The sequence below is a fragment of the Hylemonella gracilis str. Niagara R genome (genome assembly GCF_000600295.1).
In the GTDB taxonomy this organism is placed as follows: domain Bacteria; phylum Pseudomonadota; class Gammaproteobacteria; order Burkholderiales; family Burkholderiaceae_C; genus Hylemonella; species Hylemonella gracilis_A.
The window spans coordinates 1,023,348-1,135,046 of the sequence record NZ_JEMG01000001.1 but is presented as its reverse complement, the minus strand read 5'-3'; the positions used below and the strand labels follow the sequence as shown (position 1 = coordinate 1,135,046).

The 111,699-nt window shown below is 66.0% G+C and carries 107 protein-coding genes and 2 tRNA genes (2 of these 109 running past the window's edge); 56 read left to right on the top strand and 53 right to left on the bottom strand.

Annotated features, from left to right (window positions below; genetic code table 11):
* From AZ34_RS05195 to AZ34_RS05180, 4 genes are all read left to right on the top strand, one after another.
* A protein-coding gene (locus AZ34_RS05195) for an efflux RND transporter permease subunit (RefSeq protein ID WP_035605546.1) crosses the window boundary here: on the top strand, positions 1-3,147 show its 3' portion. It extends 171 nt beyond the left edge of the window; 3,147 of the gene's 3,318 nt are visible here — the last part of the coding sequence; the start codon falls outside the window, past its left edge; the stop codon is at positions 3,145-3,147.
* 92 nt (positions 3,148-3,239) lie between these two features.
* On the top strand, positions 3,240-3,908 hold the full coding sequence (locus AZ34_RS05190; RefSeq protein ID WP_035610970.1) for a protein-L-isoaspartate O-methyltransferase family protein: 669 nt from the start codon (positions 3,240-3,242) through the stop codon (positions 3,906-3,908).
* Positions 3,909-3,990: 82 nt separating this feature from the next.
* Positions 3,991-4,377 (top strand): rhodanese-like domain-containing protein, encoded by a 387-nt coding sequence (locus AZ34_RS05185; RefSeq protein ID WP_081767093.1) that lies wholly within the window; start codon positions 3,991-3,993, stop codon positions 4,375-4,377.
* 50 nt (positions 4,378-4,427) lie between these two features.
* Positions 4,428-5,822, top strand: coding sequence for a TolC family outer membrane protein (locus tag AZ34_RS05180; protein ID WP_035605543.1), 1,395 nt, complete (start codon positions 4,428-4,430; stop codon positions 5,820-5,822).
* Positions 5,823-5,880: 58 nt separating this feature from the next.
* Here the strand turns inward: AZ34_RS05180 and AZ34_RS05175 are convergent, their stop codons facing one another.
* Complete coding sequence (locus tag AZ34_RS05175) at positions 5,881-7,299, bottom strand: phosphomannomutase/phosphoglucomutase (RefSeq protein WP_035605540.1); 1,419 nt, start codon at positions 7,297-7,299, stop codon at positions 5,881-5,883.
* 16 nt (positions 7,300-7,315) lie between these two features.
* Here AZ34_RS05175 and AZ34_RS05170 point away from each other — a divergent pair, with 16 nt between their 5' ends.
* On the top strand, positions 7,316-7,495 hold the full coding sequence (locus tag AZ34_RS05170) for a hypothetical protein (protein ID WP_035610965.1): 180 nt from the start codon (positions 7,316-7,318) through the stop codon (positions 7,493-7,495).
* 47 nt (positions 7,496-7,542) lie between these two features.
* On the opposite strand, the gene ahpF is transcribed toward AZ34_RS05170, so the two are convergent.
* From ahpF to AZ34_RS05155, 3 genes are all read right to left on the bottom strand, one after another.
* A complete protein-coding gene (gene ahpF, locus AZ34_RS05165) occupies positions 7,543-9,120 on the bottom strand; it encodes an alkyl hydroperoxide reductase subunit F (protein WP_035605537.1) in 1,578 nt (525 codons plus the stop codon).
* A 207-nt stretch (positions 9,121-9,327) separates the two neighbouring features.
* Positions 9,328-9,891, bottom strand: a complete 564-nt coding sequence (gene ahpC, locus AZ34_RS05160) for an alkyl hydroperoxide reductase subunit C (RefSeq protein ID WP_035605534.1) — start codon at positions 9,889-9,891, stop codon at positions 9,328-9,330.
* A gap of 261 nt (positions 9,892-10,152) precedes the next feature.
* On the bottom strand, positions 10,153-11,496 hold the full coding sequence (locus tag AZ34_RS05155) for a hemolysin family protein (RefSeq protein ID WP_035605532.1): 1,344 nt from the start codon (positions 11,494-11,496) through the stop codon (positions 10,153-10,155).
* Positions 11,497-11,592: 96 nt separating this feature from the next.
* On the opposite strand from AZ34_RS05155, the gene AZ34_RS05150 reads away from it, so the two are divergent.
* Complete coding sequence (locus AZ34_RS05150) at positions 11,593-12,462, top strand: symmetrical bis(5'-nucleosyl)-tetraphosphatase (protein WP_035610963.1); 870 nt, start codon at positions 11,593-11,595, stop codon at positions 12,460-12,462.
* Between the two features lie 35 nt (positions 12,463-12,497).
* On the opposite strand, the gene AZ34_RS05145 is transcribed toward AZ34_RS05150, so the two are convergent.
* Genes AZ34_RS05145 through AZ34_RS05130 form a run of 4 tightly spaced genes read right to left on the bottom strand, consistent with a single transcriptional unit; the run spans position 12,498 to position 15,570 of the window.
* Entirely contained in the window at positions 12,498-13,286 is a 789-nt protein-coding gene (locus AZ34_RS05145) for a PhzF family phenazine biosynthesis protein (RefSeq protein ID WP_035605528.1), read from the bottom strand.
* Positions 13,283-13,861: a dihydrofolate reductase family protein gene (locus AZ34_RS05140; RefSeq protein WP_035605525.1), complete on the bottom strand. Its 579-nt coding sequence runs from the start codon at positions 13,859-13,861 to the stop codon at positions 13,283-13,285. Before AZ34_RS05140 ends, AZ34_RS05145 begins: the two co-directional genes overlap by 4 nt.
* A 39-nt stretch (positions 13,862-13,900) precedes the next feature.
* Positions 13,901-14,524: a LysE family translocator gene (locus AZ34_RS05135; protein WP_231495464.1), complete on the bottom strand. Its 624-nt coding sequence runs from the start codon at positions 14,522-14,524 to the stop codon at positions 13,901-13,903.
* Positions 14,525-14,562: 38 nt separating this feature from the next.
* Entirely contained in the window at positions 14,563-15,570 is a 1,008-nt protein-coding gene (locus tag AZ34_RS05130) for a DMT family transporter (protein WP_081767092.1), read from the bottom strand.
* A gap of 175 nt (positions 15,571-15,745) precedes the next feature.
* On the opposite strand from AZ34_RS05130, the gene AZ34_RS05125 reads away from it, so the two are divergent.
* Positions 15,746-17,146, top strand: coding sequence for a PLP-dependent aminotransferase family protein (locus tag AZ34_RS05125; RefSeq protein ID WP_035610959.1), 1,401 nt, complete (start codon positions 15,746-15,748; stop codon positions 17,144-17,146).
* An 86-nt stretch (positions 17,147-17,232) separates the two neighbouring features.
* On the opposite strand, the gene AZ34_RS05120 is transcribed toward AZ34_RS05125, so the two are convergent.
* Positions 17,233-18,765, bottom strand: coding sequence for a DEAD/DEAH box helicase (locus tag AZ34_RS05120; RefSeq protein WP_051509545.1), 1,533 nt, complete (start codon positions 18,763-18,765; stop codon positions 17,233-17,235).
* A 118-nt stretch (positions 18,766-18,883) separates the two neighbouring features.
* Here AZ34_RS05120 and AZ34_RS17550 point away from each other — a divergent pair, with 118 nt between their 5' ends.
* Entirely contained in the window at positions 18,884-20,209 is a 1,326-nt protein-coding gene (locus tag AZ34_RS17550; RefSeq protein ID WP_197026502.1) for a diguanylate cyclase, read from the top strand.
* A gap of 37 nt (positions 20,210-20,246) precedes the next feature.
* Here AZ34_RS17550 and dcd read toward each other — a convergent pair whose 3' ends face one another.
* Entirely contained in the window at positions 20,247-20,816 is a 570-nt protein-coding gene (dcd, locus tag AZ34_RS05110) for a dCTP deaminase (RefSeq protein ID WP_035605519.1), read from the bottom strand.
* Positions 20,817-20,905: 89 nt separating this feature from the next.
* Positions 20,906-21,811, bottom strand: a complete 906-nt coding sequence (locus tag AZ34_RS05105; RefSeq protein WP_197026596.1) for a LysR family transcriptional regulator — start codon at positions 21,809-21,811, stop codon at positions 20,906-20,908.
* 123 nt (positions 21,812-21,934) lie between these two features.
* On the opposite strand from AZ34_RS05105, the gene AZ34_RS05100 reads away from it, so the two are divergent.
* The 6 genes from AZ34_RS05100 (at position 21,935) to AZ34_RS05075 (ending at position 29,513) form a co-directional block, all read left to right on the top strand.
* Complete coding sequence (locus AZ34_RS05100; protein WP_035605513.1) at positions 21,935-24,100, top strand: indolepyruvate ferredoxin oxidoreductase subunit alpha; 2,166 nt, start codon at positions 21,935-21,937, stop codon at positions 24,098-24,100.
* A gap of 21 nt (positions 24,101-24,121) precedes the next feature.
* Positions 24,122-25,735, top strand: a complete 1,614-nt coding sequence (locus tag AZ34_RS05095) for an indolepyruvate oxidoreductase subunit beta family protein (protein ID WP_035605510.1) — start codon at positions 24,122-24,124, stop codon at positions 25,733-25,735.
* A gap of 38 nt (positions 25,736-25,773) precedes the next feature.
* Positions 25,774-26,778, top strand: a complete 1,005-nt coding sequence (locus AZ34_RS05090) for a Bug family tripartite tricarboxylate transporter substrate binding protein (protein WP_035610951.1) — start codon at positions 25,774-25,776, stop codon at positions 26,776-26,778.
* 131 nt (positions 26,779-26,909) lie between these two features.
* Complete coding sequence (locus tag AZ34_RS05085) at positions 26,910-27,350, top strand: acyl-CoA thioesterase (RefSeq protein ID WP_035605507.1); 441 nt, start codon at positions 26,910-26,912, stop codon at positions 27,348-27,350.
* A 252-nt stretch (positions 27,351-27,602) separates the two neighbouring features.
* Positions 27,603-28,436: a helix-turn-helix transcriptional regulator gene (locus AZ34_RS05080; protein WP_035605503.1), complete on the top strand. Its 834-nt coding sequence runs from the start codon at positions 27,603-27,605 to the stop codon at positions 28,434-28,436.
* Between the two features lie 99 nt (positions 28,437-28,535).
* Positions 28,536-29,513 (top strand): MBL fold metallo-hydrolase, encoded by a 978-nt coding sequence (locus tag AZ34_RS05075; RefSeq protein ID WP_035605501.1) that lies wholly within the window; start codon positions 28,536-28,538, stop codon positions 29,511-29,513.
* An 82-nt stretch (positions 29,514-29,595) separates the two neighbouring features.
* On the opposite strand, the gene AZ34_RS05070 is transcribed toward AZ34_RS05075, so the two are convergent.
* The 7 genes from AZ34_RS05070 to AZ34_RS05040 form a co-directional block, all read right to left on the bottom strand.
* Positions 29,596-29,949, bottom strand: coding sequence for a hypothetical protein (locus tag AZ34_RS05070; RefSeq protein ID WP_035605498.1), 354 nt, complete (start codon positions 29,947-29,949; stop codon positions 29,596-29,598).
* Positions 29,946-30,194, bottom strand: coding sequence for a hypothetical protein (locus AZ34_RS05065; RefSeq protein ID WP_035605496.1), 249 nt, complete (start codon positions 30,192-30,194; stop codon positions 29,946-29,948). The genes AZ34_RS05070 and AZ34_RS05065 overlap by 4 nt, the downstream gene beginning before the upstream one ends.
* Positions 30,195-30,324: 130 nt before the next feature.
* On the bottom strand, positions 30,325-31,017 hold the full coding sequence (locus tag AZ34_RS05060; RefSeq protein WP_035605493.1) for a Crp/Fnr family transcriptional regulator: 693 nt from the start codon (positions 31,015-31,017) through the stop codon (positions 30,325-30,327).
* 196 nt (positions 31,018-31,213) lie between these two features.
* A complete protein-coding gene (locus tag AZ34_RS05055) occupies positions 31,214-31,930 on the bottom strand; it encodes a Crp/Fnr family transcriptional regulator (RefSeq protein ID WP_035605490.1) in 717 nt (238 codons plus the stop codon).
* A 172-nt stretch (positions 31,931-32,102) separates the two neighbouring features.
* Positions 32,103-32,330, bottom strand: a complete 228-nt coding sequence (locus tag AZ34_RS05050; RefSeq protein WP_035605487.1) for a CsbD family protein — start codon at positions 32,328-32,330, stop codon at positions 32,103-32,105.
* 52 nt (positions 32,331-32,382) lie between these two features.
* A complete protein-coding gene (locus tag AZ34_RS05045; RefSeq protein WP_035605484.1) occupies positions 32,383-32,697 on the bottom strand; it encodes a BON domain-containing protein in 315 nt (104 codons plus the stop codon).
* Between the two features lie 49 nt (positions 32,698-32,746).
* The gene (locus AZ34_RS05040; protein ID WP_051509543.1) at positions 32,747-33,244 is read right to left on the bottom strand and encodes a ferritin-like domain-containing protein; all 498 of its coding nucleotides are present in this window, start codon (positions 33,242-33,244) and stop codon (positions 32,747-32,749) included.
* Positions 33,245-33,496: 252 nt separating this feature from the next.
* Between AZ34_RS05040 and AZ34_RS05035 the strand changes: the two genes are divergently transcribed.
* From AZ34_RS05035 to AZ34_RS05010, 6 genes are all read left to right on the top strand, one after another.
* Positions 33,497-33,853 carry a DUF4398 domain-containing protein gene (locus tag AZ34_RS05035; protein ID WP_155831724.1) on the top strand — a complete coding sequence of 119 codons (357 nt, stop codon included), beginning with the start codon at positions 33,497-33,499 and terminating at the stop codon, positions 33,851-33,853.
* A 68-nt stretch (positions 33,854-33,921) separates the two neighbouring features.
* Positions 33,922-34,770, top strand: a complete 849-nt coding sequence (locus AZ34_RS05030) for an OmpA family protein (RefSeq protein WP_035610947.1) — start codon at positions 33,922-33,924, stop codon at positions 34,768-34,770.
* Positions 34,771-34,957: 187 nt separating this feature from the next.
* Complete coding sequence (locus tag AZ34_RS05025) at positions 34,958-35,548, top strand: outer membrane beta-barrel protein (protein WP_035605481.1); 591 nt, start codon at positions 34,958-34,960, stop codon at positions 35,546-35,548.
* Between the two features lie 80 nt (positions 35,549-35,628).
* Positions 35,629-35,943: a DUF883 family protein gene (locus AZ34_RS05020; protein WP_155831723.1), complete on the top strand. Its 315-nt coding sequence runs from the start codon at positions 35,629-35,631 to the stop codon at positions 35,941-35,943.
* A 10-nt stretch (positions 35,944-35,953) separates the two neighbouring features.
* Positions 35,954-36,340, top strand: a complete 387-nt coding sequence (locus AZ34_RS05015) for a phage holin family protein (RefSeq protein WP_035605474.1) — start codon at positions 35,954-35,956, stop codon at positions 36,338-36,340.
* A gap of 2 nt (positions 36,341-36,342) precedes the next feature.
* Positions 36,343-36,657: a YqjK family protein gene (locus AZ34_RS05010; RefSeq protein ID WP_035605471.1), complete on the top strand. Its 315-nt coding sequence runs from the start codon at positions 36,343-36,345 to the stop codon at positions 36,655-36,657.
* A gap of 12 nt (positions 36,658-36,669) precedes the next feature.
* Here the strand turns inward: AZ34_RS05010 and AZ34_RS05005 are convergent, their stop codons facing one another.
* Both AZ34_RS05005 and AZ34_RS05000 read right to left on the bottom strand, forming a co-directional pair.
* Entirely contained in the window at positions 36,670-38,082 is a 1,413-nt protein-coding gene (locus AZ34_RS05005) for a glycerate kinase type-2 family protein (protein WP_035605468.1), read from the bottom strand.
* Between the two features lie 83 nt (positions 38,083-38,165).
* Positions 38,166-39,080: a LysR family transcriptional regulator gene (locus tag AZ34_RS05000; RefSeq protein ID WP_035605465.1), complete on the bottom strand. Its 915-nt coding sequence runs from the start codon at positions 39,078-39,080 to the stop codon at positions 38,166-38,168.
* A gap of 162 nt (positions 39,081-39,242) precedes the next feature.
* Here AZ34_RS05000 and gcl point away from each other — a divergent pair, with 162 nt between their 5' ends.
* The 5 genes from gcl (at position 39,243) to AZ34_RS04975 (ending at position 45,508) form a co-directional block, all read left to right on the top strand.
* A complete protein-coding gene (gcl, locus tag AZ34_RS04995; RefSeq protein ID WP_035605462.1) occupies positions 39,243-41,018 on the top strand; it encodes a glyoxylate carboligase in 1,776 nt (591 codons plus the stop codon).
* Between the two features lie 33 nt (positions 41,019-41,051).
* Entirely contained in the window at positions 41,052-41,831 is a 780-nt protein-coding gene (hyi, locus tag AZ34_RS04990) for a hydroxypyruvate isomerase (RefSeq protein ID WP_035605458.1), read from the top strand.
* A gap of 62 nt (positions 41,832-41,893) precedes the next feature.
* Positions 41,894-42,805: a 2-hydroxy-3-oxopropionate reductase gene (gene glxR / locus AZ34_RS04985; protein ID WP_035610945.1), complete on the top strand. Its 912-nt coding sequence runs from the start codon at positions 41,894-41,896 to the stop codon at positions 42,803-42,805.
* 308 nt (positions 42,806-43,113) lie between these two features.
* Positions 43,114-43,590, top strand: coding sequence for a hypothetical protein (locus AZ34_RS04980; RefSeq protein WP_197026501.1), 477 nt, complete (start codon positions 43,114-43,116; stop codon positions 43,588-43,590).
* Positions 43,591-43,834: 244 nt separating this feature from the next.
* Positions 43,835-45,508, top strand: a complete 1,674-nt coding sequence (locus AZ34_RS04975) for a response regulator (protein ID WP_035605455.1) — start codon at positions 43,835-43,837, stop codon at positions 45,506-45,508.
* 27 nt (positions 45,509-45,535) lie between these two features.
* Here AZ34_RS04975 and AZ34_RS04970 read toward each other — a convergent pair whose 3' ends face one another.
* Positions 45,536-46,432, bottom strand: a complete 897-nt coding sequence (locus AZ34_RS04970; protein WP_035610942.1) for a LysR family transcriptional regulator — start codon at positions 46,430-46,432, stop codon at positions 45,536-45,538.
* Between the two features lie 123 nt (positions 46,433-46,555).
* Here AZ34_RS04970 and AZ34_RS04965 point away from each other — a divergent pair, with 123 nt between their 5' ends.
* Positions 46,556-47,251 (top strand): glutathione S-transferase family protein, encoded by a 696-nt coding sequence (locus AZ34_RS04965; RefSeq protein WP_035605452.1) that lies wholly within the window; start codon positions 46,556-46,558, stop codon positions 47,249-47,251.
* A 31-nt stretch (positions 47,252-47,282) separates the two neighbouring features.
* Here AZ34_RS04965 and AZ34_RS04960 read toward each other — a convergent pair whose 3' ends face one another.
* Both AZ34_RS04960 and AZ34_RS04955 read right to left on the bottom strand, forming a co-directional pair.
* Positions 47,283-48,521 carry a type II toxin-antitoxin system HipA family toxin gene (locus tag AZ34_RS04960; protein ID WP_035605448.1) on the bottom strand — a complete coding sequence of 413 codons (1,239 nt, stop codon included), beginning with the start codon at positions 48,519-48,521 and terminating at the stop codon, positions 47,283-47,285.
* The gene (locus AZ34_RS04955; protein WP_035605446.1) at positions 48,518-48,868 is read right to left on the bottom strand and encodes a helix-turn-helix domain-containing protein; all 351 of its coding nucleotides are present in this window, start codon (positions 48,866-48,868) and stop codon (positions 48,518-48,520) included. The genes AZ34_RS04960 and AZ34_RS04955 overlap by 4 nt, the downstream gene beginning before the upstream one ends.
* Positions 48,869-49,188: 320 nt before the next feature.
* Between AZ34_RS04955 and AZ34_RS04950 the strand changes: the two genes are divergently transcribed.
* The 3 genes from AZ34_RS04950 to AZ34_RS04940 all read left to right on the top strand — a co-directional run bounded on the left by AZ34_RS04950 (position 49,189) and on the right by AZ34_RS04940 (position 51,931).
* On the top strand, positions 49,189-50,895 hold the full coding sequence (locus AZ34_RS04950) for a response regulator (RefSeq protein WP_035605443.1): 1,707 nt from the start codon (positions 49,189-49,191) through the stop codon (positions 50,893-50,895).
* A 52-nt stretch (positions 50,896-50,947) separates the two neighbouring features.
* Positions 50,948-51,037, top strand: a tRNA-Ser gene (locus tag AZ34_RS04945).
* A 114-nt stretch (positions 51,038-51,151) separates the two neighbouring features.
* A complete protein-coding gene (locus AZ34_RS04940) occupies positions 51,152-51,931 on the top strand; it encodes an alpha/beta hydrolase (RefSeq protein WP_035605441.1) in 780 nt (259 codons plus the stop codon).
* Positions 51,932-51,952: 21 nt separating this feature from the next.
* Here the strand turns inward: AZ34_RS04940 and AZ34_RS04935 are convergent, their stop codons facing one another.
* Positions 51,953-53,287, bottom strand: coding sequence for a PLP-dependent aminotransferase family protein (locus AZ34_RS04935; protein WP_035605440.1), 1,335 nt, complete (start codon positions 53,285-53,287; stop codon positions 51,953-51,955).
* Between the two features lie 92 nt (positions 53,288-53,379).
* Here AZ34_RS04935 and AZ34_RS04930 point away from each other — a divergent pair, with 92 nt between their 5' ends.
* On the top strand, positions 53,380-53,976 hold the full coding sequence (locus tag AZ34_RS04930) for a DJ-1/PfpI family protein (RefSeq protein ID WP_035605437.1): 597 nt from the start codon (positions 53,380-53,382) through the stop codon (positions 53,974-53,976).
* 62 nt (positions 53,977-54,038) lie between these two features.
* Here the strand turns inward: AZ34_RS04930 and AZ34_RS04925 are convergent, their stop codons facing one another.
* The gene (locus AZ34_RS04925) at positions 54,039-54,983 is read right to left on the bottom strand and encodes an AraC family transcriptional regulator (RefSeq protein WP_035605435.1); all 945 of its coding nucleotides are present in this window, start codon (positions 54,981-54,983) and stop codon (positions 54,039-54,041) included.
* 124 nt (positions 54,984-55,107) lie between these two features.
* Between AZ34_RS04925 and AZ34_RS04920 the strand changes: the two genes are divergently transcribed.
* The gene (locus AZ34_RS04920) at positions 55,108-55,893 is read left to right on the top strand and encodes an SDR family oxidoreductase (protein ID WP_051509541.1); all 786 of its coding nucleotides are present in this window, start codon (positions 55,108-55,110) and stop codon (positions 55,891-55,893) included.
* A gap of 249 nt (positions 55,894-56,142) precedes the next feature.
* Here AZ34_RS04920 and AZ34_RS04915 read toward each other — a convergent pair whose 3' ends face one another.
* Complete coding sequence (locus AZ34_RS04915; RefSeq protein ID WP_035605431.1) at positions 56,143-56,499, bottom strand: GreA/GreB family elongation factor; 357 nt, start codon at positions 56,497-56,499, stop codon at positions 56,143-56,145.
* Between the two features lie 685 nt (positions 56,500-57,184).
* Here AZ34_RS04915 and AZ34_RS04910 point away from each other — a divergent pair.
* Together AZ34_RS04910 and AZ34_RS04905 are read left to right on the top strand one after the other, a co-directional pair.
* A complete protein-coding gene (locus tag AZ34_RS04910; RefSeq protein ID WP_051509540.1) occupies positions 57,185-59,488 on the top strand; it encodes a TonB-dependent receptor in 2,304 nt (767 codons plus the stop codon).
* Positions 59,489-59,643: 155 nt separating this feature from the next.
* Positions 59,644-60,348, top strand: a complete 705-nt coding sequence (locus tag AZ34_RS04905; RefSeq protein ID WP_035605429.1) for a Fe2+-dependent dioxygenase — start codon at positions 59,644-59,646, stop codon at positions 60,346-60,348.
* A 64-nt stretch (positions 60,349-60,412) separates the two neighbouring features.
* Here the strand turns inward: AZ34_RS04905 and AZ34_RS04900 are convergent, their stop codons facing one another.
* Positions 60,413-61,039 carry a TetR/AcrR family transcriptional regulator gene (locus AZ34_RS04900; protein WP_051509539.1) on the bottom strand — a complete coding sequence of 209 codons (627 nt, stop codon included), beginning with the start codon at positions 61,037-61,039 and terminating at the stop codon, positions 60,413-60,415.
* Positions 61,040-61,120: 81 nt separating this feature from the next.
* Between AZ34_RS04900 and AZ34_RS17545 the strand changes: the two genes are divergently transcribed.
* Entirely contained in the window at positions 61,121-61,627 is a 507-nt protein-coding gene (locus AZ34_RS17545) for a hypothetical protein (protein WP_051509538.1), read from the top strand.
* On the opposite strand, the gene AZ34_RS04890 is transcribed toward AZ34_RS17545, so the two are convergent.
* The 17 genes from AZ34_RS04890 to AZ34_RS04810 all read right to left on the bottom strand — a co-directional run bounded on the left by AZ34_RS04890 (position 61,614) and on the right by AZ34_RS04810 (position 82,116).
* Positions 61,614-62,873, bottom strand: coding sequence for a DUF1513 domain-containing protein (locus AZ34_RS04890; protein ID WP_051509537.1), 1,260 nt, complete (start codon positions 62,871-62,873; stop codon positions 61,614-61,616). The genes AZ34_RS17545 and AZ34_RS04890 overlap by 14 nt on opposite strands.
* A 13-nt stretch (positions 62,874-62,886) precedes the next feature.
* Positions 62,887-64,011: an imelysin family protein gene (locus AZ34_RS04885; protein WP_035605427.1), complete on the bottom strand. Its 1,125-nt coding sequence runs from the start codon at positions 64,009-64,011 to the stop codon at positions 62,887-62,889.
* A complete protein-coding gene (locus AZ34_RS04880; protein WP_035605423.1) occupies positions 64,011-65,618 on the bottom strand; it encodes a di-heme oxidoredictase family protein in 1,608 nt (535 codons plus the stop codon). Before AZ34_RS04880 ends, AZ34_RS04885 begins: the two co-directional genes overlap by 1 nt.
* A 7-nt stretch (positions 65,619-65,625) precedes the next feature.
* A complete protein-coding gene (locus AZ34_RS04875; RefSeq protein WP_035605420.1) occupies positions 65,626-66,813 on the bottom strand; it encodes an imelysin family protein in 1,188 nt (395 codons plus the stop codon).
* A gap of 136 nt (positions 66,814-66,949) precedes the next feature.
* Positions 66,950-68,452, bottom strand: a complete 1,503-nt coding sequence (locus tag AZ34_RS04870; protein WP_035605417.1) for a sulfite reductase subunit alpha — start codon at positions 68,450-68,452, stop codon at positions 66,950-66,952.
* 48 nt (positions 68,453-68,500) lie between these two features.
* Positions 68,501-69,625, bottom strand: coding sequence for an FAD:protein FMN transferase (locus tag AZ34_RS04865; protein ID WP_051509536.1), 1,125 nt, complete (start codon positions 69,623-69,625; stop codon positions 68,501-68,503).
* A 92-nt stretch (positions 69,626-69,717) separates the two neighbouring features.
* The gene (locus tag AZ34_RS04860) at positions 69,718-70,635 is read right to left on the bottom strand and encodes a DUF4198 domain-containing protein (RefSeq protein WP_035605414.1); all 918 of its coding nucleotides are present in this window, start codon (positions 70,633-70,635) and stop codon (positions 69,718-69,720) included.
* 40 nt (positions 70,636-70,675) lie between these two features.
* On the bottom strand, positions 70,676-71,242 hold the full coding sequence (locus tag AZ34_RS04855) for a DUF2271 domain-containing protein (protein ID WP_081767089.1): 567 nt from the start codon (positions 71,240-71,242) through the stop codon (positions 70,676-70,678).
* 32 nt (positions 71,243-71,274) lie between these two features.
* On the bottom strand, positions 71,275-71,943 hold the full coding sequence (locus AZ34_RS04850; RefSeq protein ID WP_035610924.1) for a PepSY-associated TM helix domain-containing protein: 669 nt from the start codon (positions 71,941-71,943) through the stop codon (positions 71,275-71,277).
* 170 nt (positions 71,944-72,113) lie between these two features.
* Positions 72,114-73,571: an efflux transporter outer membrane subunit gene (locus AZ34_RS04845; protein ID WP_231495462.1), complete on the bottom strand. Its 1,458-nt coding sequence runs from the start codon at positions 73,569-73,571 to the stop codon at positions 72,114-72,116.
* Between the two features lie 57 nt (positions 73,572-73,628).
* Complete coding sequence (locus AZ34_RS04840) at positions 73,629-75,692, bottom strand: MacB family efflux pump subunit (RefSeq protein ID WP_231495461.1); 2,064 nt, start codon at positions 75,690-75,692, stop codon at positions 73,629-73,631.
* Positions 75,693-75,709: 17 nt separating this feature from the next.
* Entirely contained in the window at positions 75,710-77,101 is a 1,392-nt protein-coding gene (locus AZ34_RS04835; protein WP_231495460.1) for an efflux RND transporter periplasmic adaptor subunit, read from the bottom strand.
* A 282-nt stretch (positions 77,102-77,383) separates the two neighbouring features.
* The gene (locus AZ34_RS04830; RefSeq protein WP_035605405.1) at positions 77,384-78,178 is read right to left on the bottom strand and encodes an HPP family protein; all 795 of its coding nucleotides are present in this window, start codon (positions 78,176-78,178) and stop codon (positions 77,384-77,386) included.
* 127 nt (positions 78,179-78,305) lie between these two features.
* Positions 78,306-79,499: a radical SAM family heme chaperone HemW gene (gene hemW, locus AZ34_RS04825; RefSeq protein WP_051510066.1), complete on the bottom strand. Its 1,194-nt coding sequence runs from the start codon at positions 79,497-79,499 to the stop codon at positions 78,306-78,308.
* Positions 79,500-79,687: 188 nt separating this feature from the next.
* Positions 79,688-80,296 (bottom strand): RdgB/HAM1 family non-canonical purine NTP pyrophosphatase, encoded by a 609-nt coding sequence (rdgB, locus tag AZ34_RS04820; RefSeq protein WP_035605404.1) that lies wholly within the window; start codon positions 80,294-80,296, stop codon positions 79,688-79,690.
* Positions 80,297-80,318: 22 nt separating this feature from the next.
* On the bottom strand, positions 80,319-81,083 hold the full coding sequence (gene rph, locus AZ34_RS04815) for a ribonuclease PH (protein WP_051509535.1): 765 nt from the start codon (positions 81,081-81,083) through the stop codon (positions 80,319-80,321).
* Positions 81,084-81,102: 19 nt separating this feature from the next.
* On the bottom strand, positions 81,103-82,116 hold the full coding sequence (locus AZ34_RS04810) for a serine/threonine protein kinase (RefSeq protein ID WP_035605403.1): 1,014 nt from the start codon (positions 82,114-82,116) through the stop codon (positions 81,103-81,105).
* Between the two features lie 180 nt (positions 82,117-82,296).
* Here AZ34_RS04810 and AZ34_RS04805 point away from each other — a divergent pair, with 180 nt between their 5' ends.
* The 4 genes from AZ34_RS04805 to AZ34_RS04790 all read left to right on the top strand — a co-directional run bounded on the left by AZ34_RS04805 (position 82,297) and on the right by AZ34_RS04790 (position 86,655).
* On the top strand, positions 82,297-83,286 hold the full coding sequence (locus AZ34_RS04805; protein ID WP_081767088.1) for a YicC/YloC family endoribonuclease: 990 nt from the start codon (positions 82,297-82,299) through the stop codon (positions 83,284-83,286).
* A 49-nt stretch (positions 83,287-83,335) separates the two neighbouring features.
* Positions 83,336-83,956 (top strand): guanylate kinase, encoded by a 621-nt coding sequence (gmk, locus tag AZ34_RS04800; protein ID WP_035605401.1) that lies wholly within the window; start codon positions 83,336-83,338, stop codon positions 83,954-83,956.
* A gap of 68 nt (positions 83,957-84,024) precedes the next feature.
* Positions 84,025-84,228 carry a DNA-directed RNA polymerase subunit omega gene (gene rpoZ, locus AZ34_RS04795; RefSeq protein WP_006297469.1) on the top strand — a complete coding sequence of 68 codons (204 nt, stop codon included), beginning with the start codon at positions 84,025-84,027 and terminating at the stop codon, positions 84,226-84,228.
* A 108-nt stretch (positions 84,229-84,336) separates the two neighbouring features.
* Positions 84,337-86,655: a RelA/SpoT family protein gene (locus tag AZ34_RS04790; protein ID WP_081767087.1), complete on the top strand. Its 2,319-nt coding sequence runs from the start codon at positions 84,337-84,339 to the stop codon at positions 86,653-86,655.
* 44 nt (positions 86,656-86,699) lie between these two features.
* Here the strand turns inward: AZ34_RS04790 and greB are convergent, their stop codons facing one another.
* From greB to AZ34_RS04770, 4 genes are all read right to left on the bottom strand, one after another.
* The gene (gene greB, locus AZ34_RS04785) at positions 86,700-87,257 is read right to left on the bottom strand and encodes a transcription elongation factor GreB (RefSeq protein WP_035605400.1); all 558 of its coding nucleotides are present in this window, start codon (positions 87,255-87,257) and stop codon (positions 86,700-86,702) included.
* Between the two features lie 61 nt (positions 87,258-87,318).
* A tRNA-Arg gene (locus tag AZ34_RS04780) sits at positions 87,319-87,395 on the bottom strand.
* Positions 87,396-87,435: 40 nt separating this feature from the next.
* Positions 87,436-88,383 (bottom strand): DNA-binding response regulator, encoded by a 948-nt coding sequence (locus tag AZ34_RS04775; protein WP_051509534.1) that lies wholly within the window; start codon positions 88,381-88,383, stop codon positions 87,436-87,438.
* Entirely contained in the window at positions 88,367-91,750 is a 3,384-nt protein-coding gene (locus AZ34_RS04770; protein ID WP_051509533.1) for an ATP-binding protein, read from the bottom strand. Before AZ34_RS04770 ends, AZ34_RS04775 begins: the two co-directional genes overlap by 17 nt.
* A gap of 218 nt (positions 91,751-91,968) precedes the next feature.
* On the opposite strand from AZ34_RS04770, the gene urtA reads away from it, so the two are divergent.
* The 15 genes from urtA to ureG all read left to right on the top strand — a co-directional run bounded on the left by urtA (position 91,969) and on the right by ureG (position 105,617).
* A complete protein-coding gene (gene urtA, locus AZ34_RS04765; protein WP_035605397.1) occupies positions 91,969-93,237 on the top strand; it encodes an urea ABC transporter substrate-binding protein in 1,269 nt (422 codons plus the stop codon).
* A 134-nt stretch (positions 93,238-93,371) separates the two neighbouring features.
* Entirely contained in the window at positions 93,372-94,286 is a 915-nt protein-coding gene (urtB, locus tag AZ34_RS04760; protein WP_035605394.1) for an urea ABC transporter permease subunit UrtB, read from the top strand.
* Positions 94,287-94,314: 28 nt separating this feature from the next.
* Positions 94,315-95,520, top strand: a complete 1,206-nt coding sequence (gene urtC / locus AZ34_RS04755; protein WP_035605390.1) for an urea ABC transporter permease subunit UrtC — start codon at positions 94,315-94,317, stop codon at positions 95,518-95,520.
* 25 nt (positions 95,521-95,545) lie between these two features.
* The gene (gene urtD / locus AZ34_RS04750; protein WP_035605387.1) at positions 95,546-96,289 is read left to right on the top strand and encodes an urea ABC transporter ATP-binding protein UrtD; all 744 of its coding nucleotides are present in this window, start codon (positions 95,546-95,548) and stop codon (positions 96,287-96,289) included.
* 171 nt (positions 96,290-96,460) lie between these two features.
* On the top strand, positions 96,461-97,150 hold the full coding sequence (urtE, locus tag AZ34_RS04745) for an urea ABC transporter ATP-binding subunit UrtE (protein WP_035605384.1): 690 nt from the start codon (positions 96,461-96,463) through the stop codon (positions 97,148-97,150).
* A 72-nt stretch (positions 97,151-97,222) separates the two neighbouring features.
* On the top strand, positions 97,223-98,455 hold the full coding sequence (gene fmdA, locus AZ34_RS04740; protein ID WP_035605382.1) for a formamidase: 1,233 nt from the start codon (positions 97,223-97,225) through the stop codon (positions 98,453-98,455).
* Between the two features lie 16 nt (positions 98,456-98,471).
* Entirely contained in the window at positions 98,472-98,825 is a 354-nt protein-coding gene (locus tag AZ34_RS04735) for a zinc ribbon domain-containing protein (RefSeq protein WP_035605379.1), read from the top strand.
* Positions 98,826-99,031: 206 nt separating this feature from the next.
* The gene (locus AZ34_RS04730) at positions 99,032-100,069 is read left to right on the top strand and encodes an aliphatic amidase (protein ID WP_035605376.1); all 1,038 of its coding nucleotides are present in this window, start codon (positions 99,032-99,034) and stop codon (positions 100,067-100,069) included.
* Between the two features lie 385 nt (positions 100,070-100,454).
* A complete protein-coding gene (gene ureA, locus AZ34_RS04725; RefSeq protein ID WP_035605374.1) occupies positions 100,455-100,757 on the top strand; it encodes an urease subunit gamma in 303 nt (100 codons plus the stop codon).
* 73 nt (positions 100,758-100,830) lie between these two features.
* Entirely contained in the window at positions 100,831-101,406 is a 576-nt protein-coding gene (locus AZ34_RS04720) for a HupE/UreJ family protein (protein ID WP_035605371.1), read from the top strand.
* 4 nt (positions 101,407-101,410) lie between these two features.
* Positions 101,411-101,716, top strand: a complete 306-nt coding sequence (locus AZ34_RS04715; protein WP_035605369.1) for an urease subunit beta — start codon at positions 101,411-101,413, stop codon at positions 101,714-101,716.
* A 26-nt stretch (positions 101,717-101,742) separates the two neighbouring features.
* On the top strand, positions 101,743-103,485 hold the full coding sequence (ureC, locus tag AZ34_RS04710) for an urease subunit alpha (protein ID WP_035605365.1): 1,743 nt from the start codon (positions 101,743-101,745) through the stop codon (positions 103,483-103,485).
* Between the two features lie 94 nt (positions 103,486-103,579).
* Complete coding sequence (gene ureE, locus AZ34_RS04705; protein ID WP_035605362.1) at positions 103,580-104,179, top strand: urease accessory protein UreE; 600 nt, start codon at positions 103,580-103,582, stop codon at positions 104,177-104,179.
* Complete coding sequence (locus tag AZ34_RS04700; protein WP_419670226.1) at positions 104,136-104,906, top strand: urease accessory protein UreF; 771 nt, start codon at positions 104,136-104,138, stop codon at positions 104,904-104,906. The genes ureE and AZ34_RS04700 overlap by 44 nt, the downstream gene beginning before the upstream one ends.
* A gap of 48 nt (positions 104,907-104,954) precedes the next feature.
* Positions 104,955-105,617, top strand: a complete 663-nt coding sequence (gene ureG, locus AZ34_RS04695; RefSeq protein WP_035605356.1) for an urease accessory protein UreG — start codon at positions 104,955-104,957, stop codon at positions 105,615-105,617.
* A gap of 27 nt (positions 105,618-105,644) precedes the next feature.
* Here the strand turns inward: ureG and AZ34_RS04690 are convergent, their stop codons facing one another.
* The 4 genes from AZ34_RS04690 to AZ34_RS04675 all read right to left on the bottom strand — a co-directional run bounded on the left by AZ34_RS04690 (position 105,645) and on the right by AZ34_RS04675 (position 107,594).
* The gene (locus AZ34_RS04690) at positions 105,645-106,046 is read right to left on the bottom strand and encodes a hypothetical protein (protein WP_155831722.1); all 402 of its coding nucleotides are present in this window, start codon (positions 106,044-106,046) and stop codon (positions 105,645-105,647) included.
* 14 nt (positions 106,047-106,060) lie between these two features.
* The gene (locus tag AZ34_RS04685; protein WP_035605349.1) at positions 106,061-106,591 is read right to left on the bottom strand and encodes a GNAT family N-acetyltransferase; all 531 of its coding nucleotides are present in this window, start codon (positions 106,589-106,591) and stop codon (positions 106,061-106,063) included.
* A 61-nt stretch (positions 106,592-106,652) separates the two neighbouring features.
* A complete protein-coding gene (locus tag AZ34_RS04680) occupies positions 106,653-107,075 on the bottom strand; it encodes a VOC family protein (protein ID WP_035605346.1) in 423 nt (140 codons plus the stop codon).
* Positions 107,076-107,114: 39 nt separating this feature from the next.
* The gene (locus tag AZ34_RS04675; RefSeq protein ID WP_035605343.1) at positions 107,115-107,594 is read right to left on the bottom strand and encodes an FKBP-type peptidyl-prolyl cis-trans isomerase; all 480 of its coding nucleotides are present in this window, start codon (positions 107,592-107,594) and stop codon (positions 107,115-107,117) included.
* 62 nt (positions 107,595-107,656) lie between these two features.
* Here AZ34_RS04675 and grxD point away from each other — a divergent pair, with 62 nt between their 5' ends.
* Together grxD and AZ34_RS04665 are read left to right on the top strand one after the other, a co-directional pair.
* Positions 107,657-107,977, top strand: a complete 321-nt coding sequence (grxD, locus tag AZ34_RS04670; protein WP_035605340.1) for a Grx4 family monothiol glutaredoxin — start codon at positions 107,657-107,659, stop codon at positions 107,975-107,977.
* A gap of 178 nt (positions 107,978-108,155) precedes the next feature.
* Complete coding sequence (locus AZ34_RS04665) at positions 108,156-109,154, top strand: AAA family ATPase (RefSeq protein WP_035605337.1); 999 nt, start codon at positions 108,156-108,158, stop codon at positions 109,152-109,154.
* Between the two features lie 24 nt (positions 109,155-109,178).
* Here AZ34_RS04665 and AZ34_RS04660 read toward each other — a convergent pair whose 3' ends face one another.
* Entirely contained in the window at positions 109,179-110,924 is a 1,746-nt protein-coding gene (locus tag AZ34_RS04660) for a proline--tRNA ligase (RefSeq protein WP_035605335.1), read from the bottom strand.
* A gap of 114 nt (positions 110,925-111,038) precedes the next feature.
* Between AZ34_RS04660 and AZ34_RS04655 the strand changes: the two genes are divergently transcribed.
* On the top strand, positions 111,039-111,699 hold the 5' portion of the coding sequence (locus tag AZ34_RS04655; RefSeq protein WP_035605331.1) for an RNA pyrophosphohydrolase. Its footprint extends 38 nt past the window's final position; the window shows 661 of its 699 coding nt (coding positions 1-661); the start codon lies at positions 111,039-111,041; its stop codon lies beyond the right edge, outside the window.

Sequence of the window (111,699 nt, the reverse complement as noted above, 5' to 3'; positions counted from 1 at the left end):
ATCGTCGAGAGCGAGGTCAGCAAGAAGATCGAGGAAGGCGTCAATTCGATCGCCGGCATCAATTCGCTCACTTCACGCAGCTACGAGAACCAGTCCGTTGTCATCATCGAATTCCAGCTCACCGTTGACGGCCGCAAGGCCGCCGACGACGTGCGCGAGAAGGTGGCGGCGCTGCGCCCTTCGCTGCGCGAGGAGGTGAATGAGCCGCGCGTGCTGCGCTTTGACCCCTCCAGCCGCGCGATCTGGTCGCTGGCGGTGTTGGCGGATGTCCCTGCAGCGTCTCGCCAGGGGCTCAACCCCAACCCCAACCCCAACCCCAACCCCAACCCCAACCCCAACCCCAACCCCAACCCCAACCCAGGCCCAGGCCCAGGCCTCAGTCCAGTAGAACTGACGAACTGGGCCGACCAGGTACTGAAGAAGCGCCTGGAAAACGTGCGCGGCGTGGGCGCGGTCAACCTGGTGGGTGGAACCAAACGCGAGATCAACATCTACCTGCGCCCCGAGGCGCTGGAAGCCTACGGCCTCACGCCCACGCAGGTGGCCGAGGCCGTGCGTGGCGAGAACCAGGAACTGCCCCTGGGCGCGGTGCGTTCCAGCACGCGCGAGATCGCGGTGCAGATCGACGCGCGCATGCAGCGCCCCGAGGATTTCGCGCGCATCATCGTCGCGAGAAAAGGCGGCACGGACGGCGCCGACACCATCCGCCTGGGCCAGGTGGCCACCATCCGGGATGGTGCGCAGGAACTGGAGAGCCTGGCGCTCTACAACGGCCAGCGCACGCTGCTGCTGACCGTGCAGAAGTCGCAGGACGAGAACACCATCGCCGTGATCGACGGCCTGACGCTGACCGTGGCCGAGCTGAAGGCGCAGGGCCTGCTGCCCGCCGGCGTGCGGCTGGAACCGATCCAGGACGGCTCGCGCCCCATCCGCGTTGCGGTGAACAATGTGCGCCAGACCCTGCTGGAAGGCGCGGCGCTCACCGTGCTGATCGTCTTCCTGTTTCTGAACTCCTGGCGTTCCACCGTGATCACGGGGCTGACGCTGCCCATCGCGCTGATCGGCACCTTTCTGTTCATGCAGGCCTTCGGCTTCACGATCAACATGATCACGCTGATGGCGCTCTCGCTCTGCGTGGGCCTGCTGATCGACGATGCCATCGTGGTGCGCGAGAACATCGTGCGCCACGTGCAGATGGGCAAGGGGCATTACCAGGCCGCGCTCGAGGGCACGGAGGAAATCGGCCTCGCGGTGCTGGCCACGACCCTGTCCATCGTGGCGGTGTTCCTGCCCATCGGCTTCATGGGCGGCATCATCGGCAAGTTCTTCCACCAGTTCGGCATCACCATCGTCGCGGCGGTGCTGATCTCCATGTTCGTGAGCTTCACGCTGGACCCCATGCTGTCCTCGGTCTGGCCCGACCCGAGCATCCACAAGCACGGCGCGCGCCAGGACGGGCCGCGCAACTTCTACGACCGGACCGTGGGCCGCGTCACGGGCTGGTTCGACCGCGCCACCGATCGCCTGGCCGAGGTTTACCAGCGCCTGCTGCGCTGGTCCTTGGCGCACAAACTCGCCACCCTGGCCGTGGCCTTCGCCATCTTCGTGCTCAGCATCGTGATGGTGCCGCTGCTGGGCTCGGAGTTCGTGCCAACGGCGGATTTCTCCGAGACCACGGTCAACTTCCGCACACCCGAGGGCACGTCCATCGAAGCCACCGAGGCCAAGGCGCGGCAGGTGCAGGACATCCTGCAGCGCGAGTTTCCCGAAGTGCGCTACACGCTGGCCACGCTCAACACCGGCACCGCGCAGGGCAAGAACTACGCGAGCATCTACGTGCGCCTGGTGGACCGCGTGCAGCGCCAGCGCAACGTCAACGAAATCTCCGCCGTGCTGCGCGAACGGCTGCGGTCCGTACCCGGCATCACCGTCACCCATGCGGGACTGATGGACGCGGTGGGCGGCCAGAAGCAGCTGGAATTTTCGCTGCAAGGCCAGGACCTGCGCGAGCTGGAACGCCTGACCCAGACCGTGCTGGAGCAAATCACGCCCATCCCAGGCCTGGTGGATCTGGACAGCAGCGCCAAGCCTGGACGCCCGACCATTGCCGTGCAGGTCAACCGCGAGGCCGCGGCGGACCTGGGACTGAACGTGAACCAGATCGGAGCCGCCCTGCGCGCCCTGGTCGCGGGCGACACGGTGGGCAACTGGCGCGCGAGCGACGACCAGACCTATGACGTGAAGGTGCGCCTGGCGCCCGAGGCCCGACGCGACATGGGTAACCTGGAGCGCCTGCCCTTCGCCGTGGGCCAGGCCTCGGACGGCAGCGCGCGCGTAATCCGCCTGAACCAGGTGGCCACCCTGGTGGAAGGCACGGGCTCCAGCCAGATCAACCGGCGCGACCTGATGCGTGAAGTCACCATCACCGCCAACGTGCACGGCCGCTCCGTGGGCGAGGTCTCGGCCGACATTCGCCAGGCGCTGGCGGCCACGCATTTTCCGCCCGGCTACCGCTACCGCTTTGGCGGGGCCACCAAGAACATGGAGGAAAGCTTTGGCTACGCGCTGTCCGCCCTGGCCATGGCCATCATCTTCATCTACATGATCCTGGCCAGCCAGTTCAAAAGCTTCTTCCAGCCCCTGGCGCTGATGACCTCGCTGCCGCTGACGCTGATCGGCGTGGTGCTGGCGCTGATGCTGTTTGGCTCCTCGCTGTCCATGTTCTCCATCATCGGCGTGGTGATGCTCATGGGCCTGGTGACCAAGAACGCCATCCTGCTGCTCGATTTCGCGATCCGCGCGCGCGAGGACGGGCAGGACGCGGAGGGCCGCCCCGTGCCGGGCCTGCCGCGCGAGCAGGCACTGCTGACCGCCGCGCAGGTGCGGCTGCGCCCCATCCTGATGACCACGCTGGCCATGATCTTCGGCATGGTGCCGCTGGCCTTCGCGCTGTCCGAGGGGTCTGAGCAGCGTGCGCCCATGGGACAGGCGGTGATCGGCGGCATCATCACCTCCTCGCTGCTGACCCTGGTGGTGGTGCCGGTGGCCTACTGCTACCTGGACGACTTCGCGCACTGGTTGCGGCGTCTCTGGCAAGGTCCAGGCACGCACCGGAGCGCCCCTGCGGCCCCGCAGAAACCGGATTGATCGCGGCGATACCGGAACTCACTAAAATTTTTGACCACGTCCAAACGTCTAACCTTCCAACCCCCACGGAACCCCACGCCATGAACACCTTCATGAACACCGAAAAAGCCCGCTTCAACATGATCGAGCAGCAAATCCGCCCCTGGAACGTGCTGGACACGGACGTGCTGGCCCTGCTGTCCGAGATCAAGCGCGAGGACTTCGTGCCCGCCGGACTGCGTGCCCTGGCCTTCACCGACACCGAACTGCCCCTCAAGAGCGGCGAGGACGCGCCATTGATGCTCGCGCCCCGGGTGCAGGCGCGCATCGTGCAGGACGTGGCGGCCAAGCCGACTGACAAGGTGCTGCTGGTCGGCGCGGGCTCGGGTTATCTGGCCGCGCTGCTGGCCAAGCGCGCCAAGCAAGTGATTGCGCTGGAAATCGACGCCGAGCTGGCCGCGCTGGCCCGCGCCAACCTGCAGAAGGCGGGAATCACCAACGCCCAGGTGCAGCAGGCCGATGGCAGCCAGGGCGCGCCGGCCGAAGCCCCCTTCGACGTGATCGTGCTGGCTGGCTCCGTGGCCGAGGTGCCCGCCGGCTTGCTGGCGCAGTTGGCCGGAGGCGGGCGCCTGTTTGCCATCGTGGGTGAACCCAATGCGCCCATGATGCGCGCCACCCTGATCACCCGCGTGCAGGACCAGAGCTACCAGAGCAACCCGGGTTGGGACACGGTGGCGCCTCGCCTGCGCAACTTTCCCGAGGCGGCAGGCTTCCATTTCTGAACCGGGCTTCTCGCCATCTGCTTCCCGCACGCTTCGCCCCCCCGCAGCGCGCACTGACCCCCTCACGTTTGAAGGCAACCGCATGATCGAGCACATCCACCCCGGCGATTTCGACACCTGGCTGCGGCAGGCGCAAGCCGCCACGCAAGCCCAGGGCGCGGGCGCGCCTGGCCCGCTGGTGCTGGACGTGCGCGAGGCGCACGAATTGCAGATTGCCGCCTTGCGGCCCGCCGCCGACGCGGGTTATGAGCTGCTGCACATCCCCATGAACACGGTGCCCGGGGCGCTGAACCAGTTGGACCCGAGCCGACCGTCCCAACGCCAGATTGCCTGCCTCTGCCACCACGGCGGTCGCAGCCTGCGCGTGGCCGAGTACTTGAAACACCAGGGTTTCGAGCATGTCGTCAACATCAGCGGCGGCATCGAAGCCTGGGCCACGCAGCGCGACCCGAGCATTCCGCGTTATTGACCGTCATTTCCGCGGACACGGCGTCCGCCCACTTTCGCCTCCACACCCCCATGAAACTGCAACGTCTGTTCCCGCGCGCGACCCTTGCCCTGGCCGTCGCCGCCCTCTTCACCCCGCTGGCCCAGGCGCAAAGTCTGCTGGACATGTACCAGGCCGCGCGCGGCCATGACGCCACCTACCAGGCGGCGCGCGCCGAGTACGAGGCCGGCCTGCAACGCGCGGACCAGGCCAAGGCGGCCGTGCTGCCCACCGTCACCCTGAACGCCGGCGTGAACCGAACCGACCAGGAGGCGGACATGGCCAGCGGCGCGACCACTTCACACGACTACCAGACCCGAAGCACAAGCCTCAACCTGAGCCAGCCTTTGTTTCGTCCGGCCAACTTCGCGACTTTCCGCCAGGGTGCGCAGCAGGCGGAGCTGGCCGAGGCCCAGTGGCTGGCCGCCGAACAGGACTTGATCCTGCGCGTCAGCCAGGCTTACTTCGACGTGCTCACCGCCCAGGACGGCCTGACCTTCGTGCAAGCCCAAAAGACCGCCGTGCGCGAGCAACTGGCCGCCGCGCAACGCAACTTCGAGGTGGGCGCCTCCACCATCACCGACACACGCGAAGCCCAGGCCCGCTACGACCTCGTGGTGGCGCAGGAGATCGCCGCTGATAACGACCTGCGCATCAAAAAGTTGGCGCTGGACCAGCTCGTGGGCCTGCAAGACGCGCGCCCCGTGCCGCTGGCGCCGGCCGTGGCCCTGCCGGCGGTCGCGCCACAGGACATCAACTATTGGGTGGACCAGGCCCGCACGCAGCATCCCTCGGTGCGTCAAGCACGCGTGGCCCTGCGCAACGCCGAACTGGAAAGCACCAAGGCAATTTCCGGGCACTTGCCGACGGTGGACTTCACGGCCAGCCGCAGCATGAACCGCTACAGCAACGGCGGGCCCAACGCCAACGGCACCGATTCCGCCAATGCCACCACGATCGGCGTGCAGCTCACCTTGCCCCTGTTCGCCGGTTTCGCCACCCAGAACCGCCTGCGCGAAACCCTGGCGCTGGAAGACCAGGCCCAAGCCCAACTGCAGGGCGCCGAGCGCGCAGTCACCCAGGGCGCGCGTGCCGCCTACCTGGGCATGCTGTCGGGGCTGAGTCAGGTGAAGGCGCTGGAAGCGGCGGAAGCGTCCAGCCAGAGCGCGCTGGACGCCAACCAGCTCGGCTACCGCGTCGGCGTGCGCATCAACATCGACGTGCTCAACGCGCAGAGTCAGCTCTACCAGACCAAGCGTGACCTGGCGCAAGCCCGCTACAACGTGCTGCTGTCCACCTTGCGCCTGCGTCAGGCCAGCGGCGACCTCAGCGGCAAGGACCTGCAGGACATCAATACGCTGTTGAGCACCGCCCCGGCGGCGCCGGCAACGATCGCGCCCGCGGCCAAGCCGGCCCAGTCCAAGTAAATCACCGCACCCGGGAACACGCCCCCACCGCCAGGCGCTGGCGGGCGGGACGCGCCATTCAGTGCGCTGCGGCGCCGAGGGTCGCGTCGGGCTTCGCGCTCTTGAGCAGCGTGAGCATCTCACCCTCGATGCGCCGGAGCGCCTCCGGGGTGTGGCCTTCGAAGCGCAGCACCAGCACCGGCGTGGTGTTGGAGGCACGAATCAGGCCAAAACCATCAGGCCAGTCCACGCGCACGCCATCGATGGTGCTGACTTCGGCCGGCTTGGGGAAAGCACCGCTGACCAGGGATTTCTTCTGCAGCTCGGCCACGACCCGGTGCGGCTCGCCCTCGGCGCAGGCCACGTTGAGCTCGGGCGTGGAATGGCTGGTCGGCAAGGCGTTGAGCACCGCGCTGACATCGGCCGAACGGCTCAGGATTTCCAGCAGGCGCGCGGCGGCATAGGTGCCGTCGTCGAAACCGTACCAGCGCTCCTTGAAGAAGACGTGGCCGCTCATCTCGCCGCCCAGGGGCGCGTCGATTTCCTTCATGCGGGCTTTGATCAGCGAGTGACCGGTCTTGTACATCAGCGGCTTGCCACCGGCTTCCTTGATGGCGGGCGCCAAGCGTTGCGTGCACTTCACGTCGAACAGGATGTAGCCGCCGGGCACGCGCTTGAGCACGTCGCGCGCGAAGAGCATCAGTTGCCGATCTGGATAGATGATCTGCCCGTCCTTGGTCACGACGCCGAGGCGGTCACCATCGCCATCGAAGGCCAGACCGATCTCGGCATCGGTCTCGCGCAGGACCTTGACCAAGTCTCGCAGGTTCTCGGGTTTGCTCGGGTCGGGGTGGTGATTGGGAAAGGTGCCGTCAACGGCGCTGTAAAGTTCGCGCACGTCGCAGCCCAGGTCACGCAGGATGCCAGGCGCCGAAGCACCGGCCACGCCGTTGCCGGAATCGACGACGATCTTCAAACGACGCTGCAGGTGCACGTCCCCCACGATACGATCACGGTAGGACGGCAGGATGTCCAGCTTGGTCAGCTTGCCGGCCTTCGTGGGCAGCGCACCGGCCGCACCCAGCAGCGGCGTCTCGTCGGCCTCCATGCCCTTGCGCAGACCTTGAATTTCATCGCCGTAAATCGCGCGCCCGGCCAGCACCATCTTGAAGCCGTTGTAGTCGGCCGGGTTATGGCTGCCCGTGACCTGGATGCCGCTCTTGCAGACCGTGCTGGCCGCGTAATAGAGCATGGGCGTGGTCACCATGCCCAAGTCGATCACGTCCATGCCCACGGTGCGCAGGCCGCGAATCAAGGCCGCGCTCAGGGCGGGACCACTCAGTCGGCCGTCCCGGCCCACGGCCACCCAGCCCTCCCCTTCCGCGCGCGCGGCCAAGCCAAACGCGCGCCCCAGGCTCTCGGCGACGGATTCGTCCAGAGTTGACGGCACCACGCCGCGTATGTCATAGGCCTTGAAGATCGAAGCAGTAACTTTCATGGGCAAGAATTACACCATGAACTCCGCACGACTGACCAAGCGCCGCCTCGCGCTCAGGCTCAAGCCACCCGCGCCGCGCAATCCGCTGGTGGCGCCGGCACTCAAGCGCAAGGCCGGCGCGCACCGCAAAACAGCCAAGAGCGAGCGCCAGGCGGGCCGTCAAGCGCTGAGGCAGGCGCTCAAGCAAGTGCCATGAAAAAGGGCTGCGCAAGCAGCCCCTGGACGGTCCGGAAAACCGACGATTCAGACCGTCACGGCTTGCTGCGCCGGCGTGCGGATCAGGTGATCAAAGGCGCTGAGGGCGGCTTTCGCGCCTTCGCCCGCCGCGATCACGATCTGCTTGTAGGGCACGGTCGTGCAGTCCCCCGCCGCGAACACGCCCGCAAGGCTGGTGTGCCCCTTGGCGTCGACGACGATTTCGCCAAACTTCGACAGCTCCAGCGTGCCCTTGAGCCATTCGGTGTTCGGCACCAGGCCAATCTGCACGAACACGCCTTCGACATCCACATGCTTCTTCTCGCCCGTGGCACGGTCCAGGTAGTCCAGGCCGGCGAGTTTGCCGCCCGTGCCAGAGAACTCGGTGGTCTGCGCCTGGGTGATGACGCGCACATTGGGCAGGCTCTTGAGCTTGCTCACCAGCACGGCGTCGGCGCGGAGCTGGTCGCCGAACTCCAACAGGGTCACATGCTCAACGATGCCGGCCAGGTCGATCGCGGCCTCGACGCCCGAGTTGCCACCGCCGATCACGGCGACCTTCTTCCCCTTGAACAAGGGGCCGTCGCAGTGCGGGCAGTAGGCCACGCCCTTGTTCTTGTACTCCTGCTCGCCGGGCACATTGACGTTGCGCCAGCGCGCGCCAGTGGAGAGTATGACGCTGCGTGCCTTGAGGACGCCGCCGTTGGCCATGTGCACCTCGGTCAGCCCTCCGGGCTGCGCGGCCGGAACGAGCTTGTCGGCACGCTGCAGGTTCATGAGGTCCACCTCGTAGTGGCGCACCTGGGCTTCCAGTGCCGCCGCGAACTTCGGCCCCTCGGTCTCCAGCACGGAGATGTAATTCTCGATGGCCAGGGTGTCGTTGACCTGGCCGCCGAAGCGCTCGGCGGCAATGCCAACACGGATGCCCTTGCGCGCGGCATAAACGGCCGCAGCCGCGCCGGCGGGGCCGCCACCCACGATGAGCACGTCATAGGGGTCCTTGGCGGAGAGTTTGGCGGCCTCGCGCTCCTCGCTCTTGACATCCAGCTTGGCGACGATTTCCTCCACCGTCATGCGGCCGGAGGCGAACATCTTGCCGTTGAGCCAGGTGGCGGGCACGGCCATGATCTGGCGCTCATCCACTTCCTGTTGGTAGAGACCTCCGTCCACGATGGTGGCTTGCACGCGTGGGTTGACGATGCTCATCAGGCTCACGGCCTGGACCACGTCGGGACAGTTGTGGCAGCTCAAGGACATGTAGACCTCGAACTTGAACTCACCCTCCAGGTTGCGAATCTGCTCGATCACCTCGGGCTCGACCTTGGGCGGGTGGCCGCCGGTCCAGAGCAGGGCCAACACCAGGGAGGTGAATTCATGGCCCAGGGGAATGGCGGCGAAACGCACGCCCGTGGTCTCACCCTCGCGGGCGATGACGAAGGACGGCTTGCGCGCGTCCGTGCCGGAGTCGTCGAACCGGACCTGGTCGGACAGGCCGGCGATTTCCTGCAGCAGCTCGCGCAGCTCAGCCGACTTTTCCCCACCATCGAGCGAAGCGATCAGGCGGATGGGACGTTGCAGCTTGGTCAGGTAAGCCTGCAACTGGGACTTCATGGCGTCGTCGAGCATGGGGTTCTCCTGGAAAGCGTGAGGTTTGAAATATGGGGATGCATCGGCGAAAAACGACACGGTCCATATCCGTGTTGCCTTGCCTGTGGATCTACCGCCGTGAGAGGGGCCGCGCCGTCCTGAAGACTCCAGGCCAACGCAGCCCATCCGGCCGCGGCACTGCTTGCGCAGGGACCGCGTGTCACGCGGTCCGAAGCCGTGGCGGAATCAGATCTTGCCGACCAGATCCAGCGAGGGCGTCAGCGTCTTGGCGCCTTCGTTCCACTTGGCGGGGCAGACTTGGCCCGGGTTGGCGGCGGTGTACTGGGCAGCCTTCAGCTTGCGCAGTGTTTCCTTGACGTCACGTGCGATCTCGTTGGAGTGCACTTCGGCCGTCTTGATCACGCCATCGGGGTTGATCACGAAGGTGCCGCGCAGGGCCAGGCCTTCTTCCTCGATGTGCACGCCCAGGGCGCGCGTCAGCGTGTGGGTCGGGTCGCCCACCAGCGGGAACTTGGCCTTGCCCACGGCGGGGGAGGTCTCGTGCCACACCTTGTGCGAGAAATGCGTGTCGGTCGTGACGATGTACACCTCGGCGCCCAGCTTCTGGAACTCGGCGTAGTTGTCGGCGGCGTCTTCCACTTCGGTCGGGCAGTTGAAGGTGAAGGCGGCCGGCATGAAGATCAGCACGGACCACTTGCCCTTCAGGGTGGCATCGCTCACGGTGATGAACTTGCCGTTGTGGAAGGCCTCGGTCTTGAACGCCGGAACCTGGGTGTTGATGAGGGACATGGAAATCTCCTGTAGTGGAAGGTGGAAAGAAAGCTAGCTTGCTTAACAACCGGCTCAGGGGAAACACCCCTGGGAAAACCGATAAGGCAAAGTTTAGCTTTCCAGGGTTGACTTCCACGGTCAGCATATCTATGGAGAAGATAGGCAGGCTTTATGAGCCGCGCCCCAATCAAGGCCGCCCGACGCACTGCGGTCGGCGTCCCGGGCCAGGCACCGGCGCCCAGGAGCGGCGCAGTGGACCCGGGCGCGTCGACCGGCAGGTCAGACCAGTGCAGCCTGCGGCAGGGGCCGCGCCAGCACCTTGTCGATGCGCCGGCCATCCAGGTCCACCACCTCGAATTCCCAGCCCGCGCAGTTCACGCGTTCGCCGGTCTTGAGCAGGCGGCCACTGACCGCCAGCAGCAAGCCCGCGACCGTGTTGTAGCGGCCCCGGTCTTCATCCGGCAGTTCGCGGATCTCGAAGCGGACTTTCAGCTCGTCCACCGGCATCACGCCGTCCAGCAGCCAGGAGCCGTCCTCGCGTTGCGTGGCCCAGGCATCGATCGGGGCCGATTGCAGTTCGCCCGTGATGGCCTCCAGCAAATCCGCTGGCGTCAGCAGGCCCTGCACCGCGCCATACTCGTCGACCACGAACATCATGCGCAGGGAACGGGCGCGGAACTGCTCGACCAGCTCCATGCCCGACAGCGTCTCAGGCACGAAAACGGCCGCTTGCACATGGCGCTCAACCGGGTCCGCCGCCTGCGCTGGGTCCCGCGCCAGGGCCAGCAAGGCGCCCACGCTGATCTGGCCCACCACGTCGTCCAGCGAACCTCGGCACACGGGGTACCAGGAATGCACACTGCCGCTCTCCTGCTCGCCCTGCTGCGCGTCTTGCTCGGTCTGGCTGCTGAGCGCGAGCTGTTCCAGGCATTGCACGGCGTTCAGTCCGGCGTCCAGCCAGGCGATGTCCGCGCGCGGCGCCATCATGGAGATCAGTGGCCGGTCGTCCAGGCGGAAGACGTTGCGCACCATCTGGTGCTCGTGTTCCTCGATCAGGCCGGCGTCCACGCCCTCTTCCAGGCTGTGGCGGATTTCCTCTTCCGTCATGCCACGCGCCACGTCGGGCACGCGCAGCAGCTTCAGGACCGCCTGGGTGCTGGCCGACAGCAGCTTGACGAAGGGCTTGGCGCCCAGGGCCAGCCCCCCCATGGGTCGGGACACCCAGCGGGCCACCAGTTCGGGATAGAGCTGCCCCACGCGCTTGGGCACCAGCTCGCCGAAGATGATGGTCAGGAAGGTGATGAGGGTAACGACCAGGGCCGTGGCCGTGACGCCCGAGGCCCCCACGCTCACACCCAGAGTCTGCAACAGGGCTGCCAGGTCGTCACTGAAGGCCGCCTCCCCCACGATGCCGTTGAGCACGCCGATGGAGGTGATGCCGATCTGGATGGTGGACAAGAACTGGTTGGGGTTGTCCATCAACTCCAGGGCCTTTTTCGCGCCACCGTCGCCCGCCTCGGCGGCGGCCAGCAGGCGCGCCTTGCGGCTCGAAGCCAGGGCCATTTCCGACATGGCGAAGGCGCCATTGAGCACGATCAGCAAGGCGATCAACAAGAAGTCCATGCCACGACTTTACATCGAGGGCTTTTCACGGCGAGCCGGCCCTGGGCACACGACTGGATAATGCTCATCCTCACCGCTTCTGAACAGAAACGCCGCATGGCCCATTACCTGATCGGCGACGTGCAGGGCTGCGATGCCGCGCTCGGCCGCCTGCTGGCCGTCATCGACTACTCCCCCAGCCGCGACACGCTCTGGTTGCTGGGCGACCTGGTCAACCGCGGCCCGTCCTCCGCGGCCGTGTTGCGCCGCCTCATGGCCTATGGCGCGTCGGCGCGCTGCCTGCTCGGCAACCACGACCTGCACCTGCTGGCCGTTTCGCTGGGCGTGCGCCGCGCTCACCGGGGCGACACGGTGGACGACATCCTGGACGCCCCTGACCGCACCGCCATGCTGGACTGGGTGCGCCGCCAGGCCCTGGCCCTGGGCGCCCGGCTGGAGGGCCATGATTTCCTGATGGTGCACGCGGGCGTGTTGCCCCAATGGACCACGGCGCAGACCCTCGCCCTGGCCGCCGAAGTGCAGGACGTGCTGGCCGGTCCCGACTGGAAGGACTTCATCCACCAGATGTACGGCAACGAGCCTGCCGCCTGGCGCGAAGACCTGCAAGGCGACGACCGCCTGCGCGTCATCGTCAACGCCCTGACGCGCCTGCGCTTTTGCACGCGCGAAGGCGCGATGGAATTCAACGCCAAGGAAGGGCTGGACACCGCGCCACCGGGTTACCTGCCCTGGTTCGAAGTGCCAGGCCGGCGCACGGCCGAGGAGGACGTGACCATCGCCTTTGGCCACTGGTCCACCCTGGGCCTGGCCGAGCCGCAGAACGTGTTCCGCCGCGCGCGCCTGTGGGCCCTGGACTCGGGCTGCATCTGGGGTGGTCAATTGAGTGCATTGCGTGTGATGCCAGACACCGCAGCCTCGCACATCCTGATCCAGGAAGCCTGCGAGCCGACGCGCAAGCCTTTTTGATGGGCACCCCCGCGCCACGCCAGGTGGCGCACGCGTCAGACCTCGATCTCGCCCCGCAGGTAGCGCACGGCCGCGCCCGAGACACAGACGCGCCCACCCTCAACGCGGCAATGCAGGGTACCGGTGCGCGAGGACACCTGCACCGCCACGAGCGTGTTCTTTCCAAGCCGGGCCGCCCAGTAGGGCGCGAGGCCTGCGTGGATGGAGCCGGTCACTGGGTCTTCCTCGCCGCCATTGGCCGGCCAGAAATAGCGCGACACGAAATCAGAGTCCACGCCAGGCGCGGTCACCGTCACATCCAGTGGTCCGAGCTGGGCCAACTGCTTGAAGTCCGGGCGCAAGGCGCGCACCTGCGCCTCGTTCTCGTACACCGCAAACCAGGCCTGGCCGTTGCGCAGCACCGCCACCGGCGCCAGGGGCAGGCCAGCGCGCAAGGCCGCGGGCACCTCGTCCACTGGCGTGGGCGCACGGTTCGGGAAGCTCATTTCCATGCGGCCGTCCGGCAGGCGCAGGACTGGCAGCTCACCCACCGCCGGCGCGCGGAAAGTGATGAGGGATGACGCGCGCCCCTCGAAGAGCACAAAGGCGCTGGCCAGGGTGGCGTGGCCACAGAAGTCGATTTCCTTGAAGGGGGAGAACCATCGGATGTCGTAACAACCGTCCGCCGCCTGCACGAAGTAGGCGGTTTCGGACAGATTGTTCTCCATCGCGATGGCCTGCATCAGCGCGGGTGACAGCCATGCACGCAGGGGCACCACGGCCGCCGAGTTGCCTTGGAAACGCTGGGAGGTGAAGGCGTCGATGACGTGCAAGGTCAGCTTCATGGGTTCTCACCTTGCCGCGGTGCGGGTCTGGGCAGCTCGTAGCGCAACTCCGCGAAACCCGTGCCGACCTGGCGCACCGACAGCAACTTCATGGACGGCGCGCTGATGCGGCGCGGCAGCAGGGGCTGGCCCCGGCCCAGCGTGACCGAGCCGACCTGGACCCATAGCTCGTCCAGCAGGCCGGCATCATGGAACTGCCCGGCCAGCTCGCCGCCGCCCATGACCCAGAGGTTCTTGCCACCCGCCGCGAGCACCATCTGCGCGTGCACCGGCCGCACGTCACCGCGCACGAAACGGATGTCGGCGCCAGGCACCGGCGTCAGCGTGCGCGTCGAGAACACCCAGGTCGGCTGGCTGTAGGGCCAGGGCGCGCCTTGCGGATCGCCAGGCTTGACGTGGTGGCGCAACAGCCACTCGTAGGTCGACGAACCCATGGCCAACGCGCCCACCTCGGCAAAGAAACCGGGGTAGCTGGTCTCGTTGATGTCGCCCAAGGGGAACAGCCATTCGAGCGAATGGTCTTCGGTGGCGATGTAGCCGTCCAGGCTGGTCGCGGTGTAGTACTGGGTTTTCATGGCAGGCACTGTAATGCTGGTTGGCAAGCAGGCAAGGCATCAAGCCAAGGAGAACCCGATCGACAGCACCAGCAGCGCGGCCATGGTCCAGTTGAAGGCCCGGATCATGCGCGGACGGTGCAGCCAGCGACGCAAGGCACTGCCAAAAGCGGCCCAGAGGACGATGCAGGGCAGGCCCACCACGATGGCGATGAAGGCGGCCAAGCCCAGATGCCCCCAGAAGGCCTCACCGGCAGGCACATAGGCCGACACCATGCCCGTGGTCATGACCCAGGCCTTGGGGTTGACCCATTGAAAGAGCGCCGCCTGCAAGAACGTCATCGGTCGACTGTGTACAGCGCCGTCACCCGACAGTGACGGTGGCGCGGCGTTGGCAATCTTCCAGGCCAGGAACAGCAGATAGGCCGCGCTCAGGTACTTCAGCACCGGGTGCAGCCAGGGGTACTGCACGAAGACCGCGCCCATGCCCAGGCCGACCAGGACCACCATCAGCGTGAAACCCAGGCTCACGCCCCAGAGATGGGGCCAAGTACGGCGCAGTCCGAAATTCAGCCCCGATGCCGCCAGCATGGTGTTGTTCGGCCCGGGCGTGATGGTGCTGATGAAGGTGAACAGCGCCAACGGCCCCAGCAGGGCGGGTTGCATCCAGGACCACGTTTGCATGGGAACCAACTCCATCGTCATAGTCATCGTCTCCGTCATCATGATTGTGAACGCGGGCTCGGTTGCGCGCTGGCGCCACGCAGGGCACGTCGTCCGCCCATGATGACCGCGATCACCACGCAGGCGAACACCCAGGTCTCGCCATTCACCGGCTCGCCGAACAGCAGCGCACAGGCCAGCACGGTGAGGAAAGGCTGCAGCAATTGCACTTGGCCCACGCGGGCGATGCCACCCACGGCCAGGCCACGGTACCAGGCGAAGAAACCCAGGAACATCGAACCGAAGGACAGCCAGGCAAAAGCCCACAAGGCCTTGCTGGAGGTGACGGTGCCGCTGGCCCGCGCCATGTCGGCCGCGTCACCCGCCATCCAGGCCACGGGCACCGCGATCAGCGGCGCGCTGATCACCAGCGCCCAGCAGATTGTGCGCCCCCCGCCCAGGGTGCGCGCGGCCCGCGCGCCCTCCGCGTAGCCCAGGCCCCCAGCAACCACGGCCAGCAGCAACCACAGATCCCCTGCCTGCAAGGCCCCCTGCCCTTGCCGCAGGCCAAAGCCCGTAACCAGCACCGCACCGACGGCCGCCCAAGCCCAGAACGCCCTGGTCGGCTTTTCGCCGCTGCGCCAGGTCGCGAACAGGGCGGTGGACAGCGGCAACAAGCCATTGAAGACCGCGCCGTGCGAAGCGGACACGCTCTGCAGGGCCAGGGTGGACAACAGGGGCCAGCCAATCACGATGCCCAGGGCCGCGCCCAGCACGCCGGGCCATTCCTCGCGCCGGGGCAGGCGGCTGCAGTTCACGGCCAACAGCACGGCCGCGGGCAGGGCGGCCACCAAGGCCCGCCCCAGGCCGACCAGCAGCGGCGGCCATTCGGCCACGACCACACGCGTCATGGGCAGGGTGAGGCTGAAGATCAGCACGCCCAGCAGGCCGAAACCATACCCCTCCCAGGGCGTGGCCAGGGGCGTGGCGTGGGCGCTGGAGGAATCTGTGGATGCCGCGGCCGCCGACTTCGCCGCGCCGGGCGGTTCGACACGAGGCAGGGACATCGACGGGGAGTGGGTCAACATGAGAGGGCCTTGACAGTCAGCGGTAGGCCTGTCACTCTAGGGCCAGTCACCAATACAGTACCGGTACAGTTAAACGGTTTCCCGCAGACACTGGCCCGGTCGCAGCACCATGACAGTTGCCACCTCCACCGCTGTACTCACCGGCCCGCAGCTCGTGCACGCGGCCGATGCAACCCTGGTGGCTCAGCTCAGCCAGGATCTCGCGCGCCGCATTCAGGACCAGGGCCTGCGCCCCGGTACCCGACTGCCCTCGATCCGCCAGATGGCCGAGCAGGCCGGCGTCAGCCGCTTCACCGTGGTCGAGGCGTACGAGCGCCTGGTCGCGCAGGGCCTGGTGCAGTCGCGCCGCGGCGCGGGCTTTTTCGTGCAGGCCCGCCGCGCGCCGTTGATCGACAAGAGCGCCAACGCCGCCAAACCCCTTGCACCCGCGCAGATCGACACCCGCTGGATGTTGCGCAGCATGTTCGGCTCCAACCCCATCGACGGCGCCATGCCGGGTAGCGCCGGCCTGTTGCCGCCCGATTGGCTGGACCTGGACCTGGTGAGCAGCGCGCTACGCAGCGTGGGGCGCACGGCGCAAGGCCCGCTGTTGGGTTACGGTCATCCGCAAGGCTACGCCCCTCTGCGCCAGCAGATCGCCGCACTCTTGCAGGCGCAGGGCTTGCCCGTGCATCCCGAACTCAACCTGCTCACCACCAGCGGCGTCACGCACGGCCTGGACCTGGTCGCGCGCCTGCTCGTGCAGCCCGGCGACACCGTGCTCGTGGAAGACCCGGCCTGGTACGTCGTTTTCGGCCGCCTCGCCGCCTTCGGCGCGCGCGTGATCGGCGTGCCGCGCGGGCCGAACGGCCCGGACATGGCCTGGCTGGAGCAGGCCGCCGCCCAGCACCGGCCCAAGCTACTCATCACCAACAGCACGGTGCACAACCCGACAGGTTACGGCCTGTCGGCCGGCGCGGCCTACGACATGCTGCGCATCGCCGAGAAACACGATTTCATGGTGGTGGAAGACCTGACCTACGCCGAGTTCCATCCGAACAGCGGCAGCAATCTGACCCGCCTGGCCGAGCTGGACCGCTTGAACCGCGTTATTCTGGCCGGGGGTTTCGCGAAGACCCTGGCGGCCAGCCTGCGTGTGGGCTGGCTGGCCGCCAAGGACGACCTGGTGCAGCGCCTGAGCGACATCAAGATGCTGGGCGCGCTCACCTCCAGCGAGCTCAGCGAACGGGTGGTGCACCGCATCCTGGCCGATGGCGCTTACCGCCGCCACGTCGAGCGCTTGCGCCTGCGCGTGGACGAGGCGCGCGCGCGCTGCCTCAAACGCCTGATCAAGCTCGGCTACACGGTGCCGAACGAGCCCCAGGCGGGTATGTTCATCTGGGCCGACTGCGGCCGCGACAGCGAGCAGCTGGCGCGCGAGGCCGCCGACCGCGGCCTGCTGATCCCACCGGGCTCACTGTTCTCGCCCACGCAGGCGCCTTCGCGCATGGCACGCATCTCGGTCGCCATCGTGGACGAGGAAAAAGTGTGGAAGGAACTGGCAGCCCTGAAATAGGGACGGCCCGACCAACTGGCGGTCCAGGTCGCGATGAAAGGGAAATGGAGCGTACGGGTGCAGCGCAGCCGGTGCGCCGTGCCGCATCAGGACTGCTTGAACAGCGCCGCCACCTTGCGCTTGGGGCGGATATTGGTCGACAGATTGCCGCGGTTGGTGACCGGTTTGGCCGCCGCTTCCCAAGGTGCGGGTTCGGCCGCCTCGGTGGCGGGTGCCTCGTAGGGGCGGTCGAAGAAAGGATCGGCCGGCGTGGCACGCGAGGCCGGACGCGGTGCAGCGTCCCGACGGCGCGGTGCGCTGCCTTCGCTGCGTTCCGCTCGCTCGCGGGGGCGTTCACCGCCCTCCCCACGTGTCTCCTCGCGGCCAGGCTCGCGCTCGTAAAGGCGGTGCCCTTCATTAAAGCGGCCCTGGCGGCGGATGTCCGGACGGTCTTCGTCGAACTCGACGGGCTCGATCTCGATCTTGGTCTTGATCAGCTTTTCAATCTCGGCCACCGACTTGACGTCGCGCGGCGAAACAAAACTCACCGCCACGCCCAGCGCGCCGGCGCGACCCGTGCGGCCAATGCGGTGCACATAGTCCTCGGCGTTGAAGGGGATGTCCATGTTGAAGACTGCCGGCACATCCTTGATGTCCAGGCCACGCGCGGCCACGTCGGTGCAGACCAGCAGATCCACCTCGCCCTTCTTGAAGGCGTCCAGGGCCTTGAGACGCTCGTCCTGGCTCTTGTCGCCGTGCAGGGCCGCAGTCTTCAGGCCGTCGCGCTCCAGCGCGCGGGCCAGCCGGGCACAGCCCAGCTTGCTGTTGACGAAGACGAAAGCCTGCTTCAGGTCCTTGTCCTTGAGCACCTGGCGCAGGGCGTGGCGCTTGTCGTCCTCGCCCACGCTGTAGAAATGCTGCTCCACCGTCGCGGCCGTGGCGTTGGAACGCGCGACCTCGATGGTGATCGGGTTCTGCAGGTAACTCGAGGCCAGGCGTTTGATCTCGGGCGAGAAGGTCGCGCTGAACAGGAGCGTGGTGCGCTGCTTGGGCAGGTGGCTGAGGATGCGCTGCAGGTCCGGCAGGAAGCCGATGTCCAGCATGCGGTCGGCCTCGTCCAGCACCACGTACTCGACCTGGTTGAGCACCGCGTTCTTGGCCTCGATGTGGTCCAGCAGGCGGCCCGGGGTGGCCACCAGCACTTCCACACCCTTCTTCAGCTCCAGGGTCTGCGGCTTCATGTCCATGCCGCCGAAGACCACGGCGCTGCGCAGATGGGTGTACTTGGCGTACATCTTGACCTGCTGGGCCACCTGGTCGGCAAGTTCGCGCGTGGGCAGCAGCACCAGGGCGCGCACCGGATGGCGGGCTGGGGAGGTGGAGGCGTTTTCGTGCTTGAGCAGGCGCTGCAGCAAGGGCAGCGAGAACGCCGCCGTCTTGCCCGTGCCGGTCTGGGCCGCGCCCATCACGTCCTGGCCCGCCAGCACCACCGGGATGGCCTGCGCCTGAATGGGCGTCATGGTTTCGTAGCCCATCTCGGCCACGGCACGCTTGAGCGGCTCGGCCAGGGTCAGGTCGGCGTAGCGTTTGGGGGCCGGAGCGGCCAGCTCGGGGGATTCGGCACGAATGTCGTCGTTCATTGCCCTGAATTATCCCCTATTGGGGCGATCTCGCCCGAAATCAGCCCTCTGGCGCAGCGTATCGACAGGACAAGGCCCCGCCGCTACAGTGGCGGCGCAGCACGGGAGCCCTTGCACCTTGAACTTGGATCTCTACACGCAGTACTACTTCTTCGGCGTCATCGACCTGATGCAGGGCGTCAGCCTGTACCTGCTCTGGCGCCGGGAGAAACAACCCTACCTGATGCTGTGGGCACTGGGGTTCGGCGTCAGCGCCGCGGGTTTCCTGCTGATCACCCTGCGCCAGACCCCGCTGACGCCGCTGGCCCTCATCATCGGTAGCGCCACCCTGGTCACCCTGGGCCTGGCCTTGATGCACGCGGGGCAATGCGCCATCTTGCGCCAGCGCGAACTGCGAGGCCGTTTTCGGGACGCCCTGCGCTGGAGTTGGCCTTACACGCTCGCCGCCATCGAACCCCTGGCGCTGTGGCTGGCCCGTGCCGACGCCGACCGGCTGACCCAGGTGCATTCCGCTGTGCTGTGCCTGATCGCGGTCTTCGGACTGACGGCGCTGGCACGGGCCCGCTACCAGTCCGAACAGATCACCCGGCTCGGCCACAGCCGTCGCGACCCCGTGATCTTCTGGACACTGCTCATCGTGCTGATGGTCACGCGCGTCGTGATCGCGGAGAACTTCACCGAACTCTTCCTGCGATTCGAAGGACTGATCTACGGACTGCTGGCGCTGCAAGTGCTGGGCATGGTGGCGGCGCATGTGGGCCTGTTCGCGGCCTTCATGAACATGCACATGGCGGCACTGAACGCGGAGCTACGCACGCGCTCCGCCGCACTGGAAATAAGCCTGGAACAACTGCGCTGGATCAGCGAGACCGACGCCCTGACCGACTTGCCCAACCGGCGCAAGTTCAACGAGACGCTGGCCACAGAATGGGCGCGCGCCACGCGACGCGGGCAGCCTCTGGCCTTGCTGATGATCGACATCGACCACTTCAAGACCTACAACGACCACTACGGCCACCCCCAAGGCGACCGCTGCCTGGAACGCGTGGCCCGCATCCTGCGTGCCGCCGCGCAACGCCCCGGTGATCTGGCCGCGCGTTACGGCGGCGAGGAATTCGCCCTCATCCTGCCGGAAACGGACACCGCGGGCGGGGAACAATTGGCGCTAAAAGTCCTGGACGCCGTGCGGGCGCAGCGCATTCCGCACGCAGCAACGCCGCTCCCAGGCGGCATCGTGACCCTCAGCATCGGAGTGGCCGCCTACAACCCCGTGAGGAGCGGCTTGCGCTGGGAGGACACCTCCAGCAAGGCCACAAGCGGGCCGCCCGGCGGCACGGCCCAGATGGAGCAGCTCATCAAGCGCGCCGACGCGGCGCTGTATGAAGCCAAGCGCCGGGGCCGCAACCGCCTGGCCGTGGCAATCGAGGAAATGGCGGTGGCCTGAAGCCCGCACCTTGGCGGGCGCAAGCCCGCAAGCGCCTTCAGGTCTTGGGCAGGGTCACGCCGCTTTGGCCCTGGTACTTGCCGCCCCGGTCCTTGTAGCTGGTCTCGCAAACCTCGTCGCTCTCGAAGAACAGCACCTGGGCACAGCCCTCGCCCGCGTAAATCTTGGCTGGCAGTGGCGTGGTGTTGCTGAATTCCAGTGTCACGTATCCCTCCCACTCCGGCTCGAAAGGCGTGACGTTGACGATGATGCCGCAGCGCGCATAGGTGCTCTTGCCCAGGCAGATCGTCAGCACACTGCGCGGGATGCGGAAATACTCGACCGTGCGTGCCAGTGCGAAACTGTTGGGCGGGATGATGCAGACATCGCTTTCGATGTCCACGAAGCTCTTCTCGTCGAAGTTCTTCGGGTCGACCACGGTGCTGTGGATGTTGGTGAATACCTTGAACTCGCGCGCGCAGCGGATATCGTAGCCGTAGCTGCTGGTGCCATAGCTCACGATTCTTTGCCCGTCGGCTGCGTGCTTGACCTGACCCGGCTCGAAGGGCTCGATCATCCCGTGCTGCTCGGCCATGCGGCGGATCCATTTGTCGCTCTTGATGCTCATGGGGTGTTCCTGAAATTGGGGTGGGATTGTAGGTGGGACGCTACTGGTCCCCACGGCTAGGCCCGCCTTGCGCCCGGGGCCACCGAGTCTCAGCGCACCACGAACAGCCCCACCATCAGCTCGCGCAGCCAGCGGTTGGCCGGGTCAGCCTCGAAACGGCGGCTCCAGTGCAGGGAGACGGTGAAGTCGCGCAGCGGGAACGGCGGCTCGATCAGCGCGTAACCCTGCGCGGCAAAGCCCCGGGCGATGTTGCGCGGCATGACCAAGGCCAGGTCGGTCACGGCCACGATGCCCGGCAGAGCCATGAAATGCTCGGCGGTCAGGCGGATGCGGTCTTCCAGCTTGAGCCCCTGCAGGATGCGCAGCGTGTCCGCATGGGTCCGCCCGGCCACGAACTCCAGCGTGCGCAGGGCCTCCAGCAGGGCCGCGCCCTTTTTGCGTTGAGCCACGACCAGGAAGGGATGGCCCGCGCGCAGCATGACGATGTAGCGGTCCTGCAGCAGTTGCACGCGCTGGGTGTCTTTCACCATGGGGAGGAAGCCAAAGGCGAAGTCGATGCGGCCCTCGTCCAACGCCGTGCCGATCTCGCCGCGCGGCAGCGGCAAGGTCTGCACCCGCACGCCGGGCGCGCGCTCGCGCAGCGTGGTGATCAGCTCGGGCAGGAAACGGCTTTCGCCCATGTCGCTCATGTGCAGGCGAAAGGTGCGCGTGGACTGGCGCGGGTCAAAAGCCGCGCTTTCATTGAGTGCTGCTTCCAGCGTGCCCAGGGCCTGCCGGACCGCGCCGGCCAGCCGGTCGGCGCGCGCCGTGGGCTTGACACCGCCCGCCCGACGCTCGAACAAGGCATCGCCCAACAGCAGGCGCAGACGACCCAGCCCGTGGCTGGCCGCGGGCTGGGTCAGGCCCACGGCCTCGGCCGCGCGGCTGACGCTGCCCAGGCGGTAGGTGGCGTCGAACAGGCGCAGCAGGTTGAGGTCCAGCTCGTTGATATGCATGTCGCTCATATTACATATCTCGCAGATGCTATTGAAGAATGAAACGACAGGCACGACACTGCCGCAGGTTTCAGGCCCGGTGCCTGTAGACAAACAACAAAGAACGCACGAGGAGACCCACGCGTGGAAGTTTCATTCAGCCAGGAAATCAAGTCCCTGGCGCTGGGGCAAGGCCAGACCTTCCATGGCGAGGGCATCCTGGCCATCACCAAGGCGCTGCTGCAATCCGGCGTGTCCTATGTGGGCGGTTACCAGGGCGCGCCGGTCTCGCACCTGCTGGACGTGATGGTGCAGGCCAAGGGCTACATGGACGAACTCGGCGTGCACGTCGAGGCCTGCTCCAACGAAGCCTCGGCCGCCGCCATGCTGGGCGCCTCCATCCATTACCCGCTGCGCGGCGCCGTGACCTGGAAGTCCATCGTCGGCACCAATGTCGCGGCCGACGCGCTGTCCAACCTGGCCTCGCCAGGCGTGACAGGCGGCGTGCTCATCGTCGTCGGCGAGGACTACGGCGAGGGCGCCAGCGTGATCCAGGAACGCACGCACGCCTATGCGCTCAAGTCCGGCATGGTGCTGCTGGACCCGCGCCCCGACCTGCAATGCATGGTGGACATGGTGGAGCACGGTTTCGCGTTGTCCGAAGCGTCCAACATGCCGGCCATCCTGGAATTGCGCATCCGCGCCTGCCACGTGCGGGGCAGCTTCGCGGCGCGCGACAACCGGGCGCCCCGCATCTCCACCCGCGCGCTGATGGAAGAGCCGGCAACCTTCAATTACGACCGCCTGGCCCACCCGCCCGTGACCTTCCGCCATGAAAAGCTCAAGATCGAGCAACGCCTGCCGGCCGCGCGCGCCTACGTGCGCCAGCACCAGCTCAATGAACTTTTTCCCGGCAAGCACAGTGATCTGGGCATCGTCGTGCAGGGCGGTCTCTACAACACCCTGATCCGCACCTTGCAGCAGTTCGGGCTGGCCGACGCCTTCGGCCGCAGCGACGTCCCGCTGATGGTCCTCAACGTGACCTACCCGCTGGTGCCCGAGGAGTTGACAGAATTCTGCGTCGGCAAGCGCGCCGTGCTCATGGTCGAGGAAGGCCAGCCCGAGTACATCGAGCAGGAACTCGCCACGATGCTGCGCCGCGCCGACATCCAGACCCCGCTGCATGGCAAGGACATGCTTTCGATGGCTGGCGAGTATTCGGCCGAGGTCATGGCCAGCGGCCTGGAGAATTTCCTGAGGCGGTACCGCAATGAGCTGCTGCCCGCGGCCGTGCCCGAATGGCTGGCCGGCAACCGCGAACGGCGCACCGCAATCGCCCGCGAGATCGCCAAGGACGGCGGCCAGCCCCTGCCAGGCCGCCCGCCGGGCATGTGCATCGGCTGCCCCGAGCGCCCCGTGTTCTCGGCGCTGAAGATCGCGCAGCAGCAGGTGGGCGATGTGCACATCGCGGGCGACATCGGCTGCCACGCACTCGCCACCTTCGAGCCTTTCTCTTTCGGCCACTCCATCCTGGGCTACGGCATGTCGCTGGCCAGCCGTGCCGGTGTCTCACCCATGATGAATCGGCGCGTGCTCTCGGTCATGGGCGACGGTGGCTTCTGGCACAACGGCCTGCTGACCGGCGTGCAGAGTGCGCTGTTCAACGGTGACGACGCGGTGCTGCTGATCTTCAAGAACGGCTACACCTCGGCCACCGGCACGCAGGACATCATCTCCACCCCCGATGACGAAGCCAAGACCAGCGCCAGCGACAAGCGCGCCAGCGTGGTCCACACCAACCAGACCATCGAGAGCACGCTCAAGGGCCTGGGCGTGCAGTGGTTGCGCACCGTCACGACCTACGAGGTCGACAACGTGCGCAAGACCCTGGTGGATGCCTTCACCTCCGACTTCAACGGCCTCAAGGTCATCGTGGCCGAGGGTGAATGCCAGCTCGAACGCCAGCGCCGCATCAAGCCCTGGCTGGCGGGCCTGCTGAAAAAAGGCCAACGTGTCGAACGCGTGAAGTACGGCGTGGACGAAGACGTCTGCAACGGCGACCACGCCTGCATCCGGCTCTCGGGCTGCCCCACGCTCACGCTCAAGGACAACCCCGACCCCCTGAAAGTAGACCCCGTGGCGACCGTGATCGACGGTTGCGTGGGCTGCGGGCTCTGCGGCGCCAACGCGCATGCGGCCACGCTCTGTCCTTCCTTCTATCGGGCAGAAGTGGTGCAGAACCCTCATTGGCACGAGCGGCTGCTGGCATCGGTGCGGCGGTCCGTCGTGCGGGTCTTGCAGCCAGCTTGAACCTGACCCGAGACCAAAGACATGACCCAACAACCCATATCCCTCCTCCTCTGCGCCCTCGGCGGCGAAGGCGGCGGTGTGCTGACCGAATGGCTGGTCGGAACGGCGCGTCACGCCGGCTACCCCGTGCAGGCCACTTCCATCCCGGGCGTGGCCCAGCGCACGGGCGCGACGACTTATTACCTCGAGGTCTTTCCCACCCTCCAATCCGAGCTGAAGGGGCTGCGCCCCGTGCTGGGCCTCTACCCCATGCCCGGCCGGCTGGACGCTCTGGTTTCCAGCGAGTTGTTGGAAACGGTACGTCAGCTCAGCCTGGGCCATGCCAGCCGTGATCGCACGCTGGTGATCAGCTCCACCGCGCGCACGCTGACCACGGCGGAGAAGATGCAGCTGGGCGATGGCCGGCGCGACACAGCGCGGCTCGCGCAGTTGATCGCCGCGCACAGCCAGACCCACCACCTGATCGACATGGCCGAGCTCACCCGCCAGGCGGGCACCGTGGTCAGCGCCGTTTTGCTGGGCTGCATCGCGGCCAGTGGCTTGCTGCCCATGAAGCGCGCGGACTATGAACAGGTCATCGGCGGCGTAGGCAGCATGGCACTAGCCAGCCTGCGTGGTTTCGCCCTGGGCTTCGAGGCCGTGAGCGCGCAACGACAGCAGGTGAACTACATCAGCCAGGTGCTGAGCGCGCCGCCCGCCCCGTCCCCCGATGTCGCGGCGGCCGCGCAGGCCGTGCCCGCCCCGCCGACCGACGTGGCGGCACGTTTCCCGTCCACGCTGCACGCGCTCATCACGCTGGGCTGCGCGCGCCTGACCGAATACCAGAACACCGCTTATGCACGGCGCTACATCGATCGCCTGCAGGCGGTGCTGGAGGCCGAGCGTCAGAGCGACCCACAAGGTCGGCGCGGCTGGGCCGTCACCCGCGAGATGGCGCGCTGGCTGGCACTGTGGATGGCCTTCGACGACATCGTGCGCGTGGCCGACCTCAAGAGCCGCGCCAGCCGCTGGCAACGCGTGATCGGCGAAGTCAAGGCCGAGGATGAAGACCTGCTCAAACTCTACGACCACTTCAAGCCTGGCGTGCCCGAGTTCGCAGCCCTGCTGCCGCAGCGCCTGGCCCAGCGCTTGCTGGCCTGGGACCGCAGCCGCATGCTCGCGGGCAAGACGCCCTGGGCCCTGCCGCTCAAGATCGGCACGCACACCGTGACGGGCATGCTGGCCCTGCGCCTGCTGGCCCGGCTCAGGTGGCTGCGCCCGCATGGCAGCCGCTTCATCACCGAGCAGGCCCTGATTGACGAATGGCTGACCGCCGTCACGCAGCAAACGGCGCACCACTGGGACAGCGGCTTCGAGATCGCCCAATGCGGCCGCCTGATCAAGGGCTATGGCAGCACCAACGAACGCGGCAAGGACAATCTGCTGCACGTCGTGCGACATCTGGCGGCGGCCCCGCATTTCGCCGACGGCACGGCGCGCGCGGCCGCCATCGCCGCTGCGCGTCTAGCCGCGCTGTCCGACGATGCCGGGCAAGCCCTGGACCAGACCCTGAAGCAGCACGGCGCACCGGCAAGACCGCTGAAAGCGCAACCCATACGCTGGGTGCGCAAGCCGGCGATGAAAAAAACCACCTGATGCAGAACCAACGATTTTTTCAACGAGGAGACACCAGCATGACATCCCCATCCACCTCCACCCTGCGCCGCGCGCTGCTGGTCACCAGCGTCGCCATCGGCGGCCTGACCCTGGGCCTGCTGCCCCAACAGGTGGCCGCCCAGGCCTACCCGAACAAGCCGGTCAAGGTCATCGTGACCTTCCCGCCCGGTGGCGTGGCCGACACGCTGGGCCGCCTGGTCACGGCGCCGCTACAGGACGCTCTGGGACAGCCTGTGGTGGTGGAAAACCGCGCTGGCTCGGGCGGCAACATCGGCGGCGACGCGGTCGCCAAATCGCCGGCCGACGGCTACACCCTGCTCATGGGCTCGGGCGGCCTGGTGTCGGTGAATCCGCACATCTACGAGCGCATGCCCTTCAACCCGACCAAGGACATCGTGCCCGTGGCCGCGGTCGCGCGCGTGGCCGTGTTCCTGGTGGTGCGCAAGGACCTGCCGGTCAACAACGCCCAGGAATTCGTTGCCTACCTCAAGGCCAACCCAGGCAAGCTGTCCTACGGCTCACCGGGCAACGGCAGCTCGCCGCACCTGGCCGGTGAAATGTTCAAGAGCATGACGGGCACCGACGCCCTGCATGTGCCCTACAAGGGCGCGGCCCCGGCGCTGAACGACCTGCTGGCCGGCCAGATCGACTTCTCCTTCGACCCGGGCATCGCCCTGCCGCATGTGCAGGCGGGCAAGCTCAAGCTGTTGGCCGTGGGCAGCCCGCACCGCGTGGCCATCGTGCCCGACACGCCCACCGTGGACGAAGCCACGGGCCTGAAAGGCTTCGACGCCGACAGCTACTTCGGTTTCTATGCCCCGGCCGGCACGCCCGCCGCCGTCGTCACGCGCCTGAACACCGAAATCAACAAGATTCTGGGCACCACCGCCGTGAAGGAGCGCATCAACGCCGTGGGCGGCGCCGCCGCGCCCATGACGCCCAAGCAGTTCGCCGCCAAGGCGGACGAAGACTCCAAGCGCTTCGGCAAGCTGATCCGCGAACGCGGCATCAAGGGCGACTAAGAAATGTTGGCCCCCACGCTCCGCCGTTGCACGGGTCGCTGCCCCCAAGCACAGGCCTGTCCTGCGCTTCGCTTGGAATCGGGGCCGTCGCCCGCCTTGGGGCGGCCCCGCAGCGACCGGTGAGTGCAAGCATGTCGAAAACGGTCACTTACCTCCAGCGCGTCGAGTTCGGCGATTGCGACCCGGCGCGTATCGTCTGGTTCCCCAACTTCTTCCGTTGGATCGATGCGGCTTCGCGCCATTTCTTCATCGAATGCGGGGTGCCGCCCTGGCACGAGACCGAACAGGCCACGGGCCTGATCGGCACGCCGCTGGTCGACACCCATGCGCGCTTCGTCAAGACGGCCAGCTATGGCGATGTGCTGCACATCCGCGTGCAGGTGGCCGAATGGCGTGAGAGGAGTTTTGTGCAGCGCTACCGCATCGAACGCATGAAACCTGACACGACCACCGCGGAGATGGACCTCATCATGGAATGCGACGAGGTCCGCATCTTCGCGGCGCGTCGCGAGGACGGCGAGGGCATCCGGGCCATTCCCATTCCGGCTGACATCCGGGCGCTGTGCAGTTGAGGACAGCCCCCGGACAGCCACGCAATCTGGCCGCATGCGAGGCCGCCTTCCGAGGCGAGCGGCGGCCTGCGCGCCCCTGACTTGCCCGCGCCTTGCATGGGTGGTACCAGCGCAACGGCAAGACCGTCCAGATCAGCAGCGGCGACACCCCGCCCCCGCCCCCGCCCCGCGCACGCGCACGCGTACGCGGCAAGACCGCTGTCGTGCTATCTTGGACGGCCCCTCGCCTTCCCCAGCACGCTGACGCACGCCATGAACGCCGAACCCTCGCCAGGCCACCTCCTGCTGGCTCGTCTGGATGAACTCGCCCAGCAGCAGAACGCCTTGCCCTGCCTGTGCGTGCGCGCCCTTCAGGCCCACCACATCAAGGCCGTGGACATCACCGGCCCCATGCTGGTGATTCCGCTGCGCGGGGTCAAGCGCTGCCGCGAGGGCGATGACTGGCTGCGCGTCGAGCCAGGCCAGATGCTGCTGGTGCCGGGCGCGCGCAGCCTGGACGTGGAGAACATTCCGGACAGCGGCACCGGCGACTATTCGGCCATCACCATCGCCATCGAGCCCGCAACGCTGGAAGCGGCGCGTCAGTTGCTGCACGGCCGCGCTTTCGCAGAACCCGGTCCCGTGGCCACGCTGGCCCTGGACGATGTGGCGCTGGCCTTGCTGCACTGGGTGGACGCGCTGCTGGCAGGCGAAACCGTTTTCGCCTGCCACGCGATGGCCGGTGTGGTGCTGCGCCTGCACACGCTGGGTTTCGGCAGCCTGCTGGCGCCAGTGACACCCAGCCTGGCCGAGCAGATCCGCGCCATGGTCGTGGCCGATCCGGCACGGGAATGGAGTTCAGGCGACATCGAACAAATCCTCGGACTCAGTGGCGCCACCCTGAGGCGCCAACTCGCCGCTGCCGGCACCTCCTTGCGCGCGCTCATCACCGGCGCACGCCTGGCCCAGGCGCTGACATTGCTGCAAAGCACCCGCCTGCCGGTGAAATCGGTGGCCATGCGTGTCGGTTACGCCTCGACCGCCAGTTTCAGCAAGCGTTTCACGCAGCGTTATGGCGTGGAGCCTTCGCGCGTCGGCAGCCCCTGAACGGATCGCGCGCGATTCTGAGCGCTTCGCGTCGACACGCTTGCCTACACTGATTTCAGCAGCTTCCGCTGCCACTCCTTCTTGAGATTGAAATCAGACATGCATACACCCATCCTTCTCCTGCGTCGCGGCCTGCTGGCCCTCGGCCTCGCTCTGTCTACCCTGAGCCTGCACGCGGCACCGCCTGCTCAGAACACCCAGGTGCCGGGGTATTACCGTCATGCCATCGGCAACTTCGAAGTGACAGCGCTGTACGACGGCTTCGTTGACCTCGGCACGCCCCTGCTCAAGGGCTTGCGCGCCGACCAGATCCAAAGCCTGCTGGCGCGCATGTTCATCGACAGCAGCCAGGGCGTGCAGACCGCGGTCAACGCCTACCTCGTGCACACCGGCGAGCACCTGGTGCTGGTCGATGCCGGCGCGGCCAGCTGCTTCGGCCCCAGCCTGGGCCAGGTGCAGGACAACATCCGCGCCGCCGGTTACCAGCCTGAGCAGGTGGATGCGGTGCTGCTGACCCACCTGCACCCCGATCACCTCTGCGGCGTGCTCGACAAGCGCGGCCAGGCCGCCTTCCCCAAGGCCACGCTCTGGGCCGCGCAACAAGACATCGCCTTCTGGCTGGACGAGAAAACAGCCAACGCGGCGCCGAAGGACAACCAACCGTTCTTTCGCATGGCCATGGACGCGGTGCGCCCGTATCAGAGCGCCGGACGCCTGCGCAGCTTCCAGGCTGGCGACACCTTGCTGCCCGGGGTGAGCGTGGTCGGCACACCGGGCCACACGCCCGGCCACAGTTCCTACCTGTTCAGCTCCGGCACGCGCAAGCTGCTGGTCTGGGGCGACATCGTCCACAGCCACGCCGTGCAATTCAGACACCCGGAGGTGTCGCTGGAGTTCGACGTGAACCAGGCGCAGGCCATCACCACGCGCAAGGCCCTGTTCCAGCGCGCGAGCGAAGCGGGTTGGGCCATCGCCGGTGCCCACCTGCCCTTCCCGGGTCTGGGGCATGTGCGCAAGGACCCTCAGGGTTACGCCTGGGTGCCGGTGGAATTCGGCCCGATCCGCGGCGATCGCTGATACGGCCTGGCCCGGCGAGGCAACTGAGCGAGCCTGCCACGAGCGCGCGCGGGGCTTGGTCGATGAACAGGCGAGGCGTTTGCTATTTCAAGCGCCAGACGCGCGAGCTCGTCGGTGTCTCCCTGCGCACACGCACCTTGATGCCCGCGCAGTCGATGCCATAGGTTTCGTGCTGCAGGCGAGCGGCCGTGCGATGGTCCACCAGCACGCTGTCCCCCACCTCCATGCGCATCAACAGCTCGATGCGTTGCACGCGTGCGCTGGCGATCACTGTGCGCATTGGCACGTTGTGCTCGATCGGCACGCGGGCGAGGTCGGTCGTGCGGGTGAGCCCGGCACGTGTCGGATTGGCCGTTGCCACTGGGAGCAGGTCAGGCCAGGGCGAACGCTTGGGCATCTTGGCCACGAGGGTCAGAGGGGGCTCGGGTGGATTCATCTCGGGGTCTCCACGATCAATAGCCAAAGCCAGAGCACGCTGCCAAAGGCCAGCACGGATGCACCCAGCAGCTTCGCCATCCAGACCGCGACCAGACGCTTGCGAAACGGCGGCTTGCGCTGCGGCGAATCCCAACGCGCCACGAAGGAACAGCCCCTGCAGGGCGGTCTGCGCTGCTGGCAGATCCCCAGGAAGTCGCAAGGGCTGCGACGCAATGGAAAAATGATCGAAAGGCGTCTGGCCATGCTTCATCTCCTTGGTCGGCGGAGGGGTTGTGCGTCGTGGGCAGTGTTTCCCGACGCGCGCCCAAAGTCTGTGCGCTATCGAACACAGACGACCAAGGGCTTGCGCGAAGGGTGTCCCGGACCCGGGGACTCAGGGCAGCAGCCGGTCGTAGGCCGCGGCATCCTTGGCGTAACAGCTGCAAGCGGCGGCCTCCAGGCCAGGGCGGTCGAGCACCGACAGGAAACCATGGTGGTATTTGATCAAGCCGTCACGCTGCAAACTGCTCGCCGCCTTGGTGATGCCGACGCGACGAACGCCCAGCAGATAGGCCATGAACTCGTGCGTCATATGGAAGCTGTCCGCATGCGAACGGTCCTGGCTCATGAGCAACCAGCGCGCGAGCCGCGGACTGACCTGGTGGAAATGCACGCACACCGCCTGGTTGCCCAGCTGCGTCATGCGCACATGCAGATAACGCTGCACGATACGGACCAGCGCGGTGCTGTCATGCAATTGCTGGCGAAACATGCTGGTCTTCATCTGCCAGGTCGCTCCCGGCCCCTGCACCAAGCCATGGAAAGGCGCCAGGGACTCGCCCAGCAGCAGATGCTCACCCAGCATGCCTTCACTGCCGATCATGCCGACCTCCAGGCTGGGCCGCCCTTCATTGCTCGCGATCAAGGAGATGAAGCAATCGACCGGGAAGTAGACATGGCGCATCGCTTGCCCGGACTCACAAAGCACCTCGGACAGTTGCACATCGATCGACTGGCATCCCGCCATGAATTGAGCCCGATCCTTGCGCGGCAGTGATTGGATCAGACGGTTTCCAGAGCTTTTCATACGGACTTTCGTGAGGTTGAGAACCGGCGAAAGTCACGACACGCGCATCACCAAACGCCACCAAGACCTAGGCCAAACAGCCCACAGTACAGTAGAAAACCACGCTTGACTGTGTTGCAACACACACAGGACCGGAATGCATGACGGAATGCACCTCAGGCTGTGCCCGGGACCAGTAGCAAGGGCCCGGCACGCGTCAACTCGGCATGACGGGCGGCAGCAGGCGGTCGTATTCCTTCTTGACGACGCCATAACATTCGCAGGCCATCCGCTCAAGACCAGGACGGTCCAGCACCTCGATGTGCCCGCGCGAATAACGGATCAAACCCATCCGCTGCAGCTTGTTCGCGTTTTCGGTCACGCCTTCGCGTCGCACGCCCAGCATGTTGGAAATCAACTCCTGGGTCATGTACAGATGGGGCGTGGACAGGCGATCCAGGCTGACCAGCAGCCAACGGCAGAGCTGCTGCTCCACGGAATGGTGCCGATTGCAGACGGCGGTCTGGGAAATCTGCGCGATGAGCGCTTGGGCGTAGCGCAGCATCAGGTGCATGACGGAGAGAGAACGGTTGAACTCTTCCTTGATGACGTTGGCCCTGAGGCGGAAGGCCTGTCCGGCGCTCTGCACCACGCCCCGGCTGGGCGAGGTTTCCCCGCCGAGAAACAGCGCGATGCCGACGATGCCCTCGAAACCCACGATGGCAATCTCCGCTGAAGAACCGTTTTCCGTGACGTACAGCAGGGAGACGATGGCCGACGTGGGGAAATACACATTAGCCTGCGCATGGCCGGATTCATAGATCACCTGGCCGAGTTTCAACTCGACAGGTTCCAGCAGGGGCCACCAACGCAGCCATTCCTCGGCGGGCAAAGCGGCCAACAGCTGATTGCTCAGAGGGTCACGCGGGTCCATGGTCACACCTCCCAATTGGCCAGTTCCTGAAATCAAGCGCTGCGCCAAACCGGTTGGAAGTGCAAGCATTCAAGCGGCGGGCATGACCCATTATGTGCGCTAGCGCACACAAGAGCCAGAAAGCTCCACACCGCCGCCGGCAGACGGCGGTGCCCCTATTGCCGCGTGGTCGTCATTTCTTGTTTCCGTCGATCCACGAATCACTGAACAGGCGTTGCCATTCGCTGATCTGCTTCTCCGCGGCATCCTTGCCCAGGCTGTAGTGCTGCTGGATCTTTCCGGCCAATTGCTCGCGTTTACCGGAAATGACCTTGAGGTCGTCGTCCGTCAGCTTGCCCCACTGCTCCTTGACCTTGCCCGTGACTTGTTTCCAGTTGCCTTCAATGCGATCCCAGTTCATGTTGTTTCCTTGCTTGATATGTGACAAAAAATCTCCGACCAGCCTCTGCCGTTCACGGACGAACTGAGATTTCATTCTTCACGGCCTTCACGCCCTTGACATTGCGGGCGATGCTTTCCGCCGTGCTCTTTTCCGTCGCGTTCTTGGCGAAACCCGAAAGCTGGACGACGCCGTTCAGGGTTTCCACGCTGATGCTCGATGCGTCGACCTGTCTGTTGTCGACGAAACGCGCCTTGATGGAAGTGGTGATCGCCGAGTCGTCGATGTACGCGCCGACGGTTTCCTGGCCTCGGGTGACGGCGCAGCCGGACACGAGCAGCAGGGTGAGGGTGATCGCGACAGTGGCCATCGCGTTCTTGTTTTTCATGATGATTTCCTTGGGTTGGTTGAAACAAATGTCGTGCGGTCCGCCAGACTCAGTGGGCGAGCCAGGATTGCAGTTCCTCCGCATGCGCACGCTCCTCTTCCACGATCTCCTCCAGCAAACGCCGGGGAAATACGTCCTGCGCGTCCATCCAATGGACGATTTCCGCGTACTTGACGAGGAGGGCGCGCTGTGACTTCAAATGGGACGCGATCATCGACGGCAGGTCGTGGTGGTATTCATGGGTGGCGCGGCTCATGCGCATCACCAGATCGGGCGAATAGTCCAGGTCTCCGCCCAGCGCGGCGATGTACCGGGCCAGCTTGTAGGCATGGGCCAGTTCTTCATGGGTATGGAGCAGAAACTCAGCGGTCATCTGCGGCCGCATGCCAGTATCGGCCGACAGGTGGTTGTAGCGAATCACACACACCAGCTCCTTGATCAGGGAATCCTTGAGCAGCCGCAGGACCTGCTCTTTCACATCAATGACCTCGGGTCGGTGCACGGCGGGTACATCACCCGCGAAGTTGGATGCGAACCTTGCACGCATGAGAGGGGTCTCCTTCCGCAGAAGCCGATCGAAGTGATCAACGCAACGCAGACCTTAAAACGACGCGTGGGAAGCAGTCTGTTCGGTATCGAACATGAACAGGGTTGAAGTCCGACGGTCTGTTCTCACCGCTCTGTTCGATGGCGCACCGACCCGAAAAGTTCGAACCCCCATGCTGGGTGTCCATTCCCGAAGCTCATCCTCCAGCGCCGGGCCAATTGATTCTTTCCCCATGCAGGAATAGGAACACCCATGAATACGCTTTTGAAACCTCGAATCTCGCCCCCTGCCGCGCAAGGGATCCTGCGGTCCTTGCTTGTCATCTCCACGCTGATCCTGGCGGCCTGCGCATCGGGCCCGCCCGCGCCGACCGCGCAGCTGGCCGCTTCCTCGGCGGCGATCGATCAGGCGGTGGACGCTGGCGCCAGCGATCTGGCGCCATCCGAACTGAGCACTGCCCGCGACAAACTCGAACGCGCCTATCTCGCGATGAAAAACAACAACAACGTGCAGGCCCTGATCCTGGCCGAACAGGCACAGGTCGACGCCCAACTGGCCGTGACGCGCGCACGCACGGCCAAGGCGACACGGGCAACCCGATTGCAATGAACGGACACCGGGTCCGGCGCGAAGAAATCAGGCGCGACGAGCGCCAAACCACCCTAACGAGATCCTCCATGAAACACTTCTTATCCCTGTCTCTGAGCGCCGTGGCACTGGCCGCGCTGAGCGCCTGCAACATGATTCCGACCGACAAGACGCAGCTTGCGCTTGCACGCGACGCGAATGCGGCGGCCCACAACAATCCGCAAACCGTGGCGCTGGCTGCCAGCGAGCTGCAACTGGCGGATGCCGCCATGCGACGCGCCAATCAGGCAGAAGTCGCTCGCGAATCGAACGACACCGTGAACCACCTGGCCTACATGGCCCAGCAGCGCACGACCATCGCGCAGGAAGTGGGCCAGCAGAAATCCGCCGAACGGGGCCTGGCCGAAGCCAACGCCGCGCGGGACCGCCTGCAGCTCGAAGCTCGCACCCGCGAAGCGGACGCCGCGCGCCAGAACACCGTGACGGCGCAGAATCAGACACGCGACGCCGAGGCCCGCAACAGAGAGCTGCAGTCGCAGATCAGGGACCTGAACGCCCGGGCCACTCCCCGCGGCCTGGTCATCACCATCAACGATGTGCTGTTCACCTCCGGCCAAGCCGAACTCCGGGCGAGCAGCATGCGCAACATCGACAAGCTCGTGGTCTTCCTCCAGAACTATCCTCAGCGCAACGTTCTGATCGAGGGCTTCACCGACAGCACTGGCAGCGATGCGTTCAACATGGACCTCTCGCAACGGCGCAGCGCGGCTGTTCGCGCCAGCCTCATCGACAAAGGCGTGAAGCCCGAGCGCATCGCCGCGCGAGGTTATGGCGAATCTCATCCGATCGCCAACAACACCTCGTCCGGTGGACGGCAGTTGAACCGGCGCGTGGAGATCATCGTCTCCAACGACACCGAGGCGATTCCCCCGCGGTGATTGCACGCGACATACGAGGATCGGTGAATCGCAGGTCCACGTCCGCGCTATGTGCGCTTTCGAACAGTCAGATGTCGCGCCGAGTCTTAAGGTCGGAACTCATGCCAGCCGAGAAAGCTCGGTGTCATGCCCTGGCTCCAGGACCCACCCAGCGGGACCGTTCAACCATCAACACTAGGTTTACACAATGACTCAATCACGATTCCTCCTCTCCGGCATCTGCGTGGCCCTCGCCACCCTGACCCTGGCGACAGGCGCCTCGGCGCAAAACAGCATGTACGACGACGGCAACAGCTACTTTGAGCTGACCACTGGCCGGACCCATTTCGGCCTCGGCGGCGGCAACGGCTTCTACCACTCGGACCACCTCGACCGGTCCTACGGCGTCGCCATGGGTCGCTACTTCCAATCCAGCAACCTGGGCATGGAACTCGGCTACACCGACTTCGGCGATGTCCATCGGCTCGGCCGCAGCACCGAGGCCCAGGGCATCAACCTGAGCCTGATCGGTCGGGCACAGCTCGGTAACGCCTTCAACGTTCTCGGCCAGATCGGCGGGGTGTATTCCCGCACGGATGTGTCGTCGCGGCCGGGTTCGGGCGCAAGCGACACGGGCACCGAGCATGGTCTGGACTGGACTTATGGCGTCGGACTGGAATACGTCTTCACGCGCCGCGTCTCCGGCGTGCTTCAGTACGACGGCTACCGGATGGACTTCGCGGACAAGGGGCGGGAACGCATCACGAACCTGGCCCTGGGCCTGCGTTATCTCTACTGATGAACTTGCGTCCTCCCGTGCGGGTCGGATTGGCCCGGCGTGGGAGGACGTTTCCCCGACTCGTTTCAAGGAATATGGTCATGTTTGAATCCCTCTCCCCTCCGAAGGAAAAACTCATCGGCGACGTGCATCAGGTGATCGAAGATGCCGAAGAACTGCTGCGCATGACGGCGAGCCAGGCCGGCGACGGCGTCGCGGCAGCCCGCGAGCGGATCCAGCAACGGCTACGCTCGGCCAGGACCAAGCTGACTGAATTGCAGGACGCCGCTGTGGATCAGGTCAAGGCGGCCAGCGCGGCCACCGATGCATTCGTGCACCAGAACCCCTGGTCCTCGATCGGCATCGGCGCCGCCCTGGGCCTGGTCGTGGGATTGGTCGTCGCGCGCCGCCGCTGAACACCCAGGCATGACCGCGCCTCCCAAAAGCCCGGGCCTGTTTGCCTCGACACGCCAGTTGCTCGACACGGCGCTGGAATGCGTGCAAGTCCGGCTGGCCCTGATCAGCAACGAAGTCGAGCAGGAAAAACTGCGCCTCTTCGATGGCCTGCTCTGGGCTGGTCTGGGCCTGATGCTGCTCAGCCTGGGCACGCTGCTGCTGGCAGCCTTTCTGGTCGTTCTGTTCTGGGACAGCCATCGGCTGCAAGCCCTGGGCATTCTGACCGTCCTGTTCCTGGGCTCGGGCGGCGGCTTGCTCTGCGTTGCGCAGGCACGCTTGCGCAAACCCGGCGGCCTGTTCAGCGGCAGCGCCGAAGAACTGCTGCGCGACCGCATCGCGCTGCGCGAGAAAGAGTGAGCATGCACCGCCGACGCCGTCGTGTACTGGTGCAAGAGCAGCAGCAACTTCTCCAGCGCAACGCCGAACTTCGCGTCGCCCTGTCACTTCAGAGCCAGGTGCTCAAGCCCACCCTGGCCCTGGCCGATCAGCTGCGGGCCGGTCTGCAGTGGCTGGGTCGCCACCCCGTCGGTCCGATGCTCGCCCTGGCCCTGCTGCTTCTGAAACGGCCAAGCCGCACCTTGCGGGGCCTGTCCCGAGTGGTCCTCATCGCGCAATTGCTGTCACGCGGCTGGCATGGACTGCGCGGCCTCTGGACACGACAGGTCGCACGCTGAGGCAGCGACTCCTCACAACACCAGCAGCGCGCGAAAATCGTTGACGTTGGTGTGGGTCGGCCCGGTCACCAGCAGGTCACCCAGCGCCTGGAAATACCCGTAGCTGTCATTGCGATCCAGATGGGTCTCGGCGGACAAGCCCAGTGCCGCGGCGCGCGCCAGTGTGTCGGGCGTGACAAAAGCACCCGCGTTGTCCTCGATACCGTCGATGCCGTCGGTGTCCGCGGCCAGGCCCCAGACGCCGGCCTGGCCCTGCAGGGCCAAGGCCAGGCCCAGGCAGAACTCGCCCGCCCGCCCGCCCCGGCCGGGTCGGGCCTCCGGGATCTCGCCGCGCCCGCGTGGCACCTCCGCCGGCTGAGGCCGCACGGTCACCGTGGTCTCGCCACCGCTGAGGATGACGCAGGGTCGGGCGAAAGGCTGACCCTCGCGCGCGACGAAACGCGCCAGCGCCGCATGCACCTTGCCGACCTCGCGCGATTCACCTTCCAGCTCGTCGCTGAGGATGTAGGCGTTCAGGCCGATCGCCTTGCCGAGCTCGCGCGCGGCCTCGGCGGCGGCTTGCAGCGATTCCTTGGGCGTGGCGATGAGGCGCACCGTCTGCCCCGCGAACACCGGGTCGGCAGGTTTGGGTGTTTCGTACGCCCCCTGTTCGAGCGCGGTCAACACCGCCGGCGGCAGGGCAATGCGGTAGCGCTGCAAAATCGACAGCGCATCGGCGCAGCTGCTGGCGTCGGGCACCGTGGGGCCGCTGGCGATGACGGACGGGTCGTCGCCCGGCACATCGCTGATGGTCAAGGTCACCACCCGCGCGGGCGCGCAGGCCGCGGCCAGCCGCCCGCCCTTGATGCGCGAAAGGTGCTTGCGCACGCAGTTCATTTCGCCGATGTTGGCGCCACTGGCCAGCAGCTCACGGTTGATGCGCTGCTTGTCGGCCAGCGTCAGCCCTTCGGCCGGCAAGGTCAGCAGCGCGGAACCGCCGCCGGAAATCAGGCACAGCACCAAATCGTCCGCCGTCAGGCCCTGCACGGTCTGCAGGATGCGCTGCGCGGCCACCATGCCGGCGGCATCGGGCACGGGATGAGCGGCCTCGACCACTTCGATGCGCTGCGGCAGGCCAGACGGACGCGGCGGCGTATGGCCGTAGCGCGTCACCACCAGGCCCTCCAGCGGCGCGTCGGGGCCCGCGTGCGCCGGCCACAAGGCTTCCACCGCTTGCGCCATCGCGCCCGCCGCCTTGCCCGCGCCGATCACGATGGTGCGGCCGCCACTGGCCCGTGAAGGCGGCGGCGGCAAGTGCGCCGCCATGGTGTGCAGCGGCAGGGCACGGCGCACGGCGGTCTGGTAGAGCAGTTGCAGGAACTCGCGTGGCTGCGTGCGTGGGTCGAGGCCGGGGGGGAGCGAAGAAGGCGAATTTTGGGGGGCCATGGTGTCTTGTATTTGTCTCCGGCGCGCATTGTGCGGCAGACGCACCGGCATGCTTGCTTCGTCGCGCACGCAGCCCGCGTGCTTCAGGCTTTCGGCAGGTCATCCCACCAGCGGTCGCCCAGGCGGGACTGCAGGTAGGCGATGAAGGCCATCACCTTGCCCGGCACCAGCTTCGGACTGGGGAACACGGCATGGATTTCCTGCTCGGGCAGCACATGGCCTTGCAGCACCTCGACCACGTGGCCGCTCTTGAGCGACTCACTGGCCACGTAGCGCGGCATGGCCGCGATGCCATAGCCATTGCGCGCGGCGGCCAGCACGGCGGACAGGTTGTTCGAGCGCAGACGTCCGGCCACTGGCACGGTGACGGCCTCGCCCTTGGGGCTGCTCATGCGCCAGACATCGTCACCCAAGACGCTGCTGTAGATCAGGGCCGGGTGCTCGCTCAGTTCGCTGGCCTTTTTCGGCGCGCCCTGTTTGCGCAGATACTTGGGCGAAGCCACCAGCACCCAGGGATTGGTGGTGAGAAAACGCGCACCCAGGGTCGAATCCGCGAGCTTGCCCATGCGCACCGCCACGTCGATGCCTTGCGCCACGAGGTCGGTGTAGCGGTCCTCGAAACTCAGGTCGAGCTGCACCTGTGGGTGCTTGGCCATGAAGTCCAGCGCCAGCGGCGTGATCACGCGCCTGCCAAAGGCCACCGAGGTGCCGACGCGCAACAGGCCCTGCGCCTGCGTCTGCTGCAGGCGCACGCTGTTGTCGGCCTCCTCGGCGTCGCGCACGATGTTCTTGCATTTTTCGTAATAGAGCGCGCCCGACTCGGTCACGCTGATGCCGCGCGTGTTGCGGTTGAGCAGGCGCACGCGCAGGCTCTCCTCGAGCGCCGCGACCAGCTTGGTCACCGTCGGCTGCGTGGTGGCGAATTCGCGCGCGGTCTTGGAGAAACTGCCGGTCTCCACCACCCGCACGAACACCTGCATGGCATGCAATCGATCCATCTTGGCTTGTTCCTTAGGCCTGCTGACTGTAGAGCGGTTCGCGCCATCCGCGCCCATCTGATTCATTCCACGGAGGAATAGATGTTATGGGCGCCCTCCGTATTCCGCAAGTCGCCATCCCTTCCTACAGTGCAGTCCATCCGTTCAAATCAGGAGATCGTCATGGCCAAAATGAAAGCCATCGAAGCCGCTGTCTGGGTGCTCGAAAAAGAAGGTGTCACCCAGGCCTTCGGCGTGCCCGGCGCGGCCATCAACCCGCTCTACGCCGCGCTGCGCAAGCAGGGCAGCATCGGCCACATCCTGGCGCGCCACGTCGAGGGCGCGTCCCACATGGCCGAGGGCTACACCCGTGCCGCGGCAGGCAACATTGGCGTCTGCATCGGCACCAGCGGCCCGGCGGGCACCGACATGATCACGGGCCTGTACTCGGCGCAGGCCGATTCCATTCCCATTCTCTGCATCACCGGGCAGGCGCCGCGCGCGCGCCTTTACAAGGAAGACTTCCAGGCCGTGGACATCGAGTCCATCGCCAAGCCGGTGACCAAGTGGTCGGTCACCGTGCGCGAACCGGCCCAGGTACCGCGCGCCTTCCAGCAGGCCTTCCACCTGATGCGATCGGGCCGACCGGGCCCGGTGCTGATCGACCTGCCCTTTGACGTGCAGATGGCGGAAATCGAGTTCGACCCCGAGACCTACGCCCCGCTGCCGGTCTACAAGCCGGTCGCGACCCGCGCGCAGATCGAGAAGGCGCTGGCCATGCTCAACGAGGCCGAGCGCCCGTTGATCGTGGCGGGGGGCGGCATCATCAACGCCGATGCCTCCGATTTGCTGGTGGAGTTCGCCGAGCTGACCGGCATCCCCGTGATCCCGACCCTGATGGGCTGGGGCACCATCCCCGACGACCACCCCTTGATGGCCGGCATGTGCGGGCTGCAGACCAGCCACCGCTATGGCAACGCGACGATGCTGGCCAGTGACTTCGTGCTGGGCATCGGCAACCGCTGGGCCAACCGTCACACCGGCTCGGTCGAGACCTACACCAAGGGCCGCAAGTTCGTGCACGTGGACATCGAACCCACGCAAATCGGCCGCGTGTTCTCACCAGATTTCGGCATCGCGAGCGACGCCAAGGCGGCGCTGAAACTCTTCGTGCAGGTGGCCGGCGAATGGAAGGCCGCGGGCAAGCTGAGCAAGCGCACGGCCTGGGCCACCGAGTGTCTGGAACGCAAGAAGACCCTGCGCCGCAAGACCAACTTCAACCAGGTTCCGATGAAACCCCAGCGCGTCTACCAGGACATGGTGGAGTCCTTCGGGCGCGACGTCTGCTACGTCAGCACCATCGGCCTGTCGCAGATCGCGGGCGCGCAGTTCCTGCACATCTACAAGCCGCGTCACTGGATCAACTGTGGCCAGGCTGGCCCGCTGGGCTGGACCGTGCCCGCAGCCCTCGGCGTGCGCGCGGCCGATCCGGGCCGCAAGATCGTGGCACTGTCCGGCGACTACGACTTCCAGTTCATGATCGAGGAACTGGCCGTGGGTGCGCAGTTCAAGCTGCCCTACATCCACATCGTGGTCAACAACAGCTACCTGGGTCTGATCCGCCAGGCGCAGCGCAATTTCGAGATGGATTACTGCGTGCAGCTGGCCTTCGAGAACATCAATACCCAGGGCGACCCGGTGGCGCAGGGCTACGGCGTGGACCACGTCAAGGTGGTCGAGGGCCTGGGCTGCAAGGCCATCCGTGTGCACAGCCCGGACGATCTGAAACCCGCTATCCAGAAGGCCGAGCTGCTGATGGCCGAGCACCAGGTGCCGGTGGTGATCGAGGTGATCCTGGAGCGCGTGACCAACATCGCCATGGGCACCGAAATCGACAATATCATCGAGTTCGAAGACTTGGCCGAGAAGCGCGCCGACGCCCCCGCGGCCGTGGCCTGACCTTTTGAGCGCAACAACAACGGAGACGACCCGATGCCCCAATTCGCGGCCAACCTGACCATGCTGTTCAACGAGGTGCCCTTCCTGGAACGCTTCGCGGCAGCCAAGGCGGCGGGCTTCACGGCGGTGGAATACCTCTTCCCTTACGCCTACGACAAGCATGAACTGGCCAACCTGCTCAAGACCCACGGCCTGAAGCAGGTGCTGCACAACCTGCCTGCGGGCAACTGGGAGGCTGGCGAACGCGGCATCGCCTGCCACCCGAACAGGGTGGAAGAGTTTCGCGCTGGCGTCGATCAGGCCATCGCCTACGCCCAGGCCCTGGGCTGCCCGCAAGTCAACTGCCTGGCGGGCAAGGTACCCGAGGGCGTGGGCGCCACCCAGGCCCATGCCACTTTCGTGAGCAATCTGAAGTACGCGGCCGGCAAGCTGCAGGGCGCGAACCTCAAGCTGCTGATCGAGCCCATCAACAGCTACGACATCCCGGGTTTCTTCCTCAACACCACGGCCCAGGCCCTGAGCATCCTCGACGGCGTGGGCAGCCCCAACCTCTACATCCAGTACGACATCTACCATGCCCAGCGCATGGAAGGCGAGCTGGCCGCGACGATGCAGAAACACCTGGCGCGCATCGCCCACATCCAGCTCGCCGACAACCCGGGGCGCAACGAGCCGGGCACGGGCGAGATCAACTATGCTTTCCTCTTCCACCACCTCGACGCGATCGGCTACCCCGGCTGGATCGGCTGCGAGTACAAACCGCGCGCCAGCACCACCGAGGGCCTGGGCTGGATCAAGGCACTGAACCCATGAACGCGCCGCGTGCATGGCAAGCCTGAATGAACGCAGAAACCGACCACGAGAGAGACAAGCACATGACCAAATCCGGACTCAAACTCGGCTTCATCGGCCTGGGCATCATGGGCACGCCCATGGCGCTCAACCTCATCAAGGGCGGCCATGTGCTGTTCGTCAACACGCGCAGCAAGGTACCGCAGGAGCTGGCCGACGCGGGCGCGACCGTCTGCACCACGCCCGCGGGCGTGGCCGAGCGCGCCGACATCGTCTTCACCATGGTGCCCGACACACCCGATGTCGAGAAGGTGCTGTTCGGCGAGAACGGCATCGCCCAGGGCCTGGGTAAAAACGGCAAGGGCAAGGTGGTGGTGGACATGAGTTCCATCGACCCCATCGCCACCAAGGGCTACGCGAAACGCATCAATGAAACCGGCGCGGCCTACCTGGACGCGCCCGTCTCGGGCGGCGAAGTGGGCGCCAAGGCCGCCTCGCTGACCATCATGGTCGGCGGCGAGGAGGCCGTGTTCGAGCGGGTCAAGCCGCTGTTCGAACTGATGGGCAAGAACATCACGCTGATCGGCGGCAACGGCGCGGGCCAGACCTGCAAGGTGGCCAACCAGATCATCGTCGCGCTCAACATCGCCGCCGTCAGCGAGGCGCTGGTGTTCGCGTCCAAGGCCGGCGCCGACCCGGCCAAGGTAAGACTGGCGCTGATGGGCGGGTTTGCCTCCAGCCGCATCCTGGAAGTGCATGGCGAGCGCATGGTCAAGCGCACCTTCAACCCGGGCTTTCGCATCGCTTTGCACCAAAAGGACCTGAACCTGGCGCTGCAAGGTGCCAAGGCGCTCAAGATGGCGCTGCCCCAGACGGCGGGCGCGGCCCAGCTGATGCAGGCCTGCGCGGCTCTGGGCCATGACCAGGCAGACCACTCGGCCCTGGTCAAAGCCCTTGAAGCCCTGGCCCAGCACCCCGTGGCACCCGACGCCTGAGTGCGGCGTCGGCCTGGGCTTGCGGCTCCGGGTTTTGCCCAGGGCCTAAAGCCCGCGCCCGGGACGAAACCCCCTGGTTTTCCGCCCATCGGGCCTGCGTTGCTGTGGCACAGTGGGCGGCCATGCGCCGTTTAGTTCACAGCCGTCCTTGCAACACCAGCCCTGGTCCGTCCAGGCTGGCGCTCGGGATGCTGTGCGCGATCGGCATTCTGTTGGCTGCTTGCGCGTCACCGCGCCCGACACAGGGAAACGCGGGGCTGAAGTCCCCTGCGCGCACTGCGGCGTTCACACCGCCTGCGGGTGCCCACATGCCATCCGGCTACCGCCTGGACGCGGCTCGACACCTGTACGACCTGAACCGTGAACGCATCTATGCCGGCGTGCTGCCACATTACCTGCGCGCCGTCGGCGTGCTCGAAATGGGTGTGGATGCGCGAGGCCAGGTCGACACCCTGCGCTGGCTGCGCGCACCCTCGCATGCCCCCGAGGTGATGGCCGAGATCGAGCGCCTGGTGCGCCAGGCCGCGCCCTACCCGGCCCCGGCGCCATCGGCCTTGCAGGGCGGTTCGGCCCGGGTCATCGAAACCTGGCTGTGGGACCAGAGCGGACGCTTCCAACTCCGCACCTTGAGCGAAGGCCAGGGTGACGGCAGCCCGACCACCGGCACGACACAACTCGCCAGCCAGGGCGGAACCACGCCCCAAGCGGCGGCCAGCGCGGCAGCCACCCCGCCCCTGAGCTGGCAGCCGGTGCGCGTGCATTTGGTGTCCGCGGACGGGCGCTGAGCGCCGGCGGGCTTGGCAGACCGTTGTAGCGTCCCCCTAGCCCCACCCCCATCCTCTGCGTCCAGGCAAGGCAGCGCCGATACCACGACGGGTTCAGCCTGGCTTTGCTTGATCCCCGGGCAGACCAGCACGACAAGGTCGGGTTCTGGCCTTAAACTTGCAGCCCCACAAGTCCCCAGCGACAGTCCCCGCGTTCCCGCCGGCACAGCGCGCCCAGAAGATCAGCAGACAGGAAACAACGGCCATGGCATTAGAAGACGAAGATCTTTCCGGCATCCAGGCGCTGATCATCGACGGCAACCACAGTTCGCGCGCCATCCTGGTCAACCAGCTGCGCGACTTCGGCGTGGGCAACGTCGAGCAAGTCTCGCGCACCTCGGAAGCGCGCCGCATGCTGGAGCGCCGTCACTTTGACATCATCCTGTGCGAGCAGCACTTTCAGGCCGACGAGCCCTCGGGCCAGGATTTCCTGGACGACCTGCGGCGTAACCAGATCCTGTCCTTCTCGACCATCTTCATCATGGTCACCAGCGAAGCCAGTTACGCCAAGGTGGCCGAGGCCGCCGAATCCGCACTCGACGGCTACCTCATCAAGCCCCATACCGCCGCCCGGCTGGCCGAACGGCTGGAACAGGCCCGCCAGCGCAAGGCTGTCCTGGCCCCCATCTTCGAGGCCATCGAGTCCGATCAGCATGAAAAAGCCGCCAACCTCTGCATGGAGCGCTTCGAGTCCAAGGGACCTTACTGGCTCTACACCGCGCGCATCGGCGCGGAACTGTTGATCCGCCTGCAGCGTTACGAAGAAGCCCAGCGCCTCTACGAAGCCATCATCAACGCCAAGACCGTGCCCTGGGCCAAGCTGGGCGTGGCCCGCTCGCAGCTGGGTCGGGGCGAGGCGCAGCGCGCCGTCGGCACGCTGGAAACGCTGATCAGCGAGGAGCCGCATTACGCCGACGCCTACGACGTGATGGGCCGCGCGCATTTCGAGCTGGGCAACCACGAACAGACCCTGGTCGCCTACAAGATGGCATGCACGGCCACGCCCTACTCCGTCACGCGGCTGCAAAGCCTGGGGCATCTGCACTACTACAAGGGCGAGTACGGCGAGGCCGAGCATGTGCTCAACCAATGCGTCAACCAAGGCCTGGGCACGCGCTCCTTCGACCCACAGACCCTGATGCTGCTGGGTTTCATCTACATGCAGATGGACGACCGCCAGGGCCTGCACCGGGTGCGCGGCGAACTGGCCAAGCTGGGCGTTCGTGAAACCGAATACAGCCAGCGCCAGCGCACGATGGAAGCAACGCTGAACGCACTGCTGGACATCCTGCGCAAGGAATACGGGCAAGCCCTCAAGGTCGCGCGCGAGCAGGCCAAGCGCATCCGCGAACCCGAATTCGACGCCGAGGCCGCCTCCAACCTGATCTTCCTGCTGTCGCAGATCGCCTCGCGCACCGTCTCGCTGGACCTGGATCTGAGTGACCTGCCGCTCGTGCTCGACACCCTGGGCGCGCGTTTCATCAGCGGCCGCTCCATGAGTGAGCTGCTGGCCGGCGCGGCGCGTGCCCATGCCCCCTACGCGGACCTGTTGCGCGAAGCGGGCGAGCGCCCCATCAAGCTCATGGAAAGCGCCGTCAAGCTCAGCATGGGCGGCGACCCGGTGAGCGCCGTTCGGGATCTGCTCAAGCATGGGCAGGACACGCTGAACGCGCGCCTCATCACCACCGCGCAACTGGTGCTGCAGCGCTACGCGGCACAGATTCCCGACGCCGCCACCTACCACTCCACCATCCAGGACTGGCGTCGGCGCTATGGCAACGTGACCCTGCGCACCACGCTCACGCTCGGCGGACCAGCCGACAACCGCGAAGCCGGTGGCATTCCGCTGCCGGTGCCGAAGAAGGCCCGCGCGCACTGAGCTGACATGGGGCGCGAAACCGGCCCCTCAGTCCGGCGACGTCGCGGCCGTGCACGCCACGAGGAACTCCAGCACCGCGCGCACGGCCGGCAACTGCCCGCGCCGATGCGGCATGACGGCGGTCGTGGTGATGTTGCCTGCGTGCCAGTCGGGCAGTACACGCCGCAGCGCACCCGAAGCAAACGCCGGCTCGCACAGCGGCTCCGGCAAGCAGGCGATGCCCAGGCCGGCGCGTGCCGCCTCCATCAGGACCACCGATTCGTTCGCCACCATCACGGGGCGAGGGGCCACCTCGCAGAAGGCCGCGCCCGAGGCCTCCAGCCGCCAGACCGTGGCCTGGCGCCCCACCAACAGTCCCGCGTGATCGACCAGGTCCTGGGGCTGCACCAGCCTAGGTGCTGAAGCCAGGTAGGCCGGCGCCGCCACCAGAACGATCGCTTCGACCAAAAGCCGCCGCTGCAGCAAGCCCGAATCTGGCAAGGGCGCGCGGTGGGACCGCAGCGCCAGGTCATACCCCTCCTGCACGAGGTCGACGAAGCGGTCCGTCACCTCCAGTTGCAGCTGCAGACGTGGGTAACGCAGGGCCAGGGTGGGCAGGTGCCGCGCCAGCAAGCCCTGGGCGGTCGGGATCGAACTGGTGACGCGCACAAGCCCGCTGGGTTCGGCCTGCCGCTCCCGCACCACCGCCTGCGCGGCCTCGGCTTCAATCAGCGCGGCGCGGGCATGGTCCAGAACAGCCGTGCCCACGTCCGTCAGCACGAAGCGGCGCGAGCTGCGCTGAATCAGGCGCGCCGACAAGCTGTCTTCCAGCATCGCCACGCGCTTGCTGACCGTGGACTTGGGCACGCCCAGGCGCCGTGCCGCTGCCGCAAAACCGCCAGCGTCCACCGAGGCGACAAAAAACTGCAAGTCATTCAAGTTCATGGCGATCAAAACCCAATTGTGTGGACTTTGGGTTTCCATTCTGATGGATTTTCAATCATCAACCACACAGATAGATTTCAGTCAGCGCGCGCACCTCTCTTCTTTTTTTCTGGAGCACGGTCCATGACCCCCATCCTCTTCTACGGCGTCCCCTCGGGATGCTCCTTCGGTTCCATCGTCGCCCTCGAATGGCTGGGACTGCCCTACCGGCTTTGCCGCATCGAGATGCCCGAAGTGGTGTCCAGCGCCGCTTACCGCCGCATCAACCCGGTGGGCGAAACGCCCACCCTGCTCACCAGCGATGGCCGCACGGTGAGCGAGAGCCTGGCCATCCTCAACCACCTGCTGCAGGCTGCACAGCCAGGCGGACGTTTTGCCCCGGGCCGCCCGGCATTCGACCATCTGAACCAGATGCTGGCCTTTCTCAACACCAGCTACTTCGGTGCCTTTGCACCGCTGTGGTACGCCTACGAAACTCAGGGCGACGCGTTCAGCACGCAAGCGCTGCGCGCCTACGGCACGGAGCAGGTCGCCCAGGCCCATGCGCACCTGAACACCCTGATCGGCACTGGGCCCTGGCTGCTGGGTGAAGAGCGCAGCCTGGCCGACGCCTACTTGGCCGGCATCGCCCGCTGGACGACGTACCACGACGTCGGTGGGTTATCGCCCTACCCGGCGCTCGAGGCGCTGTACCAACGGTTGCAGGACGACCCGGCAGTCCGTTTTGCCCATGCGGTCGAGCGGCAGGAAGAGGCGCGGACCACGGGTGGTTTCCTGGGTGAGGTGTCGCTCACGCAGGCCCTGGCCGAGCTGGCCTGAGGCTTCATCGCCTCGATGCCTCAGCTCGGTCTCACAGCAGCGACTGCCGCTCGCCCCGCAAGTAAGGCCGGTCGATCTGCTCGGCCAGCCGCCCCAGGTCACCGGCGCTGACGCCGCAGGCCGCGAAGTGCGCTTGCCAGCCGTCCACCACTTCGGCCACTTCGCGGGCCAGAGCCAGGGCCTGGTGCCGGCGCAGGCCGAAGGCCGTGTGTTCGGACAAAAGGTTCTCCGCGCTGGCGTCCAGACCCTGCGCCCCCACGCGGAACTGCTGGTAGCCCAGCGCCTGGCCGGACGGCAACACGTCGTAAGCCGGGGCCAGGGCGTAGCTGCGGGCCTGAACCAGCACCGCATGGTTCTTCTCGTGGTCGTCGGTGTTGTCGATCAGCACGTTGAAGACCATGCGGCGGAACACCTGGGCGCCGTTGGCGGCGATCTGCGCCGGGTCTCCCCGGCGGCGCAACAGCAAGGCCAGCTCGGGGTAACCCGCTTCGCTGGCCGCGGCGCGCAGGGCCACATGGGCCGACAGCGCGTGCAGACGCCGACCGTCGGCGCGGTCGAAACGGCGCACCGCCACGGCATGGCCATCGACCAGGGCGATGGGCCGCGTCTCGCAGACCGCGATGCCGGCGCGGGCGGCCAGGGTCATGGCCGCGTGCTCGACCAGGGGGCTGTCGTTCGGGTCGCCCGCGTCGGCGAACTTGAGCACCCAGGGATGTCCATCGATCTGGATCAGCGCCTTGGGCCTCGCTCCGCCCAGGGTGGTGCCCGGCGCCACCAGTCGCTGCAAGGCCTCGTCCACCGGCTCACCGGCCTCGATGCGGCGCACCAACTCGTACAAGGCCGGCACGTCGCCCACCACGGGCAGCACGGGCTGGGGCTGCGGTTCGTAGCGCTGCGCCGAGCTGGAGACGCCCAAAGCGCCAAAACGCTCATCGCCCGCGAAATACAGATACTCCAGCGTGGACAGGCGCGGGGGTTTGTAGATGTGGCGAATGACGCGCTCGCCCCAGCGGTCCGGCCGGGCGTCGTCCACCGCGCCCGCCGCCGCGTCGTTCTCCACCGGCAGGAACTCGCCGGGGCGCAGCGGCAAGTCCTCGCTCAGCGCCAGGCCCTCGGCCAGCCAGGCCGGGTCGTATTCCAGCGAGACGCCACCGGGGTGGCCAGCCGTGCGTCGCACCAGGCGCAAACGGCCCACCAGGCGCGGCTGGGTGGGCTCGGCCAGCCACCAGAGAAAGAGTTCATCACGCGGGGTGTAGGACAGCGGGCTCATGACGCAGACTCCTTGTTCGCCGGACGCGCGCGCGGGCGTGAACGGCCCTCGGCCTCGCGGATGCTGATCAGCAGCGCGCCCTGATCCAGCGCCGGGTCGGCCAAGTCGGGCAAGGCCTGCACCCGCCCGACCAACCACAAGGCCGCCGCGTAGACGCCCATGCCCACGCCCGGGTCGCCTTTTTCCAGGCGGGTGACGGTGCTGACCGACACCCCCAGCCGCGCGGCCCAGGCCCGCAACGACTCGCGCCGGCGTTTGCGCGCCAGCGCCAGGTGCTCGCCCAGGCGTGCCAAGGCCACACGGGCCTCGGGCGGCAGGAAATCATGGTGCTCGGAAGACTTAGGCATGTCATTCATCAATACAAAACATTGAAAATGTAATCATTAATGATGAATTTTGCAAGACAGTGGCTGAGCATTACCGCCCAAGCCGCACCCGAGCCCCACAGGCCCGGCCACGGCCACAGCTTGGGCCGGCCACCTGGCTGCCCCCAGAAGCGCGCACATACATTTCCTTACCAAGCTTGCGTCGCCGCTACGGGAATCCGCCGGGCCAAACGCTGCATCGCCGGCCCGACGCATGCCCCCACGGCTATCATGACGGGCCGCCCCTGACGGCCCACGAGAAGAAGTGGAACAGCAGCCCGGGGACACAAGGAAACCGGTTCATGGCTCTAGAAGACGACGATCTCTCCGACCTGCTTGCGCTGGTCATCGACAGCAACCCCGGTTCACGCGCCATCCTGGTCAACCAGTTGCGGGAATTCGGCGTCGGCACGGTGGAGCAGACCATGCGCACGGCCGAGGCCCGGCGCATGCTGGAGAACCGCAAATTCGACATCGTGCTGTGCGAACAGCACTTCCAGCCCGGCACACCCTCGGGTCAGGATTTCCTGGACGAGCTGCGGCGCCAGCAGATCCTGCCCTTCTCGACCATCTTCATCATGGTCACCAGCGAGGCCAGCTACACCAAGGTGGCCGAGGCCGCCGAATCCGCGCTGGACGGCTACCTCATCAAGCCCCACACCGCCGCCCGCCTGGCCGAGCGCCTGCACCAGGCGCGCCAACGCAAGGCCGCGCTCAACGACATTTTCTCGGCTATTTCCACCGAGAACTACGAAAAAGCCGCCGACCTCTGCCTGGCGCGCTTCCAGGCGAGAGAGTCCTACTGGCTCTACGCCGCGCGCATTGGTGCGGAACTGCTGATCCGCCTGCAGCGTTACGACGAAGCCCAGCGCATGTACGAGGCCGTGATCGAGGCCAAGACCTTGCCCTGGGCCAAGCTGGGCGTGGCGCGCGCGCAGATCGGCAAGAACGAGACGCAGCGCGCCGTGGGCACGCTGGAATCGCTGATCGGCGAAGAGCCCCAGTTCGCCGACGCCTACGACGTGCTGGGCCGCGCCCAGTTCGAGCTGGGCAACCACGACCAGGCCCTGGCCGCCTACAAACTGGCGTGCGCCGTCACGCCCTACTCCATCACACGACTGCAGAGTCTGGGGCACCTGTATTACTACAAGGGCGAGTACGAAGAAGCGCAAAAGATCCTGAGCCAAAGCGCGCGTCAGGGCCTGGGCTCCAAGATGTTCGACCCGCAGACGCTGATGCTGCTGGCCTTCATCGCCATGCAGTCCGACGACCGTCGCGCCCTGCAACGCTGCCGCGAAGACCTGGCCAAGCTCACCCTGCGCGAGGACGAGTACGGCGCGCGGGTGCGCAACATGGAAGGCATCCTGGGCGCGCTGCGCGACATCCTGGACAAGGAATACGGCCGCGCCGCCAACTACACACGCGACCTGGCCAAGCGGGCGCGCGACCCGGACTTCGACATCGAAATAGCCGCCGACCTCATCGTCCTCATGTCCTACCTGGCCGCGCGCACCCTCTCGCTCGGCCTGGACCTGGATGACTTCCTGCCCGTGCTGGACACCCTGGCCGAACGCTTCGTCAGCGGCCGTTCGATGAACGAGTTGCTGTCTGGCGCGGCGCGCGCCCACCTGCCCTTTGCCGAGCGCCTGCGCATCGCGGGCGAACGCCCCATCAAGCTGATGGAAAGCGCGGTCAAGCTCGGCATGAATGGCGACCCCGGCGAGGCCATCCGCCAGTTGATGAAAAACGGGCGCGACACGCTCAACGCCCGCCTGGTCAGCACCGCGCTGCTGGTGCTGCAGAAATACGACCAGCAAATCCCCGATGCGACGGCGCAGCTTGAGGCCATCAACGAATGGCGCGCCCATTACGGCGGCCCCGGTCAGCGACCCGCCCTGGGCACCGCCGAGAATGCCCGCCCGCCCGGTGGCATCACCATCAACGCCGCGCCCGAAAAAAAGAGCCCTCCGGCTGCGACACCCGCCAGCGGCAAGGCAAGCGCCGCGTAGAATTGCGGCTCTTCATCCGCGCCCGCGCACCACGCGCGGGCCGCACCGAACAGGAAGCGTGGCCGAGCGGTTTAAGGCACCGGTCTTGAAAACCGGCGATGGTGTGAGCCATCCGTGAGTTCGAATCTCACCGCTTCCGCCAAAAACCAGGTGCTTATGCGGCTTAGTGGCTAATTGCAGCCACTAAGACCAAATTTTCCTTGGTATCCCCCTGTATATTGAATTGGACATGGGGATGTATCCAAGGAGATGGGCAATGCACACGCTCAGCCGACTGCTTGTTTTGCTGGCCCACTTGCTTGCTGCTTGTGGCGCAAATGCAGAAGGCTCGCTGTTCAAGGTTCCGACCCGCGATGGCGTCGTGACCACCCTGTTTTGGGAAACTGCGCCCAACGCCCAAGCCACCGTGCTCTTGTTTCCTGGCGGTGATGGTGGCTTCGGCAAATTAGAGAACGGCAAGGCCACCAGCAGCAACTTTCTCGTGCGTTCCACGCCGTTATTCCTCGTCAACGGCTTCAATGTCGCCATCTTCGGACGCCCGACTGACACGACAGCACTGGGATGGGCTGATCGAACCGAAGCCAATCACATGACCGACATTGCCAAGGTACTGGCGTTCGTGAAGCAGAAAAGCAGCTTGCCTGTCTGGATCGTGGGCACCAGTCGCGGTACTGTCTCTGCCACTGCGATGGCGATCAAGGTCCGCGACCCCGCCATCGCCGGGCTGGTGCTGACCTCCAGCGTGGTTCGCATGGCCACTCCGGGCGCGGTACCGAGCCAAGACCTCAAGGCCATCCAGATTCCGGTGCTGGTCTACCACCACGCTCAAGATGCCTGTACACACTGCAAGCCCAGCGACACGCCTCTGATCATCGCGAAGTTGACCAATGCGCCCATCAAAAAACTGATGTTGGTGGATGGCGGGTCCCGCCCCAGCGGCGATGCCTGCGGGAGCCAGCACTGGCACGGATTCGTCGGCATGGAGCCACAAGCCATCCACCAGATCGCCAACTGGATCAAGAACCCCATCCACTGAGGCAAGTGGCGGAACCATTGTTCACATCCCACTCAACTCCACCACCTCCCGCACGCGCCACAGCGCGGCCCGCAGCATCGCCAAGTCCACGGAGCCGATGGCCAGGCGGATGGCGTGAGGCACTTGGGCGGCGGTGCAGTAGGGCTCGGCCGTGCTGACCGAGATGCCATGGGTCAACAACTCACGCGCCACTTGGTCGGCGCGCACGCCTTCGGGCAAGGGCAGCCACGCAAAGTAGGACGCGGGGTGCGAGACATACGGCAGCCCGTGCAGTGCCTTCGCGACCAGGGTTTGCCGCTTGGTGGCGTCCTTGCGTTTGGCAACTTCGAGCGCATGGACGGTACCGTCCTCGAGCCAGCCGCAGACCAGGGCCGTCATCAGGCTGGGGGTGTTCCAGGTGGTCGCGCGGATGGCGCGTTCGATGCGTGGGGCCCACGCCTGCGGGGCGGCCACGTACCCCACGCGCAGGCCCGTGGCAACGTTCTTGGAGAACCCCGACACATGCACCGTCAGGTCCGGCGCCAGGGCGGCCAGTGGCGGCGGGGCGCGCTCCGCCAGGAAGGCGTAGGCGGCGTCCTCGATCAGCATGAAACCGTGGCGACGCGCCAAGGCAACCAGCGCCTCACGGTGGCTCTTGCTCATCACCCAGCCCAGTGGGTTGTGGACCGTGGGTTGCACATAGACGGCGCGCACGCGGCGTTTCTTGCACAGGTGCTCCAGCGCATGCAAGTCCAGCGCTGCGCCGTCCGCACGGACCGGCACGAGCTCCAGCCGCAGCAACTCGGCCAGCACTTTCATGCCCGGGTACGTCAGCGCATCCGTTGCCACGACGTCGCCGGGTTGCAGCAGTCCCATCGCCACGACAGTCAGGCCATGCTGCGCGCCGTCCGTGAGCATCACCTGGCTTGCGTCGACGCGCAGCCCCCGGCTCGCCAGGTGACGGGCCACGAGGGCCCGCTCATGGGGACGACCGCCGTGCGGCTGGTAGCGCAGCAGCGCATCCAGATCACCCGACAGCGCGATTTGCCTGAGCGCGGTGCGCAGCATCTCGGCCTGCTCCGGCAAGGCCGGGTAGTTGAAGCTGAGGTCCACCATGTCGCTGGCCACGGTCTGCTGGTCAATCCCCAGCCCCTCGGGCAAGGTGCCGTCCCGCACAAACGTGCCGCGCCCTGTTTCACCGACGACCAGGCCCATGGCCTCCAGTTCGGCGTAGATGCGGCTGGCGGTCACCAAGGCCAGCCCATGCTCAGAGGCGAGTTTGCGGTGAGTGGGCAGCCGGGTGCCGGGCGTGAGCTTTCCGGCACGGATCTCGGCGGCCAGCATGTCAACCAGCGTCTTGTATCGGGCTTGTCCCATGGCGCAATGTATGCATGACAATTATTTGATTGTATTGAAGTGAGCTTATACGATGCCTGCATCCATCACTGCACGCAGAGTCAGGCCTCGCCATGCACATTGCCATCCTCACCTTTGACGGCTTCAACGAACTCGATTCGCTGATCGCCCTGGGCATCCTCAACCGCGTCAAGAAACCCGGCTGGCGGGTCTCGCTCGCCTGTCCTGCGCCCTATGTCCAATCCATGAATGGCGTGGTTCTTGAATCGCAGATCACCCTGCGCGAAGCCTCGGCGGCCGACGCGGTGATCGTCGGCAGCGGCATCAAGACGCGCGAGGTGGTTGCGGACCCGGCCTTGATGGGGCAGATGAAGTTCGACCCCCAACGCCAGCTTCTGGGTGCGCAATGCTCGGGCACCCTGGTGCTGGCCAAGCTGGGCTTGCTCGGTGCCGTCCCCGCCTGCACCGACCTGACCACCAAGCCCTGGGTGGAGGAAGCGGGTGTTGATGTCTTGAACCAACCCTTCTTTGCCCGCGAGAACGTCGCCACCGCGGGTGGCTGCCTGTCGTCGCAGTACCTGGCCGCCTGGTTGATTGCGCGCCTGGAAGGCGTAGAAGCAGCCCAGAGCGCGATCCACTACGTGGCCCCTGTCGGGGAGAAGGAAGCCTACGTCGAGCGCACGATGCAGAACATCCAGCCTTATCTGTGAACCATGGGGCGTACTGTGCAGCCACGCCGGAATGACAGCCCCCTTCGGAACACGCAAGCGCTTCAGCCCGCCGCCGCCATCGCCTCACGCGCTTTCGCATACCGCCCCGGCGGCAGCCCCACATAACGGCTGAAGGCCGTGCTGAAGGTACTGGCCGAGCCGTAACCCACGCGCTCGGCCACGTCGGCGATGGCCAGGTCGCCGCGCGCCAGCAGGTCCTTGGCCAGGGCCATGCGCCACGCCAGCAGGTATTCCATGGGCGGCAGGCCCACGGCGCGTGAGAAGCGGTCGAAGAAGGTGGAACGTGACAGCGCGGCTTGGCGGGCCAGCGCTTCCACCGTCCAGGCGCGGGTCGGTTCACCGTGCATCAGGCGCAGGCCCACGGCAACGCGGGCGTCGGCCAGGCCGCGCAGCAGGCCGGGGGGCGCATCGGCATCCCGCCCATCAACCGGCGCGGAGGGGCTCGCGCCGGAACGCAGCGCCTCAACCAGCAGGATTTCCACCAGACGGCGCAGCACCAGGTCGCGCCCGGGCCGGGTATCGAGCGATTCGTCGCGCACGAGCTTCACCAGCACCGGCAGGCGTTCGACCCCGCGCACGTGCAGCAGCACCGGCAGCAAGGAGACGAGCAGGGCCGCGTCGGGCGAGTCGAAGGCGAAATAACCGCCCAGCATGCGCACGTCCGGTGGACCGCTGCGGCGGCCGTGGCGCAGTTCGCCCGTCGTGTCCCGCGTCTGCTCGGGATCGAGAAAGACCGGCACGGCGGGCTCGGGGCTGGACAGCGTGAAACCCGGCGTGGCCGGCATCAGCAGGAAGTCCCCCGCCTCCAGGGTCAAGGGCTCCTGCTGGTCCACCGTCAGCACGCAGCGGCCTTCGAGCATGGTGCAGAAGCTGGGTTGGCCAAAGGCCGAGTAGCGCACGGCCCAGGCGCCCGCGCCGCTGATGACCTTGGAGAACACCGCGCGCGGGCGCAGCAGGGTGATGACGTCGACAAGCGGATCCACCATGGCCACGACCTCCGGACGATTGCAAATTAATTAGAGACTATTGATTGTATTAAGTCCGAACTCCAGCCGATATCGTTGCGCCTGTCTGCACCAGACACATCCACCACACCACCAGGAGTTCTTCATGAAAACGGTTCTGATCACGGGTTGCTCTTCCGGCTACGGCCTGGAAACCGCGCGCCACTTCCACGCCCAGGGCTGGAAGGTTTACGCCACGATGCGCGCACCGCGCGCCGACCGGCTGCCGCAATCGCCGCGCCTGCATCTGCTGCCGCTGGACGTGACCCGGCCCGAGAGCATCGCCCAGGCGCTGGAAGCCGCCGGCCCCATCGACGTGCTGGTCAACAACGCCGGCCTCGGCCTGTTCGGGGCCTTCGAAGCCACGCCCATGGCCACGGTGCGCGAGATCTTCGAGACCAATACATTCGGCACCATGGCGATGACGCAGGCCGTGTTGCCGCAGTTCCGCGAACGCCGTGCGGGCCTGATCGTGAACGTGACCTCGAGCGCAACGCTGGCGCCCTTCCCGCTGGTGGCGGCCTACACCGCCAGCAAGACCGCCATCGAAGGCTTCACCGCCTCCCTGGCTTTTGAGTTGCAGGCCTTCGACGTGCGCGTGAAGCTGGTCGAGCCGGGGTACGCGCCCACCACGCAGTTCACGGCCAACGGTGCCGAGCGCATGCAAGGGCTGATCCCTGAAGCCTATGCGCCCTACGCACAAGCCATCTTCGCCGCGATGGGCCAGCCCCAAGCCGTCACGAACGAACTGGATGTGGCCGAAGCCGTGTGGCTGGCCGCGAACGATGCCACGCCGCGCCTGCGCTACGCGGCCGGCGCGGATGCGGTGGCGCTGGCCGCGCGCAACCCTTCCTTGGCCGGTGGTGATCACAGCGCCGCCATCGCCTTGTGATTTCGGAGCCGCCTGCCATGACCACTGTTCTGAAAACACAGGGCGCGTGGGCCGCGCCTCTGGTGGCCCTGCTGCGGTCAGGCTGACCTTGCGGCCCGATTGAGTTGGCATGCTTGCCCCTGCAACGTTCCGCTTGGGCTGAGCCTGTCAAAGCCTGTCCTGAGCAAGACTGAGCAAGGCGAAAGACCCTTCGGCCAGCCCATTCAGAGCTGAGCCTAAGGGTGAACCGTAGGGCTCAAGGCGAACGAATCACAGCAAAGCCTCAATGCGCAGGCGTTGCGATTGCCCACCGGGCAGGCGCAAGGCCACCCAGGCCCCCGCGCGCCGGCCCAGCAGGGCCGTGCCGATGGGCGACAGCACGGAGATGCGCCCCTCCTCGGGTTTGACATCTTCGGGCCAGCACATGGTCAAGGTCTGTTCTTGCCCGCTGGTTTCGTGGCGCACACGCACCTGCCCCCGCATGGTCACCAGATCGTCAGGCGCCTGGGCATCGGGCACGACATCGGCCGCATCGAGCAGCTCAAGCAGTGCGCCATCCTTCAGTTGCGACAGACGGGCGTAATTGGATTCGGTGAGCAACAGCTCATCCTGATGGCGGACGGACATGGACAACTCCTCATGCAAAACCGGCCCCGCGTCAAAAACAGGGCGCAATCGCACCGGGGCGATGGGAGCCCGGCGACAGGAGGGGTGCGTGAAAAAGGAAGAAGAGGTGTCGCCGGGCTCAGGAATCTGCGGGCAGCAGACGAGCAAGAGGGGCCTTGTGGCGCGGATGGCCCAGGCCCCATGCGGCATCACCGGTTTGCAGGGCGACCGGCGCGGACACGACATGAGCCAAGCGACGCGCTAGCGCGGCACCCTGGCTTGGTCGGAAAGGACGGCAACCCTGAAACATGCGGCCGACTCTAGCACGGGGCTTGGTTTGTCCCAAAAACCTGCCTGGTCGTGCCAGAAAGTCCAGACGGCAATGCCGTCAGGCCTTCGCCCGGTACGGCTCTTTTGACGCCCAGTGCGTTGCCGCAGGCCCACACACAGGGCGGCTTGCCGCCACAAAAGCACCCCTACAGGACCGCTGCAGTTCGTTTTTCTTGGCATTGCTTGAAATTCTTTGACATATCTTAATAAAAATAATTATCATTTGTCCTGTTGATTGCATCGCGTGTCAGGAATTCCCTGCCACCCCCTTACCGGCTGAAACCGGCAATCGCGTGCCTTGACCAGTCCAGGAGCCCGCGGCAATCGACGCAATCTGAAGAAATCCACTGATCCCAGCGACGGAGCATCCTTTTCCATGGCGTACATCAAGAGCCGCAAACACGGCCAAACCACCTCCCCCGCGCCCCTGCGCAGCAACCTGATCGGCGCCGCCGTGCTGGCGACGCTGGCCCTGCCCGCAGGCGCTCAAACCGCCGAAAGCGCCGGCACACTGCCCTCGGTGACGGTGCGGGACACGAGCACGGCGGATTACAAAACCGAAGAGTTGTCGTCGCCCAAATACACCGCCCCGCTGGTAGACACCCCGCAGACCATCACTGTGCTCCCTGCACGGGTACTGGAGGAACAGGGCCGCCAGTCGCTGGTCGAGGCCTTGTCCACAGTTCCGGGCATCACGTTCGGTGCCGGCGAAGGCGGCGGCGGTTACGGCGACAGCATCAACTTCCGCGGCTACTCGGCCAACAACAACATCACGATCGACGGCATGCGCGACAGCGCGCAGTACAACCGCTCGGACGCCTTCAATCTGGAACAGATCGAAGTCTCGAACGGCGCCAATTCGGTCTACGGCGGCGCCGGGAACGTGAGCGGCAGCATCAACTTACTGAGCAAGACGCCCAAAGCCGAGGACTTCGTGCGCGCCAGCGGCACGCTGGGCACCGACAGCTACGGCCGCGCTACGCTGGACGCCAATCAGCGCGTGGGCGAAACCTCGGCACTGCGGTTGAACCTGATGACGCACCAGAACGATGTTCCGGGACGCGACGTCGAGAAGTACGAACGCTGGGGCGTCGCGGCGTCTTACGCCATGGGCCTGGGCACGCCAACCCAGACCACGCTGTCGTATTTCCATCAGGAAGACGACAATATTCCCCAGTACGGGGTGCCGTACTACAAGAATGCCTTCCACGATGGTCTGCTGCCCGGGGCGAAATCCAGCAACTATTACGGTTACAAGGACGTCGCCGCACAGGAGATCCAAGTCGATGCCTTGACGTTGCAGGTGGAACATCGCTTCAGCGACGCCATGTCGCTGCGTAACCAGACTCGCGTGCAGAGGGTCACCCAATTCACGCGGGTCGTCCCCCCACAAGGCACATGGTGTCTATCGTCGGGTCTTACGCCCACCAATACCGCCTGCGGAACGCCCAACACATTCACGCCCGGTGGCCCCGCCGGCAACACGCGTGACACGGAAAACAACTACATCGGCAACCAGACCGACCTGACGACGCGTTTCAAGACGGGTGACATCGACCACACCATCGTCACAGGTGTTGCGCTCACGCGCGAAACCTACAACCTGCGCAGTGGCAATTCATTGCGTAACGCAGACGGCACTACGCCGACATTTCCGTCAATGAGCATCTCGGATCCAGCCGCTCATTACGGAGGGCCAATCAACTTCCTCGTCACGGGAAAAACCGAAAGCGAGTTGAGCAACGCTGCTGTCTATGTTTTCGAGAATGCACAGTTGACGCCTCAGTGGTCGGTCAACGGTGGCGCACGGTTTGAGCACAACAGCGGCAGCGTGGACGTCAGAAGCCGGGCCAACACCACCGCAACCACCTGGACAGAAAACCCGACTGCAGAGAACAGCGAGAACCTGTTCTCTTACCGCCTCGGCGTGGTGTTCAAGCCGGCAGCCAACGGCAGCGTCTATGCGGCTTACGGCAATTCTCAAACACCTTCGCAATCCACTGTCAATGGCGGGTGCAACAACACCTCGACAACAGGCACCCAGAATTGCAACGTCGATCCGGAAACTGCGATCAACATCGAGGTCGGAACAAAGTGGGATGTGCTGGAAAACCGCCTCTCTCTGACCGCTTCGGTCTTCCGCAACGAACTGCAGAATTTCAAGGTGACATCCGGTGATCCGACCGAGCCGAATCAACAGACCGATGGCAAATCGCGCGTGGATGGCGTCGCACTGGGCGCTGCGGGACAGGTGACACAGGCCTGGGGTTTGTTCGCCAACTACACCTACCTGAAAGGCGAAGTGATCCAGAGTGTTTCGGACTACACACTCAGCAATGGTGGTGTCGACAACCAAAAGGGCGATCCGCTGACCAACACGCCTGAGCACGCCGCCAGCCTGTGGACCACTTACCGCGTGCTGCCGGAGGTGACAGTGGGGTATGGCGTGACCTACCAAGGCAGTTGGTATTTGAACAACGGGACAGGTACGCAATTCAAGGCCGATGGTTACACCGTGCAGAACGCCATGGTCGCCTACCGTTTCAGCCGCAATTTGGACTTCCAGCTCAACGTGAACAACCTGACCGACGAGCTGTATTACACGCGCGTCCGCAACAACGGCTGGGCCACGCCAGGTGACGCACGCTCCGTTCGACTGGCGGCGAACTATTCGTTCTGAGTTCCGGGGTATGAGCCATGCCGACCGGAAATCCAGAACCTTGATCTAAATCAGATTAGGTCAGGGCAGGCAAACCCCGGACCTCTGTGCGCGCCCTTCGGGGCGCGTTTTTTTTGGACAATAAACTCTCTCTTCCACTTTGAGGCAAGCCTGCCATGATGCTGCACGTTCCCCAGGTCCTTTCCATCGCGCAAGTACACGGCATGCGCACCGCGCTGGACCAGGCGCTGGACGCCGCGCAATGGGTGGACGGGCGCGCCTCCGTCGGTGACCAGGGGGCCAAAGTCAAACACAACCGCCAACTGCCTGAGCGCTCACCGCTGGCGCAGGAACTCGGCGCCGTCATCCTGGATGCGCTGAAAAAAAGCCCCTTGTTCTTCAGCGCCGCCCTGCCCTTGCGTTTCCTGCCCCCAATGTTCAACCGCTACGAGGGCGGCGAGCACTACGGCATGCATGTCGACGGCTCGGTGCGCTACGCGCCGAACCCAGCTTTTCCCGGTGGTCTGCCCCTGCGCACCGACCTCTCCTGCACCCTCTTCCTCTGCAATCCGGAGGACTACGAGGGCGGCGAACTGGTGGTGGCCGACACCTACGGCGAGCACGAGGTCAAACTGCCCGCGGGCGACCTGATCCTCTACCCTTCCAGCAGCCTGCACCGCGTGGAGCCCGTCACGCGTGGCGCGCGGGTGTGCTCCTTTTTCTGGCTGCAAAGCATGATCCGTGATGACAGCAAACGCGCCCTGTTGTTCGAACTGGACCAGAACATTCAGAAACTGCGCGCCCGGCTGGGTGACTGCGAAGAGACCGTGAGCCTCACCGGCAATTACCACAACCTCGTGCGCCTCTGGGCCGAAGTCTGAGGGGTATCTCGCGGCCACCAACGCGCCCTACCCAGGGATGGGGATGGTCATCGAGGGGAAACCGTCATGACCCCGCGCGCGCCAAACCATCCAGAAAAATATCCAGGGACGTGGCAGCGCCGTCCATCAGCATCGGCAAGCCAGGTGCCGCGTCCTGGGCGTCTCCAATGCTGAGCAACATGGCCAAGCCATGCACCATCGCCCAGCAGGCATGCGACAAGGCTTGCGGATCCCCCGCGCGGAATTGACTCTGCGCCTGCCCCTGTACCACCAATTCACGCAAGACCGCGAACAAGGCGGCGCCTGCGGCCGCCAGCTCAGCGCTGGCTTCACCCTGCGCGACGGCGTTGAACATGTGGACCAGCAGCTTGGGGTGGCCCAGTCCGAAACGCACATAGGCCAGGCCGCAGGCCCGCAGCCGCTCGCGCGCTGACATCTCGCGCGCTGAAGGATCGGTGACCCCGGCCGCCTGCGCGCAGCTCAGGCGCAGCGTCTCGAAGCCCTGCACCGCCACCGCGTCCAGCAGGGAGCGCTTGTCGGCGAAATGCCGGTAGGCGGCGGTGTGCGACACATCGATGGCCTTGGCCATCTCCCGCATGGACAAGGATTCCAAGCCCTGAGTTTCCAGCTGGGTCAGCGCATGGGCCAGCAGCGCGGCCTTCAGATCACCATGGTGGTAAGAGGTGCTCATGGGTGGATCAGATTCAATATTGACATTGGAAACATTTTAATCATAAAATGTTTCCATCGTAAACAAGTCTTAGTGGTTGTCATGAGCTTCTTCTTCCTGATCTCCCTGGCCTCCTTGCTCACTTGGTTGGCGTTCCGACTGAGGGGCCGGCGGCTGGGCTTGCGCGACAGCATGCGCTGGGGCATGGCCCTGGGTTTCCTGTTCACCGGCGTGGACCATTTCGTCAATGGCGCCACGCGTTACGTGCCCATGCTGCCACCGGTGCTGGCTGAGCAAGCCCTGTTCTGGGTATACCTGACCGGTGTGGCGGAACTGCTGGGCGCGGTGGGCCTGCTGGTGCCGGTGCGTGTGTTCGAACGCCTGGGTCTGCCCAATCTGCAACGGCAGGCCGGAATCTGGCTGGCGGTCATGCTGGCGTGCGTGGTGGTCGCCAACATCAACGTCGCGCTACAAGGGCAAACCGTGCTGGGTTTGGAGTTTGGCGCCTGGTACTTCTGGATTCGCCCGCTGTTCCAGCCGGTGTTCGTGCTCTGGGCACTGTACTGTGTGGGTGTCCGGCCTCGCCCCGCCAAGCTCAGGCCGTATTGATTGCGAACCAGTGGTTGTCCCAGTACCAGTCGGCCAGATCCGCTTGCGCGGCAGCGATGTTCTGGGTTTGAGGATTGGTCGCGCGCGCTTGCACGCGCAAAATGCCAAGTTCCCCGCCGAGCCAAATCTGTTGGTCTAACCGCGCCAGCGCATAGGCACCGGGATAGCGCCATGTTTCCCGCCAGCGGCCCTGTGCATCGAACAGGACCAGGGCGTCGGCCCGGACACAACTGACGGCGAAGCCGCCAGGGTCACCCGCCCTGGCAGGCGACCAAGCCACTATGTCGCCTCCGTAGCCTTGCAGCGAGGGTTGGTTGTGCGGCAGCGGTTCGGCGGGGCGCAAGTCGCGGCCGTCCCAGACGGCCAGCACCGGCGCGGCCTGCCGCTGCGAGGCATCCGGGTGCTCAGCCTGCAGTGCAATGCCCAATCGGCTCGAGCCGGCGTCGAAGGCCAGATGACGGATGCTGAGGTAGGGATCGGCCAGGCGCCATTGCCCCTGCAGCTCACCCGTGCCGGGATGCAGGGCCACCAGCGACGCGTCCATGCGCTGTTGTTTCAGGCGCGGGTCCAGCCGCTTGACGCGACCCGTCTCGGGCAAGGTGGGGATGCCGCCGTTGGCCACCATCAGCGTGCCTGCGGGGAACCTACCCACGGCGCGCGGCAGGGCCAGCAACTGGTGCGGGTCGCGGCCGTGCGTGGGCCATTCATCGGTTTTTTCGAGGGTGGCGGTGTCGCGCACACCGAGCAGGCCCTGGCCGCCTTCCAATTCAGTCTCTGGGGTCCAGAGCCTGCGGCCCGGTTGCCCCTGGTCCACCGATGCGATGACGTGGCCATTGAAACGGCGGTCGTCCTCGACCCACAGCCATTGTGTTGTGCCCTCGCTGGTCTGCCCGGCAGCGTCGAGCCCGGGGCGCCAGCGCAGCAACCAGTCCCCGGGCCGGCGCGCCACAGCGAGGAAGGCACCGTCCGGCTCAGCCCAGAGGCCGTGCGCGCGAGTGGGCACGGGCAGCTGCCGGAGCACGCGCCAGGTTGCACTGTCGCGGCCGTCCAGACCGACCAGGCCGATGAATTCCCGCGCCTCGTGGCGCCATGCGGCGAGCAGGGTCACCTCGGAAGACGAGGACGAGACTTCGGCCTTGTCAGCACCGAGGCCCGAACCCATGCCCCATGCCGGGCCCAGCACCGGGCTCAACGCGGTGCCGAGCAGGAATTGCGCGCCCGAGCGCAGTAGCAGACGCCGCCGCATGTCCGACTGGCCTTCAGTCGCCGTCCGCGTCCGAAAAGCCCAGGGGCACGTCCAGCGCGGCGGCGATTTGCTGCTGGTAAAGCACGGTCAGTTCCTTGAGCTGGCGCGCCGCAGCCTCCACCTCGGCGCCGTTGTAGCTCGTGCTGAGCTTGCCGAGCGCGGCATCGGCGGCGGTGATGGCCTGCCGCCAGCGTGCAGCCAGTTGCACCTGGCCCTTGCCGTACAACAAGGCCTCGATGGGCACCAAGGCCTGGCCCGGCACGGGCGGGGCGGCTTGCGGGTCCGCCAGCAGGGCCTGGGCGCGCAGGGTGTCCCATTGCGCGCGCCAGTCGGCCAGGTTGTCGGCCCACTCCTGACGCGCGAAGGCGGGCGGTTTGCCTGCGGTCTGCGCCTTCACCAGGGGCTGCTCCATCTGCAGCCAGCGCAGGCGCTCCAGCCCGCCCAGCCACTGGTTCACCCATTCGGCGAAGGCCGCGCGGGTCTGCGCGAGTCGCGCCTCGGCGTCGGCGGATTCCTCCTCCACCTGCCAATCGCGTTGGGCCAGCGTGTCGAAGTCGCGACGCAAGGCGCTCGCTTCGGCGGCGATGCCCTGGGCCACCAGCACGGCATAGGCGCAGCGCTGCTTTTGCGACTCGCCCTGCAGCCCCATGGCCGTGGACTCGGCCAGCAGGTATTCGAACCCCGCGAAGCCCTTGGCTGGCGTGCCCACGCGCGCCATCTCACTCAAGACGCGCGGCGTGGCTTTCAAGGCCTTGTCGATCAGGTTCGCACGCACGGGCCAGAAATCGATCTGCCGCTGGCTGCGCCGCTGGACCAACGGACCGACAGCGGGCGTGGCCAGCGCCTGCCAGCGCAGGAGGGTCTGTTGCCACTGCCCGTGCAGCTCGCCCTTGCCGCTTCGTCCCTGGCAATGCGCTTGCGTGGCCTGCACCAGGGCCAGCGCCGAGGCCTCGAAGGCCCGCGCGCGCGGCGGCAGCTGGTGGCTGTAGAGCCCGGTCAGCGCCTGCTCGGCCGTGTAGTAAGGGAAGGCGATGCGTGGCGCGGTCTGCGCATGGGCACAAGCCAGCACACACAGGCCCACCACGGCCCCCACACGTGGCAGCAGACGAGCCCCAGCCAAGCGCGCCCGCAGGGTCATCACAAGGACTCCAGGAAGGCCACGAGCGCGGCGCGCTGTTCGGCGTTCATCTTGAGCACCTGCTGCTTGCTGGCCTCGGCCTCGCCGCCGTGCCAGAGCACGGCTTCGAGCACGCCTTTGGCGCGGCCATCGTGCAAGAGACGCTGGTGGCCGTTCACGTCGCGGATCAGACCGATGCCCCACAGCGGCGGCGTGCGCCACTGGCGGCCGTTGGCCTGGAAGTCCGGCCGGCCATCGGCCAAAGCTTCACCCATATCGTGCAGCAGCAGATCGGTGTAAGGCCAGATGCGCTGGCCCTTGAGGGCCGGACTGGCCAAGCGGGGGAAGCCGCCCGCGCCGCTGCTGTCCTGCGTTGAGGTGGTGTAGCTGGGCCGGTGGCAGACCGCGCACTGGGCCTGGTGGAACAGCGCCTGGCCCTTTTGAACCTGCAGATCGTTGACACGACGGCGCGCGGGCGGCGCCAAGGTCGCGGTGTAGAAGATGACCTGGTTCAGGGTCTGCTCGTCGATCTCGGGCTGCTCGGGACTGGCCTGCGCGGCGGTCACCAGGACCGTGGTCTTGCGACCGTTCTGGCGTTCAATGCCCTTGCCGCCGCCATGCGCGGCCTGCAGGCAATCGGTCTGCGCGGGCGTGCAGGCCTCACGCCAGTTCACGCGCGAGGTGATGCCGATGTCGCCCAGAAAAGCGCCCGCCGTCTGATGAGCAACACTGCCCACATTGGCCTTCCAGCCGAAGCGGCCCAGCACCTCACGCCCCGCATAAGCGTCCCAGACCCGGTTGGGCTGGCCCTTGATCGCGGCCGTGAGCGGTCCGTTCAGGGCCGCCTGCGCGCGGGCGTTGCCGAGAATCTCCGCCTCGGGAATCGCTTCCAGCAGGCCCATGCCGATCACCTGCGGCGCGACGCGCGGGCTGATGAGCACGTTCGGCGCCATCGCGCCGTAACCCAGGCGGGTGATGCTGTAGATGGGTTGCTGCAGCGTGTGCGTGCTGCCATCGGCGAAACGGACCTCGATGGGCCGGCTGCGGATCTCGATGTGGCCTTCGGGTTTGACGCCCTGCACGGCGGCGGTGCCGAGCTGGTCGCCGTAGACGGGCTCGGGCACCACACCGTGCTGCGCGTCGGGCTGACCGGAAATGGACAGGCGCAGCAGCAGGCCCACGCTGCTTTCCGCGTCCGGCCCGGGCAGCAGGGTACGTGCCCAGTCAGGCGGCGCGCTGCGACCATCCAGCAGATGGCAGGCCGCGCAGGAACGCGCGATGAAATGCGGCCCCAGGCCATCACGCGCCTTGGTCGAGGCCGGTGCCTCGACCCAGTTGCGCTTGAAGAAGGAATTGCCGATCACGAAGCGTGTGCGCTCCGCGTCGTTCAAATTGGCCAGGGGAAAAGAAAATGCGTTCTGGCCCGTGGCCCAGACCGTGCCCTTGCCGGCGGTTCTTTCGCTGGCCTCGCGTTCGGCGGCCTCGGTGGCTGCCTGGTCCGAATCCGCTCGGGTCTGCGCCCGCAAGGCCGACACCACCAGGGTGCCGGTTGCGGCGGCCAGCAGCACCGCGAAAACGCCCACCCACCGCGTCGCGCGACGCGGGGCCTTGTGTTCGTACGGGGTCATGAGGCGCTCAGGGCTCCACCAGGGTCAGCTTGGTGATGCCGATGGCCGAAGCCGACTCGACCAGCAGCTTGGATTGCTCGACCAGGCTGGCGATGGTTTTCTTGACGATGGGCTGACCGGGAGATCCATCCAGAATGGCCTGGTCGAAAGGCGCGGGAATGCTGGTGGCATGGGCCACCGACTGCGCGATCTGCGCCGTGGTTTTGTCGGCCAGCGCCTTGTCCTTGGCTGCGACGAGGGCGCGCAGGGATGCGCCCTGCACCGCTTGACCACTGCGGCGCTTGTAGCTACCCAGCCAGACGTTCTGGATGCCGGTCGCATTCGTCACGATGTCGCGGTGCGTGTTGTCGGAGAAGCAGGAATGCTCGTCCTCCTGGTCCTGCGTGTTCAATGCCACTTCCATGCGCTCGCCCGAGAGTTCACCCCGCGAGAGCGAACCCAGGCCCACGATGATCTTGCGCAACGACTCCTGGCCGCCCTGCTCGAATTCGGCGCGGTAGTTCTTTTGCTTCGGCGCCCACGCCTGCACCAGGAAGCGCAGGTCATCGATCAGCAGGTCCGTCACCACGTTCAGGTAGAGGCGGCGGCGGTCCGCATTGGGCAGTTTGCCGTCGACGAAATCGGTGTAGGCACGCTCGCCCGGGCCCTTGTCGTTCAGGTCCTGGCCCCAGAGCATGAACTCGATGGCATGCCAGCCCGTGGCGATGTTCTCCTCGCCGCCTTTTTCGTTGGCGTCCGACAGGGTTTTCTTGCTGATCTTGAACTTGGGGTCGTTGACCAGACCGCCGCCCGGCTTGCCTTCCACGCCGTCCACGTAAGACTCGTCCATGGGCCAGGCGTTGATGCGGCCCTCGGGGCCCTCCTCGTCGTCGATCGGACCGCCGTAGAAACGGAAGGCCTCGGTCTGGCCGTAGTACTCACGCGCGTCCAGCCAGGCCTTGCGCGCGGCCTCCAGGCGGGCTTGCGTGGGCGCGGCGGTGAAGGCGCGAACCGCCTTCTGCAATTCCTGGGCGGCGAGCAGCGTGTCCTCATAGTTCGCATGCACCAGGGTGGCGTAGTGGGCGACCACGCCGCGAACCGTGGGCTGTGCCGGTGTTTGCGCGGCGGCACTCAGGCTGCCCAGGCCACCGGCCAGCACCAGGGCGGTCCCGGTCGCGCTCAACATCCACAGGCGTTTGCTTGCTTGAAATTTCATGCTGTTTCCTCGCTGCTTGAATCTACAAATCAAAATCGTTCTCAATTCTAGAACATGGTGAGCCGCTGGGCTGGAGTCAACACAGCCATCCGCAGGGCATCCCCATCGCCCACCCATCAACGGTCTGATCGCGGCATCAATACACGTCTCTGCGGTAACGCCCCTCGTCCGCGAGCGCACGCAGAACATCCGCGCCCAGAACATCCCGCAAGGCGGTATCGACCTCGCCCGCCATGCCCCGCAGGCTGCCACAGACATAGATGGCTGCGCCGGGTCTGTGCTGATCGCCCCGCACCCAGGCACGCATTTCGGTCGCGGCGGCACGCACGGCGTGCTGCACGTAAGGACGCGAACCCGTGTGCGCGGCGGACGACTCGCGCGAGAACACCCAGTCCACGCGCAGCAAACCCTGCGCGGACCAAGCCTCGAGCTCCTCACGGTAATAGGCATCGGTGGCGGCATGGCGTTCGCCAAAGATCAGCCACAGGGGCGGTGAACCCGGCGCTGCATCCTGAAGCGGGTGCTTGGTGGTCGGTTCAGGATACGGCGCCGGGATCAGGCGCGCGCGGATGTGGGCGCGCAGGCCGGCCAGGCCGGTGCCATTGCCGATCAGGATCAAGGGGCGCTGCGCGTTGCCGCCAATGCGAAAGGCGCTGTGCGCACGCAAGCGCAGCATGGCGCGGCCGCTCAGCGGCAAGCCGTGGTCATGCGCGGCCGTCAGCCAACCCGAGGCTAGGCCCGGGCTGTCGCTGCCATCGGCATGCACCCGTCGTGTCTGACGCACCAGCAGGTGCAAGGCACCGTCGGCAGGCACGGAAGCGATGGAGTAGTCGCGCGGCTCACCGGGTGCGCCCGGCACCTCGATCTGCGCGAGATCCCCGGCCTGCCAATCCGGCAGGTCACCCACCTCGGGCACGAATTCCAGGTGATGCACCGGCCCACCCGCGCTGCCCGGGTTCATGTGCCGACGCGCGCGCAACGTCCAGGCCTGCAAGGGCGGCGCCTCCCAGTCGGGCAAGGCCCAGGCGTCCGGATTGCCGGCATCGATCAGGGCGCCCAACTGCACGCGCCAGCGCGACAGCGCCTCGGGAGCCATGCGGTCGGCCTCGATGCGTTCGAACAATGGCTGCGCGCCCCGTTCCTGGAACCATGCATCCAGCGCGCGACCAAAACCGCAGTAGCGCGCGTAGCTGGCGTCGCCCAGGGCCAGCAGGCCGACCTTCAGCCTCGTCAGCTCGGGCAACCCGTCCCCATCCCTCGCCTCCATGCAAGCACGCACGAATGCCGCCGCGCTGTCCGGCGCATCCCCTTCACCGTAGGTGCTGACCACGCACAACAGGCGCTCCATGCTCGCCAGATCCTCGCGGCGCAGACGTCCCAGCGGCAGCAGGCGCACCGCCAGCCCCGCGCTGTGCAGGGCCTGCGCGGTCTGCTCGGCCAGGGCCTCGGCCTGACCGGTCTGGCTGGCGTGCACCACCCACCAGAGCGAGCGACCCGCGCTGGAATCGGGCACGGCGCTGTGCATCAGGGCCTGCGCGCGGTGCGCGGCCGCCTGCACGCGCTGACGGTGCCGCCAGACGATGAGGCCGCAAAAGGCACCATAGACCAACAGAACGGACAGGGCTTGAACAAACTTCATGGAAACCACTTCATGTGGACGCGTGCACCGCGTGCTGACGCCATCGCGTCAATCGGCGAGTGCACGCAGCGCGGGCGTGAGCACCTCGCGCAACGTCTCACCCCCGCCTTGGCCGTCCACGGCCGGCACACGCTGCACGAACAGGGCCGCGATGCCGTGCTCGCGCGCCAGGGCTAGGCCCGACTCCAAGCCCAGCACCGTCAGGGCCGTGCTCCAGGCATCGGCCCACAGACATTGCTCGTGCACCACGCTGACGGAGGCCAGGCCGTGCACGATGGGACGGCCCGTGCGCGGGTCGATGGTGTGGGGCAGGCGCAGGCCGTCGTGGGTGTAGCAGCGCCGGTAGTCGCCCGAGGTCGCGACGGACAGGCCATGCAGGGCCAGACGGGTGCGCGGCAGGGCCGGATGCGACGTGGAAGAAGTCGGCGCCTCCAATTCCACCCACCAAGGCTGGCCGCCCAGGCCGTAACCCGCACCGCGCAGCTCACCGCCGACTTCGACCAGCAGATGCGCCAGGCCCAGGGATTGCAGGCGCAGCGTGATGCGGTCCACCGCGTAGCCCTTGGCGATGGCGGAGAAATCGAGTTGCAGGCCGCCGAACTGGACGATGCCATCCTGACCATCGAAATTCAGCGCGCGCCAATCGCACAGCGCCAGGGCATCGCGCGCCGCCGTTTCCGTGGGCATGCGAAAACCCGGCTCGTCGTAGCGCGGGTGCGCATGCGGCAGGTCTTGCAGATCGGAAGACGGACCGAAGCCCCAGAGATTGACCAGGGCACCGGCTGCAGGATTGAAGGCGCCGCCAGACACCTCGGCCAGCCAGAGGCCGGCACGCAGCACCTCGGCGAACGCGGCGGGCAGTCGGAACGCCGTGCCCGGGGCCGCACGGTTGAAACGCCCCAGATCGGAATCGACCCGCCAGTGGCTCATCTGCGCAATCACCAAATCCAGCTCGGCCTGCACGGCGGCTCGCACGGTTGCCTCCTGCCCATCCGCTGGATCGGCTGCCATGGCCCCGTCCGCCAGCCAGAGCACACGCCACGTCGTGCCCATGCTCGCGCCTTCCAGACCCAAGACCCGCGCGCCCAGCGTGGGCACCAGCGTTTCGTCCAGATGCTGCGGCAGCAGCACCCGGACGGCGTCGATGGGTTGGGGGGAATCGGGGACGCGCATGCGGCGAAGCAGACAGAAACACAAAAATCCCAGACCCGGCACGCGCGGCGCGAGCGCGGGACACGGGCCTGCGCCCTGCGGGGCGACTGGACTTATTGCGGCAGGACTTCCAGCGTCAGGCTGTAGCCGGCGCGCCGGGTCGGCTTGTCCAAGGTGCCTGCGGGACCCATCGGACCCATAGGCCCGCCTTGGGCACCGGAACCGGCGGGCATGCCCGGGCCACCGGCCTGCGGAGCACCTTGTGGACGCGCAGGGCGGGCCGGTTCGACCTCCAGCCAGTACATGCCTGCTGCAGGCCACTTGACCTTGATCTCGCCGTTCTTGTCGGTGTCCAGGGTCAGCTCGGTCAGTTTGTCCTGGTGGCGCTTGCCGGCCAGGATCACCGTCACACCATAGCCCGCAGCGGGCTTGCCGTCGTCCACGAAGCGGAAGGTCGCCGTCTCACCGGCGAACAGGTCATTGGGGTGCGTCACGGCCACGAGTTCGATGCCACGGCCCGTGGGCTTGAGGCTGTCGGTGCTGGGCTTGCCGCGCGTGACGAAGGTTTCGACGCGGGACTGTGAGCGTGTCACGCGCACATCCTGCGCGTCCGTGGGGATCTCCTTACGCAGGCTCTCGGCCGTGCCACGCAGGCGCTTGGTTTCGTTGCCGACCTTGTAGCTGGCGAACATGCTGTCATTGACCAGGGCGATGCGGTAGGTGCCGGCCTGCTCCAGCTTCACATCGAACACGCTGCGGTAGCGGGTCTTGGCCTGGTTCTGCGCCTCGACCGGCTTGCCGTCCGGTCCGGTGATGACCAGGTTGTCCAGATTGCCGGCGTTGTGCTCGAAGTAGAAGATGTCGTTGGAGACGGCCGCATCCACCGCCACCCAGGGCTCCTGCCCCGAGAACACGGTGCCCGAGGGCAGCAACCAGGCGCGGTGGGCCTGCGCGGCGGTGGGCAGCAGCAGCACGGCGAACGAAGCCGCCAGCGCGGCCGTCGATGCGAGGAGAGAAAGGCGTTTTTTCATGGTCTTGTTCCTGGGGTTTCGGTGGGCCGGCTCGCGGCTTTCAGGGTTGCACGGTCAGGCTGACCGAGCCGAGTTCCGTCTGGCCGCGGGCTTCGCTGCTCACGGCCTTGGCGCCGGCCTTGCCGGGCCAGGCAAAGGGCAGGCGCAGCAGTTCACGCCCGCCGACTTCGCGCGCGGCCTCGATCACGAGCTGGTACTCACCGGCGGGCAGGGCCTTGAGCGCACTGTTGTTGCCGAAGCTGACGGTGTGCACGCCCGGTGCGCGGGTGGCGCCGCTGATGCCGTCCACCGGCATGTCGAGTTCTCGCCCGCTCTTGCGCCACCAGGAGCGCATGTCCTTGAGCCACTTGGTGCCTTCCTTGTTGCGCATCTTGAGGTCGTACCAGACGGCGAGGTTGCCCGCGAAGCTCTGGTCCGGCTTCTCGATCCAGATCGCCACGTAAGGGCGGTGGTACTCGGCCACATCGAGGCGCGGCACTTCGACGGTCAGCGACAGGTCGGCGGCGAACACCGCTGCGGGCGCGAAAGCTGTCGCGAGAGACCCAGCCCAAGGCAGGGCACGGGCGAGGCCTGGCACAGACCAGGCACTGGTGTAAGAGATCTTCATGGCGGATGACATGGACAGGAGACTCCTCGGCTTCAGGAATGGACAAAAAGAATGATCAGCAGCAGCGGCGCCACCAAGCCCAAGCCCACCAAGGGCCAGGTGCTGGGGCGATTGGCCGCATGGAACTTGAGGATCAGCAGGCCCGTGATGGAGAACAGCAGACAGGCGACGGAAAACACATCGATGAACCACTTCCAGGCCCAGCCCGTGTGGCGGCCCTTGTGCAGGTCGTTGAGCCAGGAAATCCAGCCCCGGTCGGTGAGTTCGTACTCGACCTCGCCACTGTCGCGCGCGATGCGCAACCAGGCATCACCGCCGGGTCGGGGCAGTGAGAGGTAGACCTCCTCGGGCGACCATTCTGCAGGGGCCTGCACAGGCAATTCCAGCGACAGCGCGCCGTTGAGCCAAACCCGCACGGCGGCAGGCAGCGGCGCATCGCCGCCGGTGGATGCCTGGGCATCATCTTCGCTGCGCAGCAAGGCCAACAGATTGGGCGGCAGTTGCGCCTGGCGCTGCGTGATCTCGGGCTGGGCGGCGATGTCCGCCGCGTGGTTGAGCGTGATGCCCGTGAAAGCGAACAGCAGCATCCCGATCAGGCACAGGGCGGAACTGATCCAGTGCCATTGGTGCAGGGTTTTGAGCCACCAGGCGCGCTGGGATGCCGCGCCCTGCGGCGTGGACTTGGCGGTTGCTGCGGGCAAGGGATGGGCACCAGGATTTTTCACGCACCGAAGTATATCTATTTAAAAATCATTCTCATTCCATTTCAAAAAGAAATCTGCGCAACGGTCATGGATGGCGTCCTCCTCGCCATGGACGGCCAGCAGGAGCGGCCCCACCCAAGGCCGGGGTGAGGCCGGGGCCCGCAGCCTCAGGTGTCGGACGTCGGCGGCGGCGCCCAGTCCCCGCCCAGGGCCTTGTAGAGATCCAGCACGGCCTGCAGGCGGGCCAGGCGCTGCACGCTCAGGCTGTCCTGGGCGCTGAACAGGCTGCGCTGCGCGTCAAGCAGGGACATCAGGTCACCCGTGCCCTCCCGGTAACGCAGCTCGGCCAGGCGCAGGGAAGCATGAGCTTGCGCGACCAACTCGCGTTGCAGGTCCTCCTGCTGCTGGCTGTAGCTGGCCTGGCCCAGGGCATCGCCGACTTCCTTGATGGCCGTGCGGATGGCCTGCCCGTAGTTCTCGATCAGCACCACCCGCTGTGATTCGCTGAGCTGGATTTGCGCGCGCTGACGGCCACCGTCAAAAATGCTTTGCGCCAGGGCGAGTCCCAGGGACACGCTGCGCGTCGGGTCGGCCAGGCTGAAGAGGCTGGCCGACGTCAGGTTCGTGGAGGCAGACAGCGACACCGTGGGCAGCAAGGCCGCGCGGGCAGCATCCACATTGGCGTCGGCGGCGGCCAGCTGCGCCTCGGCGGCGGCCAGGTCAGGCCGGCGCGTCAGCAAGGCCACGGGCAGACCCGGCGCGAGTTCGGGCACACGCAAGGACGCGAAGTCGGCGGCGGCATCGCGCGAGGCCGACACGTAGTCCTCCGGCGAAAAACCGATGGGCTGGCGCCCCAGCAGCAAAGCCAGGGCGGTGGCGCTTTCGCTGCGCTGCTGCTGCAGGGCCAACAACGTGACGCGCTGACTCAGCAAGGTGCTGCGCTGCTGCGAGACCTCCAGCGGCGTGGCCACGCCGTTGCGCAGGCGGGACTCGACGATGGCGAGCAGGCGTTCGGTGCGTGCCAGGTTGGCCTGCGCCAGCGCGACACGCTCCCCCAGACCCAACCACTGGAAATACTGACTGGCCACGCCGGCCACCAAGCTCAGGCGCGCGGCCTGCCAGTCATGCTGGCTGGCGCGCAGGCTGGCCTGGCCCGCGCGCACGCTGTCGGCGACACGGCCCCAGAGGTCCACCTCGTAGCTGACCGACAAGCCCGCGCTGGTTGACTCGCGCGTGGTCTCCACGCCCCCGGTGCTGCTGCGGCTGCGCGAGGCGCCCGCGTTGGCGTTGACCGAGGGCCAGCGCGAGGCCCCGCTCTGGCGCAGGGAGATCTCGGCCTGACGGATGCGCTCGTAGGCGATGCGCAACTCCACGCCGTCGCGCTGCGCCTCGGCGATCAAACGCTCCAGGGCCGCCGACTGGAAAGCCATCCACCATCCCGAGTCGATGACGGGAGCCTCGACGCCCGGCGCGTCGGCGCGCCAGCCCGCCGGCAGCTCAACCTTGGCGCGCGCCGAAGCCTCGGCGGGATCGGCTGGCGGCGCGGTGCCCGCGCAAGCTTGCAGCAAGAGCGCCGCGGGCAGGATCAGGATGGGTGCGACGCGGCCCCTCGCGTGTTGCTTCATTCTTGTTCGTTCCATGTCAGGACGCTTCGTGCCGATGCCATCTGGCCAAGCACGTGCTCATTCCGATGCCAGCGCCACCACCGGGTCCAGCCGCGCCGCCTTGCGTGCGGGCAGGTAACCGAAGACCAGGCCGGTCGCGAAGGCACAGCCAAAGGCCAGCAGCACCGGCGCCACTGAGTACAGCACGGGCGTGCCAGCGGCGGCGATCACTGCGGCCACGCCCAGGCCGATGAAGACGCCGATCAGGCCGCCAAGCGCGGACACCAGCAGGGCCTCGATCAAAAACTGCTGCAGGATGTGCCGTTCGTGCGCGCCCGTGGCCATGCGGATGCCGATCTCGCGCGTGCGCTCAGTCACGCTGACCAGCATGATGTTCATCACGCCGATGCCGCCGACCAGCAGCGAGATCGCGGCGATGGAGCCCAGCAGCACCGTCATGGTGTCCTGGGTCTCGCTGGCTGTGTCGATGATGGAGGCCATGTTGCGCAACTGGAAATCGATGACACCGTGCCGCTCGGCCAGCAGGGCCTCCACCGCCGCCTGCGTCTCATCGATGCGGCTCACGTCCTGCACCGCCACGGTGACGTTGCGCAGGAAACGCTGGCCCGACAGGCGCAGCTGACTCGTCTGGTAGGGCACCAGCACCACGTCGTCCTGGTCCTGTCCGAAGGGTGAGGCGCCACGCGCGCTCATCACGCCCACCACCTGGAACACCAGGTTGTTGACCAGGATGAATTCACCGACAGGGTCCTGTCCGCCCGCCGCGTAGTTCGGGAACAGCGCTTTCGCCACGGTCTGCCCCAGCACGGCCACGGTGGCGTAATTCTGCTCATCCTCCTCGCTGAAGAAGGTGCCACTGGCCAGCGGCCATTGCCGAACCTGCGGGTACTGCCAGGAGGTGCCGAGCACGCTGCTGCTGTAGTCGGCGTCGCGGTACCGCAGGGTGGCACTGCTGTTTTGCTCGGGCACGGCAGCCAGCACGTTGGGCACTTCGCGGTTGATGGCCTGCACATCGGCCAACACCAGCGTGGCCACGTTGGAGAAACCCCGCGAATTGGGTACGCCCGGGCGCACCAGCAGCAGGTTGCTGCCCATGGCGCTGATGCGGTCAATCACCGCCTGCTTGGCGCCGTCGCCGATGGCCAGCATGGCGATGACCGAGGCCACGCCGATCACGATGCCCAACAAGGTGAGCACCGCGCGGAAGACGTTGGAGCGCAAGGCCCGCATGGCTGTCCTGGCAGCCTCCAGCAGTTCGTCGGCGTAGGAGACGCGACCCGAATGGCTGGCCCAGTGGGACGCCTTGGGCCGCGCATGCTCCTGGAGCGCAGGCGGCGGCCCCGGATCGGCCACGATGTGGCCGTCCTTGATCTCGATGACACGCTGCGCGTTCTCGGCCACCTCGGCCGAGTGCGTGATGATGATGACGGTGTGCCCCTGCGCGGCCAGGCTCTTGAGCAGGGCCATGACTTCCTCTCCGGTCTTGCTGTCGAGCGCGCCCGTGGGTTCGTCGGCCAGAATGACTGGCCCGCCATTCATGAGCGCGCGGGCAATCGACACGCGCTGCTGCTGCCCCCCCGAAAGCTGGTTCGGCTTGTGATGGCTGCGCTCACCCAGACCCAGGGTCTCCAGCAATTCCCTCGCACGCTCGCGCCGCTCCTGCGGCGGCGCGCCCGCATAGACGGCAGGCACTTCCACGTTGTCGGCCGCTGTGCCGGTGGCGATCAGGTTGTAGCTCTGGAACACAAAGCCGAAAGCGTCGCGCCGCAGCGCCGCCAGTTCGTCGCGCGACAGCGCGGCCACGTCGCGCCCCATGAAGCGGTAGCTGCCGGAGGTCGGCTGGTCCAGGCAACCCAGGATGTTCATCAAGGTCGATTTGCCGGAACCGGAAGCGCCGACAATCGCGACCAACTCCCCCGGATAGATCGTCACGTCAATGCCGTGCAAGACGCGCGTAGCGAGTTCGCCGTTGCGATAGGTCTTGGTGATGCCGCGCAGCTCGATGAGCGGCACGCGCGCGCCCTCTTGCGCGACCGCCTGCTCGGCGTCGCTGCTTGGGCCCTGAGTGGCCTTGCCCCCGCCAGCCGCCGCGCGGATGACCGTGTTCGTGGCGCGATCCATGTCTGTGCGTGCCTTCCTCAACGTGGCGGCATGCCGCCGGGGGGCATGCCACCCGACGCGCCGGCGCGCTGGCCCGCGCCTGCCGAGGAACCGCCGGTGGTGTTGCCCTGACGCTGACCCGTGACCACCCGCTCGCCCTCCTCCAGGCCAGAAAGAATTTCGGCCAACACACGACTGCTCACGCCGACTTGCACCTCGCGCTCCTGCACGCCATCGGCGGTCAAGACCTTGGCCGTGGCACGACGCGGCCCCGCTGCCGCGCCACCGCCTACATTGCCAACGCCACCCCCATTCGCATTCGCACGCCGTTCGGCGCGCAGGCGTTCACGTTCTTCGGCCGACAGGTTCTGCCAGTCCGGGCGCGGGCCCTGAGGCCCCCCGCCACCGGCTCCGCCCTGGGCGACGGAAGATCCGGCGCCAGCGCCGCCGCCGGCTGTCGCGCCGTTGTTCGAACGTTGCCCCGTCGCGCCGGCCTGCCCGCGCTGCATCGTCAGCCCGGCCATCGGCGCCGTCAGCACGCCCCTGGCCTGCGCGACCACGAAGAAGACCTGGGCCGTCATCTGCGTCATCAGCCGGCGCTGCGGGTTGGGCACGTCGAACAAGGCGTTGTAGAGCACGACGTTGTTGGTCACCGTGGGGGTGGGCTCGACCTTCTTCAGAGTGCTTTGCCAGCGCTGGCCGCCGCTGCCCAGGGTCGTGAAGTAGACCGGCATGCCCACGCGCAGGCGGCTGACGTCGGCTTCCGAGACCTGGGCCTGCACCGTCATGACGGAAAGGTCCGCGATGCGCAGGATGGTCGGGGCGGACTGGTTGGCGTTGAGCGTCTGCCCCTGACGCGCGCTGATGCTGACCACCGTGCCCGACATGGGGGCGTAAATCTTGGCGTACTTGAGATTGGCCTCTTCCACCTGCATGCTGGCGTCGGCCTGTTCGATCTGGGCTTCCAGGGCCTGGATCTGCGCGCGCGTGGACAGCACCGTGGTTTCGGCGTTCTGCACGGCTTCGGCCGTGGTGGCCTCGTCTGCCAGCAGGTTCTTCTGGCGACGCAAGTCGCGCTCGGCCTTGACCAGTTCCACCTGCCGCTGCGCCAGCGTGGCGCGCTGGGCACGCAGAGAAGCCCGGTTGGCCTTGACACGCGCAGCCGACTGCTCGGCGCCGATCTCTGCCAGCAATTGACCGCTCTGCACATCGCTACCGACCTCGACGTGGATCTTGGTCAGTTGGCCAGAGACCTGGGCGCCCACGTCCACATAGTCACGCGGCTGCAGCAGGCCGGTGGCCGTGACCACGTCCTCAATGTCCCCTCGCTGCACGGTCGCGGTCAACAAACTGGCCTGGGCGTCGCTCTTGCCTTGCCACCATTGCCAGCTCCCCCAAGCGACGCCGATCAGCACAACAGGCGTCAGCAAGAGGGCAATCCGGCGCAATCGATGGCGACGTGAGCTAGGGAGAAATGGCATGGGGACGGGTCGGAAATGGAAACGGAAACACAAACGGCAAGCGCGGCATCATGCCCGCAGGCCAGAATGATATTGCTTCTCGTTTGTAAAGAACTATGTCCCGACCCTCGGCTCATCGCCCCCGCAGCCGGGAACCAGTTATTTGGCTATACGACACGCGGTACTTGCGAGTACAACGGCGTGACCCCGCCAGCAGCATGTGGGTCTGCCTCTGCGCGCAGGGGCGAGGCATCAGCCCCAGAGATCCAGCGGCGGATCGTGCACCACGGCCTGCAGGATGTCGCTGCGCGAGATGAAGCCCACGAGATCCCCCTCATCCGCCCCGCCCACGCCAGGCTGATCGCTGCGGTCCACGGTGTCCAGCACCGGCAATCCCGGCAGTTGGGTGTCCAACAGCACGCGAGCGACGCGACGCAGGTCCGCGTCCGGGCTGACGGCCGGCGCGGGGCTGAACATCACTTCGGACACCGGCTGCATCATCAACTCGCGCCAGGCATCGGCAGGTGCATCCGGCCCTGGCAAACGGCGCAAGTCCAGCAACTCGGCCCGGCTGATCAGCCCTGCGAGACGCCCCGGCGTGGCACTGCGTGCGCCGGCCAGCACGGGGGCCTGCCCCACGCCACGCTCACCCAGGAGACGCCAGGCCTCGAACACGCTGGCGTCCGCGCTCACGGTAATCGGCTGGCGTGTCATGACGTCGGCCACTCGCCGCAATGGTTGGCGCTCACGCGCCTGCCCGCTGGCCCGGGCGTAGGCGGACAAGGCAGCACCTGCCGCAAGGCTGCGGCGCGGGGCTTCGTCGGCCCGCTGCAGCACGCCGTCGTCGGTGTGGGCAGGCGGCACACCGCCCTCGTACGCCCAATGGGCGGGTGTTCTGCGAATCACGGACGGAAGAGGGCTGCGTGGGTCGAGCGATTGCCCGGCAAGCCGTCGCGTGCGCATCACGCCGCGCAAGGCCTCCACGCGCCAGAGATCCTCCATCGCGCCGCGAAAGATGCGGCCGTTTTCACCATAGATCGAGAACATGCCTACTCCTCAGGTCTCATCGCCCTGCTGTCTATTTCGGCAGACTGAGCAGTTAAATGAAGCGCGGAGTGCGGTGTCCTCGCAAGCGCCAGGGCTGGGGCGCGATTCAAGCCCCCAAAAGGGGGCCTCAAGGCAGAAACAACGCCTGCAAATCGCTCAGGAAATCAAACCCCTGCTCCGTGGGCCGGGCCCGGCTGAGGTCGCGGGTGAGCCAGCCCTTGCGCTCGGCTTCTTCGAGCGGCTTGCGGATCGCGGTCAAGGCCAGGCCCGTGCGATCCGCGAAATCTTGCAGCGCGAAACCCTCGCGCAGCCGCAGGGCGTTGAGCATGAATTCGAAGGGAAGATCTGCCCGGCTGACTTCCTCGTCCTGCACCACGGCGCTTGCAGGGTCCGCCGACAGGGCGCGCTCCATGTACAGGCGCGGGTCACGCGCACGGACCTGGCGGATGACGCGGTGGGCAAAGCTGAGCTTGCCGTGCGCGCCCGCGCCGATGCCCAGGTAGTCGCCGAACGCCCAGTAGTTGAGGTTGTGGCGGCAACCGTGGCCGGACCGGGCGTAGGCCGAGACCTCGTAGCGCCGCAGGCCCGAAGCGCCCGTGCGCTCGGTGATGCGGTCCAGCATGGCGTAGGCCGTGTCCTCGTCCGGCGTCTGCGGCGGGAACTTGGCGAAATAGGTGTTGGGCTCGATGGTCAGGTGGTAGACCGAAAGGTGCGGCGGCGCGAAGGAAAGCGCCGCGTCCAGGTCGGCGTCCAGTTGCGCCAGGCTCTGCCCTGGCAGGGCGTACATCAGGTCCAGGTTCCAGGTCTCGAAGCTGCGCGCGGCTTCTTCCAGCGCGGCCAGGGCCTGAGCGCGGTCGTGCACCCGGCCCAGGGCTTTCAGATGGTCATCGTTGAAGCTTTGAACGCCGACGGACAGACGCGTCACGCCCGCCGCGCGGAAGGCCGCGAAACGGTCTTTCTCGAAAGTCCCGGGATTGGCTTCCAAGGTGATCTCGCAATCGGCCGCGAGTTTGAGCCGTGCGCGGATGTCGCTGAGCAGGCGGTTGATGCCGACGGGGCTGAACAGGCTGGGCGTGCCGCCACCAATGAAGATGCTGTGCACCGGACGCCCCCAGACGAGCGGTAGCGAGGCTTCGAGATCGGCGATGAGGGCGTCGAGGTAGCGTTGCTCTGGCACATCCCTAGGATTGAGTTCATGCGAGTTGAAGTCGCAATACGGGCACTTTTTCAGACACCAAGGCAGGTGCACGTAGAGCGAAAGCGGCGGCAGGCTGGGCAGTTGCAGCGTGCCGGGGCGCATGTAGTGTTGGATGTCGTGCATGGTGAGGCGCGTATTTTCAGGCAAGACACCGAGGCGGTCCCCTCGCATGGGAGCGAAGCATGTGCGCAGGGCCTGCCCCAGGCCAGCACGCTCATGCGGTGGCGATTTGCTGCGCAAACTCAGCATCAGCGGAACCTTGAACGCCGTCGCACCGTAAGTGCGGCGCTTCGTCCTCTGATTTCTGGCCCTCAGAACCAACGTTCCTGCATCAAGGCCACCATCTGCCGTGCCGACTGCCCGCGATGGCTGTTCGCGTTCTTCACCTCGGTCGGCAATTGCGCGAAGGTCTTGCCGAAGGCGGGAATGAACATCACCGGATCGAAGCCGAAACCGTTCTCACCCATGGGCGCCTGGGTGATTTCACCCACGGCACGGCCCACGGCGATCAGGGGCTCGGGGTCGTCGGCCGAGCGCAAGGCCACCAAAGTGCTGACCAGCGCGGCGCGGCGCTTGCCCGGCCCTTGCACCTCCTTCATCTGTTCGAGCAGGGCTCGCACATTGTTGGCATCGCCCTTCTCGTAGCCAAACTGCGTGGCGTAGTAGGCCGTGTCCACGCCGGGCAAGCCGCCGAAAGCGTCCACGCACAGGCCCGCGTCGTCGGCGACGGCGGGCAAGCCGCTGAGCTTCGACGCATGCCGAGCCTTGGCCAGGGCGTTCTCGACGAAGGTACGGTGCGGCTCGGGCGCCTCGGGAATGTTCAGGTCTGCCTGCCGAATCAGTTCCACGCCCAACGGCGCGAACAGCTCCTGCAGTTCCGCGAGCTTGCCCTGGTTGTTGGAAGCGAGAACCAGTTTCATGACGCGAGTTTTACTCCGGTCATCACGCCAGAAGCGCCTGACGCTGCAAGGCCACGAGTTCGGTGATGCCTTGTTCCGCCAGGGCCAGCAAGGCGTCCATCTCCTTGCGGCTGAAGGCCGCGCCTTCGGCCGTGCCCTGCACCTCGATGTAGTGGCCCTCGCCTGCGGCGTTGACAGTCATCACCACGTTCATGTCGGTGTCGCAGGCCGAGTCCTCGGTGTAATCGAGGTCCAGCAGCGGCCGTCCTTCGACGATGCCCACCGACACCGCCGCCACCGGCGCGGTGATGGGCGAGGCCTTGAGCTTGCCCTGCGCGATCAAGGCATGCACCGCGTCCTGCGCAGCGACCCAGGCGCCGGTGATGGCGGCGGTGCGGGTCCCGCCGTCAGCCTGCAGCACGTCGCAGTCCAGCGTGATCGTGCGCTCACCCAGTTGCTTGAGATCGAACACGGCCCGCAGGCTGCGACCAATCAGGCGTTGGATTTCCTGCGTGCGGCCGCTCTGCTTGCCGCGCGCGGCCTCGCGGTCGCTGCGGGTGTGGGTGGAGCGCGGCAGCATGCCGTATTCGGCCGTGACCCAGCCTTCGCCGCTGCCCTTCTTGTGCGGGGGCACGCGTTCCTCGACCGAGGCCGTGCAGAGCACGCGGGTGCGGCCGAATTCGATCAGCACGGAACCTTCGGCATGCACGGTGTAGTGGCGGGTGATGCGCACGGTGCGCAGCTGGTCGGGGGCGCGATTCTCGGAGCGCGTGGGGGCGGCAAAACCACCTTGGGATATTTGGTTCATGGTTCGGGAAAAACGAGGATCAGCGGGTCTTGACCGCAGGCAGGCCGGCCACGCCGCGCAAGGTCTTGCGCAGCTCGGAGACCCAGGTGTCGAAACGCATGCGCATCTTCTCGCGCGGGGTCAGGCGCGTGTAGCGCAATTCGCTTTCGCGGCTCAGCTCCTTCTGCAAGGCGAAGACGGACTGCGGGCGCGAGAGCGGGTCCAGCGCCATGCACCAGGCCACCACGTCGATCAGGTTGTCGGAGTAGACGCCGCGCAGGCGCGCCAGGCTGGTGATCAGGCGGTCCTTCTCCAGCCGTTGCGGCGCCTCGTGCGGCGGGTAGCCCTGCATGCAAGCGTAGATGCAGGCGCCGATGGCATAGATGTCGGTCCAGGGGCCGAGCACCGCGTCGCGCCGGTACATCTCGGGCGCGGCGAAACCCGGCGTGTACATGGGGCGCACGAAATTGCTTTCCTTGGCCAACACCTCGCGCGCCGCGCCGAAGTCGATCAGCACGGCGCGGTTGTCGTCGGTCACGAAAACGTTGGCCGGCTTGATGTCCAGGTGCAGCATCTTGTGCTGGTGCACGATGCGCAGGCCGCGCAGCACTTCGTCGAACAGCGAACGGATGGTCGATTCGCGAAACACCTTGCTTTGCTTGAGCTCGCGCGCGGTGATGATGAACTCCTGCAGCGAGGCGCCGTCCAGATAGTTCATCACCAGGTAGACCGTGTCGTTGTCACGGAAGAAGTTGAGCACGCTCACCACCGAGGGATGAGAAATCTGTGCCAGCGCCCGCCCTTCCTCGAAGAAACTCTTGAGCCCCAGACGGTAGAGCGAAAGACGCTCGGCCGCGACCTTGGGCAGCAAATCGCCCGGCGCGCGCGTCACCAGCGAAGACGGCAGGTATTCCTTGATGGCCACGGGCTGGCCCGCGGCGTCGGTGGCCTGGTAGACCACGCCGAAGCCGCCGGCGGCCAGCTTGCGCACGATGCGGTAGCCACCGCCGATGACGGTTTCGGGTGACAAGGGAGCGGGCTTGACCTTGGCCATCGTGGAGGTGACGCGTGTCGTGGAAGAGATGGGGAAGGATGGCGCTGCGGTTATGCTCGCCGCTTTTCCGGTGCCGGCCGCGACGCTGACGCGCGATGCGTCTTGGGGATGGCCGCACCCGTATCCATCGCGCCGCGTCGGCATGCGGCGCCACGCCACGCATCACCAAAGAGGACAGCCATGCCAGTTTACAGCATGACCGGCTACGCCAGCACCCAGCACGAGGCGCGCAAGGACCCCGCCATGACCACGGCTGCCGCCGGCACGGGGGACCATTCAGCCTTCTCGTCCGCTGCGGCCGCCAGTCCGGCATCGGGTCCTTCCGGCGCGCGCCTGGGCCTGGAAATCCGCTCAGTCAACGGCCGCTTCCTGGACCTGACCCTGCGTCTGCCCGAGGAATTGCGCGCCAGCGAACCCGCCTTGCGCGAGCTGGTGCAAGGCCGGCTCAAGCGCGGCAAGGTCGAGCTGCGCGCCTTCATCGAGACCGGCGACGGCGAGGCCCTGGGCGACCCCAGTCCGCGCCTGCTGCAGCGCCTGGGCGCGCTGCAGGAAAACGTGCGCACCTGGCTGCCGACCGCGCGCGAACTCAGCGTGGCCGATGTATTGCGCCTGGCCGCGCAGCAACATGAAAGCGAGCGCCGCGCCCAGCCCCAGGACTGGGGCACGCTGGCCCAGCAGCTCACCACGCAGGCCCTGGAAGCCCTGCTGCAGGCCCGCGAGCGCGAGGGCGCGCGGCTGTCCACGATGCTGCTGGGTCACATCGCGCAACTGCGCCAGCTCACCACACAGGCCCAGCCGCTGGTGCCCCAACTGGTGGAACAACAACGGCAACGCTTCCTGGAGCGCTGGAAAGAGGCGATGAACCTGTCCGAAGGCAGCGCCACCCCCGAGGCCGCGCAGGACCGGGCGCTGACGGAGGCCACGGCTTACGCCATCCGCATCGACGTGGCCGAGGAGCTGACGCGCCTGGGCGCGCACCTGGACGAAATTGAGCGCCTGCTGAAAAAAGGTGGCGAATTGGGCAAGCGGCTGGACTTCCTGATCCAGGAACTGCACCGCGAAGCCAACACACTGGGCTCCAAGTCAGCGACGCTGGAATTGACGCGCATCTCGGTGGACATGAAGGTGCTGATCGAGCAGATGCGGGAACAAGTCCAGAACCTGGAATAACGCTTGGCGCCCAATGGGCATCAGACCATCAGACCTCTAGAATCCCGCCATGGAATACCCTGGCAACCTCTTCGTCATCGCCGCCCCCAGCGGAGCGGGCAAGTCCAGCCTGGTCAATGCGTTGCTCGCGCAGGACGCCCGCTTGCAGCTTTCGATTTCCCACACCACGCGGGCACCGCGCGGTCAGGAACAACATGGAAGGGAGTATTACTTCATCTCCCCCGCTGCCTTCGACGCCATGGTCGCTGCCGATGCCTTTGTCGAATGGGCGAACGTGCACAACCACCGGTACGGCACCTCCCGCCAGTCCATCGCGGACCGCATCCTGGCGGGCACGGACATCGTGCTGGAAATCGACTACCAAGGCGCGATGCAGATCAAGAAGCTGTTCCCCGCCGCGGCCACCCTGTTCATCCTGCCACCCAGCTGGGAGGAACTGCAAGCCCGGCTGATCAAGCGCGGCGAGGACAGCGAGGATGTGATCGCCCTGCGCCTGAAAAACGCGGCGACGGAGATGGCCCAGGCCCCGCACTTCGATTTCGTTATAATCAACGACCAGTTCGAGCGCGCCTTGGCTGACTTGCGGCTCGTCGTGCAAGCCCAGCGGCTCCGGTATCCGGCCCAGCGTCGGGCCCGACCCGAGACCTTCGAGGCGCTGCGTCTTCCCTGACCGTTTTCCCTGTATCACCCGCTGGACCGCGCGATCGACCTCGCCGCTCCGGCTCCTGGAGCAGAACCATGGCCCGCATCACCGTCGAAGACTGCCTGCAGCAGATCCCCAATCGCTTCCAGCTCGTGCTGGCCGCGACCTACCGCGCCCGCATGCTGAGCCAGGGCCACGCGCCCAAGATCGAAAGCAAGAACAAGCCGGGCGTGACCGCCCTGCGTGAAATCGCTGAAGGCAAGGTCGGCCTGGAAATGCTCAAGAAAGTGCCGACCTGAGTCCGCTCCGGTCGCATTCTTCAGAAAAACGTCAAATAACCGACAAATAAGGCACCGCCAGCGCGGTGCTTTTTTATTGCCCGCTACCATTCGACCGTGAGCCACTTCATGCCCCCCACCACCGTCGCGCCCCCGGCCCATGCCGCCGGGCTGGGCGCGCTGCCCGCAGGCCTTGCGGCCTCGGTGGCGGACCCGGCCGTGGCGCAGACGGTCAGCGCGGCTGCGGCGGCCAACGCGGCGGCAGCGAGTTTCGCCAACCTCACGACCAAGCTGGACTACCTCTCCCCCGCCGACCTGGAACAGGTGCGACAGGCTTATCGCTTCGCCGACGAGGCCCATCTGGGCCAGCTGCGCAACAGCGGCGAACCCTACATCACCCACCCCATCGCGGTGGCAGGGCTGTGCGCCGAGTGGAAACTCGACGCTCAAGCCCTGATGGCCGCTTTGCTGCACGACGCCATCGAGGACTGTGGCGTCACCAAGCCCGAACTGATCGAGCGCTTTGGCGCCCCCGTGGCTGAGCTGGTCGACGGTCTGACCAAGCTGGACAAGCTGCAGTTCAGCACCCGCGAGGAAAACCAGGCCGAGAGCTTTCGCAAGATGCTGCTGGCCATGGCGCGCGACGTGCGGGTCATCCTGATCAAGCTGGCCGACCGCAGCCACAACATGCGCACGCTGTCCGACGTGCCGCGCAGCAAGTGGGCGCGCATCGCCTCCGAGACGCTGGAGATCTATGCACCCATCGCTTACCGCCTGGGTCTGAACCAGACCTACCGCGAGTTGCAGGAACTGTCTTTCACCCATCTGCGTCCTTGGCGCCATGCCGTGCTGACCAAGGCCTTGGAGCGCGCTCGCGGCCGCCGCCGTGACCTGATCGGCAAGGTGCAGAAGGAAGTGGAGGCCGCCTTCGAGGCCGCCCACATCCCGGTGCGCCTGGCCGGGCGCGAAAAGACCCTGTACTCCATCTACAAAAAGATGGACGAGAAGCACCTGAGCTTTGCGCAGATCTCGGACATGTACGGCTTCCGTGTCATCGTGCCCAGCCTGGCCGACTGCTACACCGCGCTGGGCGTGCTGCACCAGCTTTACAAACCGGTGCCCGGCAAGTTCAAGGACCTGATCGCCATCCCCAAGGCCAATGGCTACCAGTCGCTGCACACCATGCTGGTCGGCCCCTCAGCGGTGAACGTGGAGTTCCAGATCCGCACCGAGGCCATGCACGTCGTGGCCGAATCGGGCGTGGCGGCGCACTGGCTCTACAAGGCCAATGAACCGGACAGCCCCGTGGCCGCCCGCCTGGGCGCGCAGTGGCTGCAATCGCTGCTGGACATCCAGAACGAGACCCGCGACGCGGCCGAGTTCCTCGACCACGTCAAGGTGGACCTCTTCCCGGAATCGGTCTACGTCTTCACGCCCAAGAGCAAGATCATCTCGCTGCCGCGCGGTGCCACCGTGGTCGACTTCGCCTACGCCATCCACAGCGACGTGGGCGACCGCGCCGTGGCCGCGCGCATCAATGGGGAGCAGGTGCCGCTGCGCACCGAGCTGCAAAGCGGCGACGCCGTGGAAATCGTCACGGCCACTGTCCCCTCACCGAATCCGGCCTGGTTGAGCTTCGTGCGCACGGGCCGCGCGCGCAGCAAGATACGGCACCACCTCAAGACCCTGGCCCAGGCCGACAGCGAGAAGCTGGGTGAGAAACTCCTGCTGCAGGCCCTGCGCGGCGAAGGCGTGGAGCGCTTCCCGGCCGATGACGAAGCCGGCAGCACCGCCCTGTGGAGCAAGCTGCTGCACTTCACCGGCAACCGCAGCCGCGCCGAGCTGCTGGAGGACATCGGCCTGGGCAAGCGCGTGGCGGACATCGTGGCCAAGCGCCTGGCCACCCTCATCGCCGAGGGCATGGAAGGCGCCAAGATCCGACCCGACGCGATCCGCGTCAGCCAGGAGCAGTTCCTGCGCCGCCAGGAGCGCCAGGCCCCGATCACCGTCGACGGCAGCGAAAGCGCCTCGGTGCGCTACGCACCCTGCTGCCGCCCCATTCCCGGCGACGCCATCATCGGCTACCTGGGTCGAGGCGAGGGCCTGGTGGTGCATACCGCCGACTGCACCACCGCCCGCAAGCTGCTGAACAAGGACAGCGACCGCTTTATCGGGGTGGAATGGTCGGACGAACCGACCCGCGCCTTCCAGACCGCCATCATCGTCACGCTCAACAACGGCAAGGGCGTGCTGGCCCGCGTGGCCTCGGCTCTGGCTGGCGCGGAAGCCGACATCGTTCACATCGACATGGGTCAGGAAGGCCCGCAGGAAGTGACCGACCTGCGCTTCATCATCGCCGTGCGCGACCGCGTCCACCTGGCAGCGGCGCTGCGCGCGCTCAAGCGCACCCCGGCTGTGCTGCGCGCGCGCCGGGCGGTATCAAGCTGAGCGGAAATCGTCGCCCGGCCCCTCCGGACTGCGGGCCCGAGGACTCAGGCCGCCGGCTCGGGGTAACGCACTTCCAACACCTCGATCTCCTCGACGCCAGCCGGTGTCACCAACTTGAGCACGTCACCGACACGCGTCTTGAGCAGGGTACGCGCCACGGGTGAAATCCAGCTCACCTGGCCACGAAGATTGTCCGCCTCGTCGATGCCCAGGATGGTGATGGTGCGCTCCGCCCCGGCGCCATCGGCGTAGGTGACCGTCGCGCCAAAGAACACCTGCTCGCTGCCGTGGTGCACGCTCGGGTCGGCCACCTCGGCGATTTCCAGGCGCTTGGTCAGGAAGCGGATGCGCCGGTCGATCTCGCGCAGGCGTTTCTTGCCGTAGAGGTAGTCCCCGTTTTCGGAGCGGTCACCATTGCTGGCCGCCCAATGCACCACCTCGACGATCTTGGGCCGCTCCTCGTCGATCAGTTGCATCAGCTCGGCGCGCAATCGTGCGTAACCGGCGGGCGTGATGTAGTTCTTGCCGCCTGCGGGCAGCGCGGGCAAACCGATGTCCTCGTCGTCATCGGCGTCGGTTTCGCGGGTGAAGGCTTTGCTCATGGCGCAAGAATCAGACAAAAGGAAAAAGCCCGCAACCTTGCGGTTGCGGGCTTTTCTTTTTTGGTGCGGCTGGCAGGATTCGAACCCACGACCCCTTGGTTCGTAGCCAAGTACTCTATCCAACTGAGCTACAGCCGCGAAGCTGCGCATTGTAGCAGAAGTTTTTCGGCTTTCGCGCTCAGTCTTCCAGCAACAGGCTGCTGGCGATGGCGGCCGCGGCCGTGCGGGTCTCCACGCCGAGTTTCTCGAAGATGTGCTCCAGGTGCTTATTGACCGTACGCGGGCTCATGCCCAGGATATCGCCGATGTCGCGGTTGGTCTTGCCCTTGGCCAACCAGGACAGTACTTCGGTCTCGCGCGGAGTGAGGGCTGCACCGCTGAGGCGCCGCTGGGATGGATCACGCGCAACCGCGTCCGCGGCGATGGCGGACAACGGAATCTGCCGCAGCAACACCATACGTTCGCCCGGCCCGCCCTGGCCCAGATGGCGGGCCTGCAATTGGTTGCCGTCTGGCAAAGCCACGTGCGCTTCTCCCTGGTCCACCAATTGCAGCAGCCAGCGCCGCAACGCGGCCTCGTCCTGGCGCAGCGCGGGGATCTGCTGCAGCCAACGCGTGGCCTGGGGCGACCGCCAGGCGATGCGTCCCTGGCTGTCAAGCAGCAGGACGCCCAGACCGGCCACGTCCACGGCCTCGCGCGCCCAGCGGCTCACATGCGCGTTGCGCAGGTGCGTGGCCAGGCGCGCCAGCACCTCGGGGATGCGCAAAGGCTTGACCACGTAGTCCACACCCCCGCTGGCGAATCCTTGCAGGATCTGCTCGGTCTCGGCCAGGCCGGTCATGAAAATGATGGGCACATGGGCCCAGGAGGGTTCGCCCTTGAGCCGGCGACAGAGGGAAAAGCCATCCTCGCCCGGCATCAGCGCGTCCAGCAGCACCGCGTCGGGCACGCCCAGCTCGAAGCGCTCCAGAGCCTCGCTGGCGTCGCGCGCGACCAGCACGGTGTAGCCCTCCAAGGCCAGCGCATCGCAAAGCATGCGCAGGGTTTCGGGCGCGTCGTCAACCACCAGCACCACATGGCAGACCGGCGCGGCGACGATGGCGATGGGCTCAGACAGGGGAAGCATCTTCGGTCTCTCTCAGGCGAGCGATCAGGGCAGGAAAGTCGAACCGGTCCACGTAGGCGACCAGCACCTGCAGCGTCTCGGCCAGGGCCGGCGCCTGCTCGGCGTGTCCACGCAGCAGGCTGCGCAGCCCGCTGGCATTGCCCTGGCGGGCCAGCGCGATCAGGCGTTCGCGCAGTTCCTCCGGCAGCGGCAAGGATCCGGTCGCGGCCAGAGCGGTGAGGGCTTGTGCCTCAACACGCTGCGCCTCGTGCACCCATTCGAGCTGCAGCACGCGTGCCAGCAGGTCCAGCAGTTCCGACTCGATCACCGGCTTGTTCACGAAACCGCGCGCGCCGACGGCCGCCAACAACTCGGGCCGGTTCTCGAAGGGGTCGGCCGAGACCAGCAGGATGGGCAGCTCCGGTGCCACGCCGCGCATCAGCTGTGCGGTCTGCCAACCATTGAGGTCGTCCATGTTGATGTCCAGCAGCACCGCGTCGGGCAGGCGTTGCTGCACGATCTCCAGTGCCTCGCGCCCGCTGGCGGCCTCGCGCACCACAAAACCCAGGGGCAGCAAGAGGCTGGCCAGCAACTGGCGTTGCACCGGCTGGTCGTCCACCACCAGTAGGGTGCGGCGCGGATCGAGGTAACCCGCTATGGGGCGCAAGGCGTTGACGACCGGGCGGGCGGGTGGTTCGATCTCGCGCAGATAAAGGCGCACGCTGAAGGTGCTGCCGCGCCCGACCTCGCTCTGCAGCAGCAGCTCACCGCCCATCAGTTCGGTCAGCAGGTGGGTGATGGCCAGGCCCAGGCCGGTGCCGGCTTCGCTGGAGCGCCGCCCCGCGCTACCCCGCTCGAAGGGCATGAAGATGCGCTCCTGGTCCTGCGGCGCGATGCCAATGCCCGTGTCCTCGACCTCGAAGCGCAGCACCTCGTGCCGGCAGTCGACCCGGAACACGATATACCCCCGATCCGTGAAGCGCACCGCGTTGGCCAACAGGTTGATGAGGATCTGGCGCAGGCGCTTTGCGTCGGCGCGCACCCAGGCCGGCACCCGCCCCAGGGTTTCGAGCCGGAAGGCCAGGCCCTTGCCTTCGGCCTGGGGTTGGACCATGCGCGCGAGTTCGGACAGGAACTCCTGGAAGGGCAGCGGCGCCGGGTCCAGCCGCAGGCGGCCGGCCTCGATGCGCGCCAAATCGAGCAGGCCATCGATCAGCGCGTGCATGTGCTGGCCGCTTTGCTGGATGGTGGTGACGGCCTCGCGCGAGCCACCCTTGAGCGCGTTGCCGCGCAGCAGGATCTGCGCGTAGCCCAGGATGCTGTTGAGCGGCGTGCGCAACTCGTGCGTCATACCGGCCACGTAACGGGTCTTGGCCTGGCTGGCGGACTCGGCCGCCTCCTTGGCGCTCTGCAGCGCCTCGTCGGTGCGCTGGTGGGCGTCGATTTCCTTCTGCAGCAACTGGGTCTGGCGTTCGGATTCATCGTGCGCCATGCGCCGGCTCTCGTTGGCCAGCACCACCCACCAGGCGCAGACCGCGGCCAGCACGGCCATCAGCGAGAAGGCCTTGATGAAGGGCAGGCCCAGCGCTTCTGCATGCGCCGCACCCTGCAGGCTCTCCTGCACGTAGACCACGCCCAGCAGAAAGGCCATCAGCGCCGACAGGCCGAGGAAGACCGCGAAGTACTGTGCGACGCGGAAGTTGAAGCGCGTGTTCAGGCCCGCCGGCAAGACCCAGGCCAGAGCCCGGCGCACCTGGTCAGCCGCGCGTGCCTCGCTCTTGCAGCGGTCGTGGCAGCGCGATTCCAGCGAGCAGCACAGCGAGCAGATGGGGGCGTCGTAGGCTGGGCAGTGCGCCATGTCGGCGCTCTCGAAGTGGTTGTCGCAGACGCTGCAGCGCACGGGTTCGCCCGGTTTCCAGAGCGGGGGATCGGTACGCGCGAGGTAATAACGCCCCCGGGTCGCCCAGGCCAGCAGCGGCGCAGTGAGCATGGCGGTGAACAGCGCGATGAAGGGCGCGAAGGCCTCGGCCCAGACGCCCAGCAAACCCGCGTAGGCCACGCACGCCAGTGCCGCGGCCAGCAGCATGGCGCCCAGGCCCACGGGGTTGAGGTCGTAAAGGTAGGCGCGGCGAAACTCCACGCCCGGCGGGCTGAGCCCCAACGGCTTGTTGATCACGAGGTCGGCCACTAGGGCACCGACCCAGGCGATGGCCACGTTGGCGTAGAGGCCCAGCACATGCTCCAGGGCGCCGAACACGCCCAGCGTCATCAGCAGCATGGCGATGATGACGTTGAACACCAGCCAGACCACGCGCCCCGGATGGCTGCGTGTGATGCGCGCGAAGAAATTGCTCCAGGCCAGCGAGCCGGCATAGGCATTGGTGACGTTGATCTTGACCTGGGAAATGATGACAAAGACCACCATCAGCCAGAGCGCCAACGTCGGGCTGCCCACCGCGCGCATATAGCCCACCAGGAACATCTGCGTGGGCTCGGCGGCCTGGCTGGGCGAGGCTCCGTACTGCAGGGCCACGAAAGCCAGGAAGGCACCGGCCAGCATCTTGAGCATGCCCATGACGATCCAGCCCGGCCCGGCCAGCAGCACGCAGCCCCACCAGCGCCAGCGATTGGTGCGTGTGCGTTCGGGCATGAAGCGCAGGTAGTCCACCTGCTCGCCCACCTGCACGATGAGCGAGAACGCCACGGTGGCGGCGGCACCGAACATCAGCGGCTCGAACTCGCTGCTGCCCGAGCTGAGGCCCGACAGACCGGTAAAATCGCGGTAGTGCTGAGGCTGTTCAAGCGCGAACCAGGCGAAAGGCCAGAGCAGCAGCACGATCCACACCGGTTGTGTCCAGGTCTGCAGGCGCGAGATGAATGTGATGCCGTAGAGCACCAGCGGAATGATGACCAGCGACGACAGCACGTAGCACCAGACCAACGGCCAGCCGAAGGCCATCTCCAGGGCCAGCGCCATGATGGCCGCCTCCAGCGCGAAGAAGATGAAGGTGAAGCTGGCGTAGATCAGCGAGGTGACGGTCGAGCCCAGGTAGCCGAAGCCCGCGCCACGCGTGAGCAGGTCCATGTCCAGGCCGTAACGCGCGGCGTAGACCGAGATGGGCAGGCCGGTCAGAAAGGTGATCAGCCCCATCACCAGGATGGCCCACAGCGCATTGCCGAAGCCATAGCTCAGCGCGATGGCGCCGCCGATGGCCTCCAGGGCCAGGAAGGACATGCCGCCAAAGGCGGTGTTGGCCACGCGCCATTCGCTCCATTTGCGTGCGCCGCGCGGCGTGTAACGCAGGGCGTAGTCCTCCAGGGTCTCGTTGGCGACCCAGGAGTTGTAGTCGCGGCGGATCGGAAAGATCCGCTGCCGGGCGGTATTCATAGATGCGCCTCTTTCTGGGGACATGGCAATGCCCACACGGGTGCACATGCAAGAAGTGTTCTCGCGCCGGCTTGCATCGGCGATACGTTGATTGACGTATGGGACGGCGGCGGGGCTCTCCCTAATCTCACGCCAGCGGTGACGTCGTGTCGCGCGGCACCTGGCTGACGGTGAAGGCCGGTGCTCTTGGTTCCCACCATTCTCAGCAGGAGTGCCCCATGAAGAAATCGTCCGTCCCCACCCCGCCGCCGGTCGCCGGCCTGCAGCGCCGCCAGTTGCTGCAGGGCCTGGGGGCCCTGTCCATCGCTGGCCTGCCCGCGCTCGGCCACGCCGCCGCGCCGCCCACCGCAGCAGTGAACACCACCAAGCTGGCCGTCACCGACACCGAGGTGGTGGTGGGCCAGTTGCATTCCTCCACCGGCACCATGGCCATCTCCGAAACCGGATCCATCCAGGCCGAGCAACTGGCCATCGACCAGATCAATGCCATGGGCGGCATCCTGGGCCGCAAGATTCGGGTGATCAAGGAAGACGGCGCCTCCGACTGGCCCACCTTCGCCGAGAAGTCCAAGAAGCTGCTGATCAACGACAAGGTCGCGGCCGTCTTCGGCTGCTGGACCAGCGCCTCGCGCAAGGCCGTGCTGCCGGTGTTCGAGAAGGAAAACGGCCTGCTCTATTACCCCACCTTCTACGAAGGCCTGGAGCAGAGCAAGAACGTGATCTACACGGGCCAAGAAGCCACGCAGCAAATCATCTACGGCCTGGATTGGGGCGCCAAGGAGAAGAAGGCCAAGACTTTTTTCCTGGTCGGTTCGGACTACATCTGGCCGCGCACCTCGATGAAGATCGCGCGCAAGCACATCGAGTCCGTCGGCAAGCTGGGCAAGGTGGTGGGCGAGGAGTACTACCCGCTGGGCAACACCAACTTCAACTCCCTGATCAACAAGATCAAGGTCGCCAAGCCGGACTGCATCTTCGCCGCCGTGGTGGGCGGCTCCAACGTGGCCTTCTACAAGCAGCTCAAGGCAGCGGGCATCACGGGTTCTAAACAGTTCCTGCTGACCTTGTCAGTGACCGAGGACGAGATGACCGGCGTGGGTGGCGAGAACTTCGAGGGCTTCTACAGCTCGATGAAGTATTTCCAGTCGCTGGACAACGAGAACAACAAGAAGTTCGTCGCCGCTTTCAAGGCCAAGTACGGCAAGGACGCCGTGATCGGTGACGTGACGCAGGCCGGTTACCTGGGCCCCTGGCTGTGGAAGGCCGCCGTGGAGAAAGCCGGCAGCTTCGACGTGGACAAGGTCGTGGCCGCCTCGCCCGGCATCGAACTGAAGACCGCGCCCGAAGGCTACGTCAAGGTGCACGAGAACCACCACCTGTGGAGCAAATCGCGCATCGCCATCGGCAACAAGGACGGCACCTTCAAGGTGGTGGCCGAGTCTCCCAAGCTGATCGAACCCGATCCCTTCCCCAAGGGTTACCAGTAAGCGGGCACCGGACTCCGTGAGGGGTCGGGGTGGCGGCCTGGTTTGCAACGGGGAAGGGCCGCCACCTCGTTTTTCCGCATTACGCCCAGAAGCCCCCCGGGGTGCGGGCACACGCTCAGACAGGCTGGTGACACATGGAATTCGCAGACATACTCAACATCACCCTCATGCAGGGCTTCGCGGGACTGAGTCTGTTCTCGGTGCTGCTGCTGATGGGCCTGGGCCTGGCCATCATCTTCGGCCAGATGGGCGTGATCAACATGGCGCATGGCGAGTTCATGACCATCGGCGCCTACACCGTCTTCCTCCTGTCCACGCTGACGGAGAAGTTCGCGCCGGACTTCCTGCCCTTCTACTTTCCCCTGTCCATCATCGTTGCCTTCCTGCTGGCCTTCGTCGCGGGCTGGCTGGTGGAGTGGGGGCTGATTCGCTTTCTCTACAAACGCCCTCTGGATACGCTGCTGGCCACCTGGGGCCTGAGCCTGGCAGTTCAGCAGGTCTTCCGCACCGCCATCGGCCCGAAGGAAGTCAGCCCCACGCTGCCCGAGTGGCTGATGGGTTCCTGGGCGCCGCATGAAGGCCTGGACATCCCCATCAACGGCCTGTTCGTTCTGGCGCTCACTGCCCTGGTCACTGGCGGCGTGCTGATTGCGCTTTACAAGAGCCGCTGGGGCCTGCGGGTGCGCGCCACGGTCAGCAACCGCACCATGGCCAATGCCATCGGCATCAACACCAGCCGGACCGATCGCCTCACCTTCGCCATTGGCTGCGGCATCGCAGGCGTGGCGGGTGCGGCCTTCACCACCATCGGTTCCACGGGCCCGACCAGCGGCTCGCTCTACATCGTCGACTCCTTCCTGGTCGTGACCTTCGGCGGCGCGGCCAGCCTGCTGGGCACCGTGGCCTCGGCCTTCGGCATCGCGCAGACGCAGTCCATCAGCGAGTTCTTCATCACCGGCTCCATGGCCAAGGTGCTCACGCTCTCGCTGATCGTCGTGATCCTGATGATCCGCCCGCAAGGCCTGTTCGCTAGCAAGGTCCGTCGTTGATCCCGCCTTTCATTTCCGGAGTCCCCTCATGAACCCATTCACCGCGTGGATCGCCAGCAAAGGCTTGGGCAAGGTATGCATCCTGGCCCTGGTGCTGCTGGTCCTCTTCCCCCTGACCTTCGACATCTTCCGCCTCAACCTCGTGGGCAAGTACCTCAGTTATGGCTTCGTGGCGCTCGGCCTGGTCATGCTCTGGGGTTACGGCGGCGTGCTCAGTCTAGGCCAGGGCGTGTTCTTCGGCCTGGGCGGTTACGCCATGGCCATGTTCCTCAAGCTCGAAGCCAGCGACCCGGTGAGCACGAAAATCCAGTCCACGCCGGGCATCCCCGACTTCATGGACTGGAACCAACTCACGGCGCTACCCTTGTGGTGGGAGCCCTTCAAGCACCTGCCCTTCGCGCTGGTCGCGGTGGTGCTGGTCCCCACCCTGCTGGCCTTTGTCATCGGTTACGCCATGTTCAAGCGCCGCGTCGGCGGCGTCTACTTCGCCATCATCACCCAGGCGGTGGCGCTGATCCTCACCGTGCTGATCGTCGGCCAGCAGGGCTACACCGGCGGCATCAACGGAATGACCGACCTCAAGACCCTATTGGGCTGGGACATCCGCACCGACAGCGCCAAGTACATCCTCTACTACCTCTGCGCCCTGCTGCTGCTGGGCACCATCCTGCTCGGCCTATGGATCCAGAAAAGCAAGCTGGGCACCTTGCTGCTGGCCATGCGCGACAAGGAAGACCGGGTGCGCTTCTCGGGCTACGACGTGGCCATGTTCAAGGTCTTCGTCTTCTGCCTGGCGGCGGCGCTGTCGGGCATCGGTGGCGCGCTGTTCACGCTGCAGGTGGGGTTCATGTCGCCCTCCTTCGTGGGCATCGTTCCCTCGATCGAGATGGTGATCTACGCTGCGGTGGGCGGCCGCATGAGTCTGATCGGCGCGGTCTACGGCACGCTGCTGGTCAACTTCGGCAAGACCTACTTCTCCGAGACCTTCCCCGACCTGTGGCTCTTCCTGATGGCCGCGTTGTTCATCGGCGTGACCATGGCGTTCCCTGAGGGCCTGGCCGGTCTGTGGGCGCAGAAGGTCGTGCCCTGGTGGCGACGCAAGCAGGCCGAGCGCCAGGCCATCCGCGCGGCCGTGCGCCGCGACGCCAGCACCCCCGCAGAGAGCGCGTCCACGCCAACCGCGAACCGCGGCGGACCCAGCGCCACGACCTCATTGAGCGGCCAACGCGCCTGAGACCCCCATCCCCAGGAGCCCCACCATGAGCAACACCGACTTCGCCTTGGCCGTGGAAGACCTCACGGTCTCCTTCGACGGATTCAAGGCCATCGACAACCTCACCCTCTACATCGACAAGAACGAGCTGCGCGTGATCATCGGCCCCAATGGCGCGGGCAAGACCACGCTGCTGGACCTGATCTGCGGCAAGACCAAGGCCAGCGGCGGCAGTATCAAATTCAAGAACGAGGAGCTCACCACGCTGGACGAGCACATCCGAGTGCGCCGGGGCATTGGCCGCAAGTTCCAGACACCCTCGATCTACGAAAACCTCAGCGTGTTCCAGAACCTGGAGGTGTCCTACCCCACGGGCCGCTCGGTCTTCGGCGCGCTGGCCTTCAAGTGCACCGACGAGGTGAAGGCCCGCGTGCAGGTCGTGGCCGAGGAGATCGGCCTGGCCGAGGTGTTGGACAAGGAAGCCGGCCTGCTCTCGCACGGCCAGAAGCAGTGGCTGGAGATCGGCATGCTGCTGATGCAGGAACCCGAGCTGCTGATGCTGGACGAGCCCATCGCCGGCATGAGCGCGCGTGAGCGTGAGCTGACGGCCGCGCTGCTGCAGCGCATCTGCAAGAACCGCTCGGTGATCGTGATCGAGCACGACATGGAGTTCGTCAAGCAGATCGCACACAAAGTCACGGTCATGCACCAGGGAAAGATCCTCGCCGAGGGTTCCATGGAAACGGTGCAGGCCGACCCCAAGGTCATCGACGTCTATCTGGGCCATTGATATGACACACCCCCAGGCTACGCGCACTTCGTGTCGCTGCGCCAACCCCTTGCAGGGGGCAACGCCAGCGGCCGGGCCCAGCCCGTTCCGCGGCGTTCCCCGATTGAACCCGTGGCATACCCAAAGTGTGGTGCTCGGCACTGCGGACAACTGATCACCAAGGAGTAAGAGATGCTCAAAGTCACCGACATGTACACGGCCTACGGCCAGAGCGAGGCGCTGCACGGCATCTCCTTCGAGGGCCGCAAGAACGAGACGGTCGCCATCATGGGCCGCAACGGCATGGGAAAGACCACGCTGTTCAAGAGCCTGATGGGCGTACTGCCGCTCAAGTCCGGCCAGATCGACGTCGATGGCCAGGACGTCTCGAAGGACGAGAGCTACCGCCGCGTCGCAAAGGGCATCGCCTACGTGCCCCAGGGCCGGATGATCTTCCCCACGCTGACGGTGGAGGAGAACATCCAGACCGGGCTGGAGAACGCCAAGGTGCGTCGCATTCCGGATGACATCTACGCGCTCTTTCCCGTGCTCTGGGACATGCGACGGCGCAAGGGCGGCAACCTCTCGGGGGGTCAGCAGCAGCAGCTCGCGATCGCGCGCGCGCTCGTGACCGACCCCAAAGTGCTGCTACTGGACGAACCCACCGAGGGCATCCAGCCGTCCATCATCAAGGACATCGCCAAGGCGCTCAACGAGATCCGCAAGCTGCGCGAGATCACCATCGTCGTGTCCGAGCAGGTGCTGTCCTTCGCGATGGACGTGGCCGACCGCCTCTTCGTCATCGAAGGCGGCCACCTGGTGCACGAGACCGCACGCGCGCAAACCGATGTGCAGCGCATCAAGTCCTACCTCTCCGTCTGAGTCATCGATCTCCCCATCGATCAGACCCCCAACTTCCAACTTCCGATTCAACCGCCCACAAGGAGCAACACCATGGCTGACACCCTGATCAAGGTCGATCTCAAGCAACCCGCGCCGAGCAACCCGCTGGTGCACAACCGCTGGCACCCGGACATCCCGATCGCAGTCTGGGTCAACCCGGGCGAGGACTTCGTGCTGGAAACCTACGATTGGACCGGCGGCTACATCAAGAACAACGACAGCGCCGACGACGTGCGCGACATCGACCTCTCCACGGTGCATTACCTGTCGGGCCCGGTCGGCGTCAAGGGCGCGCAGCCCGGCGACCTGCTGGTCGTGGACCTGCTGGACATCGGCGCCAAGCCCGACAGCCTCTGGGGCTTCAACGGCTTCTTCAGCAAGAAGAACGGCGGCGGTTTCCTGACCGACCACTTTCCGCTGGCGCAGAAATCTATCTGGGACATCAACGGCATGTTCACCAAGAGCCGCCATGTGCCCGGCGTGGAGTATGCGGGCCTGATCCACCCCGGCCTGATCGGCTGCCTGCCCGACAAGAAGATGCTGGACGAATGGAACCAGCGCGAGCAAGCCCTGATCGACACCAACCCGACGCGCGTGCCCGGCCTGGCCAACCCGCCCTTCGCCGGCACCGCGCACCTGGGTCAGCTCAAGGGCGACGCCGCCAAGAAGGTCGCCGCCGAGGGCGCGCGCACCGTGCCGCCGCGCGAGCATGGTGGCAACTGCGACATCAAGGACTTGTCGCGCGGCTCCAAGATCTACTTCCCGGTCTACGTGGACGGCGCCGGCCTCTCGGTGGGTGACCTGCACTTCAGCCAGGGCGACGGCGAAATCACCTTCTGTGGCGCCATCGAGATGGCGGGCTGGGTGCACATGCGCGTCAACCTGATCAAGGGCGGCGTGGCCAAGTACGGCATCAAGAACCCGATCTTCAAGCCCAGCCCCATTACACCCAACTACAAGGACTACCTGATCTTCGAAGGCATCTCGGTGGACGAGGCCGGCAAGCAGCATTACCTGGACGTGACCATCGCCTACCGCCAGGCCTGCCTGAACGCCATCGAGTACCTCAAGAAGTTCGGCTACAGCGGCGCGCAGGCCTATTCCATCCTGGGCACGGCGCCGGTGCAGGGCCATGTGAGCGGTGTGGTGGACGTGCCCAACGCCTGCGCCACGCTCTGGCTGCCGACCGAGATCTTCGATTTCGACATCAACCCCACGGCAGCCGGCCCGGTGAAGTTCATCGACGGCAGCATCCAGATGCCGATCTCGCCCGACGTGAAGTAAGCGCCAGGAGCCCCGCATGCCCACCTACGACTACGCCTGCCCGGACTGCGGCGGCTTCGAAGCGCTGCGCAACCTGTCGCGGCGCGACGAGCCCTGTGCCTGCCCGGACTGCGGCGCGGCCGCGCCGCGTGTCTTCGTGGCCGCGCCGCGCCTGGCCTGCCTGAGCAGCGAGACACGGACCGCGCACGAGACCAATGAACGGGCCGCGCACGCACCGCGCTCCTCGCGCGATGGGGACTACGGACGCATGCGGCATCCGGCCGGCTGTGGCTGCTGCTCGGGTTCTTCTTCCAAGCGCAGTTCGACAGTGCGTGCCCCTGACGGCTCGAAAGCCTTCTCAGGCAAACGCCCCTGGATGATCAGCCACTGATCACCGAAGTCACCATGAGCCACAGCCTCCAGGGTCGTAATGCCGTAGCAGCCTGTCAGCAACGACGAGCCTAAATGAGGCTCCCCTTTCCGCCCTGGCGAGGGTGGAAAGGGGCGGGGGGATAGGGGGTGGAAGAAAACCGCTTTCTTGCACTTCACCCTAAGTGACCATGTCAGATAACACCATCACTCCGAAGGAGCAATGCAATGATCCACGGCGATATCTCCAGCAGCCACGACACCGTCGGCGTCGCGGTGGTCAACTACAAGATGCCGCGTCTGCACACCAAGGCCGAGGTGCTGGCCAACGCCCGCAAAATCGCGGACATGGTGATGGGCATGAAACAGGGCCTGCCCGGCATGGACCTGGTGATCTTCCCCGAGTACAGCACGCACGGCATCATGTACGACACCCAGGAGATGTACGACACCGCCGCCACCGTACCCGGCGACGAAACGGCCATCTTCGCCGAAGCCTGTCGCAAGGCCAAGGTGTGGGGCGTGTTCTCGCTCACCGGTGAACGCCACGAAGCGCACCCGAACAAGGCCCCCTACAACACGCTCATCCTGATGAACGACCAGGGCAAGATCGTGCAGAAGTACCACAAGATCATGCCCTGGACACCCATCGAAGGTTGGTACCCGGGTGACCGCACCTACGTCAGCGATGGCCCCAAGGGACTCAAGGTCAGCCTCATCATCTGCGACGACGGCAACTATCCCGAGATCTGGCGCGACTGCGCGATGAAGGGCGCCGAACTCATCGTGCGCTGCCAGGGGTACATGTACCCGGCCAAGGAGCAGCAGATTCTGATCAGCAAGGCCATGGCCTTCGCCAACAACACCTACGTGGCGGTGGCCAACGCGGCCGGCTTCGACGGCGTGTACAGCTACTTCGGCCACAGCGCCCTGATCGGCTTCGACGGCCGCACGCTGGGTGAATGCGGCGAGGAAGAAATGGGCATCCAGTACGCGGCGCTCAGCAAGAGCCTGATCCGTGACTTCCGCAAGAACGGGCAGAGCGAGAACCACCTCTTCAAGTTGCTGCACCGCGGCTACACGGGCAAGATCAATTCGGGTGAAGGCGACAGCGGCGTGGCCACCTGCCCCTACAGCTTCTACGCGCAGTGGATCACCGATCCGGAAGGGACACGCAAACAGGTGGAGTCCTTCACACGCAGCACCGTGGGCACGCCCGAATGCCCGATCGAGGGCATCCCGAACGTACCAGCCGTCCCCCGTTGACGCCGAGAAACAGCGTGCCGTGCTCGTGCGCAGGGATGGCACGTCCAGTGACACCGACGCGCAGACCCTGTGCGACCTGGTCAAAGACACGCGCCGGGCCTTGCACGCAGCCGCACAACGGCATCGGCTGGTCTGCGGCCTGATCGCCGACCCAGGCGCAAGCCCCCGTACCCGGCGCATCTTTGGAGTGCGCTGCCATCACCTTCTTGCGCGTTCCGCACCGTGACAAGGCCAATTGGCGGCTCATTGGGCACCACTTTAGATCACATAATTTGCGATAGCTCTATTCTGGTGCATTCCGTCCTGCCTGCACCGCGCGACTGCGGGGGCACTGGCGGCATGCCTATTGCATACACGGCTGTTCAAAAAGGGAAGACATAGAACCATGGAACTCACCCCCCGTGAAAAAGACAAGCTGCTGATCTTCACTGCCGGCCTGCTGGCCGAGCGGCGCAAGGCACGTGGCCTTAAGCTCAACTACCCGGAGGCCGTGGCCTACCTCAGCGCCGCCGTCATGGAAGGCGCGCGTGACGGCAAGACCGTGGCGCAACTGATGAGCGAAGGCCGCAACCTGCTCACGCGCGCCGAGGTCATGGACGGCGTGCCCGAGATGATTCCCGACATCCAGGTCGAGGCCACGTTTCCGGATGGCACCAAGCTCGTGACGGTCCACCAACCCATTCCCTGAACATCTTGCGCGGTCCGCTGCACAGGCTCGCCGCGCCCCTGCTTCACACGCACACGACACACAAGGAACCCGCATGAAACTGCACCGTCTCTCCCCTCTCCTGCTGCTCGGCGCCAGCTTGGCCGCGTCCGCCCATGTGGGTGGGGACGGCGGCGAGCACCATGGTTTCATGGCGGGCTTCGGCCACCCCTTCTTCGGCCTGGACCATCTGGCCGCCATGCTGGCGGTCGGCGTCTGGAGCGCGCTGGCCGTGCGCCGCGTGTGGGCGGCACCGCTGGCGTTCGCCCTCACGCTGTTGGCCGGAGCCCTGCTGGCGCAGGCCGGTCTGCACTTCCCGGCGGTTGAACCGATGATCGCCACTTCCTTGTTGGCCGTGGGCCTGCTGCTGGCGCTGCGCGCCCGGCTGGGCGCGGCGGCGGCCGCCGCCCTGGTCGCGGTGTTCGCGCTCTTTCACGGCGCGGCGCACGGCAATGAATTGACCGGTGCACCCGCCCTGGCCGGCATGGTGCTGGGCACGGCCCTGCTGCACGGCGTGGGCCTGCTGCTGGGCCGCTGGCTACAGCAACGCCACGTGATGCTGGCGCGCGCCATCGGCCTGGCCATCGCGGCCTTCGGACTGTTCACGGGCGCCCTGCTCGTCGCGGGGTGAGACCATGATCCCCGGCGAACTGCTGATCGACGACGGCGCGCACCCGCTCAACCCCGAGCGGCGCACGCTGACCGTGGTGGTGAAGAACACCGCCGAGCGACCGATCCAGGTCGGCTCGCATTACCACTTCGCCGAGACCAACGGCGCGCTGGACTTCGACCGCGCCGCCGCGCGCGGCATGCGGCTCAACATCGCCAGCGGCACGGCCGTGCGCTTCGAGCCCGGCCAGCAACGCACGGTGGAACTGGTGGACTACAGCGGCGATCGCCGGGTCCACGGCTTCCGTGGCCTCGTGCAAGGAAAACTCTGAAGCCCCACGCTCAACGGAATCACGCCATGTCCTTCATCACCAAACGCGCCTATGCCGAGATGTACGGCCCCACCCAGGGTGACCGTGTGCGCCTGGCCGACACCGAGCTGATTGTCGAAGTGGAGCAGGACTACACCCTGCGCGCGGGCGGCTATGGCGAGGAAGTGAAATTCGGCGGCGGCAAGACCATCCGCGACGGCATGGCGCAGAGCCAGCGCACGCGTGACGGCCAAGGCAGCGGCCCCGAATCCGGCGGCGCGGTGGACACGGTGCTGACCAATGCGCTGATCATCGACCACTGGGGCATCGTCAAGGCCGACATCGGCCTCAAGGACGGGCGCATCGCGGCCATCGGCAAGGCCGGCAACCCCGACACGCAACCCGGCGTGGACATCGTCATCGGCCCCGGCACCGAAATCATCAGTTGCGAAGGCAACATCGTCACCGCCGGCGGCATCGACAGCCACATCCACTTCATCAGCCCGCAGCAGATCGAAGAAGCGCTGTGCTCGGGCGTGACCACCATGCTGGGCGGCGGCACGGGGCCGGCCACCGGCACCTTCGCCACCACCTGCACGCCCGGTGCCTGGAACATCGAGCGCATGCTGCAGGCGGCCGACGCCTTCCCGATGAACCTGGGCTTCCTGGGCAAGGGCAACGCCAGCCTGCCCGCCGCCCTGCACGAACAGATCAACGCCGGCGTGATCGGCCTCAAGCTGCACGAGGACTGGGGCACCACACCCTCGGCCATCAGCAACTGCCTGGACGTGGCCGAGGCCACCGACACGCAGGTGGCCATTCACTCCGACACGCTGAACGAATCGGGTTTCGTGGAGAACACCATCGCTGCCGTCAAGGGCCGCGGCATCTGCGCCTTCCACACCGAAGGCGCGGGCGGCGGCCACGCACCCGACATTCTGAAGGTGGTGGGCGAGGCCAACTTCCTGCCCAGCTCGACCAACCCCACCATGCCCTACACGGTGAACACGCTGGACGAGCATGTGGACATGCTCATGGTCTGCCACCACCTGGACCCGGCCATCGCCGAGGACCTGGCCTTCGCCGAAAGCCGCATCCGCAAGGAAACCATCGCGGCCGAAGACATCCTGCATGACCTGGGTGCCATCAGCATGATGAGCAGCGACAGCCAGGCCATGGGCCGCGTGGGCGAGGTCATCCTGCGCACCTGGCAGACAGCGCACAAGATGAAGTTGCAGCGCGGTGCCCTGGAAGGCGACGGCGCACGCAACGACAACACCCGCGTCAAACGCTACATCGCCAAATACACCATCAACCCCGCCATCGCGCACGGCATCAGCCACGAAGTGGGCAGCATCGCCCCCGGCAAGTGGGCTGACCTGGTGATCTGGAAACCGGCCTTCTTCGGCGTCAAGCCCGCGCTGATCCTCAAGGGCGGTTTCATCGCCTTCGCGGCCATGGGCGACCCCAATGCCAGCATCCCCACACCGCAGCCTGTGCACTACCGGCCCATGTTCGGCGCCTTCGGCGGCGCTATTGCCCGGACTTCTTTGACCTTCGTCTCCCAAGCCGGCCTGGCGGCCGACATCGGCGCGCGCTACGGCCTGTCCAAGCGGCTCTCGGCCGTCAAGAACATCCGAGGCGTGACCAAGCGCCACATGGTGCACAACAGCTATGTGCCCAAGATGGAAATCGACGCCCAGACCTACCAGGTGCGCGCCGACGGCGTGCTGCTGACCTGCGAACCGGCGAAGAGCCTGCCCATGACGCAGCGTTATTTCCTGTTCTGAAACCGGTCGAAGCGCACGCACCGGATCTTCCTCCGCCACGACCTCGTCCAGGCACGCCGCAGGGCCAACCTGGGCGAGGACTAAACTCCCCGGCATGCTCACCGTCTCCAAACTGCTCTCCCAAGGCCAGGGCCTGGCCAAGGTCCTCGTGCAACGCGCGCCCACCGTCGAGCTGGACTGGGATGTGCGCCAGAAAAGCCGTTTCGCGGCCAACGACAGCCAAGGCCGTGAACTCGGCGTCTTCCTGCCGCGTGGCACCCTGGTGCGCGGCGGGGACGTGCTGGTGGCCGAGGACGGTTCCTTGATCCGTGTCGTGGCCGCGCCTCAGCCCGTGTTGCGCATCACCGCCTGCGCCGAACATGGCTCGCCCTTCGACCTGACCCGCGCGGCCTACCACCTGGGCAACCGCCATGTGCCCATCGAACTGCGGCCCGACCACCTGAAGATCGAACCCGACCACGTGCTGGCCGACATGCTGCGCGCCATGCACCTGATCGTGACCGAACAGCACGATGCCTTCGAGCCCGAAGGCGGCGCTTATGCACAAGGGCATGGCGGCCACGGCCATGCGCACGGGCACAGCCATGATCACAGCCACTCGCACGGGCACGATCACGCTGAGCATGAACACCATGATCATGACCACGACCATGGACACCCCCATGGACATGCGCATCACCATCACAAGCACTGAGACGGCAGCACCCGCGCTGTCGCCCGCCAGCCTGCTGCATCTGCTCTGGCTGGCCTCGCCCGCCCTGCCCGTGGGCGGGTTTTCCTACTCGGAAGGACTGGAAGCCGCCATCGACGCCGGGCTGGTCGGCAACGAAACCCAGGCCACCCATTGGCTGGTGGAGCAGTTGCATCTCACGCTCGCGCGCTCGGACCTGGCCGTGATCGCCCAGGCCTTGCGCGCCTGGCGACGTGGCGACAACGCACGCATCCGCGCCCTCAATGCCTGGCTGCTGCAAACCCGCGAAAGTGCCGAGCTGCGCCTGCAGACCGAGCAGATGGGCCGTTCGCTGCGCGAGTGGTTGCGCCACCTGCCCGGCGCCGACGCGGCCATCCTGGACTTTGCCGCCACCCTGGAGCCCGCCTACCCTGTGATGTATGCACTTTGCGCTCTCTGCGCCGCGGCGGGACAGGCCGATGTCCGAGACGACGGCAATGTGGGAGAGCGCAACGTACTGCTGGCCTACGCCTTCGGCTGGGCCGAGAACATGATGCAGGCCGCGCTCAAGGCCGTGCCCCTGGGACAGACCTCGGGCCAGCGCATCCTGGCACGTCTGGCAGCAGAAATTCCTGCCGCCGTCGAATACGCACTGCATCTGCCCGATGAAGAACGTCAAGCCTACAGCCCCATGCTGGCCATCCTGAGCAGCCGGCACGAAACACAGTATTCACGACTGTTCCGCTCCTGAATCCCGCGGACGCACGCCCACGCGCCCGCACTCCCACGAGGAAACGCCATGAACGCACCCGCCGACCTTCAGAAACTGCACCACATCCCCGGCCGTTCCAAAACCCTGCCCCCGCTGCGCGTGGGCATCGGCGGCCCGGTCGGCTCCGGCAAGACCACCCTGCTTGAAATGCTCTGCAAGGCCATGCGTGAACAGTACGACCTCGTGGCCATCACCAACGACATCTACACCAAGGAAGACCAGCGCCTGCTCACCATCAGCGGCGCGCTGCCGCCCGAGCGCATCATGGGCGTGGAAACCGGCGGCTGCCCGCACACGGCCATCCGTGAGGACTGCTCCATCAACCTCGAGGCCATCGACCGCATGCTCAAGGACTACCCGAACGCCGACATCGTGTTTGTGGAGTCTGGCGGCGACAACCTGGCCGCCACCTTCAGCCCAGAACTGAGCGACCTGACCATCTACGTCATCGACGTCGCGGCCGGAGAGAAGATCCCGCGCAAAGGCGGCCCCGGCATCACCAAGAGCGACCTCTTCGTGATCAACAAGACCGACCTCGCGCCGCATGTCGGTGCCAACCTGGACATCATGAAGTCAGACACCGAGCGCATGCGCAGGACGAAACCGTTTGTGATGACCAACCTCAAGACGCTGGCAGGGTTGGATCAGGTGGTGGGATTTATTGAGAAGCGGGGGTTGTTGAAGGCTTGAGACTATGTGATGTCATCTGCAACCCACTCATTTGCTAAACAACAATTTCGAAGCCTCAGTTCCCAAAAGAAAAGCAGTCGCCATGATGGCCGCAGCGAACACAGAAATTGCTATTACTCCTGAGATCTGAACAAATAGGCTCCTTAAATCTCCATCCCGATTTTTATCTTCGCGATAGTACTTGGAATAGAACAAGCGATGCCAACGACTGTTATAGCCAAACATCAAATACAGCCAAAGTACAAAAAATGACGCGACGAGAATAATCAAGTATGCAGAGTTATCAGTCGCCTCCCAAAGAAATGCGAAAGTTGATAGCACTAAAAGCCATTGAATCAGTTTGAACCATTCTTCTGCAATAGCACCTGCGTGGTTTGAGAAGAACAGCATCACCCTGTCAAACCAATCATCTTCGGGCTGTGACTTCATGAACAATCCCAGACTCATCCATCCACCGGCTGCTCGGGCGTCTCCAACATCAACTGGTACAAGGCCAAATCCAGCCAGCGTCCGAACTTGAAACCGGCCTGCTGCACGATGCCGCAGGGCTTGAAGCCCAGTTGCTCATGCAGCGCGATGCTGCCGCTGTTGGTGGCGTCGATGGCGCCGACCATCACATGCACCTGCTGGGCACGCGCGCGTTCAATGACGGCCTGCAGCAGCTTGCGCCCCAGGCCCTTGCCGCGGTGGGCGTGGTGCACGTAGACGGAATGTTCCACCGTGTACTTGAAGGCCGGGAAGTTGCGGAAGGTGCCGTAACTGGCGAAACCCAGCAACTCGCCTGTACCGTCATCGCCATCGACAAAACCGATGACCGGAAAGCCCCCCGCGTGCTTGGCCTGGAACCAGGTGCTCATGCTATCCATGGTGCGCGGTTTGTAGTCGTACAGCGCCGTGGTGTTGACGATGGCGTCGTTGAGGATGGTGAGGATGGCCTCGCCGTGGGCTTCGAGGGTGCAATCGATGAGTTGCATGGTGTTCTGCGATTCGTGTCGTCGGGCGGGCTCGGGGTGAGGCGCGGCAGGCACCGCTTCTTCAAGCCAGGTCCGTCCACTGCGGGTTCCAGACCACTTCCCACAGATGGCCATCCGGGTCCTGGAAGTAGCCCGAGTAACCGCCCCAAAAGGTGTCGTGCGCGGGCTTGACGATCCTGGCCCCGGCCTCGCGGGCCTGGGCCATGACCGCGTCCACCTCCGCCTTCGAACCCACGTTGTGGCCCAGGGTCATTTCTGTCGCGCTGGCCGGAGCCAGTGCCAGCCCTGTGTCATGGGCGATGCTCTTGCGCGGCCAGAGGGCCAGGCGCAAGCTTGGCTGGAGCTGGATGAACACCACGGCCCCGAACTCGAACTCCTGGCCGACGATGCCTTCGGTGGCGAAACCCAGGCCGTCGCGGTAGAAATGCAGGGACGTTTCCAGGTCGTCCACGCCCAGGGTGATGACGGTGAGGCGCGGTTTCATGACCTGCGCGGCTATGGAAGGTGGTTGCGTCGCGCCGGTTCAGTGCTGGTGCCCGTGGGCGCCGTGGACATGCCCATGGGCGATTTCCTCGGCCGTGGCGGCGCGCACGTCGAGCACAGTGCATTCCAACTTCAGGGCCATACCGGCCAACAGGTGGTTGGCATCCAGATGGACTTCGGGGCCCTTGATCTTGACGACGCGGAAATGCACGGACTGGCCGTCGTCGCTGCGCCCCTCCAGGTGGCCGCCAACCTTCACCCCGGGCGGGAACTCCGTCTTGGGGATGACCCGCACCAGGCTTTCGTCGCGCTCGCCGAAGGCATCTTCCACCGGCAGGGTGATCTTGAGCTGGAAGCCTTTTTCCTGGCCCTCCAGCGCTGCCTCGACCTTGGGAAAGATGTTGCCGTAGCCACCGTGCAGGTAGGCGCTGGGTTCGCTGCCGTCCTCGAGCAGTTGGCCACTGCTCGCTTCAGTGAGGCGGTAACGCAGGGTGACGGCGGTGTCCTTGGTGATTTTCATGGTGAATGCAGACGCAGAAAGGAAGTGAAATAATCGCGGGAATCTTCCGGAGGAAACGAATTATGAGCGACGCACAGCAACGCATCGACCAGCTCGTCAAGAGCAACGACATCCTGCTGTTCATGAAGGGCAGCGCCAGCTTCCCGATGTGCGGTTTTTCGGGCCGCGCAATCCAGATTCTCAAGGCCAGCGGCGTGGACCCCAAGACCGTGAAAACCGTGAATGTGCTGGAGGACGATGAAATCCGCCAGGGCATCAAGGAATACAGCAACTGGCCAACCATCCCGCAGCTCTACGTCAAGGGCGAGTTCATCGGCGGCTCGGACATCATGATGGAGATGTACGAGAGCGGCGAACTGCAGAAGGTACTGGCCACGGCCTGAGCTGCGGCAGCGAGGCTTGACAGCTCGCTCCACCTTCACTGATCGTTTCAAAAAAGCTGCAAGCCGGGCCTGGTTCCCGGCTTTGCCATCTTGAGCACCGGCACGGCTTGTGCTTGAATATTTCCAGGCCGATCCCCCATCGCCTTAGCCGATCGGCTTTTGCCTGGAGAGTCCAAAGATGGCGTCACTGCATTCCCTGGTTCCGCAAGGTCCCGCCTTGCGTCTGCCGATCGCGCGCATGCGCAGCGTGTTCCAGCCCGGCGAGGTGGAGCGCAAGCTCGCCAAGCTGCCCGAACGCGAACACGAAAGCCTGCGCAGCACCTACGCCCGCATGCTGGAGCGTGGACCGGAACGCTTCCAGGTCAAGCCCGCGGGAGTGCCCGACATGAGCGGGCTCTACGACGACCTGCCCAATTTCACCGAGGTACTGGATGACGTGAAACGCCACGTCGCGCTGAGCCAGGACAGCGGCGACGGGCTGGAGATCACGCCCATGCTGCTACTCGGCCCGCCGGGCGTGGGCAAGACCCATTTCGCGCGCCAACTCGCCGCCCTGCTCGGCACGGGCATGAGCCTGGTGCCCATGAGCGCGATGACGGCGGGCTGGCTGCTCTCGGGCGCCTCATCGCAGTGGAAGGGTTCGCGCCCGGGCAAGGTCTTCGAAGCCCTGGTGGACGGCCAGTACGCCAATCCGGTGATCGTGGTGGACGAGATCGACAAGGCCGCCGGTGAGGCCCAGTACGACCCGCTGGGCGCGCTCTACGGCCTGCTGGAGCACGACACGGCGCACGCCTTCGTGGATGAGTTCGCCGAGGTAGCCATCGACGCCAGCCAGGTCATCTGGATCAGCACGGCCAACGACGAGCGCGCGATTCCCGACCCCATCCTGAACCGCATGAATGTGTTCGAGGTGCCCGCGCCCACGCGCGAGCAGGCGCGCGCGATTGCGCAGCGGCTGTACCATGCGATCCGCGAGGAACACGGCTGGGGCCAGCGCTTCGCGCCCGATATGTCAGACGAGGTGTTGGATGCCCTGGCCGAGCTTGCGCCGCGCGAAATGCGGCGCGCGCTGATGACGGGTTTCGGCAATGCCCGTCTGGCCGAACGCGACGCGCTGATGGCGGAAGACCTGCCACGCGCGGGCAACGGCAAGACCCGCGCAGGCTTTCTGCAGTAGCTAGCCTGCCGCAGCAGGCGCGGCTCATCGCTTGAGCTTGCCCAGCACGAAGGCCGCCGCGTCGCCCACGGCCAGCGGCGTGGCTTCGGTGTCACGGCGGTGCTGGTACTCCACCTTGCCCTCTTTGAGCGTGCGGTCGCCGATAGTGATGCGGTGCGGCACGCCGATCAGCTCCCAGTCCGCGAACATGGCGCCGGGGCGTTCGCCGCGGTCGTCCAGGATCACATCCACGCCAGCCGCCAGCAGCTCGGTGTAGAGCTTATCGGCGGCGGCCTTGACTTCAGGGCTGCGGTCCGGGTTGATCGGGCAGACCACTACCGTGAAAGGCGCAATGGCATCGGGCCAGATGATGCCCTTGGCATCGTGGTTCTGCTCGATGGCTGCGGCCGGCAGGCGCGTGATGCCGATGCCGTAGCAGCCCATCTCGAAGAACTGGGGCTTGCCGTTCTCGTCCAGGAAGGTCGCGTTCATGTCCTTGCTGTACTTGGTGCCCAGGTAGAAAATGTGGCCGATCTCGATGCCACGCTCAATCGCCAGCACGCCCTTGCCGTCGGGCGACAGATCGCCTTCGACGACATTGCGGATGTCAGCCACCAGCGCCGGCTCGGGCAGGTCACGCCCCCAGTTCACGCCGGTCAGGTGGAGGTCCACCTCGTTCGCGCCGCAGATCCAGTCGGCCAGCACGGCCACTTCGCGGTCGGCGACGACACGCACCGGCTGCTTCAGATTCAGCGGCCCCAGGTAGCCCGGCTTGCAGCCAAAGTGGTCGACGATTTCGGTCTCGGTCGCGAAACGGAAACCTTGCTCGAAGCCCGGCAGCTTGCCGACCTTGACCTCGTTCATGTCGTGGTCGCCGCGCAGCAGCAGCAGCCAGATTTGACTCTTGACGATCTCGCCCTTGTCGTTCAGCTCGTCGGTCGCAAGCACCAGGGACTTGACCGTGGTCTGCAGCGGCACGTTCAGCAGCACCGCCACGTCCGCGCAGGTGCTCTTGCCCGGGGTCGGCGTCTTGGTCAGTGACTGGCTCGCGGCCGGGCGCGGGCCTTTCGGGGCCAGCGCTTCCGCCTTCTCGATATTGGCCGCGTAGTCGCTGGTCGGGCAGTAGATGATGGCGTCCTCGCCCGTGGCGGCGATGACCTGGAATTCCTCGCTCAGGTCACCGCCAATGGCGCCGCTGTCAGCGGCCACGGCGCGGTAACGCAGGCCAAAGCGGTCAAACGCCGCGCGGTAGGCTTGGGCCATGGCTTGGTAGCTGACCTGGGCGCTGGCCGGGTCGCGGTCAAAGCTGTAGGCGTCCTTCATGATGAACTCACGCCCGCGCATCAGGCCGAAGCGGGGGCGGCGTTCGTCGCGGAACTTGGTCTGGATCTGGTACAGGTTCCTGGGCAGTTGCTTGTAGCTCTTGAACTCCTGCCGCGCGATGTCCGTCACCACCTCCTCACTGGTGGGCTGGACCACAAAGTCACGCTCGTGGCGGTCCTGGATGCGCAGCAACTCGGGGCCCATCGTCTCGAAACGGCGCGTCTCTTGCCACAGCTCGGCCGGCTGGATCACCGGCATGGTCAGCTCGATGGCACCGGCGCGGTTCATCTCCTCGCGCACGATGGCCGCCACCTTGTTGATCACCCGCAGGCCCATGGGCATGTAGGTGTAGATGCCGGCGCCCAGCTTCTTGATCATGCCGGCACGGGTCATGAGCTGGTGGCTCACGACCTCCGCGTCTGCGGGAGCTTCCTTGAGCGTGGAAATCAGGAATTGGGAGGCTTTCATGGGGAAAACGGCAGAACTGGGGCCCGAAACAGGCCTGATCACAAGAGAAGCCCACTTTGATCCGGCGCAAGGGCCGTGCATAATGGACTCAGTTTAAAAATTTGGGGTTTGATTATGCTTGACCGGGACGGCTTTCGGCCCAACGTCGGCATCATCCTGCTCAACCAGAAAAACCAGGTTTTCTGGGGCAAGCGCATCCGCACCCATTCCTGGCAGTTCCCGCAAGGCGGCATCGATCGGGGCGAAACCCCGGAACAGGCGATGTTCAGGGAACTGGGCGAGGAAGTCGGGCTCAAGCCGGAACATGTGCGCATCGTCGCCCGGACCCGTGACTGGTTGCGCTACGAGGTGCCGGACCGCTACATCCGACGCGAAGCACGGGGCCACTACAAGGGCCAGAAACAGATCTGGTATCTGCTGCAGTTGCTGGGGCAGGACTGGGACCTGAACCTGCGCGCCACCGACCATCCGGAATTCGACGCCTGGCGCTGGAACGATTACTGGGTGCCGCTGGAGGCCGTGATCGAATTCAAGCGCGGTGTCTACGAGATGGCGCTGACGGAATTGGCCCGCTTTCTGCCGCGTGCTGAACAACGCAACCGTTACCTGCGCCAGGGACAGCGCCCGACGCGCGATTCACGTGAAAGTCGTGAACCGAGCCTGCGCAACAACGGCCTGCCCGCCTTGCACGGACAGGAACTGGAACTCCCCCCGGGTGCCAGCTTCGACCCGGACCCGCAAGCCGCCTATGTGCAGCCCCCAGACATGAAGTCTG

What these genes read in the sequence shown, in the direction of transcription:
- AZ34_RS05190 (WP_035610970.1), top strand. Translation starts at nt 3,240, where the DNA reads ATGAACACCGAAAAAGCCCGCTTCAACATGATCGAGCAGCAAATCCGC.
- AZ34_RS05185 (WP_081767093.1), top strand. Translation starts at nt 3,991, where the DNA reads ATGATCGAGCACATCCACCCCGGCGATTTCGACACCTGGCTGCGGCAG.
- AZ34_RS05180 (WP_035605543.1), top strand. Translation starts at nt 4,428, where the DNA reads ATGAAACTGCAACGTCTGTTCCCGCGCGCGACCCTTGCCCTGGCCGTC.
- AZ34_RS05175 (WP_035605540.1), bottom strand. Translation starts at nt 7,299, where the DNA reads ATGAAAGTTACTGCTTCGATCTTCAAGGCCTATGACATACGCGGCGTG.
- AZ34_RS05170 (WP_035610965.1), top strand. Translation starts at nt 7,316, where the DNA reads ATGAACTCCGCACGACTGACCAAGCGCCGCCTCGCGCTCAGGCTCAAG.
- ahpF (WP_035605537.1), bottom strand. Translation starts at nt 9,120, where the DNA reads ATGCTCGACGACGCCATGAAGTCCCAGTTGCAGGCTTACCTGACCAAG.
- ahpC (WP_035605534.1), bottom strand. Translation starts at nt 9,891, where the DNA reads ATGTCCCTCATCAACACCCAGGTTCCGGCGTTCAAGACCGAGGCCTTC.
- AZ34_RS05155 (WP_035605532.1), bottom strand. Translation starts at nt 11,496, where the DNA reads ATGGACTTCTTGTTGATCGCCTTGCTGATCGTGCTCAATGGCGCCTTC.
- AZ34_RS05150 (WP_035610963.1), top strand. Translation starts at nt 11,593, where the DNA reads ATGGCCCATTACCTGATCGGCGACGTGCAGGGCTGCGATGCCGCGCTC.
- AZ34_RS05145 (WP_035605528.1), bottom strand. Translation starts at nt 13,286, where the DNA reads ATGAAGCTGACCTTGCACGTCATCGACGCCTTCACCTCCCAGCGTTTC.
- AZ34_RS05140 (WP_035605525.1), bottom strand. Translation starts at nt 13,861, where the DNA reads ATGAAAACCCAGTACTACACCGCGACCAGCCTGGACGGCTACATCGCC.
- AZ34_RS05135 (WP_231495464.1), bottom strand. Translation starts at nt 14,524, where the DNA reads ATGCAAACGTGGTCCTGGATGCAACCCGCCCTGCTGGGGCCGTTGGCG.
- AZ34_RS05130 (WP_081767092.1), bottom strand. Translation starts at nt 15,570, where the DNA reads ATGTCCCTGCCTCGTGTCGAACCGCCCGGCGCGGCGAAGTCGGCGGCC.
- AZ34_RS05120 (WP_051509545.1), bottom strand. Translation starts at nt 18,765, where the DNA reads ATGAACGACGACATTCGTGCCGAATCCCCCGAGCTGGCCGCTCCGGCC.
- dcd (WP_035605519.1), bottom strand. Translation starts at nt 20,816, where the DNA reads ATGAGCATCAAGAGCGACAAATGGATCCGCCGCATGGCCGAGCAGCAC.
- AZ34_RS05105 (WP_197026596.1), bottom strand. Translation starts at nt 21,811, where the DNA reads ATGCATATCAACGAGCTGGACCTCAACCTGCTGCGCCTGTTCGACGCC.
- AZ34_RS05095 (WP_035605510.1), top strand. Translation starts at nt 24,122, where the DNA reads ATGACCCAACAACCCATATCCCTCCTCCTCTGCGCCCTCGGCGGCGAA.
- AZ34_RS05090 (WP_035610951.1), top strand. Translation starts at nt 25,774, where the DNA reads ATGACATCCCCATCCACCTCCACCCTGCGCCGCGCGCTGCTGGTCACC.
- AZ34_RS05085 (WP_035605507.1), top strand. Translation starts at nt 26,910, where the DNA reads ATGTCGAAAACGGTCACTTACCTCCAGCGCGTCGAGTTCGGCGATTGC.
- AZ34_RS05080 (WP_035605503.1), top strand. Translation starts at nt 27,603, where the DNA reads ATGAACGCCGAACCCTCGCCAGGCCACCTCCTGCTGGCTCGTCTGGAT.
- AZ34_RS05075 (WP_035605501.1), top strand. Translation starts at nt 28,536, where the DNA reads ATGCATACACCCATCCTTCTCCTGCGTCGCGGCCTGCTGGCCCTCGGC.
- AZ34_RS05070 (WP_035605498.1), bottom strand. Translation starts at nt 29,949, where the DNA reads ATGAATCCACCCGAGCCCCCTCTGACCCTCGTGGCCAAGATGCCCAAG.
- AZ34_RS05065 (WP_035605496.1), bottom strand. Translation starts at nt 30,194, where the DNA reads ATGGCCAGACGCCTTTCGATCATTTTTCCATTGCGTCGCAGCCCTTGC.
- AZ34_RS05060 (WP_035605493.1), bottom strand. Translation starts at nt 31,017, where the DNA reads ATGAAAAGCTCTGGAAACCGTCTGATCCAATCACTGCCGCGCAAGGAT.
- AZ34_RS05055 (WP_035605490.1), bottom strand. Translation starts at nt 31,930, where the DNA reads ATGGACCCGCGTGACCCTCTGAGCAATCAGCTGTTGGCCGCTTTGCCC.
- AZ34_RS05050 (WP_035605487.1), bottom strand. Translation starts at nt 32,330, where the DNA reads ATGAACTGGGATCGCATTGAAGGCAACTGGAAACAAGTCACGGGCAAG.
- AZ34_RS05045 (WP_035605484.1), bottom strand. Translation starts at nt 32,697, where the DNA reads ATGAAAAACAAGAACGCGATGGCCACTGTCGCGATCACCCTCACCCTG.
- AZ34_RS05040 (WP_051509543.1), bottom strand. Translation starts at nt 33,244, where the DNA reads ATGCGTGCAAGGTTCGCATCCAACTTCGCGGGTGATGTACCCGCCGTG.
- AZ34_RS05035 (WP_155831724.1), top strand. Translation starts at nt 33,497, where the DNA reads ATGAATACGCTTTTGAAACCTCGAATCTCGCCCCCTGCCGCGCAAGGG.
- AZ34_RS05030 (WP_035610947.1), top strand. Translation starts at nt 33,922, where the DNA reads ATGAAACACTTCTTATCCCTGTCTCTGAGCGCCGTGGCACTGGCCGCG.
- AZ34_RS05025 (WP_035605481.1), top strand. Translation starts at nt 34,958, where the DNA reads ATGACTCAATCACGATTCCTCCTCTCCGGCATCTGCGTGGCCCTCGCC.
- AZ34_RS05020 (WP_155831723.1), top strand. Translation starts at nt 35,629, where the DNA reads ATGTTTGAATCCCTCTCCCCTCCGAAGGAAAAACTCATCGGCGACGTG.
- AZ34_RS05015 (WP_035605474.1), top strand. Translation starts at nt 35,954, where the DNA reads ATGACCGCGCCTCCCAAAAGCCCGGGCCTGTTTGCCTCGACACGCCAG.
- AZ34_RS05010 (WP_035605471.1), top strand. Translation starts at nt 36,343, where the DNA reads ATGCACCGCCGACGCCGTCGTGTACTGGTGCAAGAGCAGCAGCAACTT.
- AZ34_RS05005 (WP_035605468.1), bottom strand. Translation starts at nt 38,082, where the DNA reads ATGGCCCCCCAAAATTCGCCTTCTTCGCTCCCCCCCGGCCTCGACCCA.
- AZ34_RS05000 (WP_035605465.1), bottom strand. Translation starts at nt 39,080, where the DNA reads ATGGATCGATTGCATGCCATGCAGGTGTTCGTGCGGGTGGTGGAGACC.
- gcl (WP_035605462.1), top strand. Translation starts at nt 39,243, where the DNA reads ATGGCCAAAATGAAAGCCATCGAAGCCGCTGTCTGGGTGCTCGAAAAA.
- hyi (WP_035605458.1), top strand. Translation starts at nt 41,052, where the DNA reads ATGCCCCAATTCGCGGCCAACCTGACCATGCTGTTCAACGAGGTGCCC.
- glxR (WP_035610945.1), top strand. Translation starts at nt 41,894, where the DNA reads ATGACCAAATCCGGACTCAAACTCGGCTTCATCGGCCTGGGCATCATG.
- AZ34_RS04980 (WP_197026501.1), top strand. Translation starts at nt 43,114, where the DNA reads ATGCCATCCGGCTACCGCCTGGACGCGGCTCGACACCTGTACGACCTG.
- AZ34_RS04975 (WP_035605455.1), top strand. Translation starts at nt 43,835, where the DNA reads ATGGCATTAGAAGACGAAGATCTTTCCGGCATCCAGGCGCTGATCATC.
- AZ34_RS04970 (WP_035610942.1), bottom strand. Translation starts at nt 46,432, where the DNA reads ATGAACTTGAATGACTTGCAGTTTTTTGTCGCCTCGGTGGACGCTGGC.
- AZ34_RS04965 (WP_035605452.1), top strand. Translation starts at nt 46,556, where the DNA reads ATGACCCCCATCCTCTTCTACGGCGTCCCCTCGGGATGCTCCTTCGGT.
- AZ34_RS04960 (WP_035605448.1), bottom strand. Translation starts at nt 48,521, where the DNA reads ATGAGCCCGCTGTCCTACACCCCGCGTGATGAACTCTTTCTCTGGTGG.
- AZ34_RS04955 (WP_035605446.1), bottom strand. Translation starts at nt 48,868, where the DNA reads ATGCCTAAGTCTTCCGAGCACCATGATTTCCTGCCGCCCGAGGCCCGT.
- AZ34_RS04950 (WP_035605443.1), top strand. Translation starts at nt 49,189, where the DNA reads ATGGCTCTAGAAGACGACGATCTCTCCGACCTGCTTGCGCTGGTCATC.
- AZ34_RS04940 (WP_035605441.1), top strand. Translation starts at nt 51,152, where the DNA reads ATGCACACGCTCAGCCGACTGCTTGTTTTGCTGGCCCACTTGCTTGCT.
- AZ34_RS04935 (WP_035605440.1), bottom strand. Translation starts at nt 53,287, where the DNA reads ATGGGACAAGCCCGATACAAGACGCTGGTTGACATGCTGGCCGCCGAG.
- AZ34_RS04930 (WP_035605437.1), top strand. Translation starts at nt 53,380, where the DNA reads ATGCACATTGCCATCCTCACCTTTGACGGCTTCAACGAACTCGATTCG.
- AZ34_RS04925 (WP_035605435.1), bottom strand. Translation starts at nt 54,983, where the DNA reads ATGGTGGATCCGCTTGTCGACGTCATCACCCTGCTGCGCCCGCGCGCG.
- AZ34_RS04920 (WP_051509541.1), top strand. Translation starts at nt 55,108, where the DNA reads ATGAAAACGGTTCTGATCACGGGTTGCTCTTCCGGCTACGGCCTGGAA.
- AZ34_RS04915 (WP_035605431.1), bottom strand. Translation starts at nt 56,499, where the DNA reads ATGTCCGTCCGCCATCAGGATGAGCTGTTGCTCACCGAATCCAATTAC.
- AZ34_RS04910 (WP_051509540.1), top strand. Translation starts at nt 57,185, where the DNA reads ATGGCGTACATCAAGAGCCGCAAACACGGCCAAACCACCTCCCCCGCG.
- AZ34_RS04905 (WP_035605429.1), top strand. Translation starts at nt 59,644, where the DNA reads ATGATGCTGCACGTTCCCCAGGTCCTTTCCATCGCGCAAGTACACGGC.
- AZ34_RS04900 (WP_051509539.1), bottom strand. Translation starts at nt 61,039, where the DNA reads ATGAGCACCTCTTACCACCATGGTGATCTGAAGGCCGCGCTGCTGGCC.
- AZ34_RS17545 (WP_051509538.1), top strand. Translation starts at nt 61,121, where the DNA reads ATGAGCTTCTTCTTCCTGATCTCCCTGGCCTCCTTGCTCACTTGGTTG.
- AZ34_RS04890 (WP_051509537.1), bottom strand. Translation starts at nt 62,873, where the DNA reads ATGCGGCGGCGTCTGCTACTGCGCTCGGGCGCGCAATTCCTGCTCGGC.
- AZ34_RS04885 (WP_035605427.1), bottom strand. Translation starts at nt 64,011, where the DNA reads ATGACCCTGCGGGCGCGCTTGGCTGGGGCTCGTCTGCTGCCACGTGTG.
- AZ34_RS04880 (WP_035605423.1), bottom strand. Translation starts at nt 65,618, where the DNA reads ATGACCCCGTACGAACACAAGGCCCCGCGTCGCGCGACGCGGTGGGTG.
- AZ34_RS04875 (WP_035605420.1), bottom strand. Translation starts at nt 66,813, where the DNA reads ATGAAATTTCAAGCAAGCAAACGCCTGTGGATGTTGAGCGCGACCGGG.
- AZ34_RS04870 (WP_035605417.1), bottom strand. Translation starts at nt 68,452, where the DNA reads ATGAAGTTTGTTCAAGCCCTGTCCGTTCTGTTGGTCTATGGTGCCTTT.
- AZ34_RS04865 (WP_051509536.1), bottom strand. Translation starts at nt 69,625, where the DNA reads ATGCGCGTCCCCGATTCCCCCCAACCCATCGACGCCGTCCGGGTGCTG.
- AZ34_RS04860 (WP_035605414.1), bottom strand. Translation starts at nt 70,635, where the DNA reads ATGAAAAAACGCCTTTCTCTCCTCGCATCGACGGCCGCGCTGGCGGCT.
- AZ34_RS04855 (WP_081767089.1), bottom strand. Translation starts at nt 71,242, where the DNA reads ATGAAGATCTCTTACACCAGTGCCTGGTCTGTGCCAGGCCTCGCCCGT.
- AZ34_RS04845 (WP_231495462.1), bottom strand. Translation starts at nt 73,571, where the DNA reads ATGAAGCAACACGCGAGGGGCCGCGTCGCACCCATCCTGATCCTGCCC.
- AZ34_RS04840 (WP_231495461.1), bottom strand. Translation starts at nt 75,692, where the DNA reads ATGGATCGCGCCACGAACACGGTCATCCGCGCGGCGGCTGGCGGGGGC.
- AZ34_RS04830 (WP_035605405.1), bottom strand. Translation starts at nt 78,178, where the DNA reads ATGTTCTCGATCTATGGTGAAAACGGCCGCATCTTTCGCGGCGCGATG.
- hemW (WP_051510066.1), bottom strand. Translation starts at nt 79,499, where the DNA reads ATGCACGACATCCAACACTACATGCGCCCCGGCACGCTGCAACTGCCC.
- rdgB (WP_035605404.1), bottom strand. Translation starts at nt 80,296, where the DNA reads ATGAAACTGGTTCTCGCTTCCAACAACCAGGGCAAGCTCGCGGAACTG.
- rph (WP_051509535.1), bottom strand. Translation starts at nt 81,083, where the DNA reads ATGAACCAAATATCCCAAGGTGGTTTTGCCGCCCCCACGCGCTCCGAG.
- AZ34_RS04810 (WP_035605403.1), bottom strand. Translation starts at nt 82,116, where the DNA reads ATGGCCAAGGTCAAGCCCGCTCCCTTGTCACCCGAAACCGTCATCGGC.
- AZ34_RS04805 (WP_081767088.1), top strand. Translation starts at nt 82,297, where the DNA reads ATGCCAGTTTACAGCATGACCGGCTACGCCAGCACCCAGCACGAGGCG.
- gmk (WP_035605401.1), top strand. Translation starts at nt 83,336, where the DNA reads ATGGAATACCCTGGCAACCTCTTCGTCATCGCCGCCCCCAGCGGAGCG.
- rpoZ (WP_006297469.1), top strand. Translation starts at nt 84,025, where the DNA reads ATGGCCCGCATCACCGTCGAAGACTGCCTGCAGCAGATCCCCAATCGC.
- AZ34_RS04790 (WP_081767087.1), top strand. Translation starts at nt 84,337, where the DNA reads ATGCCCCCCACCACCGTCGCGCCCCCGGCCCATGCCGCCGGGCTGGGC.
- greB (WP_035605400.1), bottom strand. Translation starts at nt 87,257, where the DNA reads ATGAGCAAAGCCTTCACCCGCGAAACCGACGCCGATGACGACGAGGAC.
- AZ34_RS04775 (WP_051509534.1), bottom strand. Translation starts at nt 88,383, where the DNA reads ATGCTTCCCCTGTCTGAGCCCATCGCCATCGTCGCCGCGCCGGTCTGC.
- AZ34_RS04770 (WP_051509533.1), bottom strand. Translation starts at nt 91,750, where the DNA reads ATGAATACCGCCCGGCAGCGGATCTTTCCGATCCGCCGCGACTACAAC.
- urtA (WP_035605397.1), top strand. Translation starts at nt 91,969, where the DNA reads ATGAAGAAATCGTCCGTCCCCACCCCGCCGCCGGTCGCCGGCCTGCAG.
- urtB (WP_035605394.1), top strand. Translation starts at nt 93,372, where the DNA reads ATGGAATTCGCAGACATACTCAACATCACCCTCATGCAGGGCTTCGCG.
- urtC (WP_035605390.1), top strand. Translation starts at nt 94,315, where the DNA reads ATGAACCCATTCACCGCGTGGATCGCCAGCAAAGGCTTGGGCAAGGTA.
- urtD (WP_035605387.1), top strand. Translation starts at nt 95,546, where the DNA reads ATGAGCAACACCGACTTCGCCTTGGCCGTGGAAGACCTCACGGTCTCC.
- urtE (WP_035605384.1), top strand. Translation starts at nt 96,461, where the DNA reads ATGCTCAAAGTCACCGACATGTACACGGCCTACGGCCAGAGCGAGGCG.
- fmdA (WP_035605382.1), top strand. Translation starts at nt 97,223, where the DNA reads ATGGCTGACACCCTGATCAAGGTCGATCTCAAGCAACCCGCGCCGAGC.
- AZ34_RS04735 (WP_035605379.1), top strand. Translation starts at nt 98,472, where the DNA reads ATGCCCACCTACGACTACGCCTGCCCGGACTGCGGCGGCTTCGAAGCG.
- AZ34_RS04730 (WP_035605376.1), top strand. Translation starts at nt 99,032, where the DNA reads ATGATCCACGGCGATATCTCCAGCAGCCACGACACCGTCGGCGTCGCG.
- ureA (WP_035605374.1), top strand. Translation starts at nt 100,455, where the DNA reads ATGGAACTCACCCCCCGTGAAAAAGACAAGCTGCTGATCTTCACTGCC.
- AZ34_RS04720 (WP_035605371.1), top strand. Translation starts at nt 100,831, where the DNA reads ATGAAACTGCACCGTCTCTCCCCTCTCCTGCTGCTCGGCGCCAGCTTG.
- AZ34_RS04715 (WP_035605369.1), top strand. Translation starts at nt 101,411, where the DNA reads ATGATCCCCGGCGAACTGCTGATCGACGACGGCGCGCACCCGCTCAAC.
- ureC (WP_035605365.1), top strand. Translation starts at nt 101,743, where the DNA reads ATGTCCTTCATCACCAAACGCGCCTATGCCGAGATGTACGGCCCCACC.
- ureE (WP_035605362.1), top strand. Translation starts at nt 103,580, where the DNA reads ATGCTCACCGTCTCCAAACTGCTCTCCCAAGGCCAGGGCCTGGCCAAG.
- AZ34_RS04700 (WP_419670226.1), top strand. Translation starts at nt 104,136, where the DNA reads ATGGACACCCCCATGGACATGCGCATCACCATCACAAGCACTGAGACG.
- ureG (WP_035605356.1), top strand. Translation starts at nt 104,955, where the DNA reads ATGAACGCACCCGCCGACCTTCAGAAACTGCACCACATCCCCGGCCGT.
- AZ34_RS04690 (WP_155831722.1), bottom strand. Translation starts at nt 106,046, where the DNA reads ATGAAGTCACAGCCCGAAGATGATTGGTTTGACAGGGTGATGCTGTTC.
- AZ34_RS04685 (WP_035605349.1), bottom strand. Translation starts at nt 106,591, where the DNA reads ATGCAACTCATCGATTGCACCCTCGAAGCCCACGGCGAGGCCATCCTC.
- AZ34_RS04680 (WP_035605346.1), bottom strand. Translation starts at nt 107,075, where the DNA reads ATGAAACCGCGCCTCACCGTCATCACCCTGGGCGTGGACGACCTGGAA.
- AZ34_RS04675 (WP_035605343.1), bottom strand. Translation starts at nt 107,594, where the DNA reads ATGAAAATCACCAAGGACACCGCCGTCACCCTGCGTTACCGCCTCACT.
- grxD (WP_035605340.1), top strand. Translation starts at nt 107,657, where the DNA reads ATGAGCGACGCACAGCAACGCATCGACCAGCTCGTCAAGAGCAACGAC.
- AZ34_RS04665 (WP_035605337.1), top strand. Translation starts at nt 108,156, where the DNA reads ATGGCGTCACTGCATTCCCTGGTTCCGCAAGGTCCCGCCTTGCGTCTG.
- AZ34_RS04660 (WP_035605335.1), bottom strand. Translation starts at nt 110,924, where the DNA reads ATGAAAGCCTCCCAATTCCTGATTTCCACGCTCAAGGAAGCTCCCGCA.